Consider the following 92,797-nt stretch of genomic DNA (forward strand, 5'->3'; position numbering starts at 1 on the left):
CTGGACTCCACCGGCGTGTCGAAAACGCGGGAAAAGCGGGCAAGGAACACCATCGCGCGGCAAAAGACCGTCGGAAAAACCTCAAAACACCCCACCGCAAGCCAACATCCGGGCGTGTCGGCAACACGACACCACATCTGCAACCAACTCCGCAACCAGCCATCCACACATCAGCCGAGATGGAAAAGAGAAGAAGCAAGCAGAGGAAGAAAGGAAGCAATAAAAAGAACCGCACCCAGATCGTTAATCTGAACAAATTCAGATCTCAACTGATCGAAAGTGCGGTCTCACATATGCGCGCGCAGGCGACGGCAGAACAAGGCAGCGCAGCCAAAAATCGATTAATCGGCGCATCCGAAACGGTAGAGAGCCCAGCCCTGGCCATACTGCGAATAATCGGCAACCTTCACCAACGTGCCGTCATCCACATACGCATCAATCAATTCCTCATTATGGAAGGAATCGTATTGGGCGCGATACGGGAACGACTGCAAGCTTTGCGCTTGGTCGCCCATCGTAAGAAAGTACTTCGGAGCGTCGGTCAGCGGACATACCGTGCCAAGCACCTGCTGCACATCGCCGGAAGCAAACGCGGTCTCCACTTTGCCGAACGGAGCGGATGACACATCGGTGCGCGCATTGATGATCGGATACAGCATGTTCGCGTTGAACAGCGTCTCCGCATACATCGAACCGTTCAGCGGATCGGAAATGATGGTGGCCTGAGTGCCAGTACGTTCCGTGACCTTGCGCAGCACAATGATCTTCTGCTCGGTGAGCTGCTCGTTGGGGTCGCTTTGATCCAGGCTGGAATGCGCGATGATCGCGTCACGAACTGCAGTGCGAGACGGACATACGATCTGCGCAGAAACCGCAAGTATCGCAATTGCGAGGAATGCGGCGATTGGGCCGGTCCAATTAGAAGCGAAAGAAACACTCTTCACGGAAGAAACAGCAGGCCCGGAAGAAAGAGAAGGAACGAAAGAAGAGGAAGAAGCATTATTCTTCGCGGAGAAGGAAGATACAGAAGGGGCGAAAGAAGCGGATGCGGCGCACGCGGAAACGCATTCGGAAAACGCGTTGACGCCAATGACAAGCAACGGCAACGCAACCAGCGGAAGCATGGTCACAATACGGTTTTCATCGCGATACCAAGGAGCGCTGATGATATTCGGCAGCGCGCCAACCAACGTGACCGTGCACACATAAACCAGCGTGACCAGCAGAAATGCGGCCATCAACGCGATCACGTCACGCAGGCGATCGTTGCGGCGAGGTCGAGATGGTTCGGACGATTCGAATAAGGAGACGTCAGCAGCATCGGAACACGAAACAGCCGGCAGACCGGAAGTGGGAACCGGGGAAACAGCAGGAACGGAAACCGCAGTATCGGAAGCCAAAGCATCAGCATCAGCGGAAAAAGCGGGAGCCACAGTGGAAACAGCAACCGAAAGCGAATCCGAAAAGCGCACAACAGTGCGGCGGGAGGCGCAAACAAAAGCGGCAACGGTTCCCGCAATCAGCAATAATGCGAACAGAATCGCAGGAAAACCGTCAAGACCATCCGCGAAACAGAACGAAATCGACTCCCACAAATTCTTGGACGGCTGATGACTGTGGAACCAGGAAGCGGGATTCGCCCAACGATCCGATTTGAACGACGTGAGCATCAGAGCCACAAACGCCACCGCGCCGACACACATGGCGATAAACGCGCCAAGAATCAGCTTCCACGGCAAACGCAACACAATGAAAGGCACCAAAATCAGAGCGTACGTGAATGCAATACGCGGGTGCGCAACCAAGCAAACCACGCCTGCGACAGCAGTGATCGCAAGCCATTTTGCTATATGCTCGCGTGCGGCGATCTCATCGAACAAGCGCAACGTGGCAGCGATAAGGAACGGCAGCAGCGAAGTGGCGAAACCGAATGCGATCAGCGGGCCGGCATTCAGCAGTCCGTACGGGTGGCACACCGAGCTGACGGCAAGCACCGGCACGAACAGTCCAAGCAGATTCTGCAGAACGAAAGTAACGTCGAGAGTGGCGTTATATTGCCGATTTACAGCTGACGATGCATGCTGGTTTGAAACATTCGACGATTCAGATACGGACGACGATTCAGACGTAGGCGATGCTTGCGAAATACGTGAAATTCGATTGGAAATTCGATTGCCGCGATTCCAACGTTGTAGAAAATACCTGCACAATACCAACATTCCGGAAGGAAAAATCACGCCCGAAGCGATGATCCACGTGATATTGAATGCCGCGTAAATCGAACATTGCACGCCGAACAGTGCCGCGATTTTGATCACGAAATAAGCGCAAATGTGGAATAACGGCGGATAAAACGAATTATGAGGCCACAAATGCAATGCCGCCCCCAAACCTTCGTCAAGCAGGCGGCGAATGAAATAGTAATGCGCGGGGGCATCGCTGCTGGCAATCGGCGTATTCCACACCGTGGAGGGGAACCATGCAATCACCAAGCATAACGCGGACGCGATGCCGATAATCGACGTAAGCCACGGCAATAACGCGCGGAGCGACGCCGGATGCAGCATCGCGTGGCACCGCTGCAGGCCATGTTTCCGCCCGGACGGACCGCCCTTGGCCGAATCATTCCTGGCTGGACCATTCGTAGCCGAACCATCCTTGGACGAGCCATTCTGCCGAGCCTGAGTCTGCACATAAGCCTGCACATGAGTTCGCGCACGAGCCTGAGCCGAGCCACAATCGCCCGACACGGAACCGGTATTCGTAATCTGTTCGGAAGTCATCGATTCCATCGTAGCGAGTGCCGCAACCATGCTCAACGCTTATTCTCTGGAATCACTTTTCAGGAATCATTCAGACTTCATGCAGGGGTATAACAGTGTTGCGCAAGAAAACAATCACGTTGGAAGCCCAAGATGATTTCACGGGACGCACCATGCGCTACGGGCCTGCCTTGCTGCGGAGCGCGCGTCCCGGCTAACGCTGACGTCGGCATGCGCCGGCGCGCAATAACAGAGAACTGGAGAAGTACCGCATGTTCGTTCTCAAGAACGCATGGGCGGCGCTCGGCCGCGTCAAATGGCGCACCGCGCTGCTCGCCCTACTCGCACTACTGGTGTCTTTCTCGGCTGCCGTGGATCTGGCAGTCATACGAGCAAACGACACCGCCAATAATGAAACATACCAGTCGCAGAAAGCCACTGCGGTAATTCGGCCGACCGCGCAAACCAAAGCCAAGCGCGACGGCGCCGATTCCAGCTATACCGACAAATACTTGACGTGGGAAAAGTACGGCACGTACGCAACGGTCGCACAGAACAGCAGCGTGACCTTCAATTACACGTTGGCAACGTCAGTGCCGGTGCGCGAAAGCAAGTCGTTGCAGGCGATCGCCGCGAAAAACGATACCAGCGAAGACAAGACCGGCGGCAACCTGACCCTGCAAGCGTTCTACACGTTGGACGCCACGAAAATCAACGATTACGGATACTACAAAGTGGTCAAGGGCAAGCATCTGAGCTATAAGACGCAGAGCGACGGCGTACTCATTTCGCAGGCGCTAGCCGATAAGAACAATCTCAAGGTAGGCGACAAGGTGACGGTCGGCAATCCGTCGAAGGCTTCCGAAACGTACACATTCACCGTGCGCGGCATTTACGAATATGACAGCGACGTGCCTGAGGGCAACGGTTCCGACGCAAAATACGCGAAGGACAATCGTGAAAACGTGATCTACACGACGTATCTCAACTTCGCCAAGAACGGGCTTGACACGACGGAGGCCACAGGATGGGGCGTTCCGAATCTCAATATCGTGTTCTCGCTGGCGAATCCTTCCACGTACAACAAGTTCGTGCGCGCGGTGAAGAAGGCCAAGTTGGACACGAAGACATACGAGATCACCTCGCCGTCGCTTACCGCCTATAAGAAGTCGATTGAGCCGCTTGATTCCGCCGCTTCGGCCGCGCGCATCGTGCTGTTGGCCGTGACGATCGTCGGCGGAATCGCGTTGCTGGCATTGATTGTGTGGGCGGCAGTCGGCGGTCGGCGCGACGAGATCGGCATGGCGATGATCACCGGCGTGACCAAGGGCCGTTTGGGATGGCAGTTCATGCTGGAAACGTTCATGATGACGGTTCCGGGTTTGATCATCGGTTTGGTTGCCGGCGCGCTATTGGCGAAGCCGATCGGCACCGCGTGGGCCGGCGGGCAGACTGTGGCGATCACGTCCGCTTCAGTGTGGAATGTGATCTGGTGCGGCTTGGGCGCATGCCTGGCGCTTGGCATCGTGGCGTTCGTGCGCGTGGCCTGCTTCAACTTGAACCAACTGTTTGAGGAACGCTCGGAGGTGACGGCATGAGCGACAATATGAACGATAAGAACGAAAACATCGACGAGACCGTGGTTGACGAGACCGCTGAAGCCGAGGCAGGCGAGACCGTCGATGATACTGCGATCGGCGATATTGCAGATGACGCATCTTCCGCAGATTCCATTGAATCTATCGATTTTACGGTGATGTACGACGATGACAATGCAGATATCGAAATTGCGGCGAATGACGATGCTGCGACTTCCGACGATGCAAACGACGGCGACACTGCAGCGGCTGCAGGCAACAATACTGCAGATGCCGACGAAACCGCCGACGCTGCAAATGACGTTGCGGATACCGAGGATGACGATTCGGACGTGGTGGCGGGTAACGCGAATCAAGTGAAGGAAACGCTCGCTTTGCGCTCTTCCGACGAACCGACCGTACTGGAATCGCATGAAACGGTGAAAGCCGATTCCGTGACCAGCGTTTCGTCACAGCTTGACAACGAAATCAAGCGCAATCGCAAAAAGGATGCGTTCTTCTTCAAAACGAATCCGACATTCGCGCTCGATCATGTGACCGTGACCAATCGCAAGACCGGCCGCAATATTCTTGACGACCTGTCGTTGTCGTTCCATGCAGGCTCCACGCATGCGGTGCTTGTGGACGCGGAGGATTGCGAACAGCATCAGGCATTGCTGGCCACCATGGTCGGCATGGTGCGCACGGACCGCGGCAATGTGATGCACAAAAGCGCCAACCTGAGCGACACCGAACCGGTCGAAGTGCTGGGACACCGCATCGGATTCATTCCGCAACGTTTCGCTTTCCGCCCCGATCTCGACGCGGAAGGCAATGTGCTCTACGCCATGGATGCATCAAACCGCAACTTCCTCAAGCCGAAGCCTGTGATCGCCCGCGAACTGCTCAAGCGCGTAGGCTTCGACGAGGTGACGTCCGGCCTGGCAGTCGGCGAAGTAAGCGAACTGAACCAGCGTCGCGTGGCCATCGCTCGTGCGCTAAGCTGCGAGGCTGAGGTGATTATCGCCGACGAGCCGACCGCTGGATTGAATGCCGATGATGCGGCCGTGGTGTTGGATCTGTTGAAGAAGTTCAAGCGCGATGCCGATCGCAAGCGCGCCATCATCGTGGTGACCACCAATCCGGAGGTCGCCGATGCGATGGAGCACAGCGTGGAACTTGACTAGCCGCCTAGTGCAACGGGCGCGCGAACATAGACTCTTTCGCGCGCCCATAGGTAAGCCCTTTGGAATTCTGGTTTTAGCCAAATCCCAAAGGGCTTACGTGTTCTGAAAGCGGTCTGCCCTACTCCGCGATACGCATGTGGTACTGCTCGGCGAGTGGCGTGACGTCAAGCACACCGTATCGTTCGAGCAGCCGCAGCCATTCGCGCCTGTTGCTTTCGCCGAAACGGGCCGCTTTGCGCGCATAGGCTTCGGCCGTCAGGAACTTCGGCGGAATCGACTTGCTGTTGTACTTGTCGGCCACCATCACCACTTCCTGCTCAAGATTCATGGGCACATAGTCGGCCGGAGGCAGCGGCAATCCTTGCGATTCCACCGCTTCTTTGGTGAGTCCCACACCGGTGTGGTTGCGCGCGAACTGCGCGATGGACTCGTCAACACCCTCATTCAACAAATATTCGTAGCCTTTAAGCCCATGCCGCACGTAATTCGGACCGTCGAATTTCAGCGGCCCACCGTCGGAACCATCTTGTTTGAGCAAAAAATACGTGCCGATATCATGCAGCAGACCACCGATCACCACCAGATGCTCGTCGATCAGCCTTGGCGGAACGGTTCCGCCCGTAAGCCCGTCCGATGATGGAATGGAAGGAATGCGAAGCATGCCGAACGATTCGTCTCCATTGCCATCTTGCGTAAGCCTAAGGCCGAAATCGCCCACTTTTTCGGGGGCATCGTCCGGTAGCGTGCAGCGACGGGTGAAAAGTGCGTTCTGCCTGCGTGCCATGCGACGTGCGATGTCGGCAACGACTACGCAATGTCCGTGAATCAAATCGTATGCGGCTTGCGATTGCGCGATTTTTCGATGCAGTTCGTCAACTTGGGCGAGTGTAGGAATATATCCGGTTGTCATACCGCCTATCTTAGGCGCTGTATGACGATTGCCGCATGCTGAATCCGGTCGAAAAAATGTCCGGAAATCCCAGATGAAAATTACAGTCGAAAATTACGGTCGAAAATTCCCAAGTACGGATTCCAGCTTACGAATTTCAGATAGAACGCACGCGAAATGCGCCGGTACGGTTAGAAGCGACGATCATCCGATCGTTTTCCAAACGAGTCCAGCCATCTTCGGCACGCTGATCGAAACCGGAGCTGGCCACAACCACGCCCTTCGGCTGGCCTGCAGCCTGATCCGCTTCGGATTCACCAAGCGCACGATAGCGCATCACACGATAGTCATGCGCCTGGTCGCCACGTCCGTACTGGTCGTAGATTTCCACAATGCGCTTGGACGTGACCTCACGACCGGCCGCGCACAGAGCGATGAACTGGTCTTGGCTCTGAATCATGCAGTTGTAGCTAGATTTCGGATAGCTTTTGCGCAGTTCGCGCACAGCCTGCGCGACCGCCTCGTCGAGCGCGAAACCAAAACCGATGTACTGCAGAATCACTGCGAAGAAAATGGCGGAATCGGAACGGCCGCCGGTGGACTGCACGATATTCGGATCGACTGGGAATGCACGGTTGGTGATGATGTTGCGACCCTGATCGTCGGAAATATCGCCATTGTGGATGAAGCTCAATCCGTTGGCGTAGAACGGCTGCTGGTTTTCGAGAATCAGCGGCAGGTTCGAGCTGGCCAAACGTAGGTGCCACAGGCCTCCACGGGCCGGAGCGTTGGCGAGCTCGTCGAAAATCGGATCATGGCGGGCCGCGACCGTGTTCTTGTAGATGGTGGTGCCGGTTTCCGGAGTGGGAGCGCCACCGTCACGCAAGTACGGCGACTCGCTCGGCACGGTGACCAGCGCGGAGCCCCAGCCATCGTTGTGGATTTCGCTCAGATCACGGAAATCGCGTACGGTCTGCATGCCGAGCACACCATTGAGACTGGTGTTGCTTCCGGCTGCCGCGAATCCAAGTAATCTGCACATGGTTGATTACTCTACAGGGCTTGTGCTGCAACGCGCGCATATGGCTATCGACATTGCTTATAGCGTGCAAAAAACCGCGGGATTCCAACGATTCTTCGCGATAAGACCGTGCAAAACCTACAAAATGTCCCTACGAAAACGGGCTGCGCGACGATGGCAGATGCGATCACCATCATCGTGCAGCCCGTTTCACGGCTTGTTTCACACACGCTTTAGCCGCGGAGGACGCTGAGTCGCGAGGAACAGCGGCTGTATCTCAATCAGCGGATTGTAAGGCGCAAGGCCGAACCATTTGACCGGAGATCCCGCAAGACGACGGATCGCATACTTGATTTCCAAAGAAATCGCGCCACGCTGCGATACCTTCGACTCAGGCATAAGCGCCTTGTGAATCAGCACATATCGAATCGGACCGATATTCGGATCAGCATCAAGCTTCGGATAACGGCTTTCCTGCTTCGGCAGATCTCCCGACTTCGACAAATCGTTCATGATCTGGTGAATGTAAGCCGGAATCGACTGAGAAACCTTGAAACCAAGCCGAATGCGAACACGGAACATGTAATCCGTGCCGAAATTCTCAACCGAATACTCGCGAGTGAACGGCTCATCAGCGGTCTCGACGGAAACCGCCCACCAAGCGCGGGCACGTTTTGGATGGTCGGCGAAAATCGAGAAGAAGATATCAGTATCGATACGCTTCATCTCCGGATCCGACGTGAGGTAAACGATATTGTCGGCAAAATACGGAATCGTATCGTCATCATGCAGTCGCTCCAGCACCGGCAGGCACTCGGCGGGCTGCATATGACGACGCTGCGCACGTTCCAGCTTCGTGCCTTCGTTCCACGTATACATGACCAGCAGAATCGCGAAGGTAAGTAGCATTGTGAACCAGCCACCATGCAGGAACTTCGCCATGGAAGCGAAGAAGAACATGAACTGAATCGCAAGGAACAGCACGGTGAATACGACCGCTCCGATACGACGCCCTGAATGCCAGATGTAGACGGCAAGCAGAATGGTGGTGGTGATCATGGTGATGGTCAACGCCAGGCCATACGCCGCGGAAATATGCTCGGAATCACGGAATAGCGCCAAAACCAACAGCGTGGAAACGCAAAGCACCACATTGACCACAGGAATGTACAGCTGGCCGCGGGTACGGGCCGGGTAACGGACCTGAAGATGCGGCATCCAGTTCAGATGGGTGGCTTCAGACACCATCGTGAACGCGCCGGTGATCAATGCCTGCGAGGCGATAACGCCTGCGAGCACGGAAAGCACGACGGCCACGTAACGCACGCTGGGCGTCATCATTTCGAAGAACGGGTTCAAACCGTGCGTGCGGGCATAAGCCGAATCATCCCAATGATTGAGCATCCATGCGCCTTGGCCGAAATAACAGAGCACAAGCGCGATTTTGATGAACGGCCACGTGAAATAGATGTTGCCACGGCCAACGTGACCCATGTCGGAATAAAGCGCTTCGGCACCGGTGGTTGACAGGAACACCGTACCCATGATGGCAAGACCAGCGGCATTATGGCTGCTGAACAGGAATCTGACACCGTACAAGGGGTTGAGCGCCGCGAACACGCCCCAATACTGGCTGAGGTTCGCCAAGCCGACAACCGCTAGGAACGAGAACCATACAAGCACGACCGAACCGAACACCTTGCCGATACGCTCAGTGCCACGCGACTGCGCAGAGAACAGTATCAGAATGATGGCCGCGGTGATCATCAGGGTCAGCTGCTTGTTTTCGGTAAAAAGTTTTTCAAAAGCCGGTAGTGTTTCCAAGCCTTCCACTGCCGAGCTGATGGACACGGCTGGGGTGAGCACGGAATCGGCGAGGAACGCGGCACCGCCGAGCATGGCGGGAATCGCAAGCCATGCACCGTACTTGCGAATCAACGAGTACAGCGCGAAAATGCCGCCTTCGCCCTTGTTGTCGATGCGCATGGCAATCAGCACGTATTTGACAGTGGTGATGAGTGTGATTGACCAGAACACCAACGAAAGCACGCCGAGCACGGCCTCGTGGTCAGCGTGCGCGAGTCCGCCCTGCCCGTTGAGGAACGTCTGCATGGTGTACAGCGGCGAGGTGCCGATATCGCCATATACCACGCCCAACGCCACGATCGCCATGGCAGGCGTGATTTTGTTTGGCCCGGATTGCAGACGGCTCCACCAGCGGCCGATGGGACCTTTGCTGGCCACCTGGTCAAGTTTGGCGGCCTCCTGCTGCTTCTCCTCGTGCTGCTTGATCAGCTCCTGTCGCTCTTCCTTGGTCAGCACCTTGTGCGAAACCTTCGGCGCCTGCGTGTATGTGGCTGCGTGAAACAGCGGCTCATCCTCGTTAGGCTCGTTAGCCATAACGCTACCTCCAAGTGGCGGGCCTTCCAACCCACTCCCCAAAATAAACGCAAAAAGGCACGTTAGGAGCCGTACGAAGTCTTGTCAAATCTTCACATTGTTTCTTGCGATTCTTGATCTCGAAAGAAGTAGACTTCCTGTGGGTTTTTTCCCTTTTGTTTTTCTCTTATTCTCTCTCATTTTCGGACAAATCGTTTCCGCTTTGCCGATTTTCGGAATTTGTTCAGATTCCGTACACTTCGCGCGTAGTCTTTCGTGTTGCCTGCGCGACTTCCGTCAGCGGTTTATCGAGATAATTCGCCAACGACTGCAGGGTGTAGGGGATCATGTACGGCGCGTTGGTGCGGCCACGATACGGCATCGGACTTAGGTAGGGGGCATCGGTTTCAACCATGACATGACTGAGCCCGACAATGCGTGCCGACTCGCGGATACCATCGTTGCCCTTATAGCTGGATGTGCCCGAAAGACTGAGATACCAACCGTTTTCGCGCGCTATCTCACCCATTTCGGCATCACCGGAATAGCTGTGGAACACGGTCCGTTCGGGAGCGCCGTCCGCCAGCAACGTTTCGATGACTTCCTTATGCGAGTCACGGTCATGGATCTGCATAGGCAGATTGAGTTCCTTGGCGAGCGCGATGTGCGCGCGGAAAGCTTCCCGCTGGAGTTCTTTGGCGGCTTCGCCGGTGCGGAAGAGATCCATGCCGGTTTCGCCTATGGCCACAACCTGATTGGGGTAGGTGACGGCAAGACGGTGCACTTCGGCCATGGCGTCTTCGAAGTTGGTGTCGTGCCAGGGTTTGTATTTGAGCGGAAGGCCGTCTGGTCCGGGCACTCCGCGATGACCGTGGAGCACGGATTCGTTGGGATGTATGGCGATGGCCGCATGCACGGTTCGGGGGTGTTCACGTGCCATGTCGATGGCGGTCATGAGGTTCGGTAGTTCACATCCGCAGTCGATGACGCCTTCGACGCCGACTTGTTGCGCTTGGTTCAGCAGTTCGTCGACGCTGTATACGGGGACTTCCGGTTGGCCTTTTTCTTGGGCTTCATGGCTCATGGCCCGCGAGAACGGCACGACGGACGCCACATGCGTGTGGTTGTCGATGACGTGCGCGTTCTCGGGAAGTGGTTGCGGTGCTGGCGCCCAGCTGCGGTCACGATGGTGTTTGCTCATGCCTCCAGCCTACGCTCGATGGCAGTCTTGCTTCGGAAGCCGCGTTATTCATCGATGGCAGTGGGATTAACCAACGCACCTCTATATGTTTTGCGATGTAGCGCTGAAACGCTTTCCGCGATTAGTCATGGAGGGTGAGGGTGGTGAAGGACCAGGCGGGGGCGGTGTAGGTGCCGCTGGTCAGGTCGAGCGAGGTTTCGACTGGAACGGTTGGTGAGGACTTGCCGATTTCACCAGCGTACGGGTCGGCTCCGGCAAGCACAGTGGCAGTTGCCGAAGCGCGGGATTCCGCGGAAACACCAAGCTCGTCAAGCACCTGAGTCACATCCACTTCAGCTTCGGCATCGAGCGCGTTGACGATACGCACGTAAGTGACTCCCTCGGCATCGTTACGAGCCACAGTGACGGTACGACGAGGCTCTTCCGGCTCTTCAACACCTTGCGCAACAAGCTCTCCATCGATATACAGCTTCATGCTTTCGCCACGATCGGTCACTTCGATGCGCACCTGCCACACGGTTCCGGGGAACACTTCGTCCATGGACCATTCGGTGCCGTCGAGATTGTAGGCGGTGCCGTCGCGCACCACCTTGATTTCGAAGGCACGGCCGAGCGACGTGATGTTGTGGTTCTTGCCGTTGATGTCGCCGTGCACCAGCTGCAGACCCCAACGACCCTGATAATAGGTGATGGTGGCGTTGATGGTGTAGGCGTCGGCGTCGATGTTCAGATTCGTGGCTTTCGGACCGTTGCCCGCGTAATGGCAGTCTTCAAGCTCAATATGGCGACCATCAGCAGTGTCGACGCTGAAGTCGGTGATGTCGGCGTGAGCAGCGCCTTCCAAACGCAAGCCGACCGTCGACGGCAGTTCGCGACGCAGCGTGGTCTCGCCTTCCACTGCAACCGGCCATGCGGTATCGGACGTGGTGGTGGCATACATCTGCTGCACCCAGTAGCTGTACGGCAGGTAGGTACGTTCGTTGTCGAAGTAGATCAGATCAGGATTCCAGCTGTGATGCCCGTTCTTGGCAAACAGCGGCGCATACGAAGACATAACCACTGCATCGCCGTTCAATTCCATGCGACCCATGAACGCCGCTTCAGAAAGACCGTTGATCAGCTGTGTGTTCCATGAGCCATACTCGCCCAAGTACACCTTCGGGCCTTCACGATCCGTGGTGTCGTAGTGGTCGAGATTGTGGAACCACCAGCTGGAAGACTGGTAGGAATGCTCGTCAACAATGGGAATACCGGCTTCACGTGCATACTGCCAACCAGCCTCATAGTCGGGGCCACTCGGAGCCGGACCGACCGTGCCAACCACAACAATATCCGGGTAGGCGGCCTTGACCTCGTCGAAGATCTGCTGGAAGCGGTTCTTGAACACGTCATCGATAAGATCTTCGTTGCCAATGCCCAAATATTCAAGGTTGAACGGTTCCGGATGACCCATGGCGGCACGCTTGGCACCCCATTCGGTGGTTGCGGCGTCGCCATTGCAGAATTCGACCAAATGCAGCACTTCATCGATGTATGCCGGCATGTCTTTCTGCGCGATCGGCACCGGACCTTGGCTGGTGTTCTGGCAGCTCACGGCAGCGGGCAGCACCGGTAGCGGCTTCGCGCCAATGGTTTCGCACAGGCACAAATACTCGTAGTAGCCGATACGGAACGACTGGTGATATCCCCACAGGTTGAAATTGTGCGGCCGATGCTCAACATCACCGATGGTGCGATCCCAGTGGTACATGTTATCCATGCCAAGACCGTGGGTGATGCAGCCGCCCGGGAAGCGCATGAAGCGCGGCTGCAGGTCGGCGAGCGCCTTGACCAGGTCGGGACGGAAATGCTTGAGCCCGTTGTAGGTGGTGCGTGGTTCGAGGGTAACGAAATCAAGATCAACGGTACCTTCCGTGGTGAAGGTGAGTCGCAAAGCGCCTTCATGTACAACGATGGCATTGCTCTCACCGGAAACCGTCAGCGAAACCTCTTGCTTACGCCAATCGTTGGAATCGACGGTGATATCTTGTTCTGCAATCGCATTTCCATCGTCGTCAATCAGAGCGACGGTGACGGGAAGTGCGGAAGCTTCGCAATTGTTGGAAATACGCATCCATGCGGAGAAATCGTAGGTTTCGCCGGCACGGAAGATCATGCCGTCCCAGCCGATATTTTCAAGCGAAGCCGGCGCCTGTTCGACTTCAACGGACGCATAGTGCGGGTTTTCTTCGGCTACCGGATTGTCGGTGAGCACGTCGAAGGCTGCGAAGGAGCCGGCGGGCACGATTTTGCGCCAGAAGCTGTAGCTGCTCCAGTCGGAGGAGTCGGCGCGATTGTATTCGAATGCGCCGTTCTGTACGAGGTCGGCGTTGAGTCCGCCGTCGCCGGAGTAGCTGATGTCTTCGTAGAAGATGCCCCACAGGTCGGTGCTGATGTTGCGCACACCTGCCTTGTTGAGGGTTGCGATGATGGTGTCGGTCATGGCATTCCTTTTTGTGTTTGGTTGGTGGTTTGTTATTGAGTTTTGTTGGAAATTTGATGATTGATGGCGATTTATAGCGACTGCTGGTTGCCGTCAGCACGGGTCGAGTGCGAACCAGAGCACGCCATGCGCTGGTATGGTTCCGCGGATGACTCGATCTTCGCCCTCACCTTCGATACGTGCGCCGGTTACATCAGTTTCGCCAGTTGCGTTGGTTTCGTCGTCAAACAGATTGGTAATCGTCCACGGATCGTTGCGTTGGCTTAATCCGACGATGGATTGCAGTTCGATGGTTGCCGGCAGTTCGTAGTCGCGATCGCCGGTCCAGAAGATGGCTGCATAATGTCCGCCCGAATGCGCGGAAGGAGTGCCATCCGCCCAGTCGGCCGCATCGGCGGCCCACACCACGAGATCCCCAAGGTAGGAGTTTTCGTCATCCCAACGTTCGAAGATGCGTTCGTACACGGTTTCGTGATTGTTGATGGATCCTGCGGTGACTTCGCGCAATGCCGGATTGGCGAGCAGTTCAATGGTTTCGCTGGTACTGGTCGGCAGGTCGCCGCCTACCATAAGTGGGCTGCGTCCCATGCACCAGAGGGCAAGCAACGTGCGGCTTTCATCTTCGGTGAGGCGGCTTTGGCGATCGTCTCCACGTTCGGCCCGCAATCCAATATGCCCCAACGGCAGCATGTCGGCGTCAGCCCAATGACCGGTGGTCTGGAACGGCGCCCACCTCGCAAGACGCGGGAATTGCTGGTAGATGTCTTCCCAACGATCCCATAAATCGTCGCTGATACGCCACATTTGTGCGCTGTCTCGCAGAAATTCTGCGTAGCCGGTGCTCACCCAACCGCCCGGCGAGAGCGACAGGCTGATGCTGCGACCGTATTTCGCTTCAGCTTTGGCGATGGCGTTATGGTAGGCGGCGATTTCCGCGCTGTGGAATGGCGTTTGCATGTCGTCGACTTTGAGGAAGTCAAGCCCCCATGAGGCGAACAGGTCGAGCTGTTCGTCATACCAAGCTTGAGCTCCGGAGTGGTTATGGTTCAGCCCATAATTGTCTGGATTCCACTTGCACACGTGGTTAAGGTCCGCCACCTCTTGCGCCGTGTATGGAGTGCCTTTGACCGGCAGATTGTTGTCGACTGCCAAGCGCGGAATGCCTCGCATCATATGTACGCCAAATTTGAGTCCCATGGCGTGGATCTGTTCGGCAAGCGGTGCGAAACCGTGCCCGTCTGCAGCGCTGGGGAATCGTTCAGGGTCGGGCAGTTGACGCCCGTATTCGTCGAGGATCAGCTGCGCATTGGCATTGTAACCGTGTGCGCGGGCGGTCGGGTCGTACCAGTCGATGTCGACGACGATCGTATCCCAGCCGGCGTCTTTCAGGTGTTCCGCCATGAATCGTGCGTTGGCAAGCACTTCGCTTTCAGTGACGGTGGTGCCGTAGGAATCCCAGCTGTTCCAGCCCATTGGCGGTCGCCATGCTTTTGGCAAATCCTCGGTAATCGCCATTGCCTTCTCCTTGTACAACGTTAGAAAAGCGTGTCGTTTACAGTATCTGACGTCATCCTTGACTTACTTGTTCGACTTCATCATCCTGGAAAACTTCAGATATGTACCGTTACATATTTTATAGCATATTTCAGAAATCACAATCATGATAAGATATTGGTGATTCTTTGAAATTTCAACGATTACTAGAAAATCATCATATATAATATCGTTACAGAAAAACTTGGCTGTAAGGAGCGGCGCATGACAAGCGGCAAACCGACGTTGCGAGACGTGGCAAATCAGGCCGGAGTCTCCCCCATGACCGCATCGAACGCACTGCACGGCAAAGCCGGCGTCAAGGAATCGACCCGAGCCAAAGTATTGGCAGCAGCGAAAAAACTCGACTATCGCATCAATCTGACAGCCAGCATGCTCAAATCAGGTCGCAGCAACATTATTCACATCATCGTCAACGAATTCGATTCGCCGTTCTATTCGAAACTGACGCAAGCTTTGAGCCACGAGATCACATCACGCGGACTCACGCCATTCATTGAGCAAACCCAATATTCACCGGACGCGGCCGAACACGCTCTGACCAGCAATCCGTTCTCCGGGCAGCTCTTCGACGGTGAGATTCTGCATGCCACCGGATTGGGCACGAATCTACCGCTCGCCAAACTCAACGGCGGGCGCCCTCTCGTACTGCTCGACGCATGCGAGGAAACGCCAACCGTGGATGCCGTGAATTTCCCCAACGAGGAGGGCGAACGCGCTGCGATGCAGTATCTGATCGCCCAGGGATGCCGGAATATTGCGATTGTCGGGCATACGTTCGTGCCGCGCGCCGAGTTAGCGCATGCGCAGAATGCGTTCGCACTGCGACTTCGGGGGGCGTGCGCGGCGTTGCTGGACGCAGGATTGCCATATGACGAAACCATGGTGTTCGAAGGCGGTTGCTCCGACGACGGCATTACCGCCGGGCACGCGATCGCCGAACGGATTATGGCGGCACGAAGGGCGGACTGCGGAGCCGGCGCGGGTGCCGGAGACCGCGAAACAGGCACGGCCGGAACCGCCGATTTCAACAATGTAAGCGGCGAGATTACGGGCAAATCGATCGAAACGACCGACAAGATTCCCGCAATCGCGTTCGACGGAGTGTGCTGCGCCAATGATTTCGCCGCATTCGGCGTGATTCGCGGCCTCGCCGACTATGGCATCCATGTGCCGCAAGACGTGAAGGTGATCGGATTCGACGGCGTGACTTCTGGAACCTACACCACCCCTTCGCTGAGCACCATCCAAGTGGATCTCGACCAGCTTGCCAAATTCGCGGTCGATATGATCGTCGAACGGATCGAACGCGGCGAAGTGAATGGTAATTCCAGCAATGCCGGAAATTCCAATAATGCAGGCACGGTGCTGCCGCCGAGCCGCGCAACCATCGGATATCAGTTGGTCGAACGTGAATCCACGACCGCGATCATATAGCTATCGTGCGTTCCGCGCCCGATTGCAGCGGAACGCACGATAGCTGGAAAATACGCCATTTTAGCGATTGGTTGGCTCAGCCCCGATCAACCGCGGCGGCGAATCGCGAAGATTCGGGCGGAGGGACGCTTGGACGTGGTTGCGTTCAGACGGACCGTTTCCGGATCCATGCGTTCGATGGTCCACGGCTCGGCATCCGGCGCATGATCCGGTTCGGCAGGATTCGGGAAAACCTGTTCGATGGTTTTGCCGGCTTCCAGCGGCATGTTCACCGAGGGGGTGCCGCCGCGACGCCATACGATGACGTAATCAGGCTTATCTTCCGACTGAGACCGCTGACCATTCTGCTGATCGTTCTGATCGGCATTCCGCTCATTCCAAGCGTCTTCGCCGCGCACGTACCGGTCGCGCGCATCCGCTTCGACATGGCGCAACCCGACGGCGAGCCAATCGCCATCGAAATCGGGAAGTCCCGACGGCCAGAACGGCACCATATGCTGCTGGTCGGCAAGCACGCAACGATGTAAGGCGACGGCATCTCGAACGAGCGAAAGACGCGGTTCAGTCATGCGATCGATGAAACCAGACAGATACAGTCTGCCGAGCACGCCCGTGGCAAGCGTGAAGACGGCCGTCTCATCGTCCATCTCCTGCTGGGCGTAGCCCCAGTTTCCCTGCTGTTCCGGCAGGATCATCATGCCCGCGCCTGCCGCGATGGCCGCATAAATCAGCGGATCGCACTGGTCGGAAGTGGACTGCAGATCCAAGCGAGACAACTGCGCGTAATCGGCGCGCATGGCGCCGGAACCGCAGTTTTCAATCATCACATCCGGATGACGGCGACGCAGATCGTCAAGCCAATCCAAATACGCACGGCAATGCCCAAGCAAGCCGTCGCCAACGGATTCGGCATTCAAATCAGTGCCGACGCCGGGAGTGGTGTTGTAGTCGAACTTGAAGAACACCGCGCCGAAATCGTCGATTAGACGATCAACGGTACGTGTAACATGCTTGCGTGCTTCGGGGGAACGGAAATCAAGCAAATAACGACCCGAATCACACACACGCACGCCATGGCGTTGAAAGAACGCGGAATCCGGCAGCGTGCTTGCCAGCGGCGATTTCACGCCGATCACTTCAGGTTCGAGCCACAGGCCCAAGCCCATGCCGTGCGCACGGATGTTTTCGGCAAGACCACGCAAACCGGTGTCGCCGAAACGGTTGGTGGAGGCCTGCCATTCGCCGACCATGTCCCACCAGCCGCCGTCGGTGCTGTCGTACCAGCCGGCGTCGATGCAGAAAATATCCGCGCCAACGCTTGCCGCGCCTTCGATCAGCGGCAGCTCCTTCTCAATACGAGGATCGCCAAACAGCGTATTCATGTAATCGTTGTAGATCACAAGACCCTGCGTACGCTCGAACTGCTTGATGCGGCCCAGTTCGCGGGCTTTGGCAATGCGTAATGCGCGACGCTGCAACGTCATTTCGGCGACGGCCTGCTGCCAATCGCCTGCGGCAATGGCAAACGACACGGGAACCGACTCGAAATCGTTGCCTTCACCGAGATTGGTGAACCAGCCGTGATCCTGATATTCCGGGCCGAATGCACTGATGTGCAGACCGGGATCATCCTCACCGACCTCCCACTCCCACGGGCCATTGTGCTCGATCTGCCACATTACGGAGAAGTCGCGGGCACGGCGCATAGAACCCTCGACCTGTACGATACCGGCCGGTTCATGCACGCCCGTACTCCATGTGGAAGTGGAGCTCATGGCGAATCTCGAGCTGGACTGGCCTGGATTGATTTTCTGGTTGCGGTTACGCACCTGGGTGTCTCGCAGCGGGCGGACGCGCCAATCGTTTTCCACGGCCCAGGCGGCGTCACCCCAGAAAATATTCGAACGATGGATTTTGCCGCAGTTGACGCGCATGGGAACGGTCAGGTTCAGCGACGACACCGCTTCAATCGGCAGTTGTTTGGCGGACTGCAGACGCGTGTACGTGCGCACCGCGGAAAGATTAGAAAACGCTTCGAACACGGAGGTGACCACCAGGCCCTCATGCGGGTCGGCACAAACCGTTACGGGTGTGGGATTCACAGCAGAGGCAGCCGCATCGCGCCCACTGGCGGTCGGCTCGAATTCGCGGCCTTTCGGCTCAAGATCGGCATACGACGCGAACTGCGTGATCTCCAAACGGAACGGATCGTCGGAACCCTGCCCGGGCTCGGACGCGAGCGCGGAAACGAAGCGTAGCTTGCTGCCGGCGACCGTGGCAATCAATGCGAGACGGTTGTCTTGCGAACCGGTGTTCGCGGCGAGCACTTCCACGATCGGGCGGGGATCCTTTTCCACTACAGGCTTTCCATCGTCGGACAGGCGACCGTCAATGGGGATCATGCCTCGTCCTACAACGTTGCATAGGCGGACGGGAGAATCCCCTGCAATGTCGAACAGCATGGACACCACACCGTTACCCCATTCGAGACGTCCATCCTGACGAGGAAGTAGGGGGTTCAACATGCTGGCTGCCATTGCCATCTCCTTCGCGCTTCGGATACCGCCTGTTTATTAACGTGTATCGTTTGACGTACCTCCACTAGCTTAGGCGGAAAACAGGGCATAGCGTGCATGCGTGTCTACAGGTATTCAGGAAACGTTCAGCAACAGGATTTCGGCAAATGCATTTCGGCAAAGCAAAGGTGCAATCATCGCACGAATCGCATGCGCATTCCGCGAATCGTACGAATATCGCTCGATGCAATCAAACTAATCAAATTGCAGATATTTCACGAATTGGATTGGCATATCCTTGGATTCCGAAACGTTGCTGAATCCAAGAATAACCCCCTTTTTCGGCAGTCCATGCGTAGAGATCCATGTTTTCGAATGGGACAAGTCGAATCCGACAGCGTCGTTCACATCGGAAACCGGATTGCCTTTGGCGTCGACCAGCGCATCCTTGACCTGCTCAAGATCGGCGGCACTCATCACTTCCGCGGGTTTGGTGATGTCGCCGCGATCATTGACTTCGGCGAAAATATCGGTTTCGGCAACAATCATGTTGATCTGACCTGCCGAAACGCGAGCCGTTAACGATGCGGAACCATCTTGCGCGGCATTCTCGCCAATCGCAATGGAGGCATCCGTCCGCACGAGACGCTCGTCTTCAATACCTTGCGTCTTCACAAAATCAGCGCCCAACGCATCAATCTGTTCGGAATATTCCGCCATATCGACGCCTTCAAGACTCAGCTTGGCCTCGGGACCTTTGGTCACATACGAGATGACGAAAGCAAGTACCAAGCCGACCACTGCGATAATGATCAGCACATCGGTCAGAAAGTTCTGCTTGAAGTACGGCCACCTGTCTTTCGGCGGCAGCTCGCGGAAGGTTTTGAATTTCGATTGCTTCGCATACACGTTGGTGGATGCGAGCGCTGCGACCGCATCTTGCTGCTCCTGGGTGAGAACTGGCTTCTCTACTGCCATGCCAAACCTTCCCGCGTTGTTTCATCGACGCATTCACGCGTCATCTTCGTGCGCAGCAACATGCGTTGCTTTCTCACTTCCCTATCTTCCGCCTCGTACCTGATAATTTGCGGCTAGCCGCCGGCCGAAAAACGACAAGCGGCTAGCAGGAAGGCTGATTTCAAGCCAATCAGCCTTTCAAGCCAATCAGTCCAAGCCCTAATCAGCCCATTTAGACCTTGATCATGGCGTATTGGGAGTCGTAGAGGCGATAATAGGCACCACGCTTGGCAAGCAGCTCGGCATGGTTGCCTTGCTCCATGATCTGCCCATGATCGATGTAGCAGATCATGTCCGCGTTCTCGATGGTGGACAGTCGGTGCGCGATGATGAAGCTCGTACGTCCCTTCAGCAGGTGGTTCAATCCGGCCTGAAGCGCCTCTTCGGTACGCGTATCGATATTCGACGTGGCCTCGTCGAGAATCAGAATACGCGGATCGGCCAGCAGCACGCGGGCAAACGCGATCAACTGGCGCTGACCTGCGGAAAGCGTGGAACCACGCTCCTCCACCACCGTGTCATATCCATTCGGCAAATCCATGATGAACTCGTGCGCATGCACCGCCTTCGCGGCCGCTTCGATCTCGGCATCGGTCGCATCCAACTTGCCGTAGCGAATGTTCTCGCGCACATTGCCGGAGAAAATGAACGTATCCTGCAGCATGACGCCCATCTGCCGACGCAACGATTCCAACGTGACCGAACGCACGTCATGCCCGTCAATCGTCACCGATCCTTCTGCAACGTCGTAAAAACGCGACAGCAGGTTGATGATCGTGGTTTTGCCGGCACCGGTCGGGCCGACCAACGCAACAGTACTGCCTGGTTCAACATGCAGATCGACCAGATTGAGAATATTACGACCGTCAGGCTCGTAACGGAAAACCACATCGTTGAAATCGACGCGACCTTCGATTTGCGGCAGTTCAGTCGCGTCAGGCGCGTTACGAATCTCCGGCTGCACGTCAAGCGTTTCGAAAATACGCTCCAAATATGCGGAACAGGTGATCAGCTGATTGTAGAAATTGCCGATGCTGATAACCGGATTCCAGAAATTGTTCGCATACCCGACGAACGCGATCAGCACGCCGGTGGAAACGTTCACCGCGCCAAAGCCCGTAACTCCCACATAGTAGATGAACGCGATCGTCATGACGGAAATGGTCTGAATGCCCGGCCACATGAGGAACTGGATGTGCACGGCCTTCATCCACGAAGTGCGCACGTCGTTCTGCTGCTCCTGGAAGGTTTTGAACTGTGCAGCCTCCTGGGCGAAGGTCTGCGTGGTTTTCACGCCGGCAATCGACTCGTGGATGAACGCGTTGAGATTGCTCTGCTTGTTCGACAGCACCTGGTACGCGCGACGCTGAAAATGTTGCAACATCAGCACCCACGCGATCAGGAACGGGAAAAGCACCAAGCTGAACAGTGCGAGCCGCCAATCGACCACAAACATGACCACCAAGGTGATCAGGAACGTGAACACGTCGGAAATCACATTGATCAAACCGGAACTCAACGTGTCGGAAAGAGTGTTCACATAATTGACCACGCGAATCAGGATTTTGCCGTGCGGACGCGAATCGAAATAGCTGAACGGCAGCGTTTGAATATGCGTGAAAATATCGCGACGCATATCTTTCAACATGAGCTGACCAACTCGAGTAATTTCAACGGTACGATAGCGCAATCCAAACTCATAAATCACAATAAGCACGGCCATCAATCCCGTTAGTTCACCAAGTAAGGTGAGATTTTTCGACGGAATCGCACTATCGATCATGATTTTCGTCAAATATGGCACGACTACCGCAATGCAGCTCATCATTACGACGACGGCGAGAATGCGTGCGATACGCGACATATATGGTTTTAAATAGACGCCGATACGCAGAATATCGTGCAGATTAATATGCTCTTCCAGCTCTTCGTCTTCACGGAATGTATTACGTTTTGCCATGGGTTTTCCTCCTTTCTTGCCTTAGCTGCGTCACGCTTCGAAACCATGGGAACGACCCGCCTGCAAGCCGAGCTGCTTGTAGTAGATCTCCCAATATCGGCCATGCGCGGCCACGAGTTCGTCATGCGTGCCGCGCTCCACAATGCGGCCGTGTTCGAGCACAAGAATCAGGTCGGAATCTTTCACCGATGAAATACGGTGCGCGATGGTGACGATGGTTTTCCGCTCGTCCAGCTCGCGCAGGTGACGTTGGATTTCCGCTTCCGTTTCCATATCGACGGCGCTGGTCGTATCGTCCATGATGAGGATCGACGGATTGTCCGCAAGCGCACGGGCGAGGCTCAGGCGCTGTTTTTGCCCGCCGGAAAGGCCGACGCCGCGCTCTCCGACCACGGTATCGTAACCTTCCGGCATGCTGCGGATGAAGCCGTCCGCACCGGCGATGGTGGCCATGCGGCGAATGTACTGTTCGTCGTATTCGCGCTGTTCGCCCACACCGAAGCTGATGTTGCCGCCAATGGTGTCGGAGAACAGGAACGTGTCTTGCGCGACGACGCAGACTTGCGAGCGCAGTGTGGCAAGCGGCCAGTCTCGCGCGTCGACGCCGTCGATGAGCACATGGCCTTCGGTGGGGTCGTAGAAGCGGGAGATGAGGTTGACGAGGGTGGATTTGCCCGCGCCCGTTTCGCCGAGAATGCCGAGTTTGGCGCCTGCCGGAACATGGAAGTCCACGTCTTCAAGCACGGGGGTGTTCGGTTCGTCGGGGAAGGCGAAGCTGACATGCTGGAAGTCGATGCTGCCGGCGATGCGGGTCGCGTTAGTCGTTACCTGTGTTGTCTGCGCCGCTTGTGTCGCCGACGTTGTAAACGTCGCCTGCGATTGCGAGATGTTGCCAGTTGCATCGTTTGCACCGTTGGCATTGTTGGCGTTGTTCGCATTCGCAGTCGCGGTATTCGCTTTTGCGCCGACTCCCGGCTTTTCCGTGATGTGCGACTGAGAGGTGAGCAGTTTGCGGATTTTGATGCAGGATGCGTTGAAACGCTGCCAGTCGTTGATCAGCCATCCGGATTGGCGCACCGGCCCGTCGATCATCCACAGGTAGGAATTGAACGCCACGAGATCGCCAAGCGTCATGCGCCCGGTGATTACCAGGAATCCGCCGAGGCCGAGCGTGATCAGCTGCAGCGAGAATCCCAATCCGTCAAGCCACGGCATGTATTTGCGGCTGTTGTAGGCCTGAGCCATGTTGCGTTGCATGTAATCGTCGTTGCGTTCGTCGAATTTTTCGGTTTCGTACGGTTCGCGTACGAACGCTTTGATCACACGGTTGCCTTCGATGTTTTCTTCGACCATCGAATTCATTTCGGCGAGCGAGTTGCGGATGGCGAAGAACAGCGGCCTTGCGTGCGTGGAAAGTCCGCGCGTAAGAATGAAAATGAACGGCGTGACGCATGCGAGCGCGAGCGCGAGACGCCAGTCGATGGTGAACATCATGGCGAGCGCGCCGACGAACATGACCACGCAGTCGAGCACCTGGTAGCTCACCCAGCTCAACACGTGGCGGATGGCGTCGGTGTCGGAGGTCATGCGGCTCATGATGTCGCCGGTGCGCGTGTGGTTGAAATACGTGAAGTCAAGTTCGTGCAGTTTCTCGTATTCGTCGCTGACGAGACGAAATACGGAGTTCTGTCCGAAACGTTCCATCCACATTTGGTAGCCGTAGCGCGAGGTGACGCGCACGATGGTGAACACGATCATCATGATGCACAATCGTGTCAGTTCGTCGACGTGTCCTTGCACGATCACACGGTCCACAATGATGCCTGACAATATCGGAATGATGAGCGCCATGGTGTTGTTGACGCAGAACAGCACTATCGCACCGGCCACTCGCGGCAGGTCAGGTTTGCAGTATGGCAGGATCCATTTGAGGTTGCCTGCTTCTGTATTTCGATTCGGATCGACGTACATACGTGGCGTTCCTTCAGATTGTTTGCTTGGGTATTTGGGTTTTCGTGGGCTGTTGTTGCGTTTGTTCGTTGCTTTTACGGCCATTCGTTGCCGTTACGATTCACGTCCGTCGTTTGTCGAGCGTCCCGTTGCCGTCTCTCTATCGGTCGAAACCCCTGTTCGGATTCGCAAACGCGACCTATTCTATGCGAACCGTTTTTCGACGCAACGTGGGCGATTTCGGCGTGTCGAAATCGCAGTAAAATCAACGCATGCGCCATTACATAAATTCACTGTGAGCGCAATGAAATGTGGATGATTGCGGTAGCGCTTTCCGTATCGAACCGGTACGATATATCGAAGTGCGGCATTCCGACGACGGCAACGACCGCAATCGTATGAAAAAATCACGAAAGGACGGCAATGATGGCGGATGAACAGGCGATCATCGCGCAATATGCGGAAAAATATGGTCTTACCGACGAGATGATCAAGCATGCGGAACGTTGGACGGAAACCACCGTCGATCTTGCAGGACTTTCCGAAGCGCGACTTCAAGGCATTCTCGACATGCGTTTCAGTGCAATCGCGGTTGACACCCCGCGTTCCGAACTGTGGCACACACCGGAAAGCATCGACGTAATCGACGATATTCCTTACCTTCCCGACGGCGGCTACGATGCGGAAGCCGGGCAGTGCAGAGGGCATTTGCTCGACCTGTATCTGCCACATGACGCGGTGCTACGTTGCGGGCATACACTACCGGTATACATCGATATACATGGCGGCGGTTTCACCTATGGATACAAGGAATTGAACCGCAATTTCAACGTGCATCTGGCCGAAACGGGCTTCGCCGTGTTCTCACTGAATTACCGCCCGGCCCCACAGACCGATCTAAAGGGTCAGTTGGCGGATGTTCAAGCGGCATTGCGCTGGATCAAGGCACATTTGGCGGATTATCCGGTCGACTCGAACGCCGTGTTCCTCACCGGCGATTCAGCTGGCGGCGCATTGACCATGCTGACGCTGGCGATTGAGAACAACGCCGAGGCTGCGGCCGCATTCGGCATTGACGAGCCTTCCGGCATTGGATTCGCAGGCGCGGCTCCCGTGTGCGGCGCGTACAGTTCCGCATCATTGGAAACCATGGGCAGCAAGTTGACCGTTGGCTACGATCCGAACCGCCGCACCGGCCTCGAACAGATGCTGGGCGTCGAATTCTTCGACGGCATCGAAGCCGCCGACCCGAAGTTCCTCACCGCCGAAGGCCTGGCGTTCAACGTCGACCTGCCGCCACTGTTCATCGTGACCTGTGGCGACGATTTCCTTGAGGCCGATAATCTGGCGCTCGCCACCGCACTGGCACGCAAGGGAGCCGATTTCGAACTGTTCGACCCGAAGCCACGCCGCCACGAGACACTCGGCCATGTATTCGTGATCGGCATGCCATGGCTTGAGGAAAGCGTGGAATGCTTCGAACGTCTGCGCAGATTCTCGTACGAACGCTGCTAACTCACGAACGCCAGCACACAACCGCACAACCACACACAACCACTGCATAATCACAAACATCGCAACGGTCGACCATATGCCAATAAGCGCGGTCGGCCGTTTCTTTTTACACATTCAGAACGGCATCAATCGCAAATCGCATGAATCCTGTTCAGAAAAAGAAAGCCGGCGGAAGAAGGGCCGCCGGCTGAGAGAGAAGAGAGAAGAAGGGTTCAGTTATGGGGTTCTTCAGGAACCTCGCCAGCCGTCATAACCGCTGACATGTTCTATATAAGCGCCCAAGTCTTAGAGGAATGATGCGTGTTCCTGTCAATTCGCTGGGAAAAATGTATCGGACATGTAAGCGGAACATACACATTCGTGAATTCCGTCGAATGATTGCAACATTATTTCCGATTTGCCCAATCGCACGTCCATATCACTCACCCACTCTGCAAAATCATCCATTTCACTGGACGATTCTGTATTTTCCACAAAATCATCCAGTAAAATGGACAATTCTGCAAAAATCGCAAAATCATCCATTTCACTGGACGTTTTCGACATATCATGGATAACATCAATATCATTTCAGCAGGGCAGAGGTTCCACATGGTCACCAGTGAGCTTATCGAGCGACCGCAGTACACCGATTGGCTTCAACGGTGGAAAGACCGGGATGTCATCAAGGTGATCACCGGTCTGCGACGTTGCGGAAAATCCATGGTTTTAGAGCTTTTCCGCCGTTCGCTGGTTGCGGAAGGCATTGCAGAAAGCCGTATCATCTCCATTAATTTCGAATCTCTCGACGCACACTATCCAACCGATTACCAGTCTTTATACGATTACATCGTTGAGAGACTGCAGCCGAACTGCACCAACTATGTTTTTCTCGACGAAGTACAGCACGTCGAACATTTCGAAAAAGCTGCGGACGGACTGTACGTGCGTGATGACGTCGATTTGTATATCACCGGATCGAACGCAAATCTGCTTTCCAGCGAATTGGCAACACTCCTCACCGGACGATATGTCGAACTTAAGATGCTGCCACTGTCTTTCTCGGAATACCGAAATGCATTGCAATCAACAGCAAATGACAATGCGCTGTTCGACCGGTATCTCACATATGGAGGACTCCCCTACGTCACGCAGCTCACCGAAGATCGGGACATCGCCGACTATTTGGGAGGCGTGTTCAACACCATTCTTGTAGCGGACATCGCACAGCGGAACCCCCGTATGGATATGCGGGCATTCAACGATGTAGCTGCATTCCTCGCCGACAATGTAGGTAATCTTGCATCACTGAAAAGCATGTCCGGAGGCCTCGCCGCAAGCGGCCGCCGCATTTCTCCCACCACAATCAGCGGGTATATCGAAGAAATGGTTCGTAATTACCTACTTTTCGAAGCAACCAGATACGACCTGCAAGGCAAAGCGTATCTGCATAGCGAATCCAAATATTATTTGGGCGATATGGGATTTCGATTCTGGCTGCTTGGCAAAAGGCAAGGCGACCTCGGACACCGCATCGAAAACGTGATCTACTTGGAATTGCTGCGACGGTACAGCACCGTTTCGGTCGGCAAGCTTCGGGGCGGAGAAATCGATTTCGTCGCATCCGACGCCAACGGCCCGCACTACTATCAGGTTTCGCAAACCGTGCTTGACGAGTCGACACTTGCGCGGGAACTGGCACCATTGCAGACCGTGCGCGACAATCACCCCAAAACGCTGCTCACTCTAGATACCGTCGGTCTCGGCGACTACCAAGGCATTCAACACCGCAACATTCTCGACTGGCTGCTCGAGTAGGACGCACTCTCCCGACTGCACAATTTGCATCCACGGATCACAAGGTACGAAAAATAGCGGGACCAGATAGTTCCTGCATAACGTGCGTCGTGTTCCACCTATGATGGATATATGAAATATTTCGAACACGAAATTCTTGGCATCGATGGCAGCGCAGCGAAATTCGTCGGATATTGCCTTGACAACAGTGAAGAAATCGTTCCCGATCGTGTACGTCCGTCCGTTCTCGTGATTCCGGGCGGCGGTTACGAAATGACGTCCGATCGCGAAGCGGAGCCGATCGCGATGCAGTTCCTCGCGGCCGGTTTCAATGCTTTTGTGTTGCGATATTCGGTAAAACCTTCCGTTTTTCCAGTTGCGCTTTTGGAAGCTGCCGATGCGATGAAGATGATTCGTGAGCATGCCGCTGAATGGCATGTTGATCCGGAGGCGATTGCTGTAATCGGTTTTTCCGCGGGTGGTCATCTGGCTGCGAATCTCGCCACGTCCACCAGCGATGACGTGCTTGAGGCACATGGATATGACCCGGATGCGGTGCGCCCGAACGGTTTGATGCTCGCCTATCCTGTAATTACGTCTGGCACGCTCGCGCATCGCGGCAGTTTCGACTCGCTGCTTGGCGAGCGACGCAACGATCCGGAAGCGCTCGAATCCGTGTCGATCGAACGCCATATTGACACCAAAACACCGCCGGTGTTCGTATGGCACACCGTTCCCGACGAAGTCGTGCCATATGAGAACACACTGATGCTGATCGACGCCTGCAAGAAGGCTGGCGTCAGTGTGGAGGCGCACCTGTTCCCGAACGGCGGTCACGGACTGTCGTTGGGCACTGCGGAAACCGCATGGCAGGGCGTCAACGGCATCGAACCAAGCATGCAGATCTGGACACAACTGGCTGTTGCGTGGATGCGCAGAACGTTCGCACGATAATCGGCACAGCAGGCGTTGCGACATCTAATCCCGTCTGCACAAGTCGCATTTCCCGTCTGCACAACCCACACCCCGCGTCTGCACAACCCACAAAATTGGGTTAAAACCCGAGTTGTGCAGGCACAGAACGCAAGTCGTGCAGACAGCACAACGCCCCCGGACCGACCGGAAAGACTGGAAATCGCAAGTTCAGGGGTATAAATGGGCCGATTGCTGTCTGCACAACTCTTGAATCGGCCCGATTTTGCGGGTTGTGCAGACAACAATTCAGCGAGGCTGACGGAAGCGACGATCGCCAATCGGATCGAACGGAGTATGCGGCTCGAGCTGATACCAGTATGCGACGGAAGCGACGTCGTCCTGACGCTCGAAATTGCCGCCCTCCTCAGTACCGATCTGCTGCCATTCCACACGCAAATCATGTTCGAAATAAATCGGATCGGGAATGTGCCAGCGATACAATCCGCGGGTCACCGGCGTATTCACATCCCAATACGCGCTCTCGCGATGCGAGGCGAGACGCTGCGAATAGAATGGGAAACCGACATACGGCGCACAGAACGTCTGCTCATACATGTGCCCGTGCTCGTCGAAATCGGCAAAACTCCACGCGCCACCGAAATAATCCTCGGCACCGGTGCTGCACCACGTGGGATACCGGTCGTCCCCATCGATGTACATCTTGACTTCACCCTCGCCCCACCAGCGGCTTTCCAACGCGGTGAGCGCCAGATACGTGCCGATATATGCGCCACGACCGTGCACGCCGTCGAGCACCACATAGTCGCGGGCCAGTTCGGTGACGCGCTCGCGACGCCACTGCGCATGGAAACGCATGGTGTCTGCCGGAAGCGCGTCATATTCGGTGTAATCGATTTGGTAGAAGAACGCGGGAACGTCTTCATTGTGATCGTTGCGAAGCACGATGCGCGCATGTTCAAACGGCATGGAGAAATAGCAGTTGAAGCCGCGATTAGGCACGACCACCACCGGCATCGAATTGACTCGACAAGCCTGCGCGTGACCGCAGCAGAAGAAGTCGCCGATCGGGCATTGCACGGACGGGGTTTCCTCGCCATCCCAATAGAATTCCAAGATCAGGTTACGAAGCACGTTCGGGCCGGTAGGCGACGTGCGGTCAGTGACGGTCATCCAAATATGGCGGATCACGCCCGGGCCATCCACGTCCATCAGTGTGACGCTCTCCCCCGCTTTCACGGTTTGAATGCACGGGCTGCCCTTGCGCGACGGTCCAAGCGCACTGGCCGCAGTGGCCGCAGTGCCCTTGCCGCCCGTGGGATTCTCGGCGTTCACACAACGCGTACGCCCCGGCGCCGCAACCGCAAGCGAGTCAAGCGGATTGCGCGCGGAGAACGCACCCAACGAATCGACCTGCATATCATGATACGAACTTTGCTGCATAGCGCTCCAATCGTTATCTCGAGTCATAAGAAACCCCTTTTCCCGCTACTTTACGGCATCCACAACAGTGCCACACGGAGATTCGATCCAAACACGTGACAAGATTTTTTGCTACACGGCTTTTTAAACCCCAAGAAAGTGCAGACAGACACGGGGAGCGCGCTACAGCGGGCGGGACTCGTAGATCATTTGACGATCGCCGAAGTAGAGGGCGTCACGCCAGGAGGCCTTCTTGCGGGCCGCTTCCTGCTGCGGTTCCTTGATCGGTACGAAGAACCAGCGAATCAGGCCAACCACCATGTCTTGCACGGAATGCCAGATGCCGATATACGCGGTCAGCGCCCAGAACGTCACGATCGCATTGAATCCGGCGAACACCGCGTTACCCCAATTATGCGAAAACGTATCGGCATAGAACACCATGCACGAATAAATAATGATCACCCACGGCATCGTCACATACAAGGCCGGAGAAGCGGTACGATTATTGACTTTCGGCGTACGCGCAAACGGAATCTTCGTATTCGTCATGCCCTGCTGAATCGACTTGAGCGTACCGGAAAGATTCACCGTCAACAGCACGATATTGAAACCGTAAATACGGAAAATATCGGAACGCTTATACCCGTTACGCTTCAAATCGCTCGACATGGTGGCAAAATACGGCAACGAAGCGAACACCACCCATGGGCTCAGCAACCGCTGATCGAACGGATACGCCAACAGGAACATCAAGCCGAAGCTCGACCATGCGATGGACGCCATGTAGTTCACGCGCAACGCCCACTCGCCCAGCTTCACATCATTGCCCTGCTGATGCCGCGCATGCACAATGCGGAAGAATTTGCCGATGATCAGCAGACCACCGTTCGCCCAACGCCGCCGCTGCACCACCAGCGAGCCGAAATCCGGAGGCGTGGCACTATAGCTCAACCGCTCCGGATAATTGACCAAATGCCAGCCGAAATAGCCCAAATCAATACTGGATTCGGTGTCTTCGATTACCGTACGATCCTGAATATACGTTTTCACCGTACGCGTGCCCTCGGTCGAGACCACGCAAATATCGTCAAGCGCGGCCTTGCGGATCACCGCATTCGCACCCACCCAGAACGTGGCATCATAGTACGTCATACCCTGATGCAGCATATGCTGAATGTCAGTGGTGGCGGCCGCAATACGTTCGATTCGCGTCGGCGCTCCACGATACGAGGAATACGGAGTCTGAATCACGGCCACGCGCTCATTGCCCGGCTGTTCCATCTGGTACACCAAACGCAGGCAGTAATCACGCAGCAGCATGGAATCGGCATCCAACGTCAGCACATATTCGGAATTGCGCATCACGAAATCCGGAGATTCGCCCTCACGCACGTCACGCAAAATCACCCCATCGGAAGTTTCCACACGTTTGAGCGAGTGTCCCATCAATCCGATGAAGGAATTCAGATTCATGGCCTTGTTGCCTTCGCGGGAAGTCGATGCGTACAGTTTGCGTTCGAAAGACCATCCTTTTGCGGTGAAGATACGCACCAAACGTTCATACAGTTGCAGAATGCGATTCGCGTCGACATGCTGCTGCAATGTGATCGATTCGTTCAACGCCTGTTCCGTCAAACGCAGGTCGCGTGCAAGACCGCGCAATACCTGATCGCAGAAGAAATCGTCGGTATGATCTTCGACCAGCCATGTGTCGGCCTTATGCTCCAACCATTGCGCGGCCGCACGATAGTCTTCCGCACAGCGTGCGACCACGCTACGCCTTGCGTCCATCTGATCGGCGAACGCCGCAGCGGTTTCGTCGCGCGCTTTTGTGAAACGTTCCGCAGGTGCCGCCAATTCGGCTAATACTTTCGGCATGAGTTCACGGCTTGCTTTGAGAATCGCTCGCGCCTCATCATTTTTAGGATGCGGAGGATCGTCGATTAGGAGTACGACTGCAAGGTCGGGAAATTCCTGCAATGCCGCCGACCAGATTGTTTTTTCGACAACTTTCGGCTGTTCCACATACGATGGGATCAGTACGGTGATGCCTTTGTTGTAGTTATGTGCGAAATGGTCGTCGAGCATCGCCCGAGGCACGCGTTCATGTCGGATGAAGCGATATAGCGCGCCCTGCCGTGTGACCAGATAGACGAGCGCACTGAAAATCAGCGTGGTCACAATCGTCATGTACAGCACGCCTTCAACCACGAAACGTAACGTGAGCGAAGGATTGTTGACGAACAATGACAAAATCATCGTGATCATGTAGATAAGCCATGAAATAACCGTGCAGATGATGGCAACGTAACCGAGCACAACGCGCGTCGGCGAAGGCTTGCCATGCATAATCGCAAGCGGTTGTGTGGAGGTTTCCGCTCCCCACTGATGTTTGCGATCACCACCTTCAGCATCCCCTATTCTTGCCACCTCAAACCCCTTTGAATTGCCGGCGCCGCCTCATCGACGCAAAAACATACATCAATGCCTAAAATCTTCGTACCAGCCACATACTACACTCCCTTACTGTTAGCAAGATATAAGAGAGCCAGCGCACGAGAGGGATACCCAATCCCCCGTAAAATCACCCGCCTGCGCACTGAAGCCAAGCGGGGCATAGCCCGCTCGACCACCCGATGCCCCCATCGGCATGGTAGCTTGACGATTCTTGATGAAAGGGAATGATGAAACCCTTGTTTCCGGGAAGGCGATTTTCCTTCCTCCGATTGTTCATAGCGATACTGTGCATCGCGCTCGTTGCTGCCGGCACATGGTCGTGGATCACCTTCACGCGAACGGCGGCTAAGAAATTGCCGGAACCCTGGTTCGGCGGCTATGTGGACGTGACCGCGACACCCTCATATGAGTTTGAATCCAAGGTAGGCAACGTCTACCGGAATGTGTCCCTCGGTTTCATCACCGCCGGCGACGGCTGCCAGCCCAGTTGGGGCGGCTACTACACGCTCGACGAAGCGGCTTCCACGCTTGATCTTGACAGCCGTATCGCGCAAACCTACAAAACCGACCGCACGGTAACCGTCAGCTTCGGAGGCCAGAACGGTACCGAGCTGGCCGCCGCATGCACTGACATCGACGCGCTTGCCGACGCATACCAGCAGGTGATCGACCGCTATCACATCACCTCGCTCGACTTCGATATCGAAAACAAGAATCTCGACGGCTACAGCGAAACCGCAACCCGGCGAGCGCAAGCCGTGGCAAAACTCATCGCCAATGAAAAAGCGAAAAACAAAGGAAAAGACGATACCAGTCACGATCTGATCATCAGCCTGACGCTTCCAGCTGACGCGAAAGGCCTTACAATGCAAGGAATGCAAACCGTGAATGCGTTTCTGGACGCTGGCGTGACGCTTTCCACCGTGAATCTCATGACCATGGATTTCAACGTGGCATCCACGTCGATCACACAATCCACCCTGATCAAAAGCTCATTGAACGCGGCCCACGCGCAATACAAAACCTTGCTGTACAGTCGCGGCAAACTCTTCAGCGACCATCAGATCTGGGAACTGCTGGGAGCCACCGTACTCATCGGCCAGAACGACACCAAAAACGAGTATTTCACGCTCGACAATGCGCGCGAAATCAACACGTTCGCGCTAGAAACAAGCCTGGGCCACTTAAGCATGTGGTCGCTGAATCGCGACCAGCAATGCGGCGAAAACTATACGAACACAAACACGCTCAAAACATTCTGCAGCGGCATGAAACAGACGAACGGCGAATTCGCCACCACCTTGGGCTCGGGCTTCCGAGGCACACCGGGCACGCTCGTCGATTTCGACAATGCACGTTGGAATTCCTCGCAGCAGGCCTACCCCACATGGGAGCCAGACGTATTGTACAAGCAAGGCGACAAGGTGATCTGGAACGGCGATATCTACGAATCGTTGGGCAACAACGAAAACGAGCAGCCGGACAGCGCCGAGGAAGGCACGAACGCACCGTGGCGCATTATCGGACCGGTGCTGTAGCCGGCGGCAACGCAAGCAAGCACAAGCAGACATAGGCAGGCAGACGTCACTTCTTCAGCAAGAAGCAACGTGAAACAAGGGAACGAAATCAGGCAATCATGACATCGAAGCAATCAAAGCATCAGGCAATCAACAGCAGCCAGCCAAAAGACGGTATCAGAAAACCAGCCAGAATCACCATTCTGGCCATCATCTATGCGTTGTGCATTGCGGCCGCAATCGCATTCCATGCGCAGGAAGGCGTGCAGCAACTTATGGAAGACCCTGCGCGCATCTGCATATGGTCGCTGTGTTTTCTGCTGTGCCTGATCTACCACAAAAAGCGTTCGTCGTATCGCGTTGCCGCCGAACACACCGTGCTGCCACCGTTGACCGTCATACTGCTGGTAACCGGCTATTTCCCCAACGTGGCCATGTTCCTGATCATCGTTACCATCATCACGTCGACCATCACCGCACGCAGTCTGAAAATCGGCATTCTTCACGCCGGAACCACACTTGCGCCAATCCCACTGATCAAAATATTATTTGCGAATACTTCTCACGTACTGTCGATTATTATCAGACAGAATTCCGTCAATGCTGCGATTAATCCTTATCAATTTCAGCATTGGTTGCTGCCATTACTGATTATGACTGCTGCAGTGCCGATTATTCGATTGATTTGTGATATTGTAACGTTCTTTTTTGTACAAATTCCGATTCGTAAAGCCATGCACGAGTATTCGCTGTCTCACATTCTTGCCATGGCTTTGGCTGATTTGATGGCGATTGTGTGGATTCCCGAAATTCTGGAGTTCGCCAATATTGGCTCGGATACTGCCACCGTGCTTTCCGTGTTCATGCTGGCACTGATCGCCTGCTCGCTGTTGCTGATGACGGTCGATACGATGAGCCGGCTCGCGCGATCCCGAAGTGCGTTGAAATGCATAGCGAATGTGAGTGACGCGCTGCCGTTGCCGAATCAAGTTCCGGAAGAGACCGTGGTAAGACGCATTAATCGTGGTCTCACCCGCATGCGCTGTTTCATCAGCAATGCAAACAATCTTGATAAAAGAGGGTATTCCTACCGCTATTCCGCGCCTATTTCCACCGGCTCGCGACAGTATTATCTCGCGACGGAACGCAGTATTTGGAATCGTCCGTTCATGTCGACCGACGAGACGATATTGCTCACCTGCGGCGAAGTGCTTACCGAATCGTTACGCGTGAACAAGGAAGTGACGCTGCTGCGCACCGAATCGGAAACGGATACGCTGACTGGAGCACTCACGTATCGTGCGTTCATCGGGCATTTGAAGAGCCTGCAAACCGAGAATGTGCATAATCTGGTTGCCGTGGTGTATTTCAGCGTGGAGCATTTGCGCACCGTCAACGAACATTATGGACGCAAAATCGGCAATGCCGTGCTGCGATCCGTGGGCATGCGTTTAAGCCAGCTGCTGCCGGAAAACGCCACGCTTTCGCGCGTGAACGGCGCGGAATTCGCCATGATCGTAACCGATGTGACGTCAACCAGTGGTGTGGAGGAGTTGGCCACACGCATGCGCAATCTTGCCGTCATGCCGGTGTATACCGAAGAAGGCGAGGTTTCCGTGGACGTGTCGAGCAGCATTTCGTTCTCGAACGCGACGGACGGGTTCGCCGTGCTGCTTGCCGATGCGAGCGCGCACATCTACGAGTCGGAGAGCTCCAATCTGCCCGTAGTCGACGGCATGACGTCCACGCTCGCCGCGCAGAATGGTTCGGGAGACTATTTCAACGCTTCCGACGTGCTTCGTCATGCGATCGAAGACAATACGATTTCCGTGCTCTACCAGCCGATTTTCGATGTGAATACGAAACGTATCACTTCGCTGGATACGATTGTGCGCGTGCATGACGCGAAGGGCCGTACGCTGGCACCGTATTTCGTAACGGCTGAAGCGCATCGTCTCAACATGAGCGTGCAGCTGACGCTCGACGTGCTGGAAACCTGCGTGAAAGACATGACCGCGTTCCGCAAGGTGGCACCCGAATTGGATATTGTGGACATTTGCATGAATGGTTCGGAATTAGGCGCGTCCATCTTCCACGAGCGCTTGGAGCAGTTGACTCATGAGCAGCCACAGCTGCGTTTCGGTCTGCAGTTGGGATCGCATGCCATTCATGTGGTGCATGATGAAGTTGATGATGAGGTTGCCGCTCTTGCCGCTTTGCCGAACGTCGAGTTGGGTTTGACCAATGCTGGCACCACGTATTCGGAGGTTGCCGCGTTCGCGCATCTGCCATTGGATTTCGCACGATTCGACAAGACGGTGGTTCGCGATTTCCGTACGCCTCGCGCAAAGCAGATCATGCAGCGCACGCTCGAGATTTCGCGCGATAACGATGCGTTCCATGTGGTGTTCGATGGCGTGGAGTCCCTGGACCAGGTTGAGTTCATCCGTTCCATCGGAGGCACGCTCGCCGAGGGCACGCTGTTGAGCAACGCCATGAGCGCCAACGAGTTCCTCATGCGCCTCGAAACCATGGGCACTTCATTGCCCGAAGCCGCCCCGAGGCAAGCTGAGTAAAGAGGAGTCTCGTTTGTCGCACGATTGCTTCATCTCGTGAAACGCTTAGAGGGAATACGGCAGGATGGAGGCATATATGCTAAATTAATTAGTAAATGTGTTTAGCCAACGATGGCTTCGAGGAGGATTCGAATGGCCACTATCAGAGAGATAGCGAAACGGGTAGGTTTCTCCCAAGCCACTGTTTCGAGGGTTTTGAAGGACGATCCCACCTTTTCGGTGAAGGATTCCACCCGCGAGAAGATTCTAAACGCTAGTCTAGAAATGGGGTACAAGAACGTACCGCAATATCAGCGCATTACCATTCCGCAGGATGTCGCGATTCTCGACAATGTCGTTCCCGACGAGGGTTTGCAGGACGTGTATTTCGACGAGTTGCGCGAAGCGCTCGTCAAACATGCTGAAGAGCAACGCATGAACGTAACCATGCATGAGGACGTGGATTCGCTGATCGCCAATGCCGACAAATACGCCGGATTCATTTCGATCGGCCCATCGCCATTGGGTCGCAAGACGCTGCACCACCTGCATAGGAAGCTTCCACACGGCGTATTCATCGACATCAATCCTGCGCCGGAATTGTTCGATTCAGTGCAACCCGATTTGGAACAGACCATATTGGATGCAATTGACGCGCTTACGACATCCGGCTGCTCGCGAATCGGTTTCATAGGCGGCTTGGGCACCATTATGGGCGAGCATGAATATCCGGAAGATATTCGTACGTTCGCATTCCGCAATTGGACGCTACGTTTGGACTTGGACGTGCAGGGATTGGTGTATGCGAATGGCCCATTCACTGTGGAAAACGGCCGTTTGCAGGGGCATCAGTTACTGCAGGATCATGCGGACGATCTGCCCGATGCAGTGATCGTTGCAGCCGACCCGTTGGCGGTTGGCGTGCTACAGGCGTTTGCCACCGAAAATGTGATAGTGCCACAAGATATCAAAGTAATCAGCATCAACAATCAGGAGATCGCGAAATACACATCTCCCGCATTGTCGTCGTACGACATTAGCCAGGACGAACTCGCGAAAGCCGCAGCGCTCATGCTTGCCGAAGCACTGACCGCGAATCGCACGATCAGCCAGCATATGCGAATCTCCACCTGTCTCGTCGCACGCGACAGTTTCACCCCGCAAGACTGAAAACAAAACTCGAGATACAGCAAGGACCGGCATCCTGTTACGGAGCCGGTCCTTGCAATTACGTTTCAGCAATCACGCCTCAACGAAGAAGGTGGGCGTCGCACCAGACGTGAGAGACGGACCAAGTGGCGGGGTCGAGCAGGAGCACATCGGCAGCGTAGCCGGGGGCTAGCAGACCGAGCGGATTCTTGGTGACCGGGTTCGCACGGTCGAAACCGAATGCTTTGGCCGGAGTCAATGTGGCGGCTTCCACTGCGTCGGTGGGCGCGAATCCTAATTCGAGCACCGCACGCTGAACAGCCTTTTCCAATGTCAGCGTGGAACCGGCAATCGCACCATTCGACACGAGCCGAGCGTGACCATCAATCACATCCACATCCAACGCACCCAGCAAATAATGACCATCCGGGCAATCGGTGGCAGCCATGGCATCGGTTACGAATGCCATGCGATGCGGTGCGAAACCGAATCCCAAACGCACCATCGAATCCTGCACATGAAAACCATCATTGATCAGCTCGATAGTGACGCGCGGATCTTCAACGGCAGCCGGAATCGGACCTGGCTTACGATGATGCAAGCCATTCATCGCGTTGAACATGTGCGTCATAATGCCGGCACCCGCATCAAAACCCCTGCAGGCAGTTGCATAATCGGCATCGCAATGCCCTACCGCAGGAACCACTCCGGCCGCTGCAAAACGACGAATCGCATCAATACCGTGAGGCAATTCGGGCGCAATGGTAATCTGCCGCAAACAGCCGTTTGCCGCTTGCAAAAGACGATCAACATATTCGGGAACCGGATCCTTCAAGCATTCCGGATCATGCGCACCTTTGCGAGACAACGCGAGGAACGGACCTTCCAAATGCGCGCCAAGAATGTCAGGGCGAGCATTCATCATGCCACGCACGGTTTGAAGATTGGCGCACATCACATCAAGCGGATTGGTGATCAAACTGAGCACTTGGCGGGTGGTGCCGTGCATCATATGACCTGCGCGAGCCGTGCGTATGCCTTGCACGCCATCATCGAAGGAGCTCCCCCACGAACCGTGCGCATGAATGTCGACGTAACCGGGAGTCATCATGCAGCCTGCAGCGTCGGTTACGGAACCGGTCGAACCGGTCATGGAATTTCCGGAACCAGCCGAACTGACCGAACCGGAATCAGCATCGGCACCAACTGCAGCCTCCGCATCCAAACCGACGCTTGCGCAAGCCGCAGCAAAATCATCGTCCCGATTACCAGTCGCAATAATCGCACTACCATCGGAAACTATCCAATAATGTTCCGCAACACCTCGCGCATCGACTTTGCGCGCATTGTGAATCGCAAACGGGCGGGCCGACTGCGCCAACGCAATGTCCACCTCATTCGCAAAACGCTCCCGAGACTGTTCCATATTCAAACCTTCCGACTCACTTCCAGCCATATTCCTCAATTAACATCCAATTCTTCCAGTCAGTGGAAGAATTACCCCGCCGACAAGCCCATCAGCGTCCAAAAACCTCCAGTCGGTGGAGAAATCCTCCCGCTAACAGCCACCTCAGAGTCCCAATTCCTCCAGTCACTGGAAGAATTGGGACGGCGAAATACCCTCGTACTGTCCAAAAACTTCCAGTGAGTGGAAGAATCATCCCGATGACAGGCCGAAAAGCGTCCAGAATGTTCCAGCGAATGGAAGAATCCGGACGCTAGCGGACACCGACTGCGGAGCAGCAATCAGATGTGCTGCCAGGCGGGCTTGTGAGCGTAGGCGTAACGGTAATAGTCCTTGTGACGTAGGCGGCTCGCAGCCTCTTCGTCCACAATAATGGTGGCGTGCGGATGCATTTGCAACGCGGACGCCGGACAGAACGCGCTCACACCACCCTCCACCGTTTCGGCCACAGCTTCAGCCTTGCCTGATCCGAAGGCAAGCAGCACCAAGTGACGAGCCTTGAGAATCGTACCAATGCCCTGCGTGATGCAATGCGTAGGCACCTTGTTGATGTCGTCGTCAAAGAATCGGGCGTTGTCGATGCGCGTCTGTTCAACCAGCGTTTTGACACGCGTGCCGGAAGCAAGCGATGATCCCGGTTCGTTGAAACCGACATGCCCATCCGTGCCAATGCCCAGAATCTGCACGTCGATGCCACCCGCCTCTTCAATTGCCCTGTCGTAGGCAGGTCCGGCAGCCGCAATGCGTTCGCCGTCGCTCAGCGGCGCCCCGTCAAGCACGTCACCAGGCACGTGCACCAAATCAGGGTTCAGTCCAAGCGGTTCCACAACAGTGCGGTGAATGGTGGAATGGTACGACTGCGGGTGATCAAGCGGCAATCCCAAGTATTCGTCCAATGCGAAACCGCGCACCTGCGATACGTCAATATGCTCGCTGTGTACAATGCGTGCGAGCGACTGGTATGCGGCGAGCGGACTGGATCCGGTTGCCAGACCCAATACCGCATTCGGCTTGGTTTTGATGAGATCGGCGACTGAACGGCCGTAAATATCGCCCGCTTCGCGCTCGTTTTTCACGATGATGACTTCGGTCATGATGTTCCTTTCATTGAACTTGGATTGACGTTCTCGTTTGCTGATTACTTGAGAATTTGTTTGATGATTTATTTGCTGATTCGCCGCAACTCGTCGGCCGCTTTCCACACGGTTTCCTGAATGCGATGCAGTTCCGATGGTTGACTCGTCACAGCCCATTCCTTCGCATAGGCCTCGCACCAGCATTCGAGATCGCGTGCCAGCGCACAGCAGTCGGAGGGCTGCTGATCGTCAACGTCATGCGCATCACGCACGTCATGCGCGCCGGCGAGCGCGAATCCCACTCGATTGAGCAACAGCTGGCCTTCCATGGCGATACGCACGGCAGCTGCAATGCCCGGCTTTCCTATATGCGCCATAATCGGCGCAATTTCAACCATGCATTGCTGCAGCTTACGATTGGCTTGCGGAATTCGTTCGATTGTCGTTGCCATATTGCGCATCATGCGATCGCGCGCCTCACGCAAAGTCAATGCGTTTCCCGGATTGGCAAGACGCTCGGTCAAGCATGGGATAGTTTGCGCAACATCGGTATTGCAATTTCCCGTACCATCATCCAATTCGAGATATTCCACAAGCTCACGCCAAGTGAATGCGGCTTGCGCGGAAGCGCTACGGAGCAATGTGACGAACCGTGCGCTGCAATCGTCATATTCGACGCGCGAAATACGCGCGAGCAAATCATTTTCGGCACTATTTTCGTCAGTATCTCCAGCAATATTTTCTGTTGGATTCCACGCATATTGCGCACCGAATATCATGCCAGGCACGGCCATGCGCGGATCGTTGACATGCCCAAAATCGCCCCAATCGGTGACGAGCATGCCTTCCGCACCGCAGTCGCGGCCGTATCGTGCGATGCGTGCAATGTTGTTCCACGCGTCGTCGATGCGAGGGAGCAGCGCATTCCACCCCCATACGGCCGGGCATACGATTTGTTTGGCTCCGGCTTTCGCCACAAGTTGGATTTTCTCGTCGGTCGCTTTCGGTTCGTACTGCCAGTTCAGCAGGGTGACGTTGTTTGGCAGGGTTTCGAGAATTTCCGGCATCTCGATGGCGATGTCTCCCCAAAACATGGGCTCATGGCCTTGCTGGGAAAGGTGTTCGCAGAGTTTGCCCACGTATGTTGCGTACAGCGTTGCGACGCCTACGCGTTGAGCTTCCTGCTTCGACTTGCCTTTGCCGAGGTCAAAGGTTTCGTCGGCGCAGATATTGAATCGTTTCGTGCGGAAAAGTTGCAGGTACGAGTCGACCAGTTGCGTGGAGAATGCGAAGGCTCGATCGTCGGCGACGTTGAGCGTGTGGTGCCTCATGCGTTCGATGAAGCTGAACGGCCGGTCTGCGTCTTCGGGGAATTCGCCAAGTTCGCGCAGTTCCTGCGTGCGCATCGCCACGTATTGGTGGCCGAATGTGGAGACTGACGGCACGAGTTCGATGCCAAGGTTCGCACAATATTGGTCGAATTCGAGTATGTCTGCCGGAGTGAGCGGGCTTGAGCCACGCCACGTTTCGCTCATGCCGTCGAATGCGAACGTATGCTCGATGTAGAGCTGCAGCTGGTTGTATTTGTAGAGGCAGAGTTTGTCGGCCCACTGTTTGAGCCATGCGAGCGTTGGCACGCGGCCGCGCGTCGCATCTAAGTAATATCCCCTGATCTGATATGCGGGAGCATCTTCGATCTGCAGCACTGGTAGCACGACACCGTTTTGCCGTATGAGCTGACGCAGGGTCTGCACACCGTTGCGCACACCCTCGAAATCGCGAGCGGTAATCGCAATGCCGTTAGTATCGACAGTCAGCGTGTATGCACCGGGAATGCCATCTTCTTCCGCTGCGCCCGAATCCGCAATATGCAAACTGATGAATCCAGGCCACATGTCGCCAGTCGCAACATCCCAATCAAACCCTGTCACGGAATGTATGTCGGCAACAAGCTGACGTGCAAGCAGATAATCGCCATCGCCAATTGCAATGGATTCGTTCACACGGTCCGCGTAAGGCAGCAATACCGTACCTTCGCCGACCGTTATACTGCTTGGTTCGGGAATGATCGCCCATTCGCGGGTGTTCTCGCTTGTCATCGATTTGCCTTTCAGCTTGCTAATTCGCCGTTTTACGCGGATTATCGTGCGATTACCTGCGACTTGTTTCACGTCGCTTATATTGTTTGGTTTCCCAGCTACGCTCGTTTTGCTGCGAGCGCGGCACCGATTGCACCGATTGGTTTATCGACCGCTGCGATTCTGATTTTCGATGCGATGTCGAGTGTGTTCAGGAATCGGCAACCTTCTGCCCTGCGGCTCAGTTCGGCTTGAATGACTTCGATGAGATCATTGCCGGTTTTCGCCATGCCTCCGCCGATGATGATACGTTGCGGATCATAGGCTTGGGCGGCGATTTGGATGACATCCCCCATGCCGTGCGCCACTTTGCCAAGCACGTCGTTGGCACGCTTGTCTCCTTGCCGCGCTTTGCGGATGAGGTCAGGCATTGGCGGGTTGGCGGAGGGCCAGAGTTTTGCCACGGCTCCGCCGGATGCCACGGTTTCCAAGCACCCGCGCTGCCCGCATGGGCATTCGAAACCGTTCGGGTCGACGGGCAGGTGTCCGATTTCGCCGATGAATCCGCTGTACCCGTGTTCGGCTTGCCCGTCGCGTACAAGCCCTGCGGCGAGGCCGGTGCCGAAGTTGAGGAACACCACGGTTGCGTTGCCGTCCACGTGTTCCACGAATTCCGCGGCTCCGACCGCAGCCGCGTTCACATCGTTTTCCACGTAAACCGGAGCGTGCATAATTTCACTGACGCGTTCGCCGAGTTCCAAGGTTTCGATGCCGAGATTGACAACATTGCGCACTTGCCCGGTTGCGCAGTTCACCTGTCCCGGAATACCGATGCCGATGGGCAACGGTTCGTTGGAAAGTATGCGGGCGACACGCACGATGTCGGATACAACATTGTTTTCACCGGAGTGCGATGGCATACGGTAAACGTCGATGACGCGGTCCATCGCGTCGAGCAGTACGCCTTCGATTTTCGTTCCGCCGATGTCGATGCCGACGCATCCTTGCGGACGATTATTGCGATGCAGTCTTGCGTTCATTGCATGTACCTGCCTGGAATAGGATAAGTGCCCGGATTGCGGTTGTTCCGTTGCTCCGGGCACCCGTGCGCAGCGTTTACGCCACGCACGGAGTTGGATGGATACCTGTCAGCCCTTGACCGCGCCTGCCGCAAGACCTGCCTGCCAGTAACGCTGCAGACCGAGGAAGAGCACAATCACCGGCAGCACGCCGAGCAGTGCACCCATCATCAGCGATCCGCGATCGTTGAAGGTGGCGAGCGATACCATGCCATACAGGCCGAGTGTGACCGGCTTGAGGGTATCGGAGGAAACCATCATCAACGGCAGCAGGAAGTTGTTCCACGTTCCCACGAAGAGGAACAGGAAAATGGTCACCATGGCCGGAGCGAGCAGGCGGAGCACGATGGTGAAGAAGATTCTCGCTTCACCGGCACCGTCGATGCGGGCCGCTTCCAACAGTTCGTTCGGCACGGAGGTTTGCGCGTATACGCGCCCCAGGAAGAAGCCGAATGGCGAAACACAGCACGGGATGATGATCGCTAGCATGGTGTTGGTCAGGCGCAGTGCGTGGAAGATGGAGTACTGCGGAATGGTGAGTAGTGCGACCGGCATCAGCATGCATCCCATGACCACGCCGATGGCGATGACCTTACCTCGGAAGTTGAATTTTGCGGTGGCGTAGCCGGCCATCACCGAAATGATTGTGCCGATCAGTGCGGAAACTCCGGAGTAAATCAGGGAATTCAGCACCCAACGCCAGAATTGACCACGGGTCCATCCCATGAGCTTCGAATAGTTGGTGGCGATGGCGTCGGGAATCTGGTCAAGTCCGACGGCAAACCACAATCCGTTGCTGCTAGTCAGCTGCGATGGGGTTTTGGTGGATGCGATGATAGCCCAGTAGATCGGGAACAGGAAGTAGATCAACGCTACGACGAGCACGATTACGGTAATGGTTTTGGCAATCGGCGATGGGCGCATGGAGCGTGGCAGATCATGCTCGGCTGCTTCACGCTGCTTCTCCATCATGCGTTCCGCCTTTCTGCGGGCGCGTTCGTCTTTTCTTGTTTCGACTGCGGTGCTCATTGCTCGTTCGCCTTCCTCTCGACCAGTGCGTAGACCATGGCGAGAATGCCTGCGATCAGTGCCATAACGATGGCGACCGCCGATGCAGGTCCGTCGCCGCCTGGGGTCAGTGTGCCTTGGGATGTGTTCATGGCCATCATCATTGGCGTATAGGTTTTGGAGATGCCTGGATCGGCGGTCTGCATGATCTGCGGTTCGTTGAATAGCTGGATTGTGCCGACGATGGACAGCAACATGGACAGCAGTGCCGCGGAACGCACGTTCGGCAGTTTGATGCGCATGGAGATCTGCCATCCGCTTGCGCCGTCGATGCGTGCGGCTTCGTACAGCTCGTGTGGAATGGCCTGCAGTGCGGCCAGGAAGATCAGCATGTTGTAGCCGGTGAACGTCCATGTGGTGATGTTCGCCATGGAGGCGAGCACTATGTTTTTACTGAAGAAATCAACGTTTATTCCGATGGCCGCAAGACCTTTGACAATCGGCGAAATCTGACCGTTATACAGGTACACCCAAATGATGGATGCAACCACACCTGGAATGGCGTACGGCAGGAAGTAGCCGAGACGGAAGCCCGTGATGTGCTTGACCACGAACGAATCGATGACCATCGCCAAAGCCAGCGCGATGACAATCATCAACGGAACCTGAATGAGGGTGTAGATCAGCACTCTGCCCACACCGGACCAGAAATCGCCGGACGTAAGCACATATTCGAAATTCTGGAACCCTACGAATTTATTCACCAATTCGCCGCCGCCGTAAGCGCCACCGCCTTCGGTGACCTGACGGAAGAAACTGGAGTAGATGGCATAGAAAATCGGGATGATGAATACGATGGCGAACAGTATGCCGAATGGCGCCATGAACGCCCATCCTGTTCGATTCTCGCGGCGTTGCGCTTCAGTGCGCTTTGGTTTCGCCGCTTGCGTTGTTGCAGTCATGATGTACCTATCTTTCGCATCGGATGCCACTCATCGTTGGGGGCATCTTTCACAGTTCGAATCGCCGTATCCGAATCTTCGTCACGGGAGAGGAGTGCCGGTTTCAGCCGCTCCGTCGAATCAGCTAAATCGATTCATAGGGAATATTCACGGGGAGGAATATTCACGGGGAGGAATATTCGTAAGGAATGTTATGAACAACGGTGCGAAGCCGTGTGCCACGTTGGCTCCACACCGTTGTTGGAAGGGTTATGGAATCAGAGCGGGTGATCTCCGACTCCATACGTCGATCACTTCGCTACAGACAGGCCGTAGTTCTTGAGGGTGTCGATGGAGGTCTGCTGTGCCACAGGGAACACGTCCGCCACCTTGCCGGAACCGTCGGTTGCCTTGTCGGCGGCTTCCTGCATGGCTGAGGAGACAGCGGAGTAGCCCGGCATGTAGTTGAATGCGACCATGTTGTCGTTGGCAGTAGCGAATTCCTTCATCACGTCTTGGCCACCGTAGAATTCGCTCCAGGATTCAGGGGTCTTCGCGGTTTCGGTGTTGGCAGCCACAATCAGACCCTGGGATGTCAGATCCTCAACCTGAGTGTTGAACCAGTCGAGGAATTCCATGGCTTCGGCCTTGTGCTCACAACCCTTGAGCACTGCGACGCCGGAACCACCGTCAGGGCCGGTGCTGGTGCCATTGCCGAACCAGTCACCGATCTGGGTGACACGCCAGTCACCCTTGCCGGTGTCTCCTGCGGAGTCCTTGAACAGCGGAGCCTCCCAAGCGGCGCCGATGTTGCCGATCAGCGTGCCATCCTGCAGGGATGCGTCGAACGACGGCACCCAACGCGGGTTAGTCAGCGTGGCCTTGTTGTCGATCAGTTCCTGGAAGGTTTCAGCAAAAGCCTGCGAACCGCTGCCGTTGGTGTTGACCACCCAAGCGTCGTTCTTGACGGTGTACCACGGGTCGGAAGCGTTGGACAGACCGGCAAAAATGTTACCGGCCTCATCGGCTTCGTAATCCATGATGTACTTGCCGGACGCAGCCGCGGTCTTTGCCGCTGCAATCAGCTCGTCTTTGGTTTTGGGAACCTTGATGCCCAGCTCATCGAAGGCCTTCTGGTTGTAGAAGTACACGAGCGGGCCGGTATCCTGCGGCAGGCCATAGGTCTTGCCATCAATCTGCATCATGGAGTATGGGCCTTCGGCGAAGTCGCTCTTGTACTTCGCGGCCTCTTCGGTCACGTCTTCGAGCAGACCTTTGGTGAACACCTCAGGCACTTCGGAGTAGCCGACCTGTGCAAGATCCGGAGCATTGCCGGCCTTGACGTCGGTTTCAAGCTTCTTGATCATGTCTTGCGCGGCACCGTCGAACTTGGTGGCCTTGACCTGAATATTCGGATGATCCTTGTTCCACTTGGCAACAATGTCTTTGACCAAAGTCATGCCTTCGGAATCCGGAAGACGATGCATGTACGTAAGGTTGACAACCTCTCCGGAATCCCCGCCGGAGCTGGCAGTGTCGGAACCGCATCCTGCAAGACCCATGCACAGGGCCGCGAAAGAAGCTGCGCAAACCATCAAACGCTGAGTGTGGGATCGCATATCTCTCTCCTTCGTGAGATTATTCCGGCACCTCATCGCGCCGGATAATCACAGCATATATACGCAATTCCTTTTTGTCAAGTTTCCTTACATTTAAATCAGAAGCAAGCTACAAACAATGCCAAAGCATTGCAATTTAGCCAAACATAGAGTATTCACAAAAGACAGAAATGCTTATATTTGCATCACACAACAGTTTTCAGTAATGCTTATTGACAATAAATACACAACGAAGCATCCTTGCATCGCGGCAAACTACAATATGTATCAGCCCCACACGGGAAAGCGAGAACACCGTGAGCGGCACCAGCCAGTGTTCTCCAATTCACATTTGACGGACATCGACTTCCCCATTAAGAGACGCCACTCCGGGAGATAGACACGCCCCTGACATTGACTTCATGTTCACACTCAACCAGGGTAAGGTCGAGCGTGAACATGAAGTCAGCTTGAGTCGATTAGAGCTGAATCACGACCCCCTCCCAGCGAGCGAGCTCGCCGCGAGCGACCGACTTTACGCTATGCACGGCATCATAGGTGCTGAGCAGTACCTGCGACTCGCCCACGCCATCCGCAAGCAGTTGCGCGACCTCCGCCGGCACCTGTGCTGTTTTATCGGTGAGGTTGACGATGACGAGAATCGTGTCGTCGCCGCTGGTACGGGTGAAGGAATACACCTGCTCGCTGTCTGCCGCGACCAGATTCCATTCGCCCGTCGCGATGGTCGCATTGTTGTGGCGCATGGCGATGAGCTTCTTGTAGAAGCTGTACACGGAATCCGGATCGTCGAATTCCTCGGCAGCGTTGATCTCCACATGGTTCGGGTTCACGTCGATCCACGGTTCCGTCGCCGCGTCCGGCGCGGTGAAGCCGGCATACTTGGAAGCATCCCACTGCATCGGCGTGCGTGCGTTGTCGCGGCCGATGAGTGCGAGCGCGTCCATCATCGATTCTGCGGACTGGCATTTTGCTTCTTCCACGCGCTGGCGGTAGGCGTTGATGGATTCCAGGTCGCGATACTGCTCGAGCGTGGTGAAGTGTGCGTTGGTCATGCCCAGCTCCTCGCCCTCGTAAATGTAAGGGGTGCCGCGGTGCATGTGCAGCAGCATGCCGAACGCCTTGGCGCTCAGCTCGCGCGACTCACGGTCCGTGTCATTGCCCCAACGGGAGACGACGCGCGGCTGATCATGGTTGCAGAAGAACAGGCTGGCCCAGCCGGCGTTCCTCACGGCCTCCTGCTGTCTGCTCATTCTATCTTGAAGTTTTTTAGGAGCAAAAGCGTGTGTATCCCATTTTGATTCGGGGGATTGATCGACACTGACGTGGTCGAACAGGAACAGCATGTCGAGTTCCTTGTGGGCCGGATTGGTAATAAACTCGTTGCGTTCCGGAGTGATGCCCGGCGCCTCGCCGACGTTCATGTAGCCCTCACGGCCCTCGAACACCTCACGGCGCATTTCGGCGAGGAATTCATCGAGCCGCGGACCATCGGAACAGAACGGGCTCGCGTTCGTGTATCCCTCTTCGCCTATCTCTCCTTCGGATAATTCCGAGTCGACCTCTCCAGGCAGCCGTCCGTGGCTATCGAGATGTTTCGAGATCAAGGTGATCACGTCCATGCGGAAGCCGTCGATGCCGCGGTCCATCCACCAGTTCATCATCCTGTACACGGCCTTGCGCACCTCCGGATTCTCCCAGTTGAGATCCGGCTGCTTCCTGGAGAACTGGTGGAGGTAGTATTCGCCGCGCTTCGGATCGTACTGCCAAGCGGAACCGCCGAAATAGGATCCCCACCGGTTCGGCTCGGCACCCGGGGTGCCCGGCTCATGGCCCGGCCTGGCCGGACGCCACCAATACCAGTCGGCATGCGGATCGTCCTTGTCCCGGGAAGCCTGGAACCAGGCATGCTCGTCGGACGTGTGGTTGACCACCAGATCCATCACGATCTTCAGACCGCGCTTGTGCGCTTCGGCAAGCAGCTCGTCCATGTCCTCCAACGTGCCGAACAGCGGGTCGATGTCCTGGTAGTCGGAGATGTCGTAGCCGTTGTCGTCCTGCGGCGACCTGTAGACCGGGGACAGCCACAGCACGTCCACGCCAAGATCAGCCAAATAATCGAGACGGCTGGTGATGCCCTTCAGGTCGCCGATGCCGTCGCCGTTCGTGTCCTGGAAGGAACGCGGGTAGATCTGGTAGACCACCGCGTTGGCCCACCACGGGTTCGGGGTCGCGCCGTTGGAACGCACGGCGTCGGGAAGGACGGAACGATTGAAATCAGTCATATCTTGTTTCCTTATTAAATCAAGTTCTTCATCAACGCGATGCTATGGATCCACGTTGCCTATATACGGGATGAATCAATGTTGCTTTTTCCTTTCCCTTTAGAGTTCCATCCATGAGCCGAACAAGCATGCTCATGCCCAGTTGACACAACTCTGCTGGCATTAAGGGAAATTCATCTATCCTCAGACGCTTGCCTATGGAATCTGTATATGTTCCCGCTGAAATCAGCGAAAGATCTTGAGGAATCTTCATTCCACGCTGCCGCGTCGCAGCAACAAGATTATTAAGGAACAATGGGCCGCCTTGAGTCACAATTGCTGTGTTCTCACTCGAGATGAACCTCTCAAGTAGGTTTTCGGCAGCATCGAAATCATCCTCGTCGGTAAACTCTTCATCTATATGAATCTTGTATCGCGCAGCAGCATCATGCATTGATGTCCTGAGTCGAATGAGGTAATTTGCACCTCCATTTCGTTCGTAATCAATCTCCTTCCCCCCTGCAAACAGAATTCTGCTGTGCCCATTACGACAAAGCGTTTGCATGATCATTTCACCCATTTCAATAAAATCGGTATCAATGCATGGCACATTTATTTCATTCATAGGATGTCCAATAGAAATGAGCGGAATACTTGAAAGCTGAGCTAATTCAATTCGGGGATCATTCATAGTCACATCCATAAGAGCGACACCATCCACCATCCCAGTATCGATGATAGAGCGAAGCTGCTCATCTCCTGTTTCCTCAGTCAACAGCAACGTTTCATAGCCAAGTTGCCTGGCCGCTTTGAGAAAATTTAGAAAATAAGCACAATAGTTGGTATAGCTGGTGGAATCATGGACGGGCGAACTCAGCGCGACGAAATGAGTCTCACCACTCAACGGAGCTGGACCACCGTTTTTCGCCAAGTAACCAAGTTCCCGCGCAGCTTGCAATACTCTCCGACGGGTATTTGCCCCTATGGGACGTTTCCCTGTCATCACATAGGAAACCGTGCTTATGGAAACTCCTGCGAGAGCCGCCACGTCCTTGATTCCAGCCATTGTTATCCTTATTCGTTCACAGTAAAGCCTTGGCTCTTTCCTTGCTCAACGAGCTTGTCCTGCCAAGCCTTCACACCTTCCTTCATTGTGGTCTGTCCCGTGTAAGCCGCCCCGACAGTGTCGGTGAAAACGCTTCGCGCATAAACGTCATAGGGCAGAAATTCGAACTTAGATGTGACACGCTTCGCAGCCTCGGCGAATTCAGCATTGAACTTCTCACCGCCAAAATAATCCACCGTGTCTCCATCGGAGTTCACCATAGTAGTCTGGCTAAGGAATTTATCGTTAGACATGGTCTTCAAATCAGCAGGAAAACCGCCTTGGTCCACACGGGACATGATGGCATCAGAATTAGTGCTGGCAAATTCCATAAACTTGTACGCAGCATCCGCATTCTTGGATGACGACATCAGGGCAAGGGAGGAGCCGCCGTACTCAGAACTTACCTTCTCGCCGGCGTTCCACGTTGGCATTTGAGCAATTCGCCACTTTCCAGCACCCTCCGAAGCATTGTTTAAAAACATGCCGGGAGCCCATGCAGCAGATATCACGCTCGCAAATTCTCCGGAACCAACTGAACGATACCAATCATCAGAACTATCTTTTGTCTTCGTTTCGATTAGTCCTTCATCAATCATCTTTTGCCAGAAGTCACAGAATTTCTGCACTCCTTTATCAGTAGTGAGTTTGACGGTAACCTTGGTGCCGTCTTTAGATGTGGAATATGGGTGTCCACCTGCTTGCCAGACCATTGCATTGAAGAATCCGGCGTTCCCTGGATCATTAGTAATATATGAACCAATCTGCTTAATCTTCTTTGCATCTTGGTAGAACTCATCCCAAGTACTTGGCGGCTCAGAAATGCCAGCTTTGTCAAATACCTCTTTGTCATAGTAAAAAGCCATTGGTCCAGAGTCGACTGGCATACCATACATACCGCCATTGAAATTCACTGCATTCCAAGTACCTGGGGTGTAGAAATCCTTATATTTGGCAGTCCCATAGTCATTCAGATTTTTAAGAGAGCCCTTAATTACATACTCAGGAATCGCATAATATTCAATCATGGCTATATCCGGAATTCCACTGCCAGCTTCCAAAGCATTATTCAGAGCTTTGTATTCATCTTTACCACTACCGGCATTGGTAAATTTGATGACAATGTTAGGGTTTTTCTTCATGAAAACCTTAGCATTAGCTTTAAGATTGTTATCCCAAGCCCAAACATTAACAACCGTCTTACCGCTCCCATCGGGAGTTTCCGACTGAGTTGTTCCACACGCTGCCAATGGAACAACCATCGCCGCAGCACCGCAGAGAGCAATTATTTTTCCTAATGAGAACCTCATTGTTTCCCTTCTTTCTATTGAGCAGCAGTGGCATGATCCTTACTTTTGGCGCCCTTGCTTGTAGTCTGCATCTTAAAACCGAAGGATTATGACTGACAAATAATTTCGATGATTTCGACGATTTCAATAATCAAGGCACTCACCATAACAGACACGCGCGGCTGCATCACGCAACGGCCAACACAATTGATGATCCATTGTCTAAAGAACGAGAAAGTCACATTAGCGAATATAGTGCTGTCCCAAGGAATGTGCCGCGTCTAAAAGCACATACATCGTCATATGATCGGACACTTCAACGCTTTACTAAGAAGTCAACACAGACCGGAAAAACCTATAACGTAAATCAACAGCGATGTCGCCAATAACAGCTCTGCTATATATTTCTATCAACAAATTGCCTGGAATATGTGCCAAATTGCAACCCCGGCGGTTCAGCTATCATGCGCTGAACCATCAACTTCGTAGGCCCTCACACGATACAATCGCGCGTGCCTGTTATGGTGAGTGCCTTGATTATTGAAATCGTCGAAATCATCGAAATTATTTGTCAGTCATAATCCTTCGGGTTTAAGATGCAGACTACAAGCAAGGGCGCCAAAAGCAAGGATCATGCCACTGCCGTTCAATAGAAAGAAAGGAAAAAGAATACCATCGGGTGTCCTCGAAGGCATGAACCGTACCGCCCGATCATCGAAATCTGAATTTCTTCAGTCCAACGATCGGGGTGCGATTCATCAAGGCTCCACCGTGGAGTGAAAGTACAGGCGCGAAAGGGATGCTTTCCCATCCACACCTGTTTCACACTCGGAAATCTTTGCGCGGCAATCAAAAACAATCAAAAAATGTCTCGAAGGAGAGAATGATGTCAGCAACGGAAGTTGTTGCCAATATGCCACTGCATTCGGCAACCGTGCGTGTCAATAAACACAAGGCGGATTGGCGTGGTTGGAAGTTTATGTGGCCGTTCGCGTTGGTGTTCGTGTTCGTGTTCGTGATCCCGATCCTGTACGCGGTCTACATCAGCTTCTTCCAGAAGCAGATGATCGGCGGCACGAAGTTCGTGGGAATCAGCAACTACATTCGTCTGTTCCACGACCAGCAGTTCTGGAGCTCAGTCGGCAGGGTCGCGCTGTTCACCTGCGTGCAGGTGCCGATCATGCTGTTCCTGTCGGCGGCGATGGCTTTGGCTTTGGATTCCATGAAGCTGCACGGCGCGAAGTTCTTCCGCATCACCACGTTCCTGCCGTACGCGGTGCCGGCCGTGGTGTCGACTTTGGTGTGGGGCTTCATGTACGGCGCGAAATACGGTCTGGTCGGCTCCCTGAACGACTGGCTGGGCACGAACCTCGACGTGCTGAGCCCAAGCGTGCTGCTCGCTTCGATCGGCAACATCGTGACGTGGGAGTTCACGGGCTACAACATGCTGATCTTCTACAGCTCGCTGTCCACGATCCCGCACTCGCTGTACGAGGCCGCCAGCATTGACGGCGCGAGCGAATGGCAGATCATCAAGTCCATCAAGCTGCCCGAACTGAAGGGATCGCTCGCGATCACGGTGATCTTCTCGATCATCGGCTCGTTCCAGCTGTTCAACGAGCCGAGCATCCTGCAGAACATGGTGCCTGGCAACTCGATCACCACGTATTACACGCCGAACATGTACGCGTACAACCTGAGCTTCGCGGGCAACCAGTCGAACTACGCCGCCGCCTTGGCGATCACGATGGCCGTGATCACGATGGCGATCGCGTACGCGGTGCAGCTCAACAGCATGAAGGAGCAGATGAAGTAACGCCTTGGGGCGTACGTCATCTGCATAGGACATGGATTTTTCAAGGAGCATAACAATCATGAGCGATACTGCGATGTCGACGGGGTATATGACTCCCCAAGAGCTTAAAGAGCAGGAACGAGCCGCAAAGAAGGCCGAGAGGGCACGCTTGAAGCGCGTGGAAATGGATGAGAAGGCGGAGCGCAGACGCGCGGCGAAGTCCGGTTTCGCGAACGTGTCGAACCCGAGGCGCAGCAAGCTGCTGACCATCGTGTGCGCGCTGTTCGCGGTGTACTGCCTGTTCCCGTTCGTGTACCTGCTGGTCAACGCCACGAAGACGCAGGCCGACTTCACTTCGACGTTCGGCCTGGGCTTCGGCCACACGTTCGCCCTGTGGGACAACATCGTGACCGTGTTCACATACCAGGACGGCATCTTCGGGCGCTGGCTGCTCAACACGCTCCTGTACGTGGTCGTGGGCGCGGGCGGCGCGACACTGCTGGCCATCATGGGCGGCTACGCGCTGGCGAAGTTCCGTTTCCCGGGCCGCAAGGCCGTGTTCGCGGTCATCATCGGCGCGATCAGCGTGCCGGGCATCGCGTTGGCGGTCCCGCAGTTCCTGCTGTTCGCCAAGCTCAGCCTGACGAACACGCCGTGGGCCATGATCATTCCATCGTTGATCAGCCCGTTTGGTTTGTATCTGATGTGGATCTTCTCCGAGCAGGCGGTTCCGACGGAATTGCTTGAAGCCGCACGAGTCGATGGAGCTTCGGAGTTCCGAACGTTCTTCCAGGTGTCCCTGCCGCTGTTGGCTCCGGGCATCGTTACGACGGCCCTGTTCACGATCGTGGCGACGTGGAACAACTACTTCCTGCCGTTGATCATGCTGAAGAATTCGAACTGGTATCCGCTGACAATCGGCCTGAACCAGTGGAAGGACCAGGCGAGCACCGCTGGCGGCCAGGCGATCCAGAACCTGGTGATCACGGGCTCGTTGATCACGATCATCCCGCTGGTCATCGCGTTCCTGTGCCTGCAGAAGTACTGGCAGTCCGGCCTCTCCGCAGGCGCGGTCAAGGAATAAGCAATTTCTGTACAACGATCATGGAACGAAAGGTATGGCCCATACTACAAGTATGGGCCATACGCATATGCGTATAATCTGGCGGATCTTCCTCACAAATCACGATAGTTGTTCTCTATTGCGAGACATATTCCGGCTGCAAAGCTGAAGTAATTCAGATTCATATGACCGAAGGTGCGGTCTCGTTATGCGTAAAAACAGGAAGCTTTATGGCGGCACAGTTTAAAGTGCTGGCATGGGCACTGCAGACAGAAACGGCGGTGAGACTGTGACTTAAGATCCAAAAAGATGGCGTGCAGTACGACTAGGGACTAAGGCGCACCGCGAGGGGCCAAGATTTAAACCTTTCGAGCGCATAAATAACCACGCATAAGAACCAGAGGGGCAGCACCGAAATAAACTACCTCACATAGATGAAAAAAAGACGAGCCAAATATCGGCTAATGCTCATATGTAGACCTCGATACCACTGAGAGAATAATCGATGCCATCGATGCCGTTAATCCGTATATGTTCGACGACATCCAAGGAGGTGAACTAATCTTTCACTGAGAACTGTCGAAATCCAGAGCGCGCAAGATTTCGAAAACTACCACGCACTCCTGTTTAGTAATCTTTATTGACAATAAAAATTACATGACACGCTTGCATCGCGGCAAACTACAATATGTATCAGCCCCACACAGGAAAGCGAGGACACCGTGAGCGGCACTCAGGCAAAGGCATCACCTTCCGATATCCGAATCAGCAATATTACCGCCGCATTCGAGCAACTGTTCCCCGCAACGCAAATGTCGCGAGCCAATATCGGCAAACTCATCGGACTTTCACGCTTCACCACCAGCGAAGTGACCGGTGAAATGGTCGACAATCGCATTCTGCGCGAACTCGGGCCAGACAATCGCGAGGGGCGTGGCAAACGTTCGCAAGTACTCGCCATCGACACTGATTTCTGGCGAATCGTTTCCATCGACCTGTCGGATCCGAGACTCGCCAAAGGAGCACTGGCGGATCTTTCCGGCAGAATCGTGGACCGTACCGAACTTCCCGTAGACAACGGTTGCAGCGTCAATGACGTGATCGGCCTGTGCAAGCAGCTCATCACTTCAACGCCACTGCCGATTCTCGGCATCGGCATCGCCGTAACCGGTATTGTGGAACCCGACGGCGTAGTGCGCAAATCCGTGCACTTGGGATGGAACGAACTGCCACTGAAAGCCGAAGTGGAAAACGCCACCGGAGTGCCTGTGTTGGTAGACAACGACACCAACGCGGCGCTTGTGGCGGAACGATTCTTCGGAGACTGCTCCCCCAATTCCATGCTCATCTCCATCGGACGAGGCGTCGGTGCCGCACTATGCCTCAACGACGTCATCATAGAAGGAAGCTCCTTCACCGCCGGGGAAATCGCGCATGTGGTGGTCGATCGGAATGGACCGACCTGTGAATGTGGCAAACGGGGCTGCCTTGAATCGTTGGTTTCCGGCGACAGATTGCAGGAACGCATCGCACAGGATCCCGCCTCACGCACGCACATTCTCGCCGAAGCGGGCGCTCTGCTCGGTCGCGTCATGGCCATACCGGCCGGACTGCTGGATCTGCGTGACATTTCGGTATACGGAGCGCCAGAAATAGTCAATACTCAATTCATCGACGCAATGGAAGATGAAATCAGGCGCACCGTAACCACGGATTATCAGAAAGCGCCGCAAATTCACCGTTGCAAGCAAGGCGAGGATCTCACATTGCGCGGCCAGGCCACCATCGTAATCCGCACACTAGTTCCGACAATCCACGAACGCGGCTCCCTCATCGGCGAAGCATAGCCCCGGCCACCGCTCACTGCTGCGGGTAGGAATCCTCAAAGAAACGGCGCTCGAGATGCACGATGGTGCGGAACACTTCGGCTTCCGAGCCGTCCACCGACGCATACTCGTTGACGAGCGCGATCAGGCGACCCGTCCAAGCGCGGAAATGATCGCCTTCATGCAAATCAACCCAGCCTTTGTGCGCCGGAATCTGCTGAATAACACCCGCATCAATGGTGCGCTTGGCCCAAGCGAGATAGATCCATTCCATGCAGCACAGCGCGGTGATCAGCTCTTCCCACGTTCCCTGAACCAGTTTGGTGAGATATTCGCAATACTCGCGATTTGCCGGAGTTTGCTCGGAATTATTATATTCTTCGTCAGTAATTCCATATTCCTTAAGGAATCCCGTAAAGTATGTTGCCTCATTATCAGCAAACCATTGCGATTGTTTTGCCAGCATATCTTTGGTTTCCTGACGTGGCGCAAGTTCAATTGCATGCGACATAATGCCTTGATTAAAGAATTTGAAATCCTGAATTAAATAGGACTTCAAAATCGATTCCGGAAGCGTATCATCCAGCATTTCATTCACAAAACGTGAATTGATGGCCTGATTCCATTCATCGGCAGCCGACATGTACAGCTGATCGGCAACAGAACCCGGCTCAGCCCCCAGCCATGCATAATCGCCGCTTGCGGACTGTGGCGCCTCTGGAACATGATTCACAGTCATAAGACCCCCTTCTATTAGTGCGGCCAACGCAGCCTTACCACGCCCCGCTCTGGATCGCTTTACATAACGCAGTCATAACGACCGCCGTCCCCAACGTACCGAACGCGCCACCGAAACGCAAGAAGCAGACCACTCCATAATCGCCATGACCGCCATGACCGCACGCTCAATCCTGGTGAATCATTGCGTGAATTTGTTGACGCGGCGATCATAGGTCATAAGGCCGTTGAGCTCCTCCTCCACGTCGGAAACCTGCGTGTACACATACCCAGCCAATCCGCGCGATTCCAACGATTCAGCCGAAGCGAGCGCAGAACGGACGGCAGCACGCCAATCCTCAATCGAATCGTATTCGCCATAACCGTACGCGCGCGAAACCGCGGCATGATCGGCAACAAGTTGCGCCAATCCCCCGAATTCCGAAATTATGAACGCACGAACACCATGCTGCGCAACCGGCAACACCGCATCATGCGCGGCACGGCGACGCCTCTTGTGCCTCTTCTCATATTCAGCCACATACCCGCGCAACGGCCCCTTATCAGGGTAGATTTCCAGCGGACGGAAGTAGTTGTGCACGCTATGGAAGTCGCCGCAACGTTGGTCGTACCAACCGCTTGTGGCGTCAATCGGACGCGTCGGGTCAAGCGCGTGAATGCGTTCCGCCGCATCGCATGCGTCGAACTGCCCCCAACCCTCGTTGAAAAGCGCCCACGCAACAATCGACGGATGGCCGGCAAGCATGTGCACCATGGCATCGCAGGTGCGTGACCAGTCACGGCGGTACGTCGAATCGTCGGCACCAAGCGCTGCGAAATGCTTCGCCGTGTCGTCGCGGTACTTGTTCCACGTGGTGCGCATGAGCGTCGGCTTGCGATTCGTGGTCCACGCGTTATATTCGCCGCCGCCCGACACCGCATCCTGCCATACGAGCATGCCGAGACGGTCGCAATGGTAGTACCAGCGTGCGGACTCGATTTTGATATGCTTGCGCAACATATTGAAGCCGGATTCCTTCATGGCGGTTATGTCATGAGTCAGCGCTTCGTCGCTCGGCGCGGTCAGCAAGCCGTCCGGCCAATACCCTTGGTCGAGCACACCCTTGAGGAACAGCGGTTTGCCGTTGAGATGGAACCGCGCAACACCCTTCAAATCAGGCTTGATCTCAACCGTTCGAAATGCGCAATACGAGTGCACAATATCCTGCTTTTCTTGCGGTTTTTCCTGCTTTTCCTGCTTTTCTTGCGATTTCACAGCGCCAAATTCCAACGTCGCCGTCACGTCATACAAATACGGATCTTCAGGCGACCATAAGTGCTCGGCCCGCGTTTCGATTTCCGTACGCACCTTGCGCACGCCGGCCGCAAGCCGCTCATCCGCAACAACCGTGCCATCCGAGGGATCCGTTACGACGATATGCAGTTTGGCGTTTGGCTTGTCTCCGCCGATTTCTGCGCGAATGAACAGTCTGCCGTCCGCAGCGCCCTTCAGCGTGAGCGTCTGCATGTACGCCTCCGGCACGATCTCCATCCACACGCTCTGCCAAATGCCGCTTTGCGCGGTGTACCAAATACCCTCGCGCTCGATCTTCTGCTTGCCACGCATCTGCGTGCCCGAATCGTTCGGATCATACACGCACAACGCAATCTCGAAAGCATCATCGGGATCGACGAACGCCGAAACGTCAACATCGAACGGCAAATAGCCCCCGACATGCAACCCAGCAAACTGCCCGTTGATAAAGCAGGCACACACGTAATCGACCGCTTCGAAATGCAGAATCAAACGATTCGCATCCCCGATTTGCCGAACCGCTTCCTCTCCCCCAAGCGTGACAGGGTGCACAATCGTGCGATACCAGATCATATTGTCGGGATAAATCGTTTGATGCACGCCGGAAAGCGCAGATTCCGGCGAAAAGGGCACGAGGATTTTGCCATCGAAGGTTTCAGGAATGGCCGCTTCCTTCACTACCTGCACCGCTTCGTCACGGGTGAGTACAGTCGCGGATTTGCGCCATTTCGAGCCGTTGTCGCTTTCGGAAATAGATACGATTGCGTAATCCCAGAATCCGTTGAGCATAGTGTGATTGCTGCGCACCATGGTCGGGCGCGGATGTTCGTTCAGGATTGGCGTGCGACCGTTCTCCAGTTTGCGTTCGCCATCTTTCGCAGGGCAGAACGCTTTGTGTGCCGCGTTGGAAGACAGCCATTCGCTGGCGATCTGTTCACCCCACGGCGTCCACAACTGCTGCAGCGGCTCCTGAGAACGCATTTTCGTAGGCGCGGCTTTCAGCACTCGTTTGACGTCCAACATAAGAGTCCTCCCTGCAGCATCGCATTTCCCTCAACCTCCCCATTGTAACGAGAGGAATGGTAAAGAGAGATAGGATTCGCGGATTCGAGATCGATGCAATCCGGATTGCACAATCAGATATGCACAATCAGATATAAAAAAGCCGGTGCAAGAACTTCGTAAGTTCCCGCACCGGCAATCAAGCAAATCATCTGAAATATATCAGCTGAATCAGCCTTCCAGCTTGGCCTTTTCAGCGGCAAGACGAGCCGCTTCAGCCTCACGACGAGCCTTCAGTTCGGAATCGAAGCGGGCAAGCTCCTCTTCAACGGCCTCCGGCGGGATCTTCGCGAAAATCGGATGCGGCTTCGGCACTGCAGCGCCAGCCACGATCGGCTCGGAAGCCCACGGATGCACGGTTTCACCCAGCTTGTAGTCGCCGGTGATGATCGGGTACATGAAGCCCGGCTTGTCGAGATCCTCAACCTCTTCCAAACGCGGCAGCGGTGAGAACGTGCCCGTGCCACCAAGAGCCTCCCACACCTTCTGCGCGGAATGCGGCAGGAACGGGGCCAGCAGGTGGTTCGCGTCAGACACGGCCTGGGCGGCAACGTGCAGCACGGTGCCGAGGCGAGCCGGATTGTCCTTGATCTTCCACGGTTCAGTGGCGGAAATGTACTTGTTGATGTCGCCGACCACGCGCATGGCTTCGCTCAACGCGTTCTTCTGACGATGGTTCTCGATCAGCGAGCCGACCGTGTCGAACGCGGCCTTGGTTTCGCTCAGCAGAGCGCGATCCTCATCGGTCATTTCGTTCTCGTCGAGCGCCGGAATCTCACCGAAGTTCTTATTCATCAGGTTGGCCACACGGTTGACGAGGTTGCCCCAGGAAGCGGCAAGCTCCTCGTTGTTGTGGCGCACGAACTCAGCCCACGTAAAGTCGGAATCGGAGCTTTCCGGACCAGCCACGGAAATGTAGTAGCGCACGGCGTCCACAGGATAGCGGGCGAGAATATCCTTCACATAAATGACAATGCCGCGGGAAGACGAGAACTTCTTGCCTTCCATGGTCATGAACTCGGAAGCCACAACCTGCTCCGGCATGTTCAGCGGACCAAGCTTGCCCGTTTCGCCGCCCTTGGATCCCTGACCGTTATAGCCGAGCATTTCGGACGGCCAGATCTGGGAGTGGAACGTGATGTTGTCTTTGCCCATGAAGTAGTAGCCCGGTGTTGCTGGATCGTTCCACCATGCACGCCACGCCTCCGGATCGCCCTTGCGGCGAGCCCATTCGATGGATGCCGACAGGTAGCCGATCACGGCGTCGAACCACACGTACAGCTTCTTGTTCGGATTGTCGATCCAGCCGGCAACCGGAACGGGAATGCCCCAGTCGATATCGCGCGTGATGGCACGCGGCTTGACTTCCTTGAACAGGCCGATGGAGAAGTTGATGACGTTGGTGCGCCAGCCTTCGCGGGTCTTCAGCCATGCGAGATTGGCTTCGGCGAGCGCCGGCAGGTCGAGGAAGAAGTGTTCGGTTTCCTCAAAACGCGGAGTTTCGCCGTTGATTTTGGAAACGGGGTTGAGAAGCTCGTCCGGGTCGAGTTCGTTGCCGCAGGCGTCGCACTGGTCGCCGCGGGCGCCGTCGGTACCGCAGATCGGGCAGGTGCCTTCGATGTAACGGTCAGGCAGGGTGCGGCCGGTGGACGGCGAGATGGCAACCTTCTGGGTACCCTTGTAGATGTAGCCGTTGGCGAGGCACTGCTTGAACAGTTCCTGCACCACCTGCTCATGGTTGCCGGTGGTGGTGCGCGTGAACAGGTCGTAGCTCAGGCCAAGATCGCACAGGTCCTTGGCGATCACGCGGTTGTAACGGTTGGCGAGCTCCTGGGCGCTGACGCCTTCCTTGTCGGCTTCCACCAGAATCGGGGTGCCGTGCTCGTCGGTGCCAGACACCATTAGCACGTCATTGCCCTTCATGCGCTCGTATCGCGCGTACACGTCAGAGGGCACGCCGAAGCCGGCGACGTGACCGATATGACGGGGGCCGTTAGCATACGGCCAAGCAACATTCACCAAAATATGACTCATGGTGTCTGATTATACAAACCGCCATATCCCGCATTTTCGACCGATTTCAGTAGTCGAATTTTTATTGGATGACTGGCGTGCGATCGTTGATTTCGATTGTTTAAATATCTGCCGATTTATTCACATTGTTGCATTGCACAACAATCACTTTTCCACATATCCACAGATTTTCGGGGAAAGTGGCAAGGAAGGAATCTAATCCGCTACTGTACCGGCATGGACACTTCACCACCCCTTCTGGGCAACGACGACCTTCCGGGACCGATGTGCCTGAACCTGTTGGCCTCATCCGGCGCGCTATGCAAGCTCGACAGCGCGAACGCCTACTCAAGCCATGATTCGGACACTTTGTACGGGCGAGCATGCATCATCGCGACGCTACTGCCAAGCCGTTCCGTGGCATGTGCGCGCACCGCCGCATGGGTCTGGCTGGGAGGCGCGTTCCCCGACTCCATCGACATCATCGCGAAAGCCCACTACAGAACACTGCGATACGGGCGAAAAATCAACGTCTTCAACCGCATCGCACCATCCGAGCACACCATTAAGGTCGGCCCGATCACCGTGACCACACCCGTTCGCACCGCATGTGATCTGGCGCTGAACTGTGCCCCCGAAACGGAATCGAAGGTTTCCGAAATCATCTGCATGCTTATGCAGGAATTTCATTTCCGTCCCAACGATTGCATGCAAATCATGGAAGATACGAAGCATATTCGCAACGCTCCGCAGGCACGGAATTACATTCTTGCGATTGACGGCAGAGGTTACGAACACGGGAACCGTAAGGATTACGAAGACCGTAAGGACCGTAAGGACGCTGAATATGTGCGCGGCGCATAGCAGGCACAAGGCGCACGGCAGACGCAAAGTACCGCCATACCAGCCCAAGCCACGGCCAAAACCGCTGGTCGACCCGCCATCTCCCCCGATTCCGTTGACGCCGCTGGTGGCGTGCAGTCCCGGCACCCCACAGGACGTGCTCTGGCATATCGCGGAATATGCGCCTCGACTGCGCAAATGGCTGATTGCCAATCCTTCCGCAACACCTGCGATGCTGGAATATCTTGCGCAAGTCGACGGACCGGATGTGGCACGTTCCCTGCAAATACTGCTGGAATCGTTGGAATCGCACGCATTAAACGATGCGATTGAGCATGCTGGCTAAGGTAGCGCAATCACAAGTGCCTACAACGCAACAACGCAATCGCAAGTACGCAGCGGGCAATCGCGCGGCAAGCGATCGTCAAACGGCAGACAATGCGAAAGGCTTACTCTTTCATGGCAAGAACCGTGTTGTAGACCTGCTTGCGATTGGCGAGCGAGCCATCCGCAAGGGGGTGCTCGGCAACGACTTGCGAAATCGCGTCTTTGATGCGCAGATTGTCTTCCCGCGCACGATCGATCGACAGCACCGCCAAGTCTTCTATGCTCAGCGACGTGGGGGCCGCGGCATCGGCCTCCTCTTCGGAAGCGCCGGCGACGACCAACACCATTTCACCGCGCGGAGGTTCGTCGATCACGCTTTGGCGAATCTGCGCGATGGTTCCGCGGCGAATCTGCTCGAAATCCTTGGTAAGTTCACGGCAAAGCGCCATCTTGCGGTTCGGACCGAACACGTCAAGCAGGTCGGCCATGGCATCGTCGATGCGATGCAAAGTCTCGTAAAGCACAATGGTGCGGCGCTCCGAACGCAACGTGCGCAAGTATTGCACGCGTTCGGAATGCTTGCGGGGCAGGAACCCTTCGTAGCAGAATCGGTCGGTCGGCAGGCCTGACAGGCACAGCGCGTCCAGTACGGCGGACGGGCCGGGAGCGCAGGTGACGGGCAGGCCGCGTTCGATGGCGCGACGCACAATCGCCAAGCCCGGATCGTTGATGGTCGGCATGCCCGCGTCGGACACGACCAGCACGGTCGCACCGGTTTCCACCTGGTCAAGCAGGCCATCGGACTTGTCTCGCTCGTTATGATCGTGGTAGGCCACCACGCGGCCATTCACATGCACGCCAAGACGGTTGGCGAGCGCATAGAGACGGCGGGTGTCTTCGGCTGCGACGATGTCGGCGCGCTCCAGCAGCGCAATGAGACGTGCGGACGCGTCGGCAGTGTTGCCGATCGGCGTGGCCGCCAGCACGACCGTGCCTTGCGGAACGTTGGTTCCGCGCACGAGAGTGTCAAGTCCCGCATCGCCGGCTGCGTTTTCATCTTCACGTTCGCGCTTGTCTTCGCATTCGCGCTCATTCATGCGTTCCATGCCTTCAGCCTATCCAACGCAAAGGAAAACAGCCCTCCCAGCGTCCCAATTCCTCCACTCACTGGAAGAATCACCCCGCCCGCAAGCCCAACACCAACCCAAACCCCCAGTCACTGGAGGAATCTTCCTGCAATTGCATGTTCATGCCACGAGCGCACGCCGTGTATCCTCATTGTCGAGCGAAGTTGACACTTTGCGCCTGTTTGTGCAGATTTGCCACCCGTCGGGCGTTACTAAGCGCTGCATTAGAGGGCCGCTGGTAGGCTGACATTGGTTCCGCAGGCGTGCGGAAGTTCAGGCCAACCGCCAAAGGAAGCCTGAACCACGTAATTTTAAATGTTTAGATGTAAGGTACTCACAGAGAGCATTCCATGGGAATTATCAACTTCTTCATTAACCTGCTCAAGGATCCACGCACCGCGATCGCCGGCTGGATCTCTATGGGCGTCGCCCCTACGCTTGGTTTCATCTTCTTGATCGTGTTCGTCGAAACCGGCGTCGTGTTCTTCCCGTTCCTGCCGGGCGACTCCCTGCTATTCGCCGCCGGCTTCTTCGCCGCGCCCGACGCCCAGACCGGCGTTTCCGCGCTACCGCTGTTCGCGCTGCTGCCCGTGGTCTGGTGCGCGCCGATCATCGGCGACCAGTGCAACTACTGGATCGGCCATTTCTTCGGTCGTCGCATCATCGAATCCGGCAAAGTCAAGGCCATGACCCCTGAACGCCTCGCCAAAACCGAAGGCATGATCGAAAAGTGGGGCCCGCTCGCCGTGTTCCTCGGCCGTTTCTTCCCGTTCATCCGCACGTTCATGCCGTTCATTTCCGGCATTTCCGGCATGCGTTGGAGCCGTTTCACCCCGTTCTCCGTGCTCGGCGGCCTGTGCTGGTCCACCCTGTTCACGCTGCTCGGCTACTTCTTCGGCGGCATTCCGGCCGTGCAGAAGCATTTCGAGCTGGTCATCGTTGCGATTCTCGTGCTGTCGCTGATTCCTACGATCGTCGGCCTGCTCAAGGCTAAGTTCGGTAAGAAGAAAGCCGATACCGCAGCCGTAGAAGCCTGATCTTTCGTCTTTCGTCTTTTCTTGGCGAAAACGGCGTCTTTCGATTATTCGGAAGGCGTCGTTTTCGTATGCTTTTCATAGGAATCATGGCAACACGCGACTATCGGGAATTGCATTAGTACAGACCTCGTACTAGAATCACGAGAGTTGTCTTAAGACATGGGGCCGTAGCTCAGTTGGTAGAGCGCTTCGTTCGCATCGAAGAGGTCGCGGTTTCGACTACCGTCGGCTCCACTAAGCCCGCTGCATTCATTCCACCGCAGCGGGCTTTTTCTTTACCCAGACATGTCGGCCACCAACCAGTCAACCCTCGTCAAATACCCCCGAACTCATATATCTGCCATATATAAGCGAGATAGGGCGCAAATTTAGGCTTGAGACGTGCGCTGACGTACGAATGCGTCAAGCGAGGACGCATCGATGCCCTCATACCCCTTGATCGAGGCGAACTGCGGACCTTTGGAATTGTCGATCTGCATGAATCCGGTCTGGCCAATCGTCGTTGCACCGGAATCGACGGCCGAACGCAAGCCAGACATGGAATCTTCGATCGCAATGCAGTACTTCATATCTTCCGGAGCAATGCCCAGACGGCGGCCAGCTTCCAAATACGGGGCCGGAGACGGCTTCTTCTCAACATCGTCGTCGCCACACACGTAGCCTGCGAACGCACCGGCCGGCGCCTGCGCAACCAGATTCTCCGCAAGATGACGCGGCGACGTGGTGACCAGCATCGAAGGAACACCCGCATCACGCAACGCAATCAGCACGTCTTCCGCGCCTTTGATCCACGGAATGCGCTCGAATTCCTTCTGGGCTACGTAATCGATCATGCCTTGGCCAATCTCCTCGATCGACAGCTGGCAACCATGCTCCACCATACGGCGAGCCACATCCGGAACCGGCGTGCCCGAACCCTGCCAGGCAAGCTCCTCATCCCAATACCCGCCATGTGCGGCGGCGATTTTCATCTCCCCCTCATGCCAGTACGGTTCGGAATCGATCAAAGTACCGTCCATATCCCAAAACACAGCCTTGATCATCAGGTTCGACTCGGTCATGATGTTCCTTCCTTACGACCGTCGGACTCGGAGCACCGGATTTGCGTGCGGCGCCGTCCATCGCGATTTCCACTGCCATTTCAGCAGAGCGGCAAGACGGCAAATTTGCAAACAAATGCAACGCTTGCAAATGCTGCAGCAAAACGAAAAGCGAAACAACAAACAAGGCAGCAGCACAACGGCAAACAAAAAGCGCCCGGACGTTCTTTCATCCGAGCGCTTCCCACATCAACGCAATAACTCACGTCTGCGAAATCATCCGTTTCACGTACTGCAGGCAACCCCCATTGCCGCAATCCATGACCTTCGAAAAAATTCGCTTCTATCGGAAGATTCGAAATCTACTCTTCCTGATTCTCCTTGTTTTCCCCAGCGACTTCCGTAGCCTTTTCCGCATCTTCCGCCTTCCAGCGGGCGATGCAACGTTCCACGCGCTTGTAGCCGATGATCTTCGGATCAAGTCCTGCCTCGCGGAAAATCGCGGCAGGCGAGCCACCTTCGGCATACCTGCGCATGCAGTCGTCGCGAAACTCCTTGGAGTAACAAATACGATACTGGGTGACCGATTCCACGGCATCCAAAGACCCGAGATACTTACGGGTCTTAGCGGTGAACGCAACTCTTGGCACTGTACGCTCCTAACCTTTCCTGTTCTTGCCGCTTATCTTACCCCCTATCCCATGATTTCTCATAGAAAAGGAGAACCACCTTTCACCGAAGCACCTTAATGACCGGAAGAATGACAGTCAGAACGCGGATACTCAACATTATTCCCCACAACAACGACATCGTCACAGAAAGTAATGCATTTGGCAAAACTATATAACAAAACAGGCACATCTGTTGCAAGATATGCCTGTTTTGTTAATATTTTCAGTATTTTCCGAAAATCGGTCAATCCCTCCAAAGCACGATTGACCTAGAAACGGGCTTAGAGGCGGATTTACCCCTCTGAATACCCTCGTTTTCGCGTACGATAGCCCCATTGGGCGTGTCGTATGCGTCGGCTGCGGCACGCGCGGACTCCACGAACTCACGCGATGGCAGCTGTCGGGCATTGACCTGAATCTGCCTACGCCACATGCGCGCACGGCGGGAACGTTCAATCTCCACAATGTCGCCATCTGCATCAGCTGCGAACACGCTGGAACCGGCCGGCTTGCGCAGACGCTCGACCTGGCGGCGCAGCTCGCGGTTCTCCTCCTCCAGGGAAAGGATCCGTGCAATACCGGCCAGATTGATGCCCTCTTCCTGGCTCAGCTGCTGCGCTTTCGCAAGGCGAGCGATGTCTCGCAATGAGTAGCGGCGGGCGCCGCCATCCGTGCGCTGCGGCACCACAAGCCCAAGCCGATCGTATTGGCGAAGTGTTTGGGGGTGCACGTTGGCAAGCTCACCGGCACGGCCGACCGTGAACATCGGCAGTTCGATGTCGAAACCAACTTCGTCTGCTCCATCAAGATCGGCCCTGCCGGCCACAATCGCCATCGCACACATGTCGTACAGCATTTTGGCCTGCCGCGCCGCGCGGGCTTGGGAGGTCCGAGATGCGCGTGCCATGGCGATCAGCGCTCCTTGGCAAGTTCGTCGGCGAAGTCGCCGCACTCTTTGTCGAATTCCTTCGCCGCATGCTTGACTTTCAGGCCTGGCTTATCGGGGATGCGGATTTGCACGCGCCCGACCAGATCGCCGTTGCCCTGCCTGTTGGCCACACCTTTGCCGGAGATGCGCACTTCGGTGCCGCTGGACGAGCCTGCCGGCACTTTGAAGGTGACTTCGTTGCCGTCGATATCCTGTGCGGTCACTTTCGCGCCCGCCACAGCCTGACCGACGGTGATTGGCAGATCCATGATGATGTCACGCTTGCGCAGGCTGAATTTCGGATCTTCGGCAACGTTGATCTGCAAGTACAGATCGCCGTTTTTTCCGCCGTTACGCCCCGGCTTGCCCTTGCCTGAAATACGGATTTTCTGCCCGTCACGCACGCCCGCTGGAACATGCGTCTTGAACTTTTTTCCGTCGGCAGACAGTGAAACCGTTGCCCCCTTGACCGACTGACGGAAAGTCAGATTGATCTTGGAGTTACGGTCCTCGCCATCTTCCGGTTGCGCAGCCTGCTCGTAGCTGCCCCCGTAAGGGCTTCCGGCGCCAGCGGCGGCACCATACGCACCAGCCCCGGCAGGTCCGCCCGCACCGCCACCGAACATCGAGAAAATATCGTTGATATTCGGGTTGCCGCCGTTCTGGAAGCGGATGCGCGAACCATTACCGCCCGCACCATACGCTCCAGCGCCACCGCCGAACATCGATCCGAAGATGTCGGAGAACGCCCCCGCATCGAATCCGCCCGCACCGGAACCGCCGGCGAAGCGCGCGCCACCCATGCCAAACTGGCGGATGGCGTCGTACTTCTGGCGGTTGTCTTTGTTGCTGAGCACGTCGTAAGCTTCGGAAATATCTTTGAACTTCTCCTCGGCCTCCTTGGTCTTGTTCAGATCAGGATGGTACTTACGCGCCAGCTTGCGGTACGCCTTGGTGATCTCATCGTCCGTGGCGTCTTTGGAGACACCGAGGACCTTGTAGAAATCCTTGCTCAGCCATTCATTCTCAGCCATGATGTGCCTCCTTTCACGAGGTCGCTGATGTCACTGCGTGTTGTTTTGCGGTTGTTAGTGTCGAAATCGAGAATGTCACTGCGTTCAGTTCTGCGGGGATGCCACGACCACGCGAGCCGCGCGGATCACGCGATCGCCGATGCGATAGCCGGCTTCCACCACGGTGTCGACGGTTTCCTTCTCGGCCTGCGGATCCGGCTTGTGCAGGATCGCGTCATGCCTGGTCGGGTCGAAATCCTCACCTTTTTCGCCGAACTTCTCGACGCCGAACTTTTCGAACGCCTTGTCGATTTTGGCGGAAACGGCTTTGAAGGACTCGTCCATTTCGCTGTGTTCACGAATGCGATCAATGTCATCAAGTGCCGGCAGCAGCGCGGTCAGCACGTCGATGATGCCATGCTGGCGGAAGCGTTCCTGTTCCTTCTGTGAACGATTGCGGAAGTTGATGAATTCCGCACGTTCGCGCTGGAGCGCTTCAAGATATTCCGCCGCTTCCTTCTTGGCCTGGCCAAGCGGAGTCAGCGTATCTTCACCATCTTGCGTTGCACTATCCGCAGCATCGCCGTTTTCTTGCGATTCGGAAGATGCTGCGTTCGCGGCCGTTGCCGCAGTTTCAGAAGCTGCGGAATCGGCAGATGCAGTTGCTGCAGAATCGCCATTATTCCGCGACTCCTGCGATGCACCGGCTGCAGGGGCGGCCTGCCCGGACAGGTTGTCCATGTCGGGCAGGTCGTTCAGATATTCGTCCTTGTTGAAGTCGGACATGATTACTTGTTGTCCTTGTCGTCATCGTCCACGACTTCGGCGTCAACCACGTCGTCGTCAGCGGGAGCGGAACCGGCAGCACCTGCGGCACCAGCGGCGCCTGCAGCGTCGGCGGCACCCTGCTGTGCGTAGAGGGCCTGACCGATCTTCTGCGCGGAGGTCATCAGCTCGCTCTGGGCGGACTTGATCTTCTCAATGTCCTCACCCTTTAGGGCTTCCTTGAGCTCGTTGACCTTGTCGGTGACTTCCTTGGCCACATCGTCGGAGAGCTTGTCCTTGTTGTCGTTGACGAGCTTCTCGGTCTGATAGGCGAAGGATTCAGCCTGATTGCGGGTCTCGGCGTCTTCCTTACGCTTCTTGTCTTCGGCTTCGTGAGCTTCGGCTTCCTTGACCATGCGGTCGATCTCGTCCTTGCCCAGGCCGGAACCGCCGGTGATGGTCATGGACTGTTCCTTGCCAGTGCCCTTGTCCTTGGCGGAAACGTGCACGATGCCGTTGGCGTCGATATCGAAGGTGACTTCGATCTGCGGAACGCCACGCGGAGCCGGAGCGATGCCGGTCAGCTCGAAGGTGCCCAGCGGCTTGTTATCGCGAGCGAACTCACGCTCGCCCTGATAGACCTGGATGAGCACGGACGGCTGGTTGTCTTCAGCGGTGGAGAAGACTTCGGAACGCTTGGTCGGAATGGCGGTGTTGCGGTCGATGAGCTTGGTCATGATGCCACCCTTGGTCTCGATGCCGAGGGACAGCGGGGTCACGTCGATGAGCAGCACGTCCTTGCGGTCGCCCTTGATGACGCCGGACTGCACGGCTGCGCCGACGGCCACGACTTCATCCGGGTTCACGGACTGGTTGGCTTCCTTACCGCCGGTGAGCTCCTTGACGAGTTCCTTGACGGCCGGCATACGGGTGGAACCGCCGACGAGCACCACGTGGTCGATGTCAGAAACACCGATGCCAGCGTCGTGCAGCACGTTGTTGAACGGGGTGCGGCAGCGGCCCAGCAGGTCGGAGGTCATGCTCTCGAAGTGGGCACGGGTCAGGGTTTCGTCCAGGTGCACCGGAGTACCGTCAGGGGTCATGGCCAGGTACTGCATGGAGATGGAGGTGCTCGAGGAGGAGCTCAGCTCCTTCTTGGCCTGCTCTGCGGCTTCCTTCAGGCGCTGCAGGGCGATCTTGTCCTTGCTCAGGTCGATGCCGTACTTGTTCTTGACTTCGCCGACGAGCCAGTCGATGATCTTCTGATCCCAATCGTCGCCGCCCAGGTGGTTGTCGCCGTTGGTGGCCTGCACCTGAATGGTGGAGAAGCCGTCGTCGTCCTTGCCGATCTCCAGCAGGGACACATCGAAGGTGCCGCCACCGAGGTCGAAGACCAGGATGGTTTCGTCTTCCTTGCCCTTTTCGAGGCCGTAGGCCAGTGCGGCTGCGGTCGGCTCGTTGATGATACGCAGCACGTTCAGGCCTGCGATGGTGCCGGCGTCCTTGGTGGCCTGACGCTGAGCGTCGTTGAAGTATGCCGGGCAGGTGATCACGGCGTCGGTGACCGGTTCGCCGAGATAGGCTTCGGCGTCGCGCTTCAGCTTCATCAGCACCTGTGCGGAGATCTCCTGCGGAGTCCACTTCTTGCCGTCGATTTCAACGGTCCAGTCGGTGCCCATGTGGCGCTTGACGGAGCTGATGGTGCGGTCGACGTTGGTCACGGCCTGACGCTTGGCGACTTCGCCGACGAGGATCTCGCCGGACTTGCTGAATGCCACGACGGACGGCGTGGTGCGAGCACCTTCAGCGTTCACGATAACGGTGGGCTGGCCACCTTCAAGAGTTGCGATGCAGGAATTGGTAGTACCCAGATCGATGCCAACTGCGCGTCCCATAACTTGTCTCCTTTGTAGATAGGTTCGCTATGCGTTTTCTGTTCTGTTCGTTCTTTCGCCCAAGTTTCGGTTTGCCGTCTCTCGGACTTTCCAAAACTTGAGCCTACACCACTCAACTTTGATTCGCAAGCGATTATTCCCAAATCTACAAAAAAGTTGAGTTCCCTTCGCTCAACTTTTTTTCGGACGCAATCTCAAGCGCAATCTCAAGCGCAATCTCAAGCGCAATTTCAGACGCAATCTCAAGACACGACTTCAAGGCGCGATCACCATTGAAAAGCAGCCGAAAATCGCAATCTCAACAAAACCTGCCGTCTCACCATCGGCAGGGCGCGAGCGCAATCCGTCAACGTTTCAACTGCCTTTCGTTGGCGAATCGCCACCTATCAGCTATCAGCTGATCAATATCAGGCCAAATCAGGCCGCACCGGAACCCGCGTTCGGATTAGCCAGATTGGCGGCGACCGGCGCAAGAAGCACACGACCCGTACCGCGGTACACGTTGACCAAGCCCTCGCCGCTCGCAGCCGAACCGATCAGCGTCTTCGTGGAACGCTCGACCGTGAACTGCAGGCCGTTCGTCCACGCGATCGCGAAATTGCCGTCCACCTTCAGCTCGTCGTTCTCCAAATCGACGGTCACGATTTCGGAAGCGGGCACCGGCGATTCCAACGCAACCGTTCCCTGCCCCGTCAGCGACAGGTTGAACAGGCCCTCGCCGCCGGCCACCATCGCGCTCGGACGCGAAACCATAACCGCACGCTGCTGAATCGTGGTTTCGCAAGCGTAGAACAGGCCGTCGTTCACTGTGATCGCGCCGCCCATCTGGCTCGGATCAAGCAGCAGCACATGGCGGTAGGTCGGTTCGAGCACAACCACGCCGTTGCCATGATATTCCGGCTTGACCGCGGACTCGTTGGTGACCGCTCCACGCGCCAGCTTGCCGATGAAATCGCCAACGCCCTTCACACCGGTCGTCACTTCGATATGGCCGACGGCCCACTGCATGGCGCCCGCCTGCACAACCGCGCCGGTCTTGCCATTGAGATTGCAGACCAGCTGGCGGCGGCGCACGTTCATTTCGGACGCATAGTAGGCGTCCATGGCGCTGCCGTAGGTCACGGAAAAGTCGCGCTTCCATTCCATGACCTGGAAAATGCCCTGCTGCGCGACGATCGCGGCATCGTCATTATCCGTCAGATTGTAAATACGCACGAATGCTCCTTCGCCCTGTTGACACTTCGGTTTCGAGGGATTTGTCCTCGGTTTCGAGAGATTTGCTCTCTGCCTTAAGGGGTCTACTCGGTTTGCGAGATTCACCCTCGATTCGAGAGATAGATATCTCGAGATGAATATCTCATTTTTGAGATAGACACCTCGAGCAATATTGTCTCACAGCGACCGTTGCTTTGGACGCCCCATCTCAATTTGGATTTGCACGGATTACACGAAATATACAAGATCCGGACCACACTGTAATGAGTGCGATCCGGATCTTATCCGTAATCTTCAGTTGTTATCTTCAGTTATGACTCTCAGATTTCCAGAATTCTTAGAATTTCAGAATTCTTCCGATTTCCATCTTCAGATTTTCAGCGGCTGATCTTGGTGGTCTTGACGATCATCGCGATTGCGGCCAGCATGGCGATCGCAAGTGCGGCGATGGAGATCGCGGCACCGGTGTTGCCGAGCACACCGGACTTCGGATTGTTGTTCACCTTGCCGGAAGCGATCACGTCATTCTTGCCGTTGCCCGGCTCCTTATCTGAAGAACCGCGGGCCGGCGCCTGGAAGTCGACGGTCACGGTCTTGCCGGACTGGCGGCCGGTGACGATCAGCGTGTACTCATTGCCTTCAGTGACCTTGTCGAGCGTGATGCCGGTGGTCTGAGCGGTCTTGACGCGCACGCCGGAGACCGGAGTGGAGCTGTCGGAAGCTGCGACCACGTTGCCGGACTTGTCCTTGAGTTCGTAGGAGAGCACTGCGTCGCCGTTGAATCCGGTAGATTCGGCCACATACTTGCCATCGGTGAGCTTGACTTCGGTCTGGGCGTCGTTGGAGAGCGACTGCTGAGCATCGGAAGTGGAGGCAAGGCCGAGGGTGTTGGCGATGGTGTAGAAGTTGTCGGTCTGGTCGGTCAGGCCGATCACGCGCTGGGCGCCAGGTCCGGAAGCAGCAATGCGCAGCTGGGTACCGGTGTGAGCCATGTCGCCACCGTTGTAGCCGCCATCCTCGTCGCGGGAGTCAGCTTCAGCGGTGCCGTAGGAGACGACCATGTTATTGCCATCAGCGGTCTTGAGCACGGTGGAGAGCGCGTAAGCCGGCTGAGCGTTGAGGATCTGGGAGGTGTGGGCGTGGTCGGCGGTGACGATCACGAGGGTGTTGCTCAGGTCAACGGTCTTCATGGCGTAGGCGATGGCTTGATCGAAATCGTCGGTTTCACCAATCTGGCCGCAAGCGTTGCCAGCGTGATCCTGCTTGTCGATGGAAGCGCCTTCAACCTGCAGGAAGTAGCCGTTCGCGTCGCTGTCCGGGTTGGCTTCGAGCAGATCGAGCGCCTTCTTGGTCATGTCAGCGAGCGAGGAGCCCTGGTTGCCGAGCCACTTGTCGTTCATGGTGCACACGGTCGGGTTGGCATCCTTGGCCGGATTCTGAGTGGTGGCCTTGGACGGATTGAACTTGGTGGGCATGTTGCCATCGCTCATCAGGGCGAGCACCGGCTGGCCTTCCTTGTATTCGAGCGCGTTCATGGCAGCCGGATCGTTCTCGACGGTCTGGTAGCCCATGGCCTGAGCCTGCTCCCACACGGTCTTGCCAGCGTATTCGCCGCCCTGCACAGTCTGGCGGAAGTACTTGGAACCGCCGCCGATGGTCACATCAGCGCGGGTATCGAGCAGCTGCTCGGAGATGGAGCCGATGCCGCCGTTCTCCTTGAGCTGATTCACGAGGCAACGTTTCGCAGCATCATTAGAGGAACCGTCGGTCTTGCCTTGCGGACCGTAGCAGCCACGCTCGGTGGAGTGCGATTCGAGCACGGCCGGGGTGGCGTCCTGGATTTCGGCGGTGGTCACATTGCCGGTGGCCTTGCCTGCCGCCTTGGCGAGTTCGAACAGATTGAGCTGCGGATTGCCATAAACGTCTACATCGACCGCGTTGTTGTAGGTCTTGGTACCGGTTGCCCATGCGGAGCCGGATGCGGAGGAATCGGTCACTTCGGTGAGCTTGCCCGGGTTCGGGTTGGCGTTGAGGCTGCCCTTGTCATCCTTGCCGACCGCACTGTCGCCGCTGTTGCCGCCCAGCGAGAAGGTGGTGTACTGACCGGTGCCGGCATTGGTGTCGCCGAGCTCTGCCGGCTGGCCGACTGCGTCAAGGCCTTCAAAGTGACCGTTTGCACCCTTCAGGTAATCGCGGGCGACGGTAATTTCGGAATCGCCCATGCCGTCGCCAATGAACAGGATGACGTTCTTGGCGTTGCCGTTGCCAATGGCTGCAATGCGCTGTGCGCCGCCGTGCTGGGTCAGTTCCGCAACGGACTTGCCGTTCAGATTGTAAGTGGAAGTTTCGTTGGCGAGCGCCGGTGCCGCGAGCGCACCGAGCGTTGCAGCGGAAGCGATTGCTGCAATCGCTCCCTTGAGAGCCCTTCGATTGCTCATCTTTTTCTTCTTTCTTTAGCCTGTGCTGTATTGCGATCTCCACGCTAGATTTCGCAAACCAACTTCCGAGGCGTTTTAGACGAACGAAACGTGAACTCTCGTCTTTACAAAGTGAACACTTATCTCAAATTCCCTTTCCTCCAACCATCATCCCCAATATTCCCCCTTAAGACTGAATCATGACTCATGCTTTTGTCGCATGATGTGCAGACGGTCAGGCGGAAGCATGGGCCGAGCGGGTGGCTTTTACGGCTACGAATATCGAGCGAATCAGGAGCACGCACAGGTAGCATGCGAACAGAATCGAGCCGATGCGTGGAGAGACTACGCCCGCTATCCACGTACCGAATGGCGCGGTAACGGCAGCCACCAAGCCAATAACCAGCGCGGCCTTTACATGCACCAGCTTGCGTTTCAGGTTTGCCGCGCTTGTGGTGATCGAGTTCGGGAACATGGCCAGCAGCGACGTACCTCGCGCAATCAGATCGGACGCGCCGAACAGCATCGATAGTGCGGGCACGGCGAGAGCCCCGCCGCCAATTCCCAGCAGTCCCGCCAACGTGCCAATCACCACACCCAGCAGCCCCAGGCAAACTCCGGTCAACGCACTCATCGCAATGTGCTGGTCGCGCGACGGCACGAAACTAATCTGATTGGCCACCACAAACACGAGAAACACTACGAAAATCCATCGCAATACGAGTTCCGACAAGCGCGAAAGCAGCCAGCTGCCGATCTGGCCGCCTACGAACATGCCGCAAAACAGCAGCAGCGCGGCGAGCCAGTCCACATTCCCGCAAGTCGCGTAAGAAATGACGCCGGAAATCGAAGTTGGTACGATCGCAAGCATTGACGTCGCCGCCGCATTACGTTGCGTCAGTCCGAGCCATACCAGCGCGGGCACAATCACAGTACCGCCGCCAATGCCAAACATGCCGGATAGTAGCCCTACTGCCACGCCGACGATCACCAGCACTGCAATGCCTCGCGCGGATTCGTCGAGTCCCGCAGGATCCGCGCCAAACAGCCGGTCCGCTTTCTTACTGAACTGCCCACTCATCTGCCCGCTCGGTTGCGCATTCGACTGTCCGCTATCTTCAGCGCGTTCAACACTTTCAGCATTCGAAATATTGGAAATATCCGATTTCTTCATCTCTCCCCTACCATCGCATTTCTTCCTTCTTGCGATAGTTGCGATAGTACATTCCCACACATTTCAGTGCCGTACAACCGGCACATTACGAGAAAGCAAGACCAGTGAATTCTTTCAAAAGAGAAGCCAGACAGTTCCGCGTCTGCACAAGTCCAGTATCAGGGTCGATTTTCAGGTTACGCAAACACAAAGCACCCACCCACAACGCGAAATACGTGAGCAACGCGCACCGCGCAATACGCACCGCGTACCACGCAAGATCAGGCGTTCAGCACGTAATCCAGCAATCCCTCATAATCGGCGCCGGTAAACGAACGCACCGCATAACTCGATGTTTCCGGATCATCTGCCGGCGAAATCTCCGTGCGAAAATACACGCCGTCAATGCCCGCGGTACGAGCGCCAACAATATCGTTCTGCTCGTCATTGCCCACCATCAGTGCATGCTTGGCGGTCACGAATTCGCGGTCGAGCGCCAGCATGTACAAGTCGCGCGCGGGCTTGCGGATCTTCTCCTCGCTGGAGATGATCACGTCGTCAAGCACGTTGACAAGTCCCGTCATTTCCAGTTCTGCGCGGGTGTAGCAGGATTGCGCGTTGCTCAGCAGCGCCACGACAATGCCGGATTCCTGCAGTTTTTCGATCATTTCCAGAGCCCCCGGGTACAGGCGGATCATACTGGTGCTGCCCTGCCGGAACGCCCATGCGGCTTTTTGAGCGGCTTGCGGCAATGCCAGCAAACGTTCCGTCTCATCGCTGCGATTCATGAGCAGCGATCGGTATACCGGCAGTACGTCGAACTCGTCCCACCCATTGCGAACGATGGCATGATTCGACTGATGCACCATTTCGCGCGCCTCAAGTTTTTTAAAACGCTCACGCAACGCCTCGACCGAATCGTATTGCGCGCCCAATTCGCATGCGGCGACATACAAGGCCTGCCAGGCCGCGTCGCACTGTTCGTCGGTACGTATGTCGATAAGCGTTCCATACAAATCGAAGAACACAACCTCATATTTAGGGGTATGCGTCACGTTTTCCATAACAGGTCCTTTCGTCGGCATCGTCGCCGCTTTACCGGCGGCGGCTATTGCCACTTTGCAACCGCCGCCATTGCAAACCAATGAGTTACATGCGCTATACATGAGGTTACCGCAACCTCCAGATTGCAAACGATAGTCAAACAGAAAAAACATTTTTCTTATTTCTCATCCATAAGACAGTCAAGAAATCGCAATACGGCAACGTTTACACCCAATAACACGCCTATTGAAAACGATGTCACCATATGCTACAGTACATATCAGAACGATTGATCGCACCGAAGCGCGCCAATCGCGTGGCAATGCAGCATGATTGGCCATCAACGGCCCAGGGAAGAAGGAACCTATGGCGGAAACCCAACAAACCGAAAGCGCGGAACGCATCGCACGACCGCTTATCCAACTCGCCAAGCTCAACGGCATATCAACGTCGTACATCGACCAGCTCGGCACCTACGTGGAAATCCGCGACGAAGTGCTCGTCTCCGTGCTTGCGGCGCTCGGTGTGGACGCGTCCAGCGACGAGGCGATCACAACATCGTACGAACTCACCAAGCGTCGCATCGCAGACACGCTCGTGGAACCGACCATCGTGAAGTTCATCGGCAAGGAGTCAACCACGCCGATCCGCGCGAAAGGCCATGACGTGACGCTGCGCCTGCTACTCGAAGACGGCACGCAGTACGAGGGCAACCTGTGCATGTACCTGACCTCGCAGGCCGACGGCTCACTTACGCTCACTCTGCCCGACGACATTCCCGCCGGCTACCACACGTTGCGCGTCAACGCGGGCCCATTGCACGGCGAGGCGCGACTGATCTGCGCCCCGGCACGCATGACCCTGCCACCGGCGGTCGCCGAAAAGCAGCGTTGGGGTTGGATGGCGCAAATGTATTCCATCCGCTCCGCCGAATCGTGGGGCGTGGGCGATTATGGCGACCTGAAGTTGCTGCTCACCGACGCCGCCGAAAAGTCTCATGCCGACTTCATGCTCATCAACCCGATTCACGCGACCGCGCCGGTCGAGCCGCTCGAACCGTCGCCGTACCTGCCGGAATCGCGCCGATTCATGAACGTCACCTATATTCGCCCGCAGGATATTGAGGAATATGCAGGGCTTGACGAGGAAGCAAAGGCCGAGGTCGAGCGTCTGCACGCCGAAGTGGCCCCCGCCAACGACAACGCCGACGAACTCGACATCAACTCCGCGTGGTGGCATAAGCGCCAAGCTCTGCAGCTCGTGTTCAAGGTGCCGCGTTCCGCCGAGCGCCAGGCCTCGTTCGAAGCGTTCAAGGAAGCGGCCGGCCCCGATCTGCGTGCGTTCGCCGCATGGTCGGTGGCATTCCAGGTGTGGGGCGCTCCGTGGGAGGGCACATGGTTTGCGGAGACGAACCGTGATTCGCCGGAAGTGGCCGAACTCCTACACGATCATGCCGATATGGTCGACTTCGAATGCTGGCTGCAGTGGATCGCCGACGAACAGGTGACCGCCGCACAGACCGCCGCGCGCGAAAGCGGCATGGCATTGGGCCTCATGCAAGACATGGCCGTGGGCGTGCATTCGCTGGGCGCCGACGTGTGGTGGAATCCGGAACGTTTCGCCGTCGGCAGCGTCACCGTGGGCTGCCCGCCGGACTTCTACAACCAGCAGGGCCAGGATTGGGGACAACCGCCGTTCAATCCGAATTATCTCGCCAAAACCGGTTACGGTGTGTACCGCGAAATGGTGCACAACATGTTTTCGCACGCGGGCGCGGTGCGCATCGACCATGTGCTCGGCCTGTTCCGCCTGTGGTGGATTCCGCAGGGCGAAGGTGCACGCGGCGGCGCGTACGTCACCTACAACCATGAGGCGATGATCGCGATCCTCACGATCGAAGCCTCCCGCGTGAACGGCCTGGTGGTGGGCGAAGATCTCGGCACCGTGCCCGATTACGTGCGCAATGTGCTCGCCGAGCACGGCCTGCTCGGTTGCATGGTGGAATGGTTCGCCCGCGTGGACGACTCCCCCAACGCCGGCGACCCGTACGCCGACCCGGCCGACTACCGCAAGTACGCGCTGGCTTCCGTAACCACGCACGATATGCCGCCAACCGCCGGCTACCTGCAGTTCGAACACGTCAAACTGCGTGAGAAACTGCACCTGCTCACCGGCCCGGTCGAAGAATTCCAGGCATCCGCAACCGCGGAGCGCCAGGCCATGCTTGACCGACTGGTCGAAAGCGAACTGATCACGCCGGAAATCGCAGCGGACGTCGACAATCATATTCAGGAAATCGTCGAAGCGATGCACAAAATGCTGCTCCACTCACCATCCGTGCTTCTGCAGGCGGCGCTGGTGGACGGCGTCGGCGAAACCCGCGCACAAAACCAGCCGGGTACGTCCAGCGAATACTGCAACTGGCGTGTGCCGCTGGCAGGCCCCGACCACAAGGTGGTGCACACCGACGAAGTGTTCGACCTGCCGCGCGTGAAGTCGCTTTCCGCCATCATGAACGGTGAAAAGTAAGCTTTCTCCGATGATGATTTCCCGAAAGTAAAATTTCCTCACACAACACCAGAAAAGTCCCGTCAAACGAAATATTTGACGGGACTTTTCTTTATCTCTGTTCGACGCCCTGTTTAATCCTCTGTTTAATGACAACAATAACAAGAGTTTTCACAAGAAATAGTATGCGGTAAACGGTTTTATATATGAAAACGATTGCCGCACCGCCGAGTAGACTAGTGCGCATGAAATTCCTATCACCCGACTCTGGCTTTATGCGCGGCCTCAGCGACGCCGTCGACGCAATTTGGATCAACATTCTCATGTTGGTCACCAGCATTCCGATCGTCACCATCGGCGCAGCCTTGACCGCCGGCCACGATGCGGCACGACGCTCGCTCGCAGGCGAAGGCACCGTCACCCGCAATTATTTCGCCGCATTCCGGTCAAACTTCGTAAAAGCAACCGGCTATTGGCTGATTTTCGGCATTGCAGGGGCGATCAGCGTGTACTCATGGATCGTGCTGCAGATCACGCCGCTGCTGATTCCGAAATTCGCGTTGAGCATCGTATGGGTCATCGGATTCGAATGGATCTGGGCATTGCAGTCACGCTTCGAGAACTCGTTCTGGCGCACGCTCGGCAACGCCTTCGTATTCGGCGTGAGCAATATCGGGCACACGCTCGGCATGGCCGCCATCGACGCGATTTACATCGCGCTTTTGGTCGGCAGCTGGTTTTACATGCCGCAAGGCCTGTTCCTGCTACTCGTTTTGGGCTACGGCACCATGATTATGATTCACGTGCCGATTTTCGAGCACGTGTTCCGCAAATATATGAAGTAGTTTTCTGATTCGGATATGAAAGAGTCCGAGCGAGATTTCTCTCGTTCGGACTCTTTTTTGCGAGGCAGCGGCGTTTTTCCGTGGCTGATCGAAGGATCATCCTTGACGGCTCCGCCTTCGGACCTGCAATTAAGGACCGGCCTTCGGCCGGGCTCAATGCTACCTTCGCGAGGCCTGTCGGCCTCGCTCAGGCTGGAGCCTTGGGACAGCGCACTGCGCTGTCCCACAAGGGATGATCTTCGATCATCCCTTGACTGCACCAGCCATTACACCCTTGACGATGTGCTTCTGGCAGATGAGGTAGAAGACGATGATCGGGATGATGGCCATCACCAGGCAGGCCATCATGGCACCCATATCAACGGAACCGTAACCGCCCTTGAGGTACTGGATGGCCACGGAAATGGTCTTGTACTTGCCCAAGTCGAGCGTCAGGTACGGCAGCAGGTAGTCGTTCCAAATCCACATCGCCTGCAGAATCGCAACAGACACGATCGACGGCTTCATGATCGGCACCACAATCTGGAAGAAAATGCGGGGCACGGAAGCGCCATCAATCATCGCGGACTCTTCCAACGACTGCGGAATGCCCTTGATCACACCGGTGAAGATGAACACGGCCAGGCCTGCACCGAATCCCAAATACACAATGCACAAGCCCCACGGAGTATTGAGCTTCAGCATGTCGGCAAGCTTCGAAAGCGTGAACATCACCATCTGGAACGGCACGATCATGTTGAACAGGAACAACGTGTACAGCAGCTTCGCAGCCCAATTGTTCACACGCACGATCCACCATGCGCACATCGAGGTGCACACCAGGATCAAAATCACCGAACCGACCGTGATCAGCAGGGTCCAGCCGAAGCTGGCGAAGAAATCCGTGGTTTCAATACCACGGGTATAGTTTTCCAATCCAACGAACGCCTTGCCGGTCGGAATGGAGAACGCGTTACGCGAAATGTACGCCTTCTGCTTGAAGGAGTTGATGATCACCAGCACGATCGGGAAAACCCATGCCAGCGACACCAAGGAAAACAGTACGGTCCACAATCCGCCGTGCTTGACCTTTTCTCCGGAAATCATGCTTCCACCTCCTTGGAAGTCGTCAGCTTATTCTGAATCAGCGCAACAATCGCGACAAGCACGAAGAACAGCACTGCCTTGGCCTGTCCAACGCCTTCCCAGCCGACGCGGCCATAGAAGGTGCGGGTGATGTTCATCGCCAGGCCTTCAGACATGTTCGACGGAGCGCCGTTCGTCAATGCGAGGTTCTGGTCATAGAGCTTGAAGCCGTTGGTAACGCACAGGAACGAGCACACGGTGATTGACGGCATCATCAGCGGAATGATGATCTTGAACATGGTCTGCGTGCCATTTGCGCCATCCACGGAAGCCGCTTCGAGCACGTCGGTCGGCAGCGACTGCATGCCGGCGATGTAGATGATCATCATGTAGCCGATCTGCTGCCAGCACACCAGCACGACCAGACCCCAGAAGCCGTACGTTGCGCTATAGGTCAGCGAGCGCGCCCAGTGCGCGAGAATGCCGTTGAGCAGCAGCATCCAAATGTAGCCCAGAATGATGCCACCAATCAGGTTCGGCATGAAGAACACCGAACGGAAAATGTTCGATCCCTTGATCGCCTTGGTAAGCATGTACGCGATGGAGAACGCGACCACGTTGATCACAATCGTGGTAACGATAGTCAGCAACGTAGAGAAGCCCAGCGCATGCAGGAATTCCTTATCCTGCAGTGCACGGGTGTAGTTCTTAAGCCCTACAAACTCGGCGTCGGTAACCGTAGTGAACTTGCAAAAGCTCAGATAGACGCCCATGATGAATGGAACGACAAATCCAATAATGAATGCGGCGAACGTCGGTAGCGCGAACAGCGCCCACCATTTGCGTATCGCCTTGCCAGCCATGCTGATCATAGCCTGCCTGCTTTCTTCCTTCTCCATTCCGCACCGCGTCAACGCGGTGCGGAATCTTGCATTTTTAACCGAATCAGCGGATCACTGCTCTGTTCTCCACCTTTCCGGTGCTTACATTCGTCATGATAAACGGCATGACACAAGATGTCAAACGTTGTCATTTTCGCATGTCTCAAGACGTGATTTTACCAACGTTGTCATATTTTGTGACCCTCTAAAATTGTTGTCATATCAAACACTTTTACACTTTTCCTGCTATGATGAAAACGTTTGTAATGCATGTATTGCAAACGTGTTGCAATACAGTATGCTGGAACGTACGCAGTTACAAGGGAAAAAAATGAAAAGCAGTATTCAAGATGTAGCGCAGCTTGCGCACGTGTCCATCTCGACGGTTTCGCGTTCGTTCACACGCCCCGACCTCGTGTCGAAAGCCACCCGAGACAAGGTGATGAAAGCAGCCGACGAGCTGAACTTCTCCATCTCACGCTCCGCAGCCGCGTTGAAAACCGGCCGCGCGCTACGCATTGCAGTACTGGTTTCCGGAAGGCTCAACCTGTGGTTCAGCTCATCCATCATCGAAGGACTCAACGAGATATTCCATGATGAAGGCTACGACATCTCCATCTACCAGATGTCGAGCACCGAGGAGCGCCGCGAATTCTTCGACATGCTGCCGGTGCGCCGCAATGTCGACGCGGTGATCGTCATTTCCTTCGACATCGACGCCAATGAGATCGAGCAGCTCAGGTCCGTCAATGTGCCGATCATCGGCATCAACTCGAGCCTGCCGGAAGAGCGCGGCTTCAGCGCGGCCGTGCGCATCGACGACAAGCAGGGATCCGAGCTTGCCGCACGCCATCTCATGGCTCTCGGCCACCGCGACATCGCCTACATTCGCACCAATCGCGACGTAACGCTCCACTTCAGCGTACAGGGGCGTTTCGAATCGTTCATGGCCCGCTGCAAAGAGAACGGCGTCACGCCGCGCGTGCTCGTTACCGACGAGAGCAAGAACAACATCAGCAAAGTCGTGACGCAGCTGCTCAGCCTCGACCACATGCCGACCGCGATCGCCTGCCAGGAAGACGGCATCGCCGTGCCGCTGCTGTTCCAGCTGGAACGCAATGGATTCACCGTGCCGAACGACGTTTCCATCATCGGTTACGACGATAGCATCTACGCACGTGATCTCGGACTGACCACCGTGCGCCAGAAGCCCATCGAAATGGCGCAGGAAGCGGCCCGCATGACGCTCGACCTGATTGAGGGACGCCCGCTGGAGCAGCCGTTCAAAACGTTCCCGGCACAGCTGATCGTACGTTCCACTACGGCTCATCTGCATCGCTAAACGTTCCGAACGAGCACCGTTCGCATAGCGTCTGTTTTTTGCTGCCATGTTGAACTTCACCACTTCGTGACAGCGCTTACAGGCTACCGTTGCTTTACGCTATCTTGTAATCGAATCTTTATATTCGTTTTTCGACTATTGTAAATGATAGCGCTTTCATTTCTGTTGTACAAATTCACCAATCTACAGCGTGTTTTCGTCGCAAATCAGGGCTTTTAGTATCATGGAAGCGTTAATCATTTTCATCGAAGGAGACACATGGCCAAACCGACCATCGCCAACGTGGCCCAATTGGCAGGAGTGTCGCAAGCCACCGTTTCCCGAGCACTCCGTGGCGCGACCAACGTCACAGAAGCAACCCGCAACAAAGTTCGGCAGGCAGCGGATCAGCTCAATTTCACGCTATCCAAAAGCGCTTCCGCCCTGGCATCCGGAAAAACCATGCGTGTCATCCTCTTGGTTTCGGGCAAACTCAACGAGTGGTTCAATTCCGGAGTGCTCCAAGGAGTCTACGAGGAGCTCGCGCCGTTCGGCTATGACGTCACACCGGCCTTCATCACCGACCGCAGCGAACTGGACCGGTTCTTCTCCCAGCTGCCAAAAAGCCGCAACTCGGACGCCATCATCATCTCCTCATTCCAGCTCATGCCCGCCATGCGGGAGCAGCTCCAAGCCATCGACCTGCCAACGGTAGGCGTCAATGTCCCTGCGGAATCAGGCTATTTCGACGCCTCCATCAGCATCGACAACTACAGTGCGATGACCATGGCCGTACGACTGCTGCGTTCCTTAGGGCATACCAATATCGCGTTCTGCAGCGACTACATTCCGGCCGACATGATTTATAACACCAGCCAACGCACCCAGGCGTTCGCGGATGCCGCACAGGCCAACGCCACCGATGGAATCATGTTCAGCCTGCTCACGGCCGACGCGCACGATGCGCCGCTGAGCAAATCCGACCTCGCCTCACAACTGACCGCGAAACTGCTGTCACTTCCGGAACGCCCCACCGCCGTCTGCGTGGAAACCGACCAGGTCGCCATCGCACTGGTCAAGGAACTACGCAAACAGCAGCTGAATGTGCCGGAAGACATTTCGGTGCTCGGCTTTGACGACGCCGAAATCGCGCAGGCCGCAGACCTTTCCACCATCCGTCAGGAGCCAATCGAGCTAGGGCGCATAGCCGGTAGAAAAGTGCTGCAGCTCCTACGTAACGAACCTCTTGAACATCCGCATGAACTGCAGGATCCTTTGCTGGTGTTGCGCAACACTACAAGCCGCATTGACAGCGGGGCGGCGACGTCGGAATAAATCGGCGTCATAAATCGACGGCAGCTGAATAAATCGAGAGGCAGCGGAAAAACGTAAAGCCGCCAAAACACGAGAGCGGCCTGTATGCATGAACCAAATCATGCACACAGGCCGCTCTTTTCATCGCAAACCTTGTAGGGCTTCAATCAGCGGTGCGATCTCACCCCTGCTAATTGAATTTCTGCGCTTGAGGAATGGATCCCAGCGATTCCTCGTTGTTGTTCCATTCGGTGGACCAACCGTCGACGTAGGCGCTCTTCACCTTGCTCCAATCGCCAGTGCCCTGCGCGTATTCGATAAGCGCCGCAGCCACGTCGTCCTGCCACTGCTGATCCGGAACGGTGAAGCTGCGTACCTCGGTCTTGCCGTCGGCAGAGTAGGAACGGGCGATCTTGGTCAGCGGATTATCCGGCTGGAACTCATCGCCATCGAATGTGGTGAACGGCACGGAGAAGCCCATATCCTGAGAGAGGATCTTCTTGGCCTCGTCATCGGTGACCATCCACTTGATGAAATCGAGCGTGGCCTGCTTGTCTTTGTCGGAAGCGTTCTTGTTCACCGCCCAGCTGGCGTCATACACGCCCGCAGGACCGGTCTCTTCCTCACCCTTGATGCCCATGTAATACGGCAGCATGCCAAGATCGTCATCCGCCACCTCGTTACCCTTGATCTGCGTGTAAGCCCAGACGCCGTTCGGGTAGAACGCCACCTGGCCAAGCGCGAATTCGGAAGTGACGTCGTCGTACGTCTTCGAGCTGACCAGGCTCGGATCGGTCGGGCTGGTCTCCAGCTCGAGATCGAACAGATCCTTGTAGTTATCCAAGTAGGTGCCCTTGATGGTCTTGGAGAACGTGGTGTTCATATCCTTGTATTCGTAGTACAGCGGGATGCGCCCCATATGCGCGGCGAAACGGTATGTGTCGGAGGCATCCAGACCTGGCGTCGCGAACGCGCCGTCAACGCCGAGATCGTCCTTGTGCTCGTTGATGGACTCGGCCACGGCCTTGAGCGTCTTGTAATCCTTGATGTCGTCGGCGCTCTTGATTACCGCGTAATTCTTGCTGGCGTAATCGTTGATGATCTTCTTGTTGTAGATGATGCCGTACCATTCAGCTGCGTATGGCAGCGTGAACGAATCGCCATCAATGGTGTAGGAGTAGGCCTTGCCGTCATCGGTGAGCAGTTTGTACACTTCGGTGTCCTGCAATGGCTCGCAATACTTCTGATATTTTGCGAACTGGTCGAAACCGGAGATGTTGAACATGGTCGGCGCGTTGGATTTGGCCAGTTCCGAGCTCATGGTCGCATCGTATGTGCCGGACGCACCGGTCTGCACGTCCACCTGCACACCGGTTTTTTCGGTATACATTTCGGCGAGCTGCTTGTATTGGTCCACGACTTCCGACTTGTTGTTCATGAAATACACATGGCCCTTGTCGGAATCGGCGCTGCTGCCGCCGCCGCAAGCCGCCAACGATACACCCATGGCCAACGCCGCGGCGACCGCGCACGTTTTGGTGATGATTCCCTGCCTCATTGCTTATCTCCTTCGTTGGATTTGTTGTTATTCCTATGTGTGCTGGTATTGGTAGCGCCTCTGGTCGCCGCGTTATAGCTGGAGCCAAGCGGTGGTGTCCTGCGGCAAACGCCCGTCCGCAGTGAGTTCGCCCGATACGAGGATGACTTCGCCTTGCGGCAGTTCGGCTGGACGTTCGCTGAAATTGGTGATGTTCGCCCAACCATTGGAACGACGGTAGGCAATGACTCCACCACGCTGCCCATCCGCACCGTCACGCATATCGGAGGGGCGGTCCTCGTCCAGCCACTGCAGCACGGTGTCCTGCGGCATCAGGTTATGCCTCAACGACAGCGCCTTACGATACAGGTTCAGCATGGAATTCGGGTCGGCGTCCTCCACGTCGACGGCGAAATCCTTGTACCACTTCGGCTGTGGAAGGTGCGGATCATGCTCGGCGCCAGCAGGAGAGAAACCGAAGGAGCCACCATGGCCGAATTCGTCATCGGGATTATCGAGCTTCGGCGCATCGGCAGCAACCCAAGGCAGCGGCACACGGCAGCCGTCACGGCCTTTTTCGATTTGCCCGCGCACGCTGTTGAACGCGGTGGGATCCTCCAGCTCATCCCAGGGAATATCCGCGACTTCCGGCAATCCCAGTTCTTCTCCCTGGTAGATGTAGGTGGATCCAGGCAAGGCAAGTTCCATAAGAATCGCGGCACGAGCGCGCTTGGCGCCCAGTTCGCGGTTCTCCTCATAGGTGGTGCCGTCGCGCAGCAGCCAATCCTTGGCCAACTGATGGTGCGACAAGGCTGGAACCTGCGGCAATCCATAACGGCTGGCGTGGCGGGGCACGTCGTGGTTGCTCATCACCCAGGTTGCCGAGGAACCGGAACGTTCCGCGCTTTCCAAACCTTCCTCGATGGCCAGATGCATGTCATCGCGGATCCAATCCTTTTTGGCGAACTCGAAGTTGAACACCTGCCCGAGCTCTTCGGTCGATGCGTACAGATGCTGGCGATCCGGATTGACCCACGCTTCGGCCACAGCGAATGCCGGCGGATTGTACTCGTTGAACACCTTGCGCCACTCGCGGTAGATGTCGTGCACCTCATCACGGTCATACAACGGGTGTGACCCATCCGAGGGAAGCAGATGCTCGCAGACCTTGTAGCTTTCAAGATCGTCGCGGTCGAGGTCCTTGGCGAGGCCGTGCGCCACGTCCACGCGGAAGCCGTCCGCACCATGGTCGAGCCAGAAACGCAGCGTCTTGATGAAGTCGGCACGCACCTCGGGGTTCTTCCAGTTCCAGTCGGGCTGCTCCTTGGTGAACATGTGCAGGTACCACTGGCCGTCGGGCACGCGCGTCCACGCAGGACCACCGAAGCTTGCGATCCAGTCAGTCGGCGGCTGGTCGCCGTTCGGCCCCTTGCCGTCGCGGAAGATGTAGCGGTCGCGCTCCGGGGAGCCTGGGGCGGCGGCAAGGGCGGCCTTGAACCATTCGTGCAGGTTGGAGCTGTGGTTCGGCACAATGTCGACCACGACCTTGATGTTTCGCTCGTGGGCGGCCTTGGCGAGCTCGTCGAAGTCGTCCATGGTGCCGAGCTTCGGGTCGACATTGCGGTAGTCGTCCACGTCGTAGCCGCCGTCAGCGAGCTGGGACGGGTAGAACGGGCTCAGCCAGATGGCGTCCACACCGAGTTCGGCGAGGTAGTCGATCTTCTCGGTGACGCCTGCAATGCTGCCCAAGCCCGAACCTCGGGAATCCTTGAAGGAACGCGGATACACTTGGTACACCACGGCCTGCTTCCACCACAACGCCGGATCGGTAGTATCAATTTCTTGTTGCATCATTGTTTTTCACTTTCGTTCGCATCGTCGCAAAATGATAGCGGTTACATTTCTTCAAACTACAGATAAAAACAATCCTATATTGATTTCTTCTCTGTTTGTAATTAAAATGATAGCGCTTTCATTAATGCAATGCAATCCTCCAACACACGGCGTGTCCTACAGCCATACATCGCCGCGCACAAAAAAGGAGCTGCAATCAGGAGAGGAAAGAAGACTCCTGATTGCAGCTCGTCGTTTATTCAATTATTCAGTTATGAAGTTATTCGATTGATCGCGCGCTGATGGCATTTCCAGCGGTCTGCGCTACGCGATGCGCGGACCGATTCGTCATGCGCGATTTTGATTGGTTTTTCGATGCGATCAGTGAGCCGCGTCGTATTCAGTCTTCCAACCGTCCACGAATGCGGTCTTGACGGCATTCCAGTCGCCGGTGCCCTGAGCGTACTCAAGGAGGGCGGAACCAAGCTTGTTCTTCCACTCTTCGGATGGCATCATGGTGAAGTTCCAGGAGACTGCGGTCTTGCCGGAGTTCTGATCTTCAACAGCGGCCTGCACCAGCGGATTGTCGGACTTGACATCGCTGAAGGACTTGAACGGAGTGGTGAAGCCCATGGCGCTGGACAGGGCCTCGATGCCGGTCTTGCTGGTGACGACCCACTTCAGGAAGTCCTTAGTGGCCTTCTTATCGGCGTCGGAAGCCTTGGAGTTGATGCACCAGTAGTTCTCGGAGCCAGTGGCCAGACCCTGGTTCTCCTCGCCCTTGACGCCCATGTAGATCGGGAGCATGCCGACGGACTCGGCCTTCATGCCATTCTTCTGCAGATCAGTCCATGCCCAAGTGCCATTCTGATAGAACACGGCCTCACCGAGGGAGAACTCGGAGGTGGCGTCATCACCGGTCTTGGAGCTCAGCTGGGTCGGCTCGGTGGTGGAATCCTTCAGGTACAGGTCGAAGATGTTCTTATACTCCGGCAGATAGGTACCCTTGACGGTCTCCGGCTGCTTGGTGACGTTATCATCCTTGAACTCGTAGTACAGCGGCAGGTTGGCCAGATGGGTCTTAAAACGCCAATCGGAGCTGGAATCGAAACCAGCGGAAGTGAATGCGCCCTTGACTCCGAGCTGGTCCTTCTTGGCCTGGATGTCATCAGCCACGGCCTTCAAGGTATCGAAATTGTCGATATCCTTGACGTCCTTGATCTTGGCGCCATCGGTAGCGATGTACTTGGCCAGCAGATCCTTGTTGTAAATCAGGCCATAGGTTTCCATAGCGTACGGAACGCCAACGACCTTGTCCCCATCCTTGAGGGCGACGTCCTTGTTGATGAGCTGCTTGTACGGTTCAGTGTCCGTCATGTCATCAGTGTAGGACTTCCAGTTCTGATAGCCGACCGGACCGTTGACCTGGAACAGGGTCGGGGCTTCGGACTTGGCGATCTCGGACTTCAGGGTCTGCTCGTAGGTGCCGGAAGCAGCGGTCCGGACCTTGACCTCGACACCGGTTTCCTTGGTGTAATCCTTGGCCAGCTTCTGCCATTCGTCGTTGGATTCCGGCTTGAAGTTCAGGTAATAGACCTTGCCCTTGCCGTCGTTGGAGCTGGAGCTCGATCCGCAAGCGCCCAACGTGCCTACGGACATCGCCGCAATGGCGACCATTCCAACTGCTGCCTTGATAGTGCGATTCATCAGCGAACCTTTCTCTTCCATTCCTGTTTCCCAGCACCCCGCTGGAAAACATCCTGTGAAATCGCTTCCTCACGATTCCTGACATGCACTATTGTGCCGCATTTCCCCCATTTTTGCAAACGTAAGCAGAAAAAGCCTTTTTTAGGGCGATTCTACAATCGCAAGTTTTTCTCAAAATCCTTTATTTTCAAGGGTTTTCATCACACTATCTTTATGAAACCGTTTGCGACACACCCTCCATTTCGCACGGCAAAAAACGCAGTAGCTCGCAAACTTGACAAATTGCGGCAACAAAAAACGTCGGCAGTTTGTAAACAATGCCAAACTACCGACGTTCGCAACAGTCAGCTTCAGGTGCCGTAAGCCAGGTGTCTTCAGGCGACGCAGCCAAATATCAGCCCAAAAAACGGTCCAAATGTTGGTGAAATGCGAAAACCTTCCCGTTACCGACGTTCAGTCCAGCGCAGCATGCCTAGCAATTCCAATGCTCGATAACGTTGTCTCCCTTATATTGGCTCAGCACGCAATAATGTGCGGTGTCGAGACGCAGCAAACGCGCGAAATGCGGATCGACGCCCAGCCACTGCGAGGTGAGAATGCGCAACACATGCGCGTGTGCCACCAACAGCACGTCATGACCGGCATTGAGCAGCGGCATCACCACGTCGATCGCATCGCAGGTGCGTGCGGCAGCCTCCTCAACCGTCTCGCCAGGGCCATTGTGCACCGGAACCTGCTCGCCGCTTGGCAACGTCTCAACCCAGTCGCCCTCCAATGATTCGGGGAGGGAACGCGGACCGTCACGCCATACATCCCATTGGAAGCCGCCGGCCTCGCTCACCTCCTGACGTGTACGCCCTTCGGCACGGCCGTAATCCCATTCCGCAATCTCGTCAAGCACTTTGAAATCGCCATAACCGGCCAGTTGCGCGGTCTGCTGGGCGCGGCGCAGAGGGCTTGCGAACATGCAGTCCGGATCAAACCCTTTTGGAAACGCCTCACGAAGACGCTCGCCCGCCGCACGGGCCTGCTCGCAACCGGTATCGGTCAACGGAATATTGGTTCGGCCAGTATGCTGGCCCGATTCGCTCCACACAGTCTGGCCATGACGCAACAGCACCAGGCGGCCGGGCACGATTGAAGAAGCATCCTCGCTTCCAACTTGAATATCTGTCATACTCCTACTCTAACCGACGGAAAGCGTTTCACCAGCAATCTTTCACCATGTGTCTTAAGCGCTTCGCAACGCACGCACGATCCAGCGAAATCCAACCGAAATCCGACTGCACGGTCTACACTGGAAACCATGAGTGAAATGCCTGACTTGGAATCCAACGCAGACCGCATCGTAGCGTCACTGCACAACGTCGACGAGAAGGTGAACGCCTTGCGCGAACAGCGAATCAACGATCCCGACGATCTTTGCGACAAGATATTCAAGGCGGCCGCCCCCGCGCTGGCCGGACTCGTGTTCGGCAAACTGTTCGAACTGGCATGGCACAAGTCGGTTGGCCACAAAGCCGTATTACCGGACGGCACCACCGACAAACGCAAGGAACTGGCGCTGAATCTCGTATTCGGCGTAGTTTCCGCTGGTTTCGGTGCACTGGTATCGCAGCTTTTCGACCACGGATCGCAAGCGCTGGTCAACCGCCGACACTCACGGCAAGCACGCGAAATCCACTGAAACTGCGATTGGAAAGAGGTGCGCTTGTGGGCGAAATTGCTTGCGCAATTACGCGGATAGGATAAAAATAGGCAACATGAGCAATATTCTGCATAATGCAACCGTTGACACTCTACTGGAGCGTCGTTCAATCCGTAAATTCAAGCCGAAGCCACTGAGCGACGATATCGTCGAAACACTCGAAACCGTGGCTCAGCATGCCGCAAGCAGCCAATTCCTAAACGACTGGTCGGCAATCCGCATTACCGATCCGGCCGCAAAGAAGCGTCTTGCTGAAATCGGCGGGCAACCATATATCGCGACCGCGCCGCTGCTGTACGTGTTTGTGCTTGACGAACATCGCAATGCGGCCATCGCAGCTTCCAAGGGCGTTGAGACCGCTTCCGACGAGTTTACGTTGAATGGCTATCGTTACACTCAGGCGCAGAATGACGCAGTTTTGGCGCTTCATGCGATGGAGACTGCCGCTTATTCGCTCGGTCTTGGTTGCGTGATTCTCGGCTCGCTGCTTAACGATGTTCCGGCTTTGATTGATCTGCTGAATCTTCCGGAATACACGTACCCTGTGCTGGGACTTGCGATCGGCAAGCCCGATCAGGATCCTGCACTCAAGCCGCGTATGCCGCGTTCCATGCAGTTCTTTGAGAATGAGTATCCGTCGAGCAATGAGACGTTACTTGCTGGTTTGCAGGATTTCGACGAGGAAGTGCATCGGTATTACGATTTGCGCAATACCGAGCGCCCGGTTGATACGTTCAGCGATCAGATTGCGTCGAATGCGGTCGATTCCGGTGTGACCAGCAAGGCCGTAGCTCCAAACGCCAAGCACCAAGGCTTCCGCCTCGAGCGCTAACGAAACTACGACTTCGACGAACTGCCCCCATGCGCTCCGCCCGAGCAAAACTTCCAGTCAGTGGAACAATCACCCCGCTCACAGTCTCTGGGAGTCCCAAAATCCCACTCACTGGAAAAATCGGGACGCTAGGAAGCATGCGAGCGGGGTGATTCCTCCAGTCGCTGGAAGAAACCCCCGCCTACAGACCTCTAAACGTCCATAAACCTCCAGTCGGTGGAAAGATTAGGACGGTACGGCTACTTACGACGTGGTTTGTAGCCTTTTTTGCGGGAATGCGGTTTAATCTGCTGATTAAATGGAACGTACGTATAGCTGGATTGTGGATCGCGATGCGTGAGATGCCAGGTTCCGCAGAATTCGCACCGATATACCCAAAGTTCGGTGCCACGTTCACGCCAACTTTGGTCAGCGGCCTGCTGAGCTGTTGCTTTGTCGTGATACATGATTTTGTTCGATTCGACACAGCGTTTGGGTACGAAATAATGCATAGTTCTTCAGTCTATTCAACCATCGGATAAGCGCAAGAAGGTCCCTTAACATTCCTGAGATCTGTCGGCGTACTGGAACTTTCAGTGGCCAGAACGATCCTCCCGCCGGGAAGGCCCGTAACCCCACGGATACGAAAAGATCCCCGGGAGCCAAGCTCCACCGGGGATCCTCATATTCCTAAATTCAATGCGGCGGCGCGCTACTCTCCCACACCCTCTCGAGTGCAGTACCATCGCCGCAGCCAGGCCTTAGCTTCCGGGTTCGGAAAGGGACCGGGCGTCTCACCTGGGCCATGACCACCGCAAAAC

General features: G+C 55.9%; 66 protein-coding genes, 1 tRNA gene, 1 rRNA gene and 2 pseudogenes. 23 read left to right on the top strand and 47 right to left on the bottom strand.

What is annotated here, in order from left to right; all coding sequences use genetic code 11:
- Positions 1–252, top strand: a 252-nt coding sequence (locus tag NBH13_RS08090; RefSeq protein WP_250779529.1) for a hypothetical protein, incomplete at its 5' end; no start/stop codon positions are given.
- A gap of 89 nt (positions 253–341) precedes the next feature.
- Here NBH13_RS08090 and NBH13_RS08095 read toward each other — a convergent pair.
- Positions 342–2,783: a DUF6541 family protein gene (locus tag NBH13_RS08095; protein ID WP_250779530.1), complete on the bottom strand. Its 2,442-nt coding sequence runs from the start codon at positions 2,781–2,783 to the stop codon at positions 342–344.
- A gap of 251 nt (positions 2,784–3,034) precedes the next feature.
- On the opposite strand from NBH13_RS08095, the gene NBH13_RS08100 reads away from it, so the two are divergent.
- Together NBH13_RS08100 and NBH13_RS08105 are read left to right on the top strand one after the other, a co-directional pair.
- Positions 3,035–4,360 carry an ABC transporter permease gene (locus tag NBH13_RS08100; RefSeq protein ID WP_250779531.1) on the top strand — a complete coding sequence of 442 codons (1,326 nt, stop codon included), beginning with the start codon at positions 3,035–3,037 and terminating at the stop codon, positions 4,358–4,360.
- Positions 4,357–5,526 (top strand): ATP-binding cassette domain-containing protein, encoded by a 1,170-nt coding sequence (locus NBH13_RS08105; RefSeq protein ID WP_250779532.1) that lies wholly within the window; start codon positions 4,357–4,359, stop codon positions 5,524–5,526. Before NBH13_RS08100 ends, NBH13_RS08105 begins: the two co-directional genes overlap by 4 nt.
- Positions 5,527–5,644: 118 nt before the next feature.
- On the opposite strand, the gene NBH13_RS08110 is transcribed toward NBH13_RS08105, so the two are convergent.
- The 6 genes from NBH13_RS08110 to NBH13_RS08135 form a co-directional block, all read right to left on the bottom strand.
- Entirely contained in the window at positions 5,645–6,436 is a 792-nt protein-coding gene (locus tag NBH13_RS08110) for an HD domain-containing protein (RefSeq protein ID WP_099571522.1), read from the bottom strand.
- Between the two features lie 136 nt (positions 6,437–6,572).
- Positions 6,573–7,457 (bottom strand): class II glutamine amidotransferase, encoded by an 885-nt coding sequence (locus NBH13_RS08115; RefSeq protein ID WP_250779533.1) that lies wholly within the window; start codon positions 7,455–7,457, stop codon positions 6,573–6,575.
- 201 nt (positions 7,458–7,658) lie between these two features.
- Positions 7,659–9,836: a KUP/HAK/KT family potassium transporter gene (locus tag NBH13_RS08120; RefSeq protein WP_144171101.1), complete on the bottom strand. Its 2,178-nt coding sequence runs from the start codon at positions 9,834–9,836 to the stop codon at positions 7,659–7,661.
- Positions 9,837–10,059: 223 nt separating this feature from the next.
- Entirely contained in the window at positions 10,060–11,016 is a 957-nt protein-coding gene (locus NBH13_RS08125; protein ID WP_144171099.1) for a TatD family hydrolase, read from the bottom strand.
- 121 nt (positions 11,017–11,137) lie between these two features.
- The gene (locus NBH13_RS08130) at positions 11,138–13,498 is read right to left on the bottom strand and encodes an alpha-L-arabinofuranosidase family protein (RefSeq protein WP_250779534.1); all 2,361 of its coding nucleotides are present in this window, start codon (positions 13,496–13,498) and stop codon (positions 11,138–11,140) included.
- A gap of 93 nt (positions 13,499–13,591) precedes the next feature.
- Positions 13,592–14,971 carry a glycoside hydrolase family 27 protein gene (locus tag NBH13_RS08135; RefSeq protein WP_333939304.1) on the bottom strand — a complete coding sequence of 460 codons (1,380 nt, stop codon included), beginning with the start codon at positions 14,969–14,971 and terminating at the stop codon, positions 13,592–13,594.
- Positions 14,972–15,256: 285 nt separating this feature from the next.
- On the opposite strand from NBH13_RS08135, the gene NBH13_RS08140 reads away from it, so the two are divergent.
- Complete coding sequence (locus NBH13_RS08140; RefSeq protein ID WP_250779536.1) at positions 15,257–16,489, top strand: LacI family DNA-binding transcriptional regulator; 1,233 nt, start codon at positions 15,257–15,259, stop codon at positions 16,487–16,489.
- An 86-nt stretch (positions 16,490–16,575) separates the two neighbouring features.
- Here NBH13_RS08140 and NBH13_RS08145 read toward each other — a convergent pair whose 3' ends face one another.
- From NBH13_RS08145 to NBH13_RS08790, 5 genes and pseudogenes are all read right to left on the bottom strand, one after another.
- Positions 16,576–19,032, bottom strand: coding sequence for a beta-L-arabinopyranosidase (locus NBH13_RS08145; protein WP_435374776.1), 2,457 nt, complete (start codon positions 19,030–19,032; stop codon positions 16,576–16,578).
- Positions 19,033–19,260: 228 nt separating this feature from the next.
- Positions 19,261–19,983, bottom strand: a complete 723-nt coding sequence (locus tag NBH13_RS08150) for a hypothetical protein (protein WP_099571526.1) — start codon at positions 19,981–19,983, stop codon at positions 19,261–19,263.
- A gap of 211 nt (positions 19,984–20,194) precedes the next feature.
- Positions 20,195–21,982, bottom strand: a complete 1,788-nt coding sequence (locus NBH13_RS08155; protein WP_144171095.1) for an ABC transporter ATP-binding protein — start codon at positions 21,980–21,982, stop codon at positions 20,195–20,197.
- A 30-nt stretch (positions 21,983–22,012) separates the two neighbouring features.
- Positions 22,013–22,792: pseudogene (locus NBH13_RS08785) on the bottom strand (ABC transporter ATP-binding protein); the annotation flags it as partial.
- Positions 22,793–22,950: 158 nt separating this feature from the next.
- Positions 22,951–23,953 (bottom strand): annotated as a pseudogene (locus NBH13_RS08790) (ABC transporter ATP-binding protein); the annotation flags it as partial.
- 402 nt (positions 23,954–24,355) lie between these two features.
- On the opposite strand from NBH13_RS08790, the gene NBH13_RS08165 reads away from it, so the two are divergent.
- Entirely contained in the window at positions 24,356–25,447 is a 1,092-nt protein-coding gene (locus tag NBH13_RS08165; RefSeq protein ID WP_180753734.1) for an alpha/beta hydrolase, read from the top strand.
- Between the two features lie 309 nt (positions 25,448–25,756).
- Here the strand turns inward: NBH13_RS08165 and NBH13_RS08170 are convergent, their stop codons facing one another.
- Entirely contained in the window at positions 25,757–25,993 is a 237-nt protein-coding gene (locus NBH13_RS08170; RefSeq protein ID WP_099571528.1) for a hypothetical protein, read from the bottom strand.
- A 3-nt stretch (positions 25,994–25,996) separates the two neighbouring features.
- Between NBH13_RS08170 and NBH13_RS08175 the strand changes: the two genes are divergently transcribed.
- Positions 25,997–27,244: an ATP-binding protein gene (locus NBH13_RS08175; protein ID WP_250779538.1), complete on the top strand. Its 1,248-nt coding sequence runs from the start codon at positions 25,997–25,999 to the stop codon at positions 27,242–27,244.
- 111 nt (positions 27,245–27,355) lie between these two features.
- Positions 27,356–28,177, top strand: coding sequence for an alpha/beta hydrolase (locus NBH13_RS08180; protein ID WP_099571530.1), 822 nt, complete (start codon positions 27,356–27,358; stop codon positions 28,175–28,177).
- Positions 28,178–28,444: 267 nt separating this feature from the next.
- On the opposite strand, the gene NBH13_RS08185 is transcribed toward NBH13_RS08180, so the two are convergent.
- Together NBH13_RS08185 and NBH13_RS08745 are read right to left on the bottom strand one after the other, a co-directional pair.
- Positions 28,445–29,575: a glycoside hydrolase family 172 protein gene (locus NBH13_RS08185; RefSeq protein ID WP_250779560.1), complete on the bottom strand. Its 1,131-nt coding sequence runs from the start codon at positions 29,573–29,575 to the stop codon at positions 28,445–28,447.
- 186 nt (positions 29,576–29,761) lie between these two features.
- Positions 29,762–32,011, bottom strand: coding sequence for a glycosyltransferase family 2 protein (locus NBH13_RS08745; RefSeq protein ID WP_144171093.1), 2,250 nt, complete (start codon positions 32,009–32,011; stop codon positions 29,762–29,764).
- A 296-nt stretch (positions 32,012–32,307) separates the two neighbouring features.
- Between NBH13_RS08745 and NBH13_RS08195 the strand changes: the two genes are divergently transcribed.
- From NBH13_RS08195 to NBH13_RS08205, 3 genes are all read left to right on the top strand, one after another.
- Entirely contained in the window at positions 32,308–33,576 is a 1,269-nt protein-coding gene (locus NBH13_RS08195; RefSeq protein ID WP_250779539.1) for a chitinase, read from the top strand.
- A 98-nt stretch (positions 33,577–33,674) separates the two neighbouring features.
- A complete protein-coding gene (locus NBH13_RS08200) occupies positions 33,675–36,131 on the top strand; it encodes an EAL domain-containing protein (RefSeq protein ID WP_250779540.1) in 2,457 nt (818 codons plus the stop codon).
- Positions 36,132–36,263: 132 nt separating this feature from the next.
- Complete coding sequence (locus tag NBH13_RS08205) at positions 36,264–37,280, top strand: LacI family DNA-binding transcriptional regulator (RefSeq protein WP_250779541.1); 1,017 nt, start codon at positions 36,264–36,266, stop codon at positions 37,278–37,280.
- Between the two features lie 79 nt (positions 37,281–37,359).
- Here NBH13_RS08205 and NBH13_RS08210 read toward each other — a convergent pair whose 3' ends face one another.
- The 10 genes from NBH13_RS08210 to NBH13_RS08255 all read right to left on the bottom strand — a co-directional run bounded on the left by NBH13_RS08210 (position 37,360) and on the right by NBH13_RS08255 (position 51,201).
- A complete protein-coding gene (locus tag NBH13_RS08210; RefSeq protein ID WP_502801767.1) occupies positions 37,360–38,715 on the bottom strand; it encodes an N-acetylglucosamine-6-phosphate deacetylase in 1,356 nt (451 codons plus the stop codon).
- 290 nt (positions 38,716–39,005) lie between these two features.
- A complete protein-coding gene (gene nagB / locus NBH13_RS08215; protein WP_250779542.1) occupies positions 39,006–39,818 on the bottom strand; it encodes a glucosamine-6-phosphate deaminase in 813 nt (270 codons plus the stop codon).
- A 68-nt stretch (positions 39,819–39,886) separates the two neighbouring features.
- On the bottom strand, positions 39,887–41,899 hold the full coding sequence (locus NBH13_RS08220) for a beta-N-acetylhexosaminidase (RefSeq protein ID WP_250779543.1): 2,013 nt from the start codon (positions 41,897–41,899) through the stop codon (positions 39,887–39,889).
- Positions 41,900–41,997: 98 nt separating this feature from the next.
- Complete coding sequence (locus NBH13_RS08225; protein WP_144164268.1) at positions 41,998–42,918, bottom strand: ROK family protein; 921 nt, start codon at positions 42,916–42,918, stop codon at positions 41,998–42,000.
- Positions 42,919–43,026: 108 nt separating this feature from the next.
- A complete protein-coding gene (locus tag NBH13_RS08230; RefSeq protein ID WP_250779544.1) occupies positions 43,027–43,986 on the bottom strand; it encodes a carbohydrate ABC transporter permease in 960 nt (319 codons plus the stop codon).
- On the bottom strand, positions 43,983–44,927 hold the full coding sequence (locus NBH13_RS08235) for a carbohydrate ABC transporter permease (RefSeq protein WP_072043673.1): 945 nt from the start codon (positions 44,925–44,927) through the stop codon (positions 43,983–43,985). Before NBH13_RS08235 ends, NBH13_RS08230 begins: the two co-directional genes overlap by 4 nt.
- A gap of 290 nt (positions 44,928–45,217) precedes the next feature.
- Complete coding sequence (locus NBH13_RS08240; RefSeq protein WP_250779545.1) at positions 45,218–46,525, bottom strand: ABC transporter substrate-binding protein; 1,308 nt, start codon at positions 46,523–46,525, stop codon at positions 45,218–45,220.
- Positions 46,526–46,983: 458 nt separating this feature from the next.
- Positions 46,984–48,807 (bottom strand): glycoside hydrolase family 13 protein, encoded by a 1,824-nt coding sequence (locus tag NBH13_RS08245; RefSeq protein WP_250779546.1) that lies wholly within the window; start codon positions 48,805–48,807, stop codon positions 46,984–46,986.
- 31 nt (positions 48,808–48,838) lie between these two features.
- Positions 48,839–49,852 (bottom strand): LacI family DNA-binding transcriptional regulator, encoded by a 1,014-nt coding sequence (locus NBH13_RS08250; RefSeq protein ID WP_003836651.1) that lies wholly within the window; start codon positions 49,850–49,852, stop codon positions 48,839–48,841.
- 8 nt (positions 49,853–49,860) lie between these two features.
- Positions 49,861–51,201 (bottom strand): ABC transporter substrate-binding protein, encoded by a 1,341-nt coding sequence (locus tag NBH13_RS08255; RefSeq protein WP_032684389.1) that lies wholly within the window; start codon positions 51,199–51,201, stop codon positions 49,861–49,863.
- An 865-nt stretch (positions 51,202–52,066) separates the two neighbouring features.
- Between NBH13_RS08255 and NBH13_RS08260 the strand changes: the two genes are divergently transcribed.
- The 3 genes from NBH13_RS08260 (at position 52,067) to NBH13_RS08270 (ending at position 55,885) form a co-directional block, all read left to right on the top strand.
- Entirely contained in the window at positions 52,067–52,996 is a 930-nt protein-coding gene (locus NBH13_RS08260; RefSeq protein WP_411436262.1) for a carbohydrate ABC transporter permease, read from the top strand.
- Between the two features lie 58 nt (positions 52,997–53,054).
- On the top strand, positions 53,055–54,059 hold the full coding sequence (locus tag NBH13_RS08265) for a carbohydrate ABC transporter permease (protein WP_250779547.1): 1,005 nt from the start codon (positions 53,055–53,057) through the stop codon (positions 54,057–54,059).
- A 701-nt stretch (positions 54,060–54,760) separates the two neighbouring features.
- Entirely contained in the window at positions 54,761–55,885 is a 1,125-nt protein-coding gene (locus NBH13_RS08270; RefSeq protein WP_250779548.1) for an ROK family protein, read from the top strand.
- 13 nt (positions 55,886–55,898) lie between these two features.
- Here the strand turns inward: NBH13_RS08270 and NBH13_RS08275 are convergent, their stop codons facing one another.
- The 3 genes from NBH13_RS08275 to metG form a co-directional block, all read right to left on the bottom strand.
- Positions 55,899–56,603 carry a TenA family protein gene (locus NBH13_RS08275; RefSeq protein WP_033501781.1) on the bottom strand — a complete coding sequence of 235 codons (705 nt, stop codon included), beginning with the start codon at positions 56,601–56,603 and terminating at the stop codon, positions 55,899–55,901.
- Positions 56,604–56,783: 180 nt separating this feature from the next.
- Positions 56,784–58,919: a glycoside hydrolase family 2 protein gene (locus NBH13_RS08280; protein ID WP_250779549.1), complete on the bottom strand. Its 2,136-nt coding sequence runs from the start codon at positions 58,917–58,919 to the stop codon at positions 56,784–56,786.
- A 210-nt stretch (positions 58,920–59,129) separates the two neighbouring features.
- The gene (metG, locus tag NBH13_RS08285; protein WP_250779550.1) at positions 59,130–60,992 is read right to left on the bottom strand and encodes a methionine--tRNA ligase; all 1,863 of its coding nucleotides are present in this window, start codon (positions 60,990–60,992) and stop codon (positions 59,130–59,132) included.
- Between the two features lie 216 nt (positions 60,993–61,208).
- Here metG and NBH13_RS08290 point away from each other — a divergent pair, with 216 nt between their 5' ends.
- Both NBH13_RS08290 and NBH13_RS08295 read left to right on the top strand, forming a co-directional pair.
- The gene (locus tag NBH13_RS08290) at positions 61,209–61,835 is read left to right on the top strand and encodes a hypothetical protein (protein ID WP_099571550.1); all 627 of its coding nucleotides are present in this window, start codon (positions 61,209–61,211) and stop codon (positions 61,833–61,835) included.
- Complete coding sequence (locus NBH13_RS08295; RefSeq protein WP_250779551.1) at positions 61,819–62,160, top strand: variant leucine-rich repeat-containing protein; 342 nt, start codon at positions 61,819–61,821, stop codon at positions 62,158–62,160. The genes NBH13_RS08290 and NBH13_RS08295 overlap by 17 nt, the downstream gene beginning before the upstream one ends.
- 103 nt (positions 62,161–62,263) lie before the next feature.
- On the opposite strand, the gene rsmI is transcribed toward NBH13_RS08295, so the two are convergent.
- Positions 62,264–63,247: a 16S rRNA (cytidine(1402)-2'-O)-methyltransferase gene (rsmI, locus tag NBH13_RS08300; RefSeq protein ID WP_250779552.1), complete on the bottom strand. Its 984-nt coding sequence runs from the start codon at positions 63,245–63,247 to the stop codon at positions 62,264–62,266.
- A gap of 371 nt (positions 63,248–63,618) precedes the next feature.
- Between rsmI and NBH13_RS08305 the strand changes: the two genes are divergently transcribed.
- Positions 63,619–64,305: a DedA family protein gene (locus NBH13_RS08305; RefSeq protein ID WP_099571552.1), complete on the top strand. Its 687-nt coding sequence runs from the start codon at positions 63,619–63,621 to the stop codon at positions 64,303–64,305.
- A 161-nt stretch (positions 64,306–64,466) separates the two neighbouring features.
- Positions 64,467–64,539 (top strand) — tRNA-Ala (locus NBH13_RS08310).
- A gap of 134 nt (positions 64,540–64,673) precedes the next feature.
- Here NBH13_RS08310 and NBH13_RS08315 read toward each other — a convergent pair.
- The 10 genes from NBH13_RS08315 to NBH13_RS08360 form a co-directional block, all read right to left on the bottom strand.
- Positions 64,674–65,366: an HAD family hydrolase gene (locus NBH13_RS08315; RefSeq protein ID WP_099571553.1), complete on the bottom strand. Its 693-nt coding sequence runs from the start codon at positions 65,364–65,366 to the stop codon at positions 64,674–64,676.
- Positions 65,367–65,707: 341 nt separating this feature from the next.
- The gene (locus NBH13_RS08320; protein WP_250779553.1) at positions 65,708–65,995 is read right to left on the bottom strand and encodes a hypothetical protein; all 288 of its coding nucleotides are present in this window, start codon (positions 65,993–65,995) and stop codon (positions 65,708–65,710) included.
- A gap of 265 nt (positions 65,996–66,260) precedes the next feature.
- Positions 66,261–66,923 (bottom strand): heat shock protein transcriptional repressor HspR, encoded by a 663-nt coding sequence (locus NBH13_RS08325; protein ID WP_250779554.1) that lies wholly within the window; start codon positions 66,921–66,923, stop codon positions 66,261–66,263.
- Between the two features lie 5 nt (positions 66,924–66,928).
- On the bottom strand, positions 66,929–67,978 hold the full coding sequence (locus NBH13_RS08330) for a DnaJ C-terminal domain-containing protein (protein ID WP_099571555.1): 1,050 nt from the start codon (positions 67,976–67,978) through the stop codon (positions 66,929–66,931).
- Positions 67,979–68,062: 84 nt separating this feature from the next.
- A complete protein-coding gene (gene grpE / locus NBH13_RS08335; protein ID WP_250779555.1) occupies positions 68,063–68,743 on the bottom strand; it encodes a nucleotide exchange factor GrpE in 681 nt (226 codons plus the stop codon).
- A gap of 2 nt (positions 68,744–68,745) precedes the next feature.
- On the bottom strand, positions 68,746–70,617 hold the full coding sequence (gene dnaK / locus NBH13_RS08340) for a molecular chaperone DnaK (RefSeq protein WP_033501768.1): 1,872 nt from the start codon (positions 70,615–70,617) through the stop codon (positions 68,746–68,748).
- 417 nt (positions 70,618–71,034) lie between these two features.
- The gene (locus NBH13_RS08345; RefSeq protein WP_144165448.1) at positions 71,035–71,832 is read right to left on the bottom strand and encodes an AIM24 family protein; all 798 of its coding nucleotides are present in this window, start codon (positions 71,830–71,832) and stop codon (positions 71,035–71,037) included.
- Positions 71,833–72,209: 377 nt separating this feature from the next.
- Positions 72,210–74,270 carry an alkaline phosphatase gene (phoA, locus tag NBH13_RS08350; protein WP_250779556.1) on the bottom strand — a complete coding sequence of 687 codons (2,061 nt, stop codon included), beginning with the start codon at positions 74,268–74,270 and terminating at the stop codon, positions 72,210–72,212.
- A 214-nt stretch (positions 74,271–74,484) separates the two neighbouring features.
- Positions 74,485–75,330, bottom strand: coding sequence for a sulfite exporter TauE/SafE family protein (locus NBH13_RS08355; protein WP_250779562.1), 846 nt, complete (start codon positions 75,328–75,330; stop codon positions 74,485–74,487).
- 353 nt (positions 75,331–75,683) lie between these two features.
- On the bottom strand, positions 75,684–76,466 hold the full coding sequence (locus NBH13_RS08360) for an HAD family hydrolase (protein ID WP_250779557.1): 783 nt from the start codon (positions 76,464–76,466) through the stop codon (positions 75,684–75,686).
- Between the two features lie 346 nt (positions 76,467–76,812).
- Here NBH13_RS08360 and malQ point away from each other — a divergent pair, with 346 nt between their 5' ends.
- Positions 76,813–78,975, top strand: a complete 2,163-nt coding sequence (malQ, locus tag NBH13_RS08365) for a 4-alpha-glucanotransferase (RefSeq protein WP_099571560.1) — start codon at positions 76,813–76,815, stop codon at positions 78,973–78,975.
- Positions 78,976–79,199: 224 nt separating this feature from the next.
- Positions 79,200–79,799: a YesL family protein gene (locus NBH13_RS08370; RefSeq protein WP_099571561.1), complete on the top strand. Its 600-nt coding sequence runs from the start codon at positions 79,200–79,202 to the stop codon at positions 79,797–79,799.
- 243 nt (positions 79,800–80,042) lie between these two features.
- Here the strand turns inward: NBH13_RS08370 and NBH13_RS08375 are convergent, their stop codons facing one another.
- Positions 80,043–80,885, bottom strand: a complete 843-nt coding sequence (locus NBH13_RS08375; protein ID WP_099571562.1) for a carbohydrate ABC transporter permease — start codon at positions 80,883–80,885, stop codon at positions 80,043–80,045.
- A complete protein-coding gene (locus NBH13_RS08380; RefSeq protein WP_080789705.1) occupies positions 80,882–81,736 on the bottom strand; it encodes a carbohydrate ABC transporter permease in 855 nt (284 codons plus the stop codon). Before NBH13_RS08380 ends, NBH13_RS08375 begins: the two co-directional genes overlap by 4 nt.
- Positions 81,737–82,076: 340 nt before the next feature.
- On the opposite strand from NBH13_RS08380, the gene NBH13_RS08385 reads away from it, so the two are divergent.
- Positions 82,077–83,087 (top strand): LacI family DNA-binding transcriptional regulator, encoded by a 1,011-nt coding sequence (locus NBH13_RS08385; protein WP_033501762.1) that lies wholly within the window; start codon positions 82,077–82,079, stop codon positions 83,085–83,087.
- A 258-nt stretch (positions 83,088–83,345) separates the two neighbouring features.
- The gene (locus NBH13_RS08390) at positions 83,346–84,401 is read left to right on the top strand and encodes a LacI family DNA-binding transcriptional regulator (RefSeq protein WP_144090134.1); all 1,056 of its coding nucleotides are present in this window, start codon (positions 83,346–83,348) and stop codon (positions 84,399–84,401) included.
- Positions 84,402–84,570: 169 nt separating this feature from the next.
- On the opposite strand, the gene NBH13_RS08395 is transcribed toward NBH13_RS08390, so the two are convergent.
- The 4 genes from NBH13_RS08395 to NBH13_RS08410 form a co-directional block, all read right to left on the bottom strand.
- Positions 84,571–85,938 carry an ABC transporter substrate-binding protein gene (locus tag NBH13_RS08395; RefSeq protein ID WP_099571564.1) on the bottom strand — a complete coding sequence of 456 codons (1,368 nt, stop codon included), beginning with the start codon at positions 85,936–85,938 and terminating at the stop codon, positions 84,571–84,573.
- Positions 85,939–86,010: 72 nt separating this feature from the next.
- Positions 86,011–87,771 carry a glycoside hydrolase family 13 protein gene (locus NBH13_RS08400; protein WP_250779558.1) on the bottom strand — a complete coding sequence of 587 codons (1,761 nt, stop codon included), beginning with the start codon at positions 87,769–87,771 and terminating at the stop codon, positions 86,011–86,013.
- A gap of 360 nt (positions 87,772–88,131) precedes the next feature.
- On the bottom strand, positions 88,132–89,478 hold the full coding sequence (locus NBH13_RS08405; protein WP_187324892.1) for an ABC transporter substrate-binding protein: 1,347 nt from the start codon (positions 89,476–89,478) through the stop codon (positions 88,132–88,134).
- A gap of 451 nt (positions 89,479–89,929) precedes the next feature.
- Positions 89,930–90,634, bottom strand: a complete 705-nt coding sequence (locus NBH13_RS08410) for a histidine phosphatase family protein (protein WP_099571566.1) — start codon at positions 90,632–90,634, stop codon at positions 89,930–89,932.
- A gap of 129 nt (positions 90,635–90,763) precedes the next feature.
- Between NBH13_RS08410 and NBH13_RS08415 the strand changes: the two genes are divergently transcribed.
- Both NBH13_RS08415 and NBH13_RS08420 read left to right on the top strand, forming a co-directional pair.
- Positions 90,764–91,144 (top strand): DUF4235 domain-containing protein, encoded by a 381-nt coding sequence (locus NBH13_RS08415; RefSeq protein ID WP_144090136.1) that lies wholly within the window; start codon positions 90,764–90,766, stop codon positions 91,142–91,144.
- A 76-nt stretch (positions 91,145–91,220) separates the two neighbouring features.
- Complete coding sequence (locus tag NBH13_RS08420; protein WP_250779559.1) at positions 91,221–91,997, top strand: nitroreductase family protein; 777 nt, start codon at positions 91,221–91,223, stop codon at positions 91,995–91,997.
- Between the two features lie 239 nt (positions 91,998–92,236).
- Here NBH13_RS08420 and NBH13_RS08425 read toward each other — a convergent pair whose 3' ends face one another.
- Positions 92,237–92,488 (bottom strand): hypothetical protein, encoded by a 252-nt coding sequence (locus NBH13_RS08425; protein WP_003835954.1) that lies wholly within the window; start codon positions 92,486–92,488, stop codon positions 92,237–92,239.
- Between the two features lie 187 nt (positions 92,489–92,675).
- A 5S ribosomal RNA gene (gene rrf / locus NBH13_RS08430) occupies positions 92,676–92,793 on the bottom strand.
- Between the last annotated feature and the right edge of the window lie 4 nt (positions 92,794–92,797).

Origin of the sequence: Bifidobacterium intestinale (assembly GCF_023656765.1) — a bacterium.
Lineage (GTDB): Bacteria > Actinomycetota > Actinomycetes > Actinomycetales > Bifidobacteriaceae > Bifidobacterium > Bifidobacterium hominis.

Excerpts from the sequence above, each read along its gene's own strand:
- NBH13_RS08295 (WP_250779551.1), top strand. The coding sequence starts at position 61,819 with ATGTGCGCGGCGCATAGCAGGCACAAGGCGCACGGCAGACGCAAAGTA.
- NBH13_RS08135 (WP_333939304.1), bottom strand. The coding sequence starts at position 14,971 with ATGGGCTGGAACAGCTGGGATTCCTACGGCACCACCGTCACTGAAAGC.
- NBH13_RS08230 (WP_250779544.1), bottom strand. The coding sequence starts at position 43,986 with ATGAGCACCGCAGTCGAAACAAGAAAAGACGAACGCGCCCGCAGAAAG.
- NBH13_RS08150 (WP_099571526.1), bottom strand. The coding sequence starts at position 19,983 with ATGGCAGTAGAGAAGCCAGTTCTCACCCAGGAGCAGCAAGATGCGGTC.
- NBH13_RS08425 (WP_003835954.1), bottom strand. The coding sequence starts at position 92,488 with ATGCATTATTTCGTACCCAAACGCTGTGTCGAATCGAACAAAATCATG.
- NBH13_RS08265 (WP_250779547.1), top strand. The coding sequence starts at position 53,055 with ATGAGCGATACTGCGATGTCGACGGGGTATATGACTCCCCAAGAGCTT.
- NBH13_RS08175 (WP_250779538.1), top strand. The coding sequence starts at position 25,997 with ATGGATAACATCAATATCATTTCAGCAGGGCAGAGGTTCCACATGGTC.
- NBH13_RS08375 (WP_099571562.1), bottom strand. The coding sequence starts at position 80,885 with ATGATTTCCGGAGAAAAGGTCAAGCACGGCGGATTGTGGACCGTACTG.
- NBH13_RS08330 (WP_099571555.1), bottom strand. The coding sequence starts at position 67,978 with ATGGCTGAGAATGAATGGCTGAGCAAGGATTTCTACAAGGTCCTCGGT.
- NBH13_RS08390 (WP_144090134.1), top strand. The coding sequence starts at position 83,346 with ATGGCCAAACCGACCATCGCCAACGTGGCCCAATTGGCAGGAGTGTCG.
- NBH13_RS08220 (WP_250779543.1), bottom strand. The coding sequence starts at position 41,899 with ATGACAAGCGAGAACACCCGCGAATGGGCGATCATTCCCGAACCAAGC.
- NBH13_RS08275 (WP_033501781.1), bottom strand. The coding sequence starts at position 56,603 with ATGACTGTGAATCATGTTCCAGAGGCGCCACAGTCCGCAAGCGGCGAT.
- NBH13_RS08370 (WP_099571561.1), top strand. The coding sequence starts at position 79,200 with ATGAAATTCCTATCACCCGACTCTGGCTTTATGCGCGGCCTCAGCGAC.
- NBH13_RS08130 (WP_250779534.1), bottom strand. The coding sequence starts at position 13,498 with ATGACCGACACCATCATCGCAACCCTCAACAAGGCAGGTGTGCGCAAC.
- NBH13_RS08255 (WP_032684389.1), bottom strand. The coding sequence starts at position 51,201 with ATGAGGTTCTCATTAGGAAAAATAATTGCTCTCTGCGGTGCTGCGGCG.
- NBH13_RS08250 (WP_003836651.1), bottom strand. The coding sequence starts at position 49,852 with ATGGCTGGAATCAAGGACGTGGCGGCTCTCGCAGGAGTTTCCATAAGC.
- NBH13_RS08140 (WP_250779536.1), top strand. The coding sequence starts at position 15,257 with ATGACAAGCGGCAAACCGACGTTGCGAGACGTGGCAAATCAGGCCGGA.
- NBH13_RS08360 (WP_250779557.1), bottom strand. The coding sequence starts at position 76,466 with ATGGAAAACGTGACGCATACCCCTAAATATGAGGTTGTGTTCTTCGAT.
- NBH13_RS08395 (WP_099571564.1), bottom strand. The coding sequence starts at position 85,938 with ATGAGGCAGGGAATCATCACCAAAACGTGCGCGGTCGCCGCGGCGTTG.
- NBH13_RS08100 (WP_250779531.1), top strand. The coding sequence starts at position 3,035 with ATGTTCGTTCTCAAGAACGCATGGGCGGCGCTCGGCCGCGTCAAATGG.
- NBH13_RS08110 (WP_099571522.1), bottom strand. The coding sequence starts at position 6,436 with ATGACAACCGGATATATTCCTACACTCGCCCAAGTTGACGAACTGCAT.
- NBH13_RS08155 (WP_144171095.1), bottom strand. The coding sequence starts at position 21,982 with ATGGCAAAACGTAATACATTCCGTGAAGACGAAGAGCTGGAAGAGCAT.
- NBH13_RS08240 (WP_250779545.1), bottom strand. The coding sequence starts at position 46,525 with ATGCGATCCCACACTCAGCGTTTGATGGTTTGCGCAGCTTCTTTCGCG.
- NBH13_RS08415 (WP_144090136.1), top strand. The coding sequence starts at position 90,764 with ATGAGTGAAATGCCTGACTTGGAATCCAACGCAGACCGCATCGTAGCG.
- metG (WP_250779550.1), bottom strand. The coding sequence starts at position 60,992 with ATGAGTCATATTTTGGTGAATGTTGCTTGGCCGTATGCTAACGGCCCC.
- NBH13_RS08405 (WP_187324892.1), bottom strand. The coding sequence starts at position 89,478 with ATGGAAGAGAAAGGTTCGCTGATGAATCGCACTATCAAGGCAGCAGTT.
- NBH13_RS08125 (WP_144171099.1), bottom strand. The coding sequence starts at position 11,016 with ATGAGCAAACACCATCGTGACCGCAGCTGGGCGCCAGCACCGCAACCA.
- nagB (WP_250779542.1), bottom strand. The coding sequence starts at position 39,818 with ATGACCGAAGTCATCATCGTGAAAAACGAGCGCGAAGCGGGCGATATT.
- NBH13_RS08165 (WP_180753734.1), top strand. The coding sequence starts at position 24,356 with ATGATGGCGGATGAACAGGCGATCATCGCGCAATATGCGGAAAAATAT.
- NBH13_RS08305 (WP_099571552.1), top strand. The coding sequence starts at position 63,619 with ATGGGAATTATCAACTTCTTCATTAACCTGCTCAAGGATCCACGCACC.
- NBH13_RS08225 (WP_144164268.1), bottom strand. The coding sequence starts at position 42,918 with ATGAACGCAAGACTGCATCGCAATAATCGTCCGCAAGGATGCGTCGGC.
- NBH13_RS08420 (WP_250779559.1), top strand. The coding sequence starts at position 91,221 with ATGAGCAATATTCTGCATAATGCAACCGTTGACACTCTACTGGAGCGT.
- NBH13_RS08290 (WP_099571550.1), top strand. The coding sequence starts at position 61,209 with ATGGACACTTCACCACCCCTTCTGGGCAACGACGACCTTCCGGGACCG.
- NBH13_RS08410 (WP_099571566.1), bottom strand. The coding sequence starts at position 90,634 with ATGACAGATATTCAAGTTGGAAGCGAGGATGCTTCTTCAATCGTGCCC.
- NBH13_RS08105 (WP_250779532.1), top strand. The coding sequence starts at position 4,357 with ATGAGCGACAATATGAACGATAAGAACGAAAACATCGACGAGACCGTG.
- NBH13_RS08185 (WP_250779560.1), bottom strand. The coding sequence starts at position 29,575 with ATGCAGGTCGATTCGTTGGGTGCGTTCTCCGCGCGCAATCCGCTTGAC.
- NBH13_RS08205 (WP_250779541.1), top strand. The coding sequence starts at position 36,264 with ATGGCCACTATCAGAGAGATAGCGAAACGGGTAGGTTTCTCCCAAGCC.
- dnaK (WP_033501768.1), bottom strand. The coding sequence starts at position 70,617 with ATGGGACGCGCAGTTGGCATCGATCTGGGTACTACCAATTCCTGCATC.
- NBH13_RS08120 (WP_144171101.1), bottom strand. The coding sequence starts at position 9,836 with ATGGCTAACGAGCCTAACGAGGATGAGCCGCTGTTTCACGCAGCCACA.
- NBH13_RS08210 (WP_502801767.1), bottom strand. The coding sequence starts at position 38,715 with ATGGCTGGAAGTGAGTCGGAAGGTTTGAATATGGAACAGTCTCGGGAG.
- NBH13_RS08260 (WP_411436262.1), top strand. The coding sequence starts at position 52,067 with ATGTCAGCAACGGAAGTTGTTGCCAATATGCCACTGCATTCGGCAACC.
- phoA (WP_250779556.1), bottom strand. The coding sequence starts at position 74,270 with ATGAGCAATCGAAGGGCTCTCAAGGGAGCGATTGCAGCAATCGCTTCC.
- NBH13_RS08170 (WP_099571528.1), bottom strand. The coding sequence starts at position 25,993 with ATGTCGAAAACGTCCAGTGAAATGGATGATTTTGCGATTTTTGCAGAA.
- NBH13_RS08145 (WP_435374776.1), bottom strand. The coding sequence starts at position 19,032 with ATGGCAATGGCAGCCAGCATGTTGAACCCCCTACTTCCTCGTCAGGAT.
- NBH13_RS08355 (WP_250779562.1), bottom strand. The coding sequence starts at position 75,330 with ATGAGTGGGCAGTTCAGTAAGAAAGCGGACCGGCTGTTTGGCGCGGAT.
- NBH13_RS08245 (WP_250779546.1), bottom strand. The coding sequence starts at position 48,807 with ATGACTGATTTCAATCGTTCCGTCCTTCCCGACGCCGTGCGTTCCAAC.
- NBH13_RS08400 (WP_250779558.1), bottom strand. The coding sequence starts at position 87,771 with ATGATGCAACAAGAAATTGATACTACCGATCCGGCGTTGTGGTGGAAG.
- NBH13_RS08115 (WP_250779533.1), bottom strand. The coding sequence starts at position 7,457 with ATGTGCAGATTACTTGGATTCGCGGCAGCCGGAAGCAACACCAGTCTC.
- NBH13_RS08180 (WP_099571530.1), top strand. The coding sequence starts at position 27,356 with ATGAAATATTTCGAACACGAAATTCTTGGCATCGATGGCAGCGCAGCG.
- malQ (WP_099571560.1), top strand. The coding sequence starts at position 76,813 with ATGGCGGAAACCCAACAAACCGAAAGCGCGGAACGCATCGCACGACCG.
- grpE (WP_250779555.1), bottom strand. The coding sequence starts at position 68,743 with ATGTCCGACTTCAACAAGGACGAATATCTGAACGACCTGCCCGACATG.
- NBH13_RS08280 (WP_250779549.1), bottom strand. The coding sequence starts at position 58,919 with ATGTTGGACGTCAAACGAGTGCTGAAAGCCGCGCCTACGAAAATGCGT.
- rsmI (WP_250779552.1), bottom strand. The coding sequence starts at position 63,247 with ATGGAACGCATGAATGAGCGCGAATGCGAAGACAAGCGCGAACGTGAA.
- NBH13_RS08385 (WP_033501762.1), top strand. The coding sequence starts at position 82,077 with ATGAAAAGCAGTATTCAAGATGTAGCGCAGCTTGCGCACGTGTCCATC.
- NBH13_RS08235 (WP_072043673.1), bottom strand. The coding sequence starts at position 44,927 with ATGACTGCAACAACGCAAGCGGCGAAACCAAAGCGCACTGAAGCGCAA.
- NBH13_RS08095 (WP_250779530.1), bottom strand. The coding sequence starts at position 2,783 with ATGACTTCCGAACAGATTACGAATACCGGTTCCGTGTCGGGCGATTGT.
- NBH13_RS08315 (WP_099571553.1), bottom strand. The coding sequence starts at position 65,366 with ATGACCGAGTCGAACCTGATGATCAAGGCTGTGTTTTGGGATATGGAC.
- NBH13_RS08325 (WP_250779554.1), bottom strand. The coding sequence starts at position 66,923 with ATGGCACGCGCATCTCGGACCTCCCAAGCCCGCGCGGCGCGGCAGGCC.
- NBH13_RS08380 (WP_080789705.1), bottom strand. The coding sequence starts at position 81,736 with ATGATCAGCATGGCTGGCAAGGCGATACGCAAATGGTGGGCGCTGTTC.
- NBH13_RS08200 (WP_250779540.1), top strand. The coding sequence starts at position 33,675 with ATGACATCGAAGCAATCAAAGCATCAGGCAATCAACAGCAGCCAGCCA.